The organism is Tardibacter chloracetimidivorans (assembly GCF_001890385.1).
Classification (GTDB): domain Bacteria; phylum Pseudomonadota; class Alphaproteobacteria; order Sphingomonadales; family Sphingomonadaceae; genus Tardibacter; species Tardibacter chloracetimidivorans.
This window is the reverse complement of the sequence record NZ_CP018225.1, coordinates 57,672-165,743: the sequence shown is the minus strand read 5'-3', so window position 1 is coordinate 165,743 and position 108,072 is coordinate 57,672. Positions and strand designations below refer to the sequence as shown.

122 protein-coding genes and 6 pseudogenes (2 of these 128 running past the window's edge) are annotated in these 108,072 nt (G+C 63.8%); 53 read left to right on the top strand and 75 right to left on the bottom strand.

Going from position 1 to position 108,072, the window contains the following annotated elements; all coding sequences use genetic code 11:
* The 3 genes from BSL82_RS19760 to BSL82_RS19750 form a co-directional block, all read left to right on the top strand.
* Positions 1-695, top strand: the 3' portion of a protein-coding gene (locus BSL82_RS19760; RefSeq protein ID WP_056383887.1) for a DUF2493 domain-containing protein. 247 nt of this gene lie to the left of the window's left edge; the window shows 695 of its 942 coding nt (coding positions 248-942); its start codon lies beyond the left edge, outside the window; its stop codon occupies positions 693-695.
* A 113-nt stretch (positions 696-808) separates the two neighbouring features.
* Entirely contained in the window at positions 809-1,477 is a 669-nt protein-coding gene (locus BSL82_RS19755; protein ID WP_056383889.1) for a hypothetical protein, read from the top strand.
* Positions 1,478-1,884: 407 nt separating this feature from the next.
* Entirely contained in the window at positions 1,885-2,292 is a 408-nt protein-coding gene (locus tag BSL82_RS19750; RefSeq protein WP_013849894.1) for a single-stranded DNA-binding protein, read from the top strand.
* Between the two features lie 75 nt (positions 2,293-2,367).
* Here the strand turns inward: BSL82_RS19750 and BSL82_RS19745 are convergent, their stop codons facing one another.
* Complete coding sequence (locus BSL82_RS19745) at positions 2,368-2,802, bottom strand: thermonuclease family protein (RefSeq protein ID WP_013849895.1); 435 nt, start codon at positions 2,800-2,802, stop codon at positions 2,368-2,370.
* Positions 2,803-3,108: 306 nt separating this feature from the next.
* Here BSL82_RS19745 and BSL82_RS19740 point away from each other — a divergent pair, with 306 nt between their 5' ends.
* Complete coding sequence (locus BSL82_RS19740; protein WP_013849896.1) at positions 3,109-3,273, top strand: hypothetical protein; 165 nt, start codon at positions 3,109-3,111, stop codon at positions 3,271-3,273.
* 107 nt (positions 3,274-3,380) lie between these two features.
* Positions 3,381-3,902, top strand: a complete 522-nt coding sequence (locus BSL82_RS19735; RefSeq protein ID WP_013849897.1) for a hypothetical protein — start codon at positions 3,381-3,383, stop codon at positions 3,900-3,902.
* A gap of 138 nt (positions 3,903-4,040) precedes the next feature.
* Here BSL82_RS19735 and BSL82_RS20835 read toward each other — a convergent pair whose 3' ends face one another.
* A complete protein-coding gene (locus tag BSL82_RS20835; protein ID WP_030091328.1) occupies positions 4,041-4,391 on the bottom strand; it encodes a hypothetical protein in 351 nt (116 codons plus the stop codon).
* 259 nt (positions 4,392-4,650) lie between these two features.
* Here BSL82_RS20835 and BSL82_RS19725 point away from each other — a divergent pair, with 259 nt between their 5' ends.
* The 15 genes from BSL82_RS19725 (at position 4,651) to BSL82_RS19665 (ending at position 14,538) form a co-directional block, all read left to right on the top strand.
* A complete protein-coding gene (locus BSL82_RS19725) occupies positions 4,651-5,043 on the top strand; it encodes a DUF3768 domain-containing protein (RefSeq protein WP_013849899.1) in 393 nt (130 codons plus the stop codon).
* A 192-nt stretch (positions 5,044-5,235) separates the two neighbouring features.
* A complete protein-coding gene (locus BSL82_RS20830) occupies positions 5,236-5,412 on the top strand; it encodes a hypothetical protein (protein WP_013039042.1) in 177 nt (58 codons plus the stop codon).
* A 12-nt stretch (positions 5,413-5,424) separates the two neighbouring features.
* On the top strand, positions 5,425-6,189 hold the full coding sequence (locus BSL82_RS19720; protein ID WP_013849900.1) for a ParA family protein: 765 nt from the start codon (positions 5,425-5,427) through the stop codon (positions 6,187-6,189).
* Entirely contained in the window at positions 6,189-7,136 is a 948-nt protein-coding gene (locus tag BSL82_RS19715; protein WP_072599047.1) for a ParB/RepB/Spo0J family partition protein, read from the top strand. The genes BSL82_RS19720 and BSL82_RS19715 overlap by 1 nt, the downstream gene beginning before the upstream one ends.
* A gap of 230 nt (positions 7,137-7,366) precedes the next feature.
* On the top strand, positions 7,367-7,903 hold the full coding sequence (locus BSL82_RS19710; RefSeq protein ID WP_031291476.1) for a plasmid mobilization protein: 537 nt from the start codon (positions 7,367-7,369) through the stop codon (positions 7,901-7,903).
* Entirely contained in the window at positions 7,896-9,008 is a 1,113-nt protein-coding gene (locus BSL82_RS19705; protein WP_021245566.1) for a relaxase/mobilization nuclease domain-containing protein, read from the top strand. Before BSL82_RS19710 ends, BSL82_RS19705 begins: the two co-directional genes overlap by 8 nt.
* A 179-nt stretch (positions 9,009-9,187) precedes the next feature.
* A complete protein-coding gene (locus tag BSL82_RS19700) occupies positions 9,188-9,796 on the top strand; it encodes a DUF6088 family protein (protein WP_021245567.1) in 609 nt (202 codons plus the stop codon).
* Positions 9,789-10,556: a nucleotidyl transferase AbiEii/AbiGii toxin family protein gene (locus BSL82_RS19695; protein WP_237267768.1), complete on the top strand. Its 768-nt coding sequence runs from the start codon at positions 9,789-9,791 to the stop codon at positions 10,554-10,556. The genes BSL82_RS19700 and BSL82_RS19695 overlap by 8 nt, the downstream gene beginning before the upstream one ends.
* Entirely contained in the window at positions 10,495-10,839 is a 345-nt protein-coding gene (locus BSL82_RS21495) for a nucleotidyl transferase AbiEii/AbiGii toxin family protein (protein WP_328514173.1), read from the top strand. The genes BSL82_RS19695 and BSL82_RS21495 overlap by 62 nt, the downstream gene beginning before the upstream one ends.
* Before the next feature lie 160 nt (positions 10,840-10,999).
* Positions 11,000-11,203 (top strand): hypothetical protein, encoded by a 204-nt coding sequence (locus BSL82_RS19690; RefSeq protein WP_013039051.1) that lies wholly within the window; start codon positions 11,000-11,002, stop codon positions 11,201-11,203.
* A 244-nt stretch (positions 11,204-11,447) separates the two neighbouring features.
* Positions 11,448-11,717 carry a hypothetical protein gene (locus tag BSL82_RS19685; RefSeq protein ID WP_226998769.1) on the top strand — a complete coding sequence of 90 codons (270 nt, stop codon included), beginning with the start codon at positions 11,448-11,450 and terminating at the stop codon, positions 11,715-11,717.
* The gene (locus BSL82_RS19680; RefSeq protein ID WP_013039053.1) at positions 11,714-12,088 is read left to right on the top strand and encodes a helix-turn-helix domain-containing protein; all 375 of its coding nucleotides are present in this window, start codon (positions 11,714-11,716) and stop codon (positions 12,086-12,088) included. The genes BSL82_RS19685 and BSL82_RS19680 overlap by 4 nt, the downstream gene beginning before the upstream one ends.
* A gap of 2 nt (positions 12,089-12,090) precedes the next feature.
* Complete coding sequence (locus BSL82_RS19675; RefSeq protein WP_013039054.1) at positions 12,091-13,101, top strand: ImmA/IrrE family metallo-endopeptidase; 1,011 nt, start codon at positions 12,091-12,093, stop codon at positions 13,099-13,101.
* A gap of 5 nt (positions 13,102-13,106) precedes the next feature.
* Positions 13,107-13,787 (top strand): C1 family peptidase, encoded by a 681-nt coding sequence (locus BSL82_RS19670; RefSeq protein WP_072599046.1) that lies wholly within the window; start codon positions 13,107-13,109, stop codon positions 13,785-13,787.
* Positions 13,759-14,538 (top strand): hypothetical protein, encoded by a 780-nt coding sequence (locus BSL82_RS19665; protein WP_072599045.1) that lies wholly within the window; start codon positions 13,759-13,761, stop codon positions 14,536-14,538. The genes BSL82_RS19670 and BSL82_RS19665 overlap by 29 nt, the downstream gene beginning before the upstream one ends.
* On the opposite strand, the gene BSL82_RS19660 is transcribed toward BSL82_RS19665, so the two are convergent.
* The 21 genes from BSL82_RS19660 to BSL82_RS19560 form a co-directional block, all read right to left on the bottom strand.
* Complete coding sequence (locus tag BSL82_RS19660; RefSeq protein WP_072599044.1) at positions 14,505-15,209, bottom strand: uracil-DNA glycosylase; 705 nt, start codon at positions 15,207-15,209, stop codon at positions 14,505-14,507. The two genes, BSL82_RS19665 and BSL82_RS19660, sit on opposite strands and share 34 nt — an antisense overlap.
* Positions 15,206-16,384, bottom strand: coding sequence for a nucleoside triphosphate pyrophosphohydrolase family protein (locus tag BSL82_RS19655; RefSeq protein WP_072599043.1), 1,179 nt, complete (start codon positions 16,382-16,384; stop codon positions 15,206-15,208). Before BSL82_RS19655 ends, BSL82_RS19660 begins: the two co-directional genes overlap by 4 nt.
* Positions 16,384-16,581, bottom strand: coding sequence for a hypothetical protein (locus BSL82_RS19650; RefSeq protein ID WP_021245304.1), 198 nt, complete (start codon positions 16,579-16,581; stop codon positions 16,384-16,386). The genes BSL82_RS19655 and BSL82_RS19650 overlap by 1 nt, the downstream gene beginning before the upstream one ends.
* A 97-nt stretch (positions 16,582-16,678) precedes the next feature.
* Positions 16,679-17,374, bottom strand: coding sequence for an LPD7 domain-containing protein (locus BSL82_RS19645; protein ID WP_226998768.1), 696 nt, complete (start codon positions 17,372-17,374; stop codon positions 16,679-16,681).
* 163 nt (positions 17,375-17,537) lie between these two features.
* Entirely contained in the window at positions 17,538-19,502 is a 1,965-nt protein-coding gene (locus BSL82_RS19640; RefSeq protein ID WP_072599041.1) for a type IV secretory system conjugative DNA transfer family protein, read from the bottom strand.
* Positions 19,486-20,490, bottom strand: coding sequence for a P-type DNA transfer ATPase VirB11 (gene virB11, locus BSL82_RS19635; RefSeq protein ID WP_013039062.1), 1,005 nt, complete (start codon positions 20,488-20,490; stop codon positions 19,486-19,488). The genes BSL82_RS19640 and virB11 overlap by 17 nt, the downstream gene beginning before the upstream one ends.
* A gap of 3 nt (positions 20,491-20,493) precedes the next feature.
* Positions 20,494-21,720, bottom strand: a complete 1,227-nt coding sequence (gene virB10, locus BSL82_RS19630) for a type IV secretion system protein VirB10 (protein WP_013849913.1) — start codon at positions 21,718-21,720, stop codon at positions 20,494-20,496.
* A gap of 3 nt (positions 21,721-21,723) precedes the next feature.
* Positions 21,724-22,581, bottom strand: a complete 858-nt coding sequence (gene virB9, locus BSL82_RS19625; protein WP_013039064.1) for a P-type conjugative transfer protein VirB9 — start codon at positions 22,579-22,581, stop codon at positions 21,724-21,726.
* Positions 22,578-23,276, bottom strand: coding sequence for a VirB8 family type IV secretion system protein (locus tag BSL82_RS19620; RefSeq protein ID WP_013039065.1), 699 nt, complete (start codon positions 23,274-23,276; stop codon positions 22,578-22,580). Before BSL82_RS19620 ends, virB9 begins: the two co-directional genes overlap by 4 nt.
* A gap of 340 nt (positions 23,277-23,616) precedes the next feature.
* A complete protein-coding gene (locus tag BSL82_RS19610; RefSeq protein WP_013039067.1) occupies positions 23,617-24,561 on the bottom strand; it encodes a TrbL/VirB6 family protein in 945 nt (314 codons plus the stop codon).
* Positions 24,562-24,582: 21 nt separating this feature from the next.
* The gene (locus tag BSL82_RS21895) at positions 24,583-24,759 is read right to left on the bottom strand and encodes an EexN family lipoprotein (protein WP_418361288.1); all 177 of its coding nucleotides are present in this window, start codon (positions 24,757-24,759) and stop codon (positions 24,583-24,585) included.
* Between the two features lie 38 nt (positions 24,760-24,797).
* Complete coding sequence (locus BSL82_RS19605) at positions 24,798-25,511, bottom strand: TrbJ/VirB5 family protein (RefSeq protein WP_007683402.1); 714 nt, start codon at positions 25,509-25,511, stop codon at positions 24,798-24,800.
* 3 nt (positions 25,512-25,514) lie between these two features.
* Positions 25,515-27,932, bottom strand: a complete 2,418-nt coding sequence (locus tag BSL82_RS19600) for a VirB4 family type IV secretion/conjugal transfer ATPase (protein ID WP_072599039.1) — start codon at positions 27,930-27,932, stop codon at positions 25,515-25,517.
* Positions 27,919-28,269, bottom strand: a complete 351-nt coding sequence (locus BSL82_RS19595; RefSeq protein WP_013039069.1) for a VirB3 family type IV secretion system protein — start codon at positions 28,267-28,269, stop codon at positions 27,919-27,921. The genes BSL82_RS19600 and BSL82_RS19595 overlap by 14 nt, the downstream gene beginning before the upstream one ends.
* Positions 28,266-28,604, bottom strand: a complete 339-nt coding sequence (locus BSL82_RS19590; RefSeq protein WP_013039070.1) for a TrbC/VirB2 family protein — start codon at positions 28,602-28,604, stop codon at positions 28,266-28,268. The genes BSL82_RS19595 and BSL82_RS19590 overlap by 4 nt, the downstream gene beginning before the upstream one ends.
* Positions 28,601-29,266, bottom strand: coding sequence for a lytic transglycosylase domain-containing protein (locus BSL82_RS19585; RefSeq protein WP_013039071.1), 666 nt, complete (start codon positions 29,264-29,266; stop codon positions 28,601-28,603). Before BSL82_RS19585 ends, BSL82_RS19590 begins: the two co-directional genes overlap by 4 nt.
* Entirely contained in the window at positions 29,263-29,601 is a 339-nt protein-coding gene (locus tag BSL82_RS19580; protein ID WP_009823965.1) for a hypothetical protein, read from the bottom strand. Before BSL82_RS19580 ends, BSL82_RS19585 begins: the two co-directional genes overlap by 4 nt.
* Positions 29,602-29,664: 63 nt before the next feature.
* Positions 29,665-30,597, bottom strand: coding sequence for a phytanoyl-CoA dioxygenase family protein (locus tag BSL82_RS19575; protein WP_013039073.1), 933 nt, complete (start codon positions 30,595-30,597; stop codon positions 29,665-29,667).
* A gap of 11 nt (positions 30,598-30,608) precedes the next feature.
* Positions 30,609-31,220 (bottom strand): acyl-homoserine-lactone synthase, encoded by a 612-nt coding sequence (locus BSL82_RS19570; RefSeq protein ID WP_007683387.1) that lies wholly within the window; start codon positions 31,218-31,220, stop codon positions 30,609-30,611.
* 74 nt (positions 31,221-31,294) lie between these two features.
* The gene (locus BSL82_RS19565; RefSeq protein WP_007683385.1) at positions 31,295-32,041 is read right to left on the bottom strand and encodes a LuxR family transcriptional regulator; all 747 of its coding nucleotides are present in this window, start codon (positions 32,039-32,041) and stop codon (positions 31,295-31,297) included.
* A gap of 13 nt (positions 32,042-32,054) precedes the next feature.
* Entirely contained in the window at positions 32,055-32,816 is a 762-nt protein-coding gene (locus BSL82_RS19560) for a helix-turn-helix transcriptional regulator (protein ID WP_013849920.1), read from the bottom strand.
* Positions 32,817-33,037: 221 nt separating this feature from the next.
* Here BSL82_RS19560 and BSL82_RS19555 point away from each other — a divergent pair, with 221 nt between their 5' ends.
* A complete protein-coding gene (locus tag BSL82_RS19555; protein ID WP_013039076.1) occupies positions 33,038-33,607 on the top strand; it encodes a hypothetical protein in 570 nt (189 codons plus the stop codon).
* Positions 33,608-33,724: 117 nt separating this feature from the next.
* On the opposite strand, the pseudogene BSL82_RS19550 reads toward BSL82_RS19555, so the two are convergent.
* Together BSL82_RS19550 and BSL82_RS19545 are read right to left on the bottom strand one after the other, a co-directional pair.
* Positions 33,725-34,396: pseudogene (locus BSL82_RS19550) on the bottom strand (methyltransferase family protein); the annotation flags it as partial.
* A complete protein-coding gene (locus BSL82_RS19545) occupies positions 34,393-34,656 on the bottom strand; it encodes a DUF2933 domain-containing protein (protein ID WP_007683380.1) in 264 nt (87 codons plus the stop codon). The pseudogene BSL82_RS19550 and the gene BSL82_RS19545, both read right to left, overlap by 4 nt.
* 252 nt (positions 34,657-34,908) lie before the next feature.
* Between BSL82_RS19545 and BSL82_RS19540 the strand changes: the two genes are divergently transcribed.
* The 5 genes from BSL82_RS19540 (at position 34,909) to BSL82_RS19520 (ending at position 39,995) form a co-directional block, all read left to right on the top strand.
* Positions 34,909-36,357: an MBL fold metallo-hydrolase RNA specificity domain-containing protein gene (locus tag BSL82_RS19540; protein WP_031304554.1), complete on the top strand. Its 1,449-nt coding sequence runs from the start codon at positions 34,909-34,911 to the stop codon at positions 36,355-36,357.
* Positions 36,354-37,892 (top strand): thymidine phosphorylase family protein, encoded by a 1,539-nt coding sequence (locus BSL82_RS19535; protein WP_004212749.1) that lies wholly within the window; start codon positions 36,354-36,356, stop codon positions 37,890-37,892. The genes BSL82_RS19540 and BSL82_RS19535 overlap by 4 nt, the downstream gene beginning before the upstream one ends.
* Positions 37,889-38,797 carry a ribose-phosphate pyrophosphokinase gene (locus tag BSL82_RS19530; RefSeq protein WP_004212748.1) on the top strand — a complete coding sequence of 303 codons (909 nt, stop codon included), beginning with the start codon at positions 37,889-37,891 and terminating at the stop codon, positions 38,795-38,797. Before BSL82_RS19535 ends, BSL82_RS19530 begins: the two co-directional genes overlap by 4 nt.
* A gap of 122 nt (positions 38,798-38,919) precedes the next feature.
* The gene (locus BSL82_RS21315; RefSeq protein ID WP_313443268.1) at positions 38,920-39,096 is read left to right on the top strand and encodes a hypothetical protein; all 177 of its coding nucleotides are present in this window, start codon (positions 38,920-38,922) and stop codon (positions 39,094-39,096) included.
* Between the two features lie 263 nt (positions 39,097-39,359).
* Positions 39,360-39,995 carry a response regulator transcription factor gene (locus tag BSL82_RS19520; RefSeq protein ID WP_007683376.1) on the top strand — a complete coding sequence of 212 codons (636 nt, stop codon included), beginning with the start codon at positions 39,360-39,362 and terminating at the stop codon, positions 39,993-39,995.
* A gap of 26 nt (positions 39,996-40,021) precedes the next feature.
* Here BSL82_RS19520 and cueR read toward each other — a convergent pair whose 3' ends face one another.
* The 5 genes from cueR to copC all read right to left on the bottom strand — a co-directional run bounded on the left by cueR (position 40,022) and on the right by copC (position 44,912).
* The gene (gene cueR / locus BSL82_RS19515; protein ID WP_022684257.1) at positions 40,022-40,420 is read right to left on the bottom strand and encodes a Cu(I)-responsive transcriptional regulator; all 399 of its coding nucleotides are present in this window, start codon (positions 40,418-40,420) and stop codon (positions 40,022-40,024) included.
* Positions 40,417-42,774: a heavy metal translocating P-type ATPase gene (locus BSL82_RS19510; protein ID WP_072599038.1), complete on the bottom strand. Its 2,358-nt coding sequence runs from the start codon at positions 42,772-42,774 to the stop codon at positions 40,417-40,419. The genes cueR and BSL82_RS19510 overlap by 4 nt, the downstream gene beginning before the upstream one ends.
* Before the next feature lie 110 nt (positions 42,775-42,884).
* Complete coding sequence (locus BSL82_RS19505) at positions 42,885-43,559, bottom strand: class I SAM-dependent methyltransferase (RefSeq protein WP_013039083.1); 675 nt, start codon at positions 43,557-43,559, stop codon at positions 42,885-42,887.
* A gap of 38 nt (positions 43,560-43,597) precedes the next feature.
* On the bottom strand, positions 43,598-44,527 hold the full coding sequence (gene copD / locus BSL82_RS19500) for a copper homeostasis membrane protein CopD (protein WP_072599037.1): 930 nt from the start codon (positions 44,525-44,527) through the stop codon (positions 43,598-43,600).
* A gap of 4 nt (positions 44,528-44,531) precedes the next feature.
* Positions 44,532-44,912, bottom strand: a complete 381-nt coding sequence (copC, locus tag BSL82_RS19495) for a copper homeostasis periplasmic binding protein CopC (protein WP_013039085.1) — start codon at positions 44,910-44,912, stop codon at positions 44,532-44,534.
* Between the two features lie 132 nt (positions 44,913-45,044).
* Between copC and BSL82_RS19490 the strand changes: the two genes are divergently transcribed.
* The 9 genes from BSL82_RS19490 (at position 45,045) to BSL82_RS19450 (ending at position 52,738) form a co-directional block, all read left to right on the top strand.
* A complete protein-coding gene (locus tag BSL82_RS19490; protein WP_013039086.1) occupies positions 45,045-45,317 on the top strand; it encodes a hypothetical protein in 273 nt (90 codons plus the stop codon).
* Entirely contained in the window at positions 45,317-45,757 is a 441-nt protein-coding gene (locus tag BSL82_RS19485) for a periplasmic heavy metal sensor (protein ID WP_041386223.1), read from the top strand. Before BSL82_RS19490 ends, BSL82_RS19485 begins: the two co-directional genes overlap by 1 nt.
* Positions 45,754-46,320, top strand: coding sequence for an RNA polymerase sigma factor (locus BSL82_RS19480; RefSeq protein ID WP_013039088.1), 567 nt, complete (start codon positions 45,754-45,756; stop codon positions 46,318-46,320). Before BSL82_RS19485 ends, BSL82_RS19480 begins: the two co-directional genes overlap by 4 nt.
* A 66-nt stretch (positions 46,321-46,386) precedes the next feature.
* Positions 46,387-48,312, top strand: a complete 1,926-nt coding sequence (locus BSL82_RS19475; RefSeq protein WP_013039089.1) for a copper resistance system multicopper oxidase — start codon at positions 46,387-46,389, stop codon at positions 48,310-48,312.
* Positions 48,312-49,478, top strand: coding sequence for a copper resistance protein B (locus tag BSL82_RS19470; protein WP_013039090.1), 1,167 nt, complete (start codon positions 48,312-48,314; stop codon positions 49,476-49,478). Before BSL82_RS19475 ends, BSL82_RS19470 begins: the two co-directional genes overlap by 1 nt.
* Before the next feature lie 90 nt (positions 49,479-49,568).
* Positions 49,569-50,042 carry a DUF305 domain-containing protein gene (locus BSL82_RS19465; protein ID WP_013039091.1) on the top strand — a complete coding sequence of 158 codons (474 nt, stop codon included), beginning with the start codon at positions 49,569-49,571 and terminating at the stop codon, positions 50,040-50,042.
* 58 nt (positions 50,043-50,100) lie between these two features.
* Positions 50,101-51,636, top strand: a complete 1,536-nt coding sequence (locus BSL82_RS19460) for a two-component system sensor histidine kinase NtrB (protein WP_072599036.1) — start codon at positions 50,101-50,103, stop codon at positions 51,634-51,636.
* A complete protein-coding gene (locus BSL82_RS19455) occupies positions 51,626-52,249 on the top strand; it encodes a response regulator transcription factor (protein WP_013039093.1) in 624 nt (207 codons plus the stop codon). Before BSL82_RS19460 ends, BSL82_RS19455 begins: the two co-directional genes overlap by 11 nt.
* 81 nt (positions 52,250-52,330) lie before the next feature.
* A complete protein-coding gene (locus tag BSL82_RS19450) occupies positions 52,331-52,738 on the top strand; it encodes a response regulator (RefSeq protein WP_013039094.1) in 408 nt (135 codons plus the stop codon).
* Positions 52,739-52,797: 59 nt separating this feature from the next.
* Here BSL82_RS19450 and BSL82_RS19445 read toward each other — a convergent pair whose 3' ends face one another.
* Positions 52,798-53,766 carry a magnesium and cobalt transport protein CorA gene (locus BSL82_RS19445; RefSeq protein WP_072599035.1) on the bottom strand — a complete coding sequence of 323 codons (969 nt, stop codon included), beginning with the start codon at positions 53,764-53,766 and terminating at the stop codon, positions 52,798-52,800.
* Between BSL82_RS19445 and BSL82_RS19440 the strand changes: the two genes are divergently transcribed.
* Entirely contained in the window at positions 53,765-54,136 is a 372-nt protein-coding gene (locus BSL82_RS19440; protein ID WP_030541630.1) for a hypothetical protein, read from the top strand. The two genes, BSL82_RS19445 and BSL82_RS19440, sit on opposite strands and share 2 nt — an antisense overlap.
* 80 nt (positions 54,137-54,216) lie before the next feature.
* On the opposite strand, the gene BSL82_RS19435 is transcribed toward BSL82_RS19440, so the two are convergent.
* Positions 54,217-55,047 (bottom strand): SDR family oxidoreductase, encoded by an 831-nt coding sequence (locus BSL82_RS19435; RefSeq protein ID WP_021245217.1) that lies wholly within the window; start codon positions 55,045-55,047, stop codon positions 54,217-54,219.
* Positions 55,048-55,116: 69 nt separating this feature from the next.
* On the opposite strand from BSL82_RS19435, the gene BSL82_RS19430 reads away from it, so the two are divergent.
* Positions 55,117-55,683: a TetR/AcrR family transcriptional regulator gene (locus BSL82_RS19430; protein WP_072599034.1), complete on the top strand. Its 567-nt coding sequence runs from the start codon at positions 55,117-55,119 to the stop codon at positions 55,681-55,683.
* A 207-nt stretch (positions 55,684-55,890) separates the two neighbouring features.
* Here BSL82_RS19430 and BSL82_RS19425 read toward each other — a convergent pair whose 3' ends face one another.
* From BSL82_RS19425 to BSL82_RS20170, 3 genes and pseudogenes are all read right to left on the bottom strand, one after another.
* On the bottom strand, positions 55,891-56,436 hold the full coding sequence (locus BSL82_RS19425) for a PepSY domain-containing protein (RefSeq protein WP_004212723.1): 546 nt from the start codon (positions 56,434-56,436) through the stop codon (positions 55,891-55,893).
* A gap of 116 nt (positions 56,437-56,552) precedes the next feature.
* The gene (locus BSL82_RS19420) at positions 56,553-56,960 is read right to left on the bottom strand and encodes a single-stranded DNA-binding protein (protein ID WP_004212722.1); all 408 of its coding nucleotides are present in this window, start codon (positions 56,958-56,960) and stop codon (positions 56,553-56,555) included.
* A gap of 315 nt (positions 56,961-57,275) precedes the next feature.
* Positions 57,276-57,614: pseudogene (locus BSL82_RS20170) on the bottom strand (integrase core domain-containing protein); the annotation flags it as partial.
* 154 nt (positions 57,615-57,768) lie between these two features.
* On the opposite strand from BSL82_RS20170, the pseudogene BSL82_RS19410 reads away from it, so the two are divergent.
* Positions 57,769-59,065: pseudogene (locus BSL82_RS19410) on the top strand (IS110 family RNA-guided transposase).
* Positions 59,066-59,274: 209 nt separating this feature from the next.
* Here BSL82_RS19410 and BSL82_RS21310 read toward each other — a convergent pair.
* From BSL82_RS21310 to BSL82_RS19330, 15 genes and pseudogenes are all read right to left on the bottom strand, one after another.
* Positions 59,275-60,106: pseudogene (locus BSL82_RS21310) on the bottom strand (IS3 family transposase); the annotation flags it as partial.
* Positions 60,107-60,203: 97 nt separating this feature from the next.
* On the bottom strand, positions 60,204-60,329 hold the full coding sequence (locus tag BSL82_RS21585; protein WP_004212719.1) for a hypothetical protein: 126 nt from the start codon (positions 60,327-60,329) through the stop codon (positions 60,204-60,206).
* A 39-nt stretch (positions 60,330-60,368) separates the two neighbouring features.
* A complete protein-coding gene (gene ccoS / locus BSL82_RS19395) occupies positions 60,369-60,578 on the bottom strand; it encodes a cbb3-type cytochrome oxidase assembly protein CcoS (RefSeq protein WP_004212718.1) in 210 nt (69 codons plus the stop codon).
* Complete coding sequence (locus BSL82_RS19390; RefSeq protein ID WP_004212717.1) at positions 60,575-62,836, bottom strand: heavy metal translocating P-type ATPase; 2,262 nt, start codon at positions 62,834-62,836, stop codon at positions 60,575-60,577. The genes ccoS and BSL82_RS19390 overlap by 4 nt, the downstream gene beginning before the upstream one ends.
* 2 nt (positions 62,837-62,838) lie before the next feature.
* Positions 62,839-63,657 (bottom strand): DUF2189 domain-containing protein, encoded by an 819-nt coding sequence (locus BSL82_RS19385; protein ID WP_004212715.1) that lies wholly within the window; start codon positions 63,655-63,657, stop codon positions 62,839-62,841.
* A gap of 13 nt (positions 63,658-63,670) precedes the next feature.
* Entirely contained in the window at positions 63,671-63,859 is a 189-nt protein-coding gene (locus BSL82_RS19380; protein ID WP_015449326.1) for a hypothetical protein, read from the bottom strand.
* Positions 63,856-64,734, bottom strand: a complete 879-nt coding sequence (gene ccoP, locus BSL82_RS19375; RefSeq protein WP_004212713.1) for a cytochrome-c oxidase, cbb3-type subunit III — start codon at positions 64,732-64,734, stop codon at positions 63,856-63,858. Before ccoP ends, BSL82_RS19380 begins: the two co-directional genes overlap by 4 nt.
* Positions 64,725-64,895 (bottom strand): cbb3-type cytochrome c oxidase subunit 3, encoded by a 171-nt coding sequence (locus BSL82_RS19370; RefSeq protein WP_004212711.1) that lies wholly within the window; start codon positions 64,893-64,895, stop codon positions 64,725-64,727. The genes ccoP and BSL82_RS19370 overlap by 10 nt, the downstream gene beginning before the upstream one ends.
* Before the next feature lie 15 nt (positions 64,896-64,910).
* Positions 64,911-65,663, bottom strand: coding sequence for a cytochrome-c oxidase, cbb3-type subunit II (gene ccoO / locus BSL82_RS19365; protein ID WP_004212709.1), 753 nt, complete (start codon positions 65,661-65,663; stop codon positions 64,911-64,913).
* 3 nt (positions 65,664-65,666) lie between these two features.
* Positions 65,667-67,310 carry a cytochrome-c oxidase, cbb3-type subunit I gene (gene ccoN, locus BSL82_RS19360; protein WP_004212708.1) on the bottom strand — a complete coding sequence of 548 codons (1,644 nt, stop codon included), beginning with the start codon at positions 67,308-67,310 and terminating at the stop codon, positions 65,667-65,669.
* A 345-nt stretch (positions 67,311-67,655) separates the two neighbouring features.
* The gene (locus tag BSL82_RS21305; protein WP_004212707.1) at positions 67,656-68,444 is read right to left on the bottom strand and encodes a YbaY family lipoprotein; all 789 of its coding nucleotides are present in this window, start codon (positions 68,442-68,444) and stop codon (positions 67,656-67,658) included.
* Positions 68,445-68,693: 249 nt separating this feature from the next.
* Positions 68,694-69,155 carry a hypothetical protein gene (locus BSL82_RS19345; RefSeq protein WP_004212706.1) on the bottom strand — a complete coding sequence of 154 codons (462 nt, stop codon included), beginning with the start codon at positions 69,153-69,155 and terminating at the stop codon, positions 68,694-68,696.
* A 12-nt stretch (positions 69,156-69,167) separates the two neighbouring features.
* Positions 69,168-70,379: an NO-inducible flavohemoprotein gene (hmpA, locus tag BSL82_RS19340; RefSeq protein WP_004212704.1), complete on the bottom strand. Its 1,212-nt coding sequence runs from the start codon at positions 70,377-70,379 to the stop codon at positions 69,168-69,170.
* Positions 70,380-70,419: 40 nt separating this feature from the next.
* Positions 70,420-70,695, bottom strand: a complete 276-nt coding sequence (locus BSL82_RS19335; protein WP_004212703.1) for a TehB family protein — start codon at positions 70,693-70,695, stop codon at positions 70,420-70,422.
* Positions 70,688-71,125, bottom strand: a complete 438-nt coding sequence (locus tag BSL82_RS19330; RefSeq protein ID WP_004212701.1) for a group III truncated hemoglobin — start codon at positions 71,123-71,125, stop codon at positions 70,688-70,690. The genes BSL82_RS19335 and BSL82_RS19330 overlap by 8 nt, the downstream gene beginning before the upstream one ends.
* Before the next feature lie 109 nt (positions 71,126-71,234).
* Between BSL82_RS19330 and BSL82_RS19325 the strand changes: the two genes are divergently transcribed.
* The 3 genes from BSL82_RS19325 to BSL82_RS19315 all read left to right on the top strand — a co-directional run bounded on the left by BSL82_RS19325 (position 71,235) and on the right by BSL82_RS19315 (position 74,761).
* Entirely contained in the window at positions 71,235-71,693 is a 459-nt protein-coding gene (locus BSL82_RS19325; RefSeq protein ID WP_004212699.1) for an Rrf2 family transcriptional regulator, read from the top strand.
* 257 nt (positions 71,694-71,950) lie between these two features.
* Positions 71,951-72,415 (top strand): cupin domain-containing protein, encoded by a 465-nt coding sequence (locus tag BSL82_RS19320; protein WP_004212697.1) that lies wholly within the window; start codon positions 71,951-71,953, stop codon positions 72,413-72,415.
* 78 nt (positions 72,416-72,493) lie between these two features.
* Entirely contained in the window at positions 72,494-74,761 is a 2,268-nt protein-coding gene (locus tag BSL82_RS19315; RefSeq protein ID WP_025549136.1) for a nitric-oxide reductase large subunit, read from the top strand.
* A 709-nt stretch (positions 74,762-75,470) separates the two neighbouring features.
* Here BSL82_RS19315 and BSL82_RS19310 read toward each other — a convergent pair.
* The 12 genes and pseudogenes from BSL82_RS19310 to BSL82_RS19250 all read right to left on the bottom strand — a co-directional run bounded on the left by BSL82_RS19310 (position 75,471) and on the right by BSL82_RS19250 (position 86,447).
* Positions 75,471-75,899 carry a TonB-dependent receptor domain-containing protein gene (locus tag BSL82_RS19310; protein ID WP_072599033.1) on the bottom strand — a complete coding sequence of 143 codons (429 nt, stop codon included), beginning with the start codon at positions 75,897-75,899 and terminating at the stop codon, positions 75,471-75,473.
* 201 nt (positions 75,900-76,100) lie between these two features.
* Positions 76,101-76,829 carry an IS21-like element helper ATPase IstB gene (gene istB, locus BSL82_RS19305; protein WP_025549137.1) on the bottom strand — a complete coding sequence of 243 codons (729 nt, stop codon included), beginning with the start codon at positions 76,827-76,829 and terminating at the stop codon, positions 76,101-76,103.
* Positions 76,816-77,510, bottom strand: a pseudogene (locus tag BSL82_RS19300) (Mu transposase domain-containing protein); the annotation flags it as partial. The pseudogene BSL82_RS19300 and the gene istB, both read right to left, overlap by 14 nt.
* Positions 77,511-77,911: 401 nt before the next feature.
* Positions 77,912-78,193 carry a type II toxin-antitoxin system YafQ family toxin gene (locus tag BSL82_RS19290; RefSeq protein ID WP_004212690.1) on the bottom strand — a complete coding sequence of 94 codons (282 nt, stop codon included), beginning with the start codon at positions 78,191-78,193 and terminating at the stop codon, positions 77,912-77,914.
* The gene (locus tag BSL82_RS19285; protein ID WP_004212689.1) at positions 78,180-78,443 is read right to left on the bottom strand and encodes a type II toxin-antitoxin system RelB/DinJ family antitoxin; all 264 of its coding nucleotides are present in this window, start codon (positions 78,441-78,443) and stop codon (positions 78,180-78,182) included. The genes BSL82_RS19290 and BSL82_RS19285 overlap by 14 nt, the downstream gene beginning before the upstream one ends.
* Before the next feature lie 383 nt (positions 78,444-78,826).
* Positions 78,827-79,264: a DUF411 domain-containing protein gene (locus BSL82_RS19280; RefSeq protein WP_007683347.1), complete on the bottom strand. Its 438-nt coding sequence runs from the start codon at positions 79,262-79,264 to the stop codon at positions 78,827-78,829.
* Between the two features lie 79 nt (positions 79,265-79,343).
* Entirely contained in the window at positions 79,344-80,585 is a 1,242-nt protein-coding gene (locus BSL82_RS19275) for an MFS transporter (RefSeq protein ID WP_007683345.1), read from the bottom strand.
* Positions 80,579-81,565, bottom strand: coding sequence for a copper resistance protein B (locus BSL82_RS19270; protein WP_004212678.1), 987 nt, complete (start codon positions 81,563-81,565; stop codon positions 80,579-80,581). The genes BSL82_RS19275 and BSL82_RS19270 overlap by 7 nt, the downstream gene beginning before the upstream one ends.
* Positions 81,562-83,268, bottom strand: coding sequence for a copper resistance system multicopper oxidase (locus tag BSL82_RS19265; protein ID WP_062343367.1), 1,707 nt, complete (start codon positions 83,266-83,268; stop codon positions 81,562-81,564). The genes BSL82_RS19270 and BSL82_RS19265 overlap by 4 nt, the downstream gene beginning before the upstream one ends.
* A 25-nt stretch (positions 83,269-83,293) precedes the next feature.
* Entirely contained in the window at positions 83,294-84,319 is a 1,026-nt protein-coding gene (adhP, locus tag BSL82_RS19260; protein WP_004212676.1) for an alcohol dehydrogenase AdhP, read from the bottom strand.
* 25 nt (positions 84,320-84,344) lie between these two features.
* On the bottom strand, positions 84,345-85,865 hold the full coding sequence (locus BSL82_RS19255; RefSeq protein ID WP_015449264.1) for an aldehyde dehydrogenase family protein: 1,521 nt from the start codon (positions 85,863-85,865) through the stop codon (positions 84,345-84,347).
* A 252-nt stretch (positions 85,866-86,117) separates the two neighbouring features.
* Positions 86,118-86,447, bottom strand: a complete 330-nt coding sequence (locus BSL82_RS19250) for a hypothetical protein (protein WP_021224454.1) — start codon at positions 86,445-86,447, stop codon at positions 86,118-86,120.
* A gap of 153 nt (positions 86,448-86,600) precedes the next feature.
* Between BSL82_RS19250 and BSL82_RS21300 the strand changes: the two genes are divergently transcribed.
* From BSL82_RS21300 to BSL82_RS19235, 4 genes and pseudogenes are all read left to right on the top strand, one after another.
* Entirely contained in the window at positions 86,601-86,771 is a 171-nt protein-coding gene (locus BSL82_RS21300; protein ID WP_226998779.1) for a hypothetical protein, read from the top strand.
* Positions 86,768-86,947, top strand: coding sequence for a hypothetical protein (locus BSL82_RS21295; RefSeq protein WP_007406401.1), 180 nt, complete (start codon positions 86,768-86,770; stop codon positions 86,945-86,947). Before BSL82_RS21300 ends, BSL82_RS21295 begins: the two co-directional genes overlap by 4 nt.
* 445 nt (positions 86,948-87,392) lie before the next feature.
* Positions 87,393-87,614: a hypothetical protein gene (locus BSL82_RS20815; RefSeq protein WP_062121690.1), complete on the top strand. Its 222-nt coding sequence runs from the start codon at positions 87,393-87,395 to the stop codon at positions 87,612-87,614.
* 462 nt (positions 87,615-88,076) lie between these two features.
* Positions 88,077-88,577: pseudogene (locus BSL82_RS19235) on the top strand (HAD hydrolase family protein); the annotation flags it as partial.
* A 146-nt stretch (positions 88,578-88,723) separates the two neighbouring features.
* Here the strand turns inward: BSL82_RS19235 and BSL82_RS19230 are convergent.
* The 10 genes from BSL82_RS19230 to BSL82_RS19180 form a co-directional block, all read right to left on the bottom strand.
* On the bottom strand, positions 88,724-89,164 hold the full coding sequence (locus tag BSL82_RS19230; protein ID WP_044663290.1) for a four-helix bundle copper-binding protein: 441 nt from the start codon (positions 89,162-89,164) through the stop codon (positions 88,724-88,726).
* 14 nt (positions 89,165-89,178) lie between these two features.
* The gene (locus tag BSL82_RS19225) at positions 89,179-89,625 is read right to left on the bottom strand and encodes a DUF1622 domain-containing protein (protein WP_072599032.1); all 447 of its coding nucleotides are present in this window, start codon (positions 89,623-89,625) and stop codon (positions 89,179-89,181) included.
* On the bottom strand, positions 89,612-90,334 hold the full coding sequence (locus tag BSL82_RS19220) for a cytochrome c3 family protein (protein WP_044663288.1): 723 nt from the start codon (positions 90,332-90,334) through the stop codon (positions 89,612-89,614). Before BSL82_RS19220 ends, BSL82_RS19225 begins: the two co-directional genes overlap by 14 nt.
* Positions 90,331-91,059 (bottom strand): hypothetical protein, encoded by a 729-nt coding sequence (locus BSL82_RS19215; RefSeq protein WP_044663287.1) that lies wholly within the window; start codon positions 91,057-91,059, stop codon positions 90,331-90,333. The genes BSL82_RS19220 and BSL82_RS19215 overlap by 4 nt, the downstream gene beginning before the upstream one ends.
* Entirely contained in the window at positions 91,059-92,981 is a 1,923-nt protein-coding gene (locus BSL82_RS19210) for a 2Fe-2S iron-sulfur cluster-binding protein (RefSeq protein ID WP_044663286.1), read from the bottom strand. The genes BSL82_RS19215 and BSL82_RS19210 overlap by 1 nt, the downstream gene beginning before the upstream one ends.
* 27 nt (positions 92,982-93,008) lie before the next feature.
* Positions 93,009-93,353 carry a hypothetical protein gene (locus tag BSL82_RS19205; RefSeq protein ID WP_072599031.1) on the bottom strand — a complete coding sequence of 115 codons (345 nt, stop codon included), beginning with the start codon at positions 93,351-93,353 and terminating at the stop codon, positions 93,009-93,011.
* A 295-nt stretch (positions 93,354-93,648) separates the two neighbouring features.
* A complete protein-coding gene (locus BSL82_RS19195; RefSeq protein ID WP_022684266.1) occupies positions 93,649-94,101 on the bottom strand; it encodes a heavy metal-responsive transcriptional regulator in 453 nt (150 codons plus the stop codon).
* A gap of 168 nt (positions 94,102-94,269) precedes the next feature.
* Positions 94,270-94,626: a hypothetical protein gene (locus tag BSL82_RS19190; RefSeq protein WP_022684267.1), complete on the bottom strand. Its 357-nt coding sequence runs from the start codon at positions 94,624-94,626 to the stop codon at positions 94,270-94,272.
* Between the two features lie 84 nt (positions 94,627-94,710).
* Positions 94,711-95,577, bottom strand: a complete 867-nt coding sequence (locus BSL82_RS19185) for a recombinase family protein (protein ID WP_006961816.1) — start codon at positions 95,575-95,577, stop codon at positions 94,711-94,713.
* 142 nt (positions 95,578-95,719) lie between these two features.
* Complete coding sequence (locus tag BSL82_RS19180; RefSeq protein WP_006961814.1) at positions 95,720-98,629, bottom strand: Tn3 family transposase; 2,910 nt, start codon at positions 98,627-98,629, stop codon at positions 95,720-95,722.
* Between the two features lie 39 nt (positions 98,630-98,668).
* Between BSL82_RS19180 and BSL82_RS21290 the strand changes: the two genes are divergently transcribed.
* Positions 98,669-98,944, top strand: coding sequence for a hypothetical protein (locus BSL82_RS21290; protein ID WP_158011147.1), 276 nt, complete (start codon positions 98,669-98,671; stop codon positions 98,942-98,944).
* A gap of 18 nt (positions 98,945-98,962) precedes the next feature.
* Here the strand turns inward: BSL82_RS21290 and BSL82_RS19170 are convergent, their stop codons facing one another.
* Complete coding sequence (locus BSL82_RS19170; RefSeq protein WP_044663285.1) at positions 98,963-99,247, bottom strand: hypothetical protein; 285 nt, start codon at positions 99,245-99,247, stop codon at positions 98,963-98,965.
* Positions 99,248-99,647: 400 nt separating this feature from the next.
* On the opposite strand from BSL82_RS19170, the gene BSL82_RS19165 reads away from it, so the two are divergent.
* The 7 genes from BSL82_RS19165 (at position 99,648) to BSL82_RS19135 (ending at position 107,225) form a co-directional block, all read left to right on the top strand.
* Positions 99,648-100,085 (top strand): DUF411 domain-containing protein, encoded by a 438-nt coding sequence (locus tag BSL82_RS19165; RefSeq protein ID WP_028056249.1) that lies wholly within the window; start codon positions 99,648-99,650, stop codon positions 100,083-100,085.
* A 50-nt stretch (positions 100,086-100,135) separates the two neighbouring features.
* A complete protein-coding gene (locus BSL82_RS19160; RefSeq protein WP_028056250.1) occupies positions 100,136-100,498 on the top strand; it encodes a hypothetical protein in 363 nt (120 codons plus the stop codon).
* Positions 100,499-100,570: 72 nt separating this feature from the next.
* Positions 100,571-100,843, top strand: coding sequence for a hypothetical protein (locus BSL82_RS19155; RefSeq protein WP_022684328.1), 273 nt, complete (start codon positions 100,571-100,573; stop codon positions 100,841-100,843).
* Positions 100,844-100,977: 134 nt separating this feature from the next.
* On the top strand, positions 100,978-102,207 hold the full coding sequence (locus tag BSL82_RS19150) for a TolC family protein (RefSeq protein WP_066968785.1): 1,230 nt from the start codon (positions 100,978-100,980) through the stop codon (positions 102,205-102,207).
* Entirely contained in the window at positions 102,204-103,688 is a 1,485-nt protein-coding gene (locus tag BSL82_RS19145; RefSeq protein WP_066968757.1) for an efflux RND transporter periplasmic adaptor subunit, read from the top strand. Before BSL82_RS19150 ends, BSL82_RS19145 begins: the two co-directional genes overlap by 4 nt.
* Positions 103,685-106,813 (top strand): efflux RND transporter permease subunit, encoded by a 3,129-nt coding sequence (locus BSL82_RS19140; protein ID WP_066968758.1) that lies wholly within the window; start codon positions 103,685-103,687, stop codon positions 106,811-106,813. The genes BSL82_RS19145 and BSL82_RS19140 overlap by 4 nt, the downstream gene beginning before the upstream one ends.
* A gap of 22 nt (positions 106,814-106,835) precedes the next feature.
* Positions 106,836-107,225, top strand: a complete 390-nt coding sequence (locus tag BSL82_RS19135; RefSeq protein ID WP_066665038.1) for a copper-binding protein — start codon at positions 106,836-106,838, stop codon at positions 107,223-107,225.
* A 126-nt stretch (positions 107,226-107,351) separates the two neighbouring features.
* On the opposite strand, the gene BSL82_RS19130 is transcribed toward BSL82_RS19135, so the two are convergent.
* Complete coding sequence (locus tag BSL82_RS19130; protein WP_066665034.1) at positions 107,352-107,690, bottom strand: hypothetical protein; 339 nt, start codon at positions 107,688-107,690, stop codon at positions 107,352-107,354.
* 103 nt (positions 107,691-107,793) lie between these two features.
* A protein-coding gene (locus BSL82_RS19125; RefSeq protein ID WP_066665036.1) for a hypothetical protein crosses the window boundary here: on the bottom strand, positions 107,794-108,072 show its 3' portion. 81 nt of this gene lie beyond the right edge of the window; only the last 279 of its 360 coding nucleotides appear in the window; its start codon lies beyond the right edge, outside the window — the gene reads right to left on this strand; its stop codon occupies positions 107,794-107,796.

Genomic DNA, 108,072 nt, shown 5'->3' with positions numbered 1-108,072 from the left:
GCCTGACCGACGAGATCCGGCTCCTGCTCGCCGAGCAGGACGGGTCGGAGATCGCGACCGCCGATCTCGAGGACAAGATCGATCTCGCCCGCAAGGTCGAGCAGTCCGCCCAGGCCTATGAGGGGATGCGCGACACCGCGGCGCGCCACTATCTGCACGAGACCGGCCGCTCCTGGGTGCCCGCGACCGGCAACCGCATCTCGCTCGGCACGACCGCTGCGATCGTCGATGGCCGGGCCTATTTGCAGGCGCGGCGCGAGCGGGTGCGCGATGCCAATATGGTCCATGGCACGCCCGTGGTCTTCGCCGGCGGGCGCCTTCGCTTCGCCAGCGACGACGAGGCCAAGCAGTTTGCCGACAATCTGCTGCGGACCCTCAAGGCCGTGCGCGAGCGTGTGGGCGACATGTATCTCGTCCATGGCGGCGACATGAAGGGCATCGAGCGTCTTGCAGCATCCTGGGCCGAGCAGAACGGCATCCAGCAGCTGCGGTTCGGCCTTGATCGCAAGCTTGGCGATCGTGCCGGCTTCCGGCGCAACGAGCAGATGCTCTCGGTCAAGCCGCGCTACGTCATCGCCTTCCAGGGCAACGGCGTCACCGAAAGGCTGGTGATCGAGGCCAAGGCGCGCGGCATCCATGTCGTCGATCGCCGCGGACCGCTCGGAACGCCGCCGGCGGCTTTATCCCGCGGCTGACCGCCGTGCCGGCCGCTTCGGCGGCCGGCTTTTCTCAATCTCACGAATGCCGGTGCCGGAGGGGAGGGGGCGGGGTGGATGCGTCCCTTGTTCCCTTTCGGAGGTTCCGCATCATGTTCATGCCCGATCGCGCCAGTGCGTGCGCGCTCCTTGCCTTCCGCGCCGCGCATGGCCGCCACTGGAAGGCGAAGCTGCTGTCGTTATGGTCAACGGGCAGCGATGTGGACGAAGCCGATGGCGCTTACTTACGGCATTTGCGCAACCAGGCCGGTCCCTCCTGGCTCCGCCAGCTGACGCCGCGCCGCTGGCGCGCGATCGAAAGATTGGCGGCGCCCGGCGATCCGGTGCTTGCAGCCGTGTTTCTTGATCGTGCGCGCGAATTTCATCGCGGCGCGCAGATTGGCGCGCCTATTGCGCTTGCGCCGGCACTGCACTTGCTCGCGATCTCCTGCGAACTGGGTTTGAAGGCGCATCTTTTGGGTCATGGCTGGACGGACGATGCGCTGGCCCGCGATATCCGTCATGACCTTGTCCGCGCCCTCGACGAGGCGCGGCAGCTAGGCCTGCCGGCGCCCGGTCGTCCGCTGGCCGATTTCATCAAGAGCCTCGGCCCGGCCTATGCCGTGCATCGGATCGACGCGCTGGTGGCAGGTGGCTATGCCTGCGACATCGGCGCCGTGCTTTGCGAGACCGGGCAGCTCCTCGATGCCGTGGCGGCCTGCCTGAGGCCAGCCACGCCAGGCGCCGCCACCTTGCGTACCTCCTCTTCCCCCTCCGCGTGATCGTGCAACGGACGTCGTGTCGAGCCCGCGAGTGGCCATGCGAAGGATCTACAATCCCGTCCTGCGGCTCAAGGGACGGGCAGATAAGGCACGGGCGTAAGGTCCGCGAGATGCCGGACCGGCGTGCTCGGCAAAGCCGGCAATATCGGCGGTTTCGCTGGGTGGGCTCCGGTCATGGCCCAAGCGACGCACCGTCCTTCTCCTCATCTGATCCCTAAGCCGGCCGTCCGCCGCATCCAACCCGCGAGCCATCGGGCCGAGTTGCCGTGTGCCACGGCTGCCCGCACCACCCCTTGTCTCGGGGTTCCCCGGCGCTGCGCTGCCGGTGGATGGGCCGTCCTGTCCGCCTTGGCCGGGGATCAGTCGAAGGGACGGTCCCTTGGACCCACATCGAAGGAACCCAAGCCATGCAGAACCTCGTCATCCTCGCCGGCAATGTCGGTGGCATGCCGGAAACCCGCACCACCCAGGGCGGCACCCGCATCACCCATTTCAGCCTCGCCACCTCGCGCCCGAAGCGCGACAGCAACGGCAAGATCCTGCGCGACGACAACAATCGCCGCCTCGAGGACACCGAATGGCACCGGATCACCTGCTTCAACGGCGTCGGCAAGACGGTCGAGCAATATGTCGACAAGGGCATGAAGGTCATGGTCCGGGGCCGTATCCACTACACCCGCTGGACCGACAGCGAGAATATCGAACGCTACGGCGTCGAGATCATCGCCGACGAGGTTACCTTCCTCACCCGCGCCAAGTCGAACGAGAATAGCGGCGGCGGCAACGAGCCCGAGGACGATGAAATCCCGTTCTGAGGTCGGACAGGGCGGCCCGGCGGCATCGCCGCCGGGCCTCTTATCCTGTTCAGGCGCGGCATGGTCCCAAGCGGATCAGCGGGATCGGCATCGCCCCTTGGCATAGCGTTCCCAGCGCAGCACGGTGCCGGTAGCGATCATCGCGCAGCTGAGATCGCCGATGCCGGGCGCGCTGCACCAGGCGCCGGTCCGGTTGCCCTTGGCCTCGCCGGTCGAGACGCAGCGCATGGTGGAGCCAGCCACGCGGATATGCCCGGTGGATGTCTGGCCGCGCGGTCCGCCAAGCAAGCGCACCAACGCATCGCGGGCGGCCGGGCCACTTGCTCTCGGACAGGGCTGGCCGGGGCGGCAGCTGTTGTCGATCTCGCGCGCGGCAATGCCGGCGAGCCGCACATGGGCGCCCTCGCGGCACCAGATCGGGCCATCGCCATCCCAGACGCGCGTCGGTGTGCAGGCGAAGGTCTGACCATTGGGGACCACGGCGGCGGCAAGCAGGAGCGGGAACAGCATCCGGCGGGGCTAACCGACAAGCGGCGGCCTGTCATCCGGACCCCGTTGGATGGAGCGGCAGGCAGGGCAAGGGGTGGGGCGCGACATCGGCGGGGACCTGGCCTCCTGGCCGGCGGGTTCGCCCGCTCTCAATCGGCGCGATCCTTGGTCCACCCGGTGACCTTTTGCGATCAACCCGCAAGGGGTCCGGTCGCTTCGCTACGGCTTTTTGGGCCTACAGCCGAAAAAGTGATCGCGGCCACCGGCCGGACACATCGGGCGCCTGTCGAGCGGGACGAACCCGCCGGCGCGCAAAGGAGCCTCGACATGTTCACCGACATCGCAATCGCACGCCGCCATGCCTTCAGCCTCTCGCGCAGCCTCATGGTGGTCACCTTCGTCATCGCGATCGGGCAGCATTATGGTGTCATCACCGCCGAAGACGCCGACGGCAGCGTCGCCATCGTCACCGAATTCGATCCCTTTGCCTGACGGCTCGTCCGGGAGCCGCTCGGCTCCCGGTTATTCCCCTCGCTTCGCTCGCGGCTTGCGCCGACGACGAGAACCGATTGTTCAGATGCCGCGACTATGCTGTGATAATGACGATTGAGGCTGAGATAGCGAATGCCCGCGATGATGCCCTGTGGGCGCGTATCACCCAGGAGGTGAACGCCTGGCGCGGTGCCTGTCTGCAATGCTTCGCCTCGGTGGAGGTGGCCGTTACCGAGACTTTGCTGCATCTGAGCGCTCAGCCGGGACGAGGACAGTCGGTGAAGCTGCGGCATTTGGTCGGGCAACGGCTCGATGACCTTGCTGCACTCGTCAATGAGGGCGGCCCCTTTTCCGTGGAGGGAAAGGGTGTCGCGAGCCTGCTGGCGGAATTTCGGCACCAGGAAGGGCTGCGCACGATGCTCGCCCATGGCCAGGCGAAGCTGACAGTCGAACGGACCAGTCGATGGGCCGCCATCTTTCGTGTGATCGCGATCCGGGCACGGCAGGCTGATCGTTCGACGCTCGTGATCGAAGAGAACGAGGCGGCGGAGAGGCTTCAGCAGCTCCGTAAGGTATCGCAGAAATTGTGTTCTGCACTTGGCAATCTGCGACGGGCGGTTGCCGTCTGAAAGTCGGATTTCTCTGCATCTATGCCCTGAGAATGGCGGCTCCGGCGCGGCCGGACCGGGCTCTAGGCTTCGCCCTGAGCCTTGTGCCAAGTCTCAGCCCATTCGGGTGACGATCCCTGCCGTGGCTGCTCGCACTTCTCAACCCTGCGCGCAAACGATGGCCCGGCCGGTCGCGCCGCGCGCTGGAGGGCAGTTGGCCAGGCCTGCGCGCAGGTGCTCATCGTGCAGCAATATGTGCCAGGGACGGTCATGGCCGCGCGCCGCGAGATAATAGGCCGCGCCGTCGCAGCCGACCATGCGGCATCGGGCCTGCCGGTCGATGAGGCTGGCGCCTGCTCCATGGAGCCCGATCAGGGCATCGACATCCTCGCGCATCAACCCGCCGCAGCGGCGGCATTGCGATCGGACGAGGATCTGGCGCAGCCGCATCGCCTGGAGTGACGCGGTCCAGGCCGGGGCAAGGCGGAAGAGAGTGGCGCTGCTCGTCATAATGAGCGGAGGATAGCGCCGGGCTCTCCGCGGAGCCAGAGGATCGGGACACCGCGATCATCTCTTCGCGATCCCGCCCGCCAAGACCTTCCTCCTGTCGGCTCGCCTGGCCGGCGCGCGCGCCCGTGCAAGCCCGCTCCGCGCGCTTCTCCACTGCCGTTGCGACCCTGCGGGTGCTCGGCCGCGCTCTGCCGCCGGCCCTTGGCACGCCTGTCGGAAGGCCCCGGCGGGCGGGGCTGGACAGATCAGGAGCGTTCTCATGTCCCAATCCTCCCCGAATGCGATGAGCCAGGCCGAGCGGATCGCCCGCGTCGCCGAACTCAATGACGCGCTTCGCCGGTCCATCCATAGCCCGGGCCGCAACCAGATCGTGATGACCGCCGGCGTTGCGGCGCTGATCGGCGAGGTCGCCCTGTTCCGCGGCTTTCGCCGACGCGCGGAGATCATCCGGATCGTGCGCGACTATGACAGCTTCACGCCCGACAACGATCCGATCGGCGAGCATGATTTCGGCCGCTTCGAGTTCGAGGATGCGATCCTCTACTGGAAGATCGACTATTATGACCTCGAGCTCGCCTATGGCTCGGCGGATGCCGCGAACCCCGAGGTCACGACGCGCGTGCTCACCATCCTGCTGGCCGACGAATATTGATCCGGCGCAGCCATCCCCCCGACCGGGGGGATGGCCCGCCCAAGTCTGCTTGAGCAGACTATGCGGGCAACGGACGCCGCGTCCGCAAATGTGGGAGGGGAGGGCGCGGGTCCGAGATGCCGCGCGATTGCGCGTGGCCGGCGCCAGTGGCGCCGTTCGCTTTGCCCTTCACCGGCTCCAAGGAGACCTATCATGGCCGCATATTTCGCCGCGCATCCCGATCACGCGTTTCTCTTCGCGTTCGGCTGCTTCGCCCTCACCGTCTATCTGTTCCGCTATGTCGGTCCCGGCATTGGCGGTGGCGGCGACTGGTCCTCGCGCGATCATTATGAGCGCAACCTGCGCGATGGTCCGGACGACTATTGCTGAGGTGCCGCGGTCATGAAGACGATCGTGGTCAGCCTGCTCAAGGGCGGGGTCGGCAAGACCTTCCTCGCCACCCATCTCGCCTGGTATCTCGCCGAACCGCCTGAGCGCCGCGTCGCCTTCGTCGATCTCGACCCGCAGGGCAGCTCGACGCGGCGCCTGGGCGGCGAGCGGCAGGGCGGGTTTTCCGCCGACCTGTTCGATCCTGCCGCTGCGCTCAGCGCCGACGGGCAGGCCGGGCTGACCGTGCTCGGCGCCGATCCCCGCCTGCAGATGGTCAAGGCGGCGCAGGATGTGCGCGACTTCATCGGGCGCTTCCCGGCGCTCCGCCCGCATTTCGACTATTGCGTCATCGACACCGGTCCCAAGTGGGACGAGCTCACGTTGAGCGCGATGGCGGTCGCCGATGCCGTGATCGCCCCGGTGCAGGTTGCCGAGGATTCGGTCGAATGCGCCAAGATGCTGCTGACCGCGTTGCGCAAGGCCGAGGCCGCGCGCGCCGGCCGCAAGATCGCTTTCCTCGGGCTCCTCCCCTCGATGGTCAATCCGTTCGACCGGCGCGAGATGGAGAATGCGGTGAAGCTCGCGCATGCGGTCGGCGAGAAGCTCATGTTCCCGGCCTTCATCAAGGCGCGGCCGACCTACAAGCATGCCGCGGAAAATCATCGTCCGGTATGGCAGGAGAACGGCAGCGGCGCCAAGGCGGCGGCCGAGGAGATCCGCGCGGTGCTCGCCGAGATCGAGCGGCGCATGACAAGCCAGGAGGTCGTGGCCGCCTGATGGGCAAGTTCGACGAGCGCATCGAGGAGTTCGGACTTCTTGTCGGCGGCCATGAACGGGCGCGCCGGGTCGAGGATATCGAGCTTGCGCGCATCCTGCCCGACCCCGGCAATCCCCGGCGCAGCTTCGACGATGACGCGCTCGCTGAGCTGGCCGCCTCGATCGCGTCGCGCGGCGTGCTGCAGCCGATCACGGTCACGCCGCCCGACGCGAAGGGCATGCACCGGATAAGTCTGGGCGAGCGCCGCTTCCGCGCATCGCAGCTGGCGGGCCTTGCCACGATCCCCGCGATCGTCGTGCCGGTCGGCGAGGGGGTGCAACTGCTGGCCGACCAGATCGTCGAGAACGACCAGCGCGCCAATCTGTCGTCGGTCGAGCTCGCCCATGCGATCGCCCGGATGCTCAAGGGCGGGATGAACCAGGTCGAGATCGCGGCGGCACTCGGCCGATCCAAGCAGTTCGTCTCGCTCTATGCCGCCTATGGCGACATGCCGGCCTATCTCAAAGAGGCCCTGCCGTTTGCGCCCATTCGCCTTCTCTATGATCTGCACCGGACGGCGAGGGACTACCCTGCCGAGGTCGAGGCCTATGTCGCCAGCTGGGGCGACGCCGGGGCAACGCTCGCCGCAGGATCGCGCTTCATCGCCGAACTCAAGCAGACGCACCCGGCGCCGGTCCCTCCGCGGGCGCCTGTGGCAAAGCCATTGGGGCCCACCGACCGCGATCCGGTTCGATCGGGCCTCACGGACAAACCCTCCGCGCCGATCCGATCTCCGAGACTACCGGTTCTGGTCGACGGATTCCCTGCGTGGCTCCCGCTGGCGCCTTTGGTCACGGTGATTTTCGAGGATGGCCGCGAGCGGGAGGTCGCTGCCTCGTCAATCGGTCCGACCGGCGAGAGAAGCGAGGCCTTGCCAACAACTGACCCGCCTCCTCCGCGTTCGTAGTTTATCTTGTACGATGGTTTGGGCCGTACCCTTCGGGGTGCGGCCCTTTTCGTGTCGACGGGCGGGGGCGGCGCCGAAGGTGCCGCCCCTTGCTGCGGACGATCGATATTCGAGAGGGGTTCACTGACCGAAGAGTGATAGTCTGCCCAAGCAGACTATAAGATGAGTTGAGTAAAGGTGAGGGCCGGATAGGCTTGGCGCCGGGGATGTATGACAATAGCGTTGGCCACATGCCCGTCTTCACCTTTCGGCTCGACGATGATGTCGCCCAGCGCTTCGCCGCGCTCGCGGCGGTATCGGGCGGCCGCTCGGCGCTGCTGCGCCGCTTGATCGGTGACGCCTTGGCCATGGAGGCGGGGGAGGAGCATCAGGCGCCGCGCGCCCGCCAGCGCGCAACCTGCCGGGTCGAGGTTCGGCTGATCCCGGAAGAAATCGCCGCGCTCGATCGCGCGGCGGATGCGCTGGGGATGAAGCGTACCGACTGGATCACCACGTTGCTGGCGCGGCACTTGCGCGCAAACGCACCCTTGCCGCGCGAAGAGCGAGCGGCGGTCGCGCAAGCGTGGCGCGAGCTTAATCGGATCGGGATCAACCTCAACCAGGCAACCCGCGCGCTCAACGCCTCGGTGATGGTCGAATCCGGCCTCGACGTCGCGCGGGAAGCGGCCAGGGTCGCAAGCTTCCGGTCCGAGATTGTCGAGGCGCTTGCCGGTCTCGGAGCCGCGCTCAAGGGCGACCTGCGCTACTGGGACACGGCCGATGCGTGAGGAGGAGGGGGTTCTGCCGCTTCCCAGCCTGATGGAAGCCTGGCGGCCGCCGGTCGGCGGCAAGCGGACCCTGCGCGGCGCGTATGTTCGGATCAAACCGGGCGGAAGCGGGAGCGGGGCCGCCCGGCCGATGTCGATGGGCCAGGCCGAGGCGCGCGCCAAGCTCGAGCGGATCGTGCGCAAGGCGCCCGAGGTGATGGTGAAGGTCTCCGGCAAGCAATATGGCGCTCAACATGTCGCCGAGCATTTCGGCTATGTGGCGCGCCACGGGAAGCTCGCCGTCCGATCGAGCGAGGGCGAGATTATCACCGAGCCGGATCGGCTCAAGGCGATCGCTCAGGACTGGGCGATGCTCGACGAGGCCATGAACGAACATGGCCGGGAGCGGCCGACGTCCATGTCGCTGGTGCTCTCGATGCCCGGGGGATCGACCGACGCCGAGACGCTCCATGATGCGGCGCAGGCGTTCGCGCGGATCCTGTTCGAGGGGAACCATGCCTATATGCTGGCGCTCCATACCGACACCGATCATCCCCACGTCCATCTGACGGTGGCGACGGAAGGGGCGGACGGAACACGCTTCAATCCGCGCAAGGCAGACCTCCATCATATGCGTGAGACCTTTGCGCACGAACTGCGCGCGCGCGGTGTCGCGGCGGAAGCGACGCCCCGGCGCGCACGTGGTCATGTCCAGAAGCGGGTCCGCTCGCCCGCGCTCCATCTCGATGCCCGGCTCGGAACCGAGCGGCGCAGGCTCAATCTCGAGCAGCTGAACGAGCTGCGGGCGCAAAGCTTCGCGCGCGCGGCCGACCAGGAGCGCCGACCGGAAGATGTGATGGCGCTTTCCCGCCAGAAGCAGATCCGCGGCGCCTATGCCGAGGCCGCCGTCGCGCTCGCTGCTACGGGGAAAGAGGAAGACCGGGCCTTGGCGCAAGAGGTTGCCGGATTCCTGGGGGCCATGCCGCCGGCAGTATCGCGGCGGCTCGCGCGTGCTCGGGAGATCCTGCAATCGGAGCGGCCGCCGCAGGATCGGACACACCCGCCGCAGGATGGTGCTGCGGGGACGGACGAGCGGCCGCCGCAAGGCCGGGACCGCGAGCGATGATGTCGGCCACGCTAGCTTCGCCGACTCGGGCGCGGCTTTCCGGACTTACCTACAAGGGAGCAGTCCTATCTATGAGTGCGAAAGAATCTCCCGGAAAACAGGGATGTTATACGTAAAATCTAGCTCATAGCTTGTTAGAAAAAAGCGTGCTATTATCTAACAAGGAGGAGCATCGACCAATGTCTGCGGTAGCCGATCGGATCATGAAGCGTGTGCGCGGCAAGGGCCGCGGCTGGGTGTTCACGCCCAAGAACTTCGTCGACTTCGGCACGCGCGGGTCGGTCGACATGGCGCTGTCGCGTCTCGCGAGCGCCGGCGACATCCGCCGCATCGGCCGGGGCCTTTATGACTATCCGCGCCAGCATGACAAGCTCGGGGCGCTCAGTCCCGATCCCGCCAATGTCGCCAAGGCCCTCTCGACGCAGAGCGGGGACAAGCTCGCGCCGTCGGGCGCGGCGGCGGCGAACAGGCTCGGGCTATCGACCCAGGTTCCCGCCCGGGCCAGCTATGCCACCACCGGGCGGACCCGGGTCAGGCAAGCGGGCGGGCGCAGCCTGACGCTCAAGCACAGCCGTGCACCGGTGCTCGACAATGCGCCTGACTCGGTCAACGCGGTCGTGCAGGCGCTCGCGCATCTGGGGAAGGACAACATCGACAGCGACAAGATCCGGCACTTCGCCGCCCGTCTCGATGATCGCGACATGCGGATGCTCGCCCAGGCCCGGGCCGAGATGCCCGGGTGGATGGGCGACGTCGTCTTAAAGATCGGCGCCGCCCGCAATGGATGAGTTCGCGCGCCGCCCGGCCGAGGATCGCCGGGCCTATATCGATGAAGCCGCCGCGCGGCGGGATTTCACGCCCATCATCATCGAGAAGGATTTCTGGGTCTGCTGGACGCTGCGCCGCCTGATCATGTGCCCCGACCTTGCCGGTCATATGACCTTCAAGGGCGGGACGTCGCTGTCGAAGGCCTATGGGATCATCGAGCGCTTCTCCGAAGACATCGACCTCACCATTAGCCGCTCGGCGCCGCTGCTCATGGACGTCGCGTCGCCGATGGACGACGACATTACCGGCAAGGAGCGCGAGCGCCGGACCAGGGCGCTCAAGACGGCGGCGCAGGCCTATGTCGCGACCGTCGCAATGCCGCTCCTGGCGCGCGAAATCGAAGCCGCTCTCGGCACCAGCGAGGGCTGGAGCCTCGTCCTTGATCCCGACGACGAGGACGAACAGACGCTGCTCTTCGTCTACCCGCGCACTTCGGGCTACGGGCTCACCTATGGCGAGAATTACGGCGGTGCGGACGAAAGCGGATACATCAAGCAGCGCATCAAGCTCGAATTTGGCGCCCGCGGCGACACCGAACCGTTCGAGCTCCGACCCATATCACCCTATCTGGCCGAGGACTTTCGCGAGGAGCTGCCTGATGCGGTGACCGAAGTGCCAGCGCTCGCCGTCGCGCGGGACCTTCTGGGAAAAGGTCACGATCCTTCCTGCGATCCATCACAACGGCAAGCTGCGCGAGGGCATGTCGCGCCATTATTATGACGTGCTGATGCTTGACCAGGCCGGCGTCACGGCCGAAGCGCTGGCGCGGATCGAGTTGCTCGAGCAGGTCGTCCACAACAAGAGCCTGATGTTCGCGGACAAGTCAGCATCCTACGACACGGCGGTGCTTGGAACACTGCGCCTTTCGCCTGACGGAGCCGTTCTGGAGAAGCTTGATCGGGACTATAGCGCGATGGCGGACATGTTCATGGCCGCGCCGCCGAAATTCGATGCGCTGATGAAAGGGCTGGCGGCGATAGAGGCGGCGATTAACGGGCGCTAATGCCCGGGGCGTTGCGAAAGAGCTATCCAACTAAGTATTTGAAATAAAACAATAAAAGACTGATAATAAGGATTATGTTAAATCCACAACCAGCTGAGTTTCGTGCCTGCACAGAGATGAGCTAAATGCGGCACGAATGGAAGCGAGCGAGGGAACTTGCATGATCACCGCCAAGCACATCCCTTGGGAGCCGATCGCGACATTGCCGGAAGACCGGAAAGATGGCCGTCGCTTGCTGCTCTGGGAGGTTGACCTCCCTGTGATCGGGCGATGGGATAGCGACCGCGAAGGCTGGGAGGATCCCGAAAGCATGCATATCCTAGAAGAAGTCACCCATTGGGCTGACATCAATCCACCCGTGTGATGGGCTAACGCACGAGGGAGATCGCCCTCTTTTGAGAGTCCGGTCTGCCCAACATGGAGAAAAAGACCCACGATATCGATCGAGCCGTGGCGGCCTCCGATCAAAGATATTGTCTTGCATGTCGGAATATCCGACACTATATACAACTCATGTAGGCAAATCGTGCGAGGTGTAGATGGCGACAATTGCACCTACCAAGCCGGTTACGGTAGCATTCCCCAAGAGCGACGTCATCGCGGCGCTCGTGGCCGAGCTCATCGAAGTGGCGAAAGCGGAGGCGCAGGTACGCGGCATTCCGCTTCCCCCCGATAATCCCGAGATCATCAAGGCGCCTATTCCGATGGATTCGCTGTCGGTCGTCGATACGCTGTGCGCGCTTGAACCGGTTGTCGGCTTCGAGCTGCGCGAAAGTATCGTCCGCACAGGTGGCTACAGTTCGATCGAAGCCGCGCTCGAACATCTCGTTCCCAAGATCGAGCGCGTATGGATTCGCAAGAAAGGATCGAAGCCATGACCAATCTCGCATTGCGTCACGAGGACGACGAGGAGGAGCGGCGGCGCTTAGGCGAACGGCTGCGCGAGGCCCGGAAATATCTTGGCCTCAAGCAGGAAGAGGTCGCGGCCTATCTCAAGATCCCGCGCACGGGGCTTACCGACATCGAGAACGGGCAGCGCCGTGTCGAAGCGATCGAGTTAACCCGCCTCGCGCGTCTCTATCGTCAATCGGTCGGCTATTTCACTGGTGAGGACGAAACCTCGGCCAGCTTGCCGGCGGATGTCGCGCATCTGGCGCGGCGCGTTGCCGATCTGTCCGCTCAGGACCGCGAAGAGCTTGGCCGCTTCGCCGATTATCTGCGCGCACGGTCGGGCGGAGGACAAGGCTGACCATGGCGCTCGACTACGCGAGCGCGGTTCGAGCCGGGGCCATGGCCGCTGGGCGGCTGCATCGGCAGCTGAGCACGCGCGAAGTGATCGAACAGCAAGGTGGCAACGTCGATGTGTTCGGCGCGATCCACGCCGTCGACCTGCCGTTGTTGCTCCGGCCGCTCAAAGGGCTGCTCGGCGCCTATTTGAGCGATCCTGCGCACGGCGTCCTCGTTACGACCGAGCGGCCGATGAGCATTCAGCGCTTCACGGCGGCCCACGAGCTGGGGCATTTCTCGATGCAGCATCAACCCAGCCTTGATGACGAAAGCATCTTGCGGCGGATGCCAACATCGCCGGAGCCCGGAGGGCTGTTCCAGGAAACCGAGGCGGACGCCTTTGCGATTGCCTTCATGATGCCGAAATGGCTGATCCTGTCGCACAGCGCCCGCCAGGATTGGCAGGTCGATGATTTTCGCCGCGCCAACGTGGTTTATCAGCTCTCGCTTCGCTTGGGCGCCAGCTACGAAGCGACATGCCGGACGCTGCTGCGCTACAATCTGATCTCGCAATCGACCATGACCGATCTGTTGCGGACGCAGCCGCGCGCGCTGAAGATCGATCTTCTCAAGGATTATCGCCCGGCCAATTATCGCGGCGATGTCTGGCTTCTGACCGAACGCGACGCTGGCACGAGAATCGATGGCAGCCGCAACGACCTGTTTGTGCTCCGGCTCAAGGAACATAGCGGCGGCGGGTATCTGTGGGATTTCGACCAGCTTATCGCGAGCGGCTTCGCCATTGTTCGCGACGACCGCGAAGCGGTCGATGCGGACGCGATTGGCGGGCCGGTCGTTCGGAGAGTGACAGCCGCCATCGAGGCGGCGCAGCGGGGTCGGATGTCGATCGAGGAACGGCGGCCATGGCAGCCGGTGCCAGCGTTGGCCCATCTGACGTTCGACTTCGACCTGACCGGCCCCGAACCTGAAGGTCTCTCGCGCGCCGAGCGGCGGCATCTGCTCGAGGCCGCCTAGCTCCTATGATCCAGATCACGACCGATCTTCGGCCCTTGTTTGGTGCTGCGCGCGATCAAGGCGCGCGGCCCACCTGCATGGCCTTTGCGGCAAGCGATGCCCATGCCGGCCTACGCGACGGTTGGGCACCGCTTTCCTGCGAATTCGCCTTTTACCAAGCGCAGCGGCGTGCGGGCCGATCGCCGGCGCAGGGCGCGCTGCTGTCGGCGATGCTCGATGCGCTGCGCAGCGACGGCCAACCCGAAGAACAGGGCTGGCCCTACCTCCAGGCCGTCCCCGAAGACTATGGCTCGTGGAAGCCGCCGTCCGCCGTGGGTGAACGCTATGGGCGAGACGGCCAGCCGGGCGGAGCGAACCTCGCCTCGATCATCGCCTTGCTCGACCAAGGCCGGCCGGTCGTGATCCTGACGATGCTGTCGCGCTCGTTCTTCATGCCGACGGACGATGGCATCGTCGATCCCGCCAATGACGAACAGCCTGAACCGAGCCAGCGTCATGCCGTAATCGCGGTTGGGCACGGCCAAGTCGATGGTGCCACTGCAATTCTCGTTCGCAATAGCTGGGGTGCGGGATGGGGCATGGACGGACATGCCTGGCTGACGGAACGGTTCCTGGCGCCGCGGCTCTTCGCCACCGCGAATTTGATGGAGGCAGTCGATGTATCTTCCAGTACCCTCGCAGCCTGACTGCGTTTCCGCGTGGCGCGAGGCGGTGCGCGTCGTCGATGGCGCCCCCGGCCACCAAGCCTACAACGTCATCATCGACGTCGCCGATCCCTCGGCGCGCGCGACGCTTGCAGATCCCGTGGTCGCCGAGGTCGATGCCTTCCTTGCCGGGCGGGGCAAAAAGCCGATCGAGACGGTCGCCAACACCATCTTTCCGGCAGCGCTCTACCACCGCCACGGCGCGCCGCTCTTCTTCGATCGGTTCCGGGACAATGTGCTTCCAAAGGTCAGGTTGAAGGAAGCCTGGTCAGGCTACTATTTCGAGCGAATGATGCAGTTACCCCAACTTGACGGGCCGCCGATCAACCAGATTTGGGGGATCGTCGAGCGCCTGCGCAATCCAAAGGTGCGCGCGCTCAACAAGTTTGAACTGAGCGTTTTCGACCCTGCCCGCGACGTGAACGATTCGCCTTACGGCGGGCAGTGTCTGAGCTTCGCGAGCCTCAAGCTGATCGGCAAAGGCGATCAACGCCGGATCGCCATGACGGCATTCTACCGCAACCATTTCTACATCGAAAAGCTACTGGGCAATCTGATTGGGCTGGGCAGGTTGCAATCGTTCATTGCCAAAGAGGGAGGGGTCGGTCTCGGACCAATGACAATCGTCTCTACCCACGCCGAAATCGACACCGGCAAATGGAATCGCGGCGATCTCCAGCAGCTTTTTGCGCGCTGCGATCAGGCGAGTGCGCAAGTCCTCGCGGCAGCATAAGGCGCCTCCAACGGCAGACGCGGCGTTTCGAGAGCGCCACCGTCGATCCCGTACATCGCGAACATGCCTTCGATGAAGTCGCGCTGCCCGCCATAGCTCGGATGGCGGACGGCCGTCGTCGGTATACCGACATCGCCAAGGGCTAGGTGAGCATCGCGCCCGATCGCAACGATGCGCCGGGGGTTGAGCATGGCAATCAGCGCTTGAAGCAAAGGCCAGGTCGCCTCGCGTTCTCCGCGGGTATGACAACGGTTCGACAAGGGATCGCCCGCTTCATGCGGATGGAACGGGAAGACGTTCCAGAGCATGACCGGCTGTCCGATCTGTTCGAGCACGCGCCAGACGATCGCCGCCGTCCGCTCGGCGACCGCCGGGCCTTGCGTCGCACGTTGAAGGGCGATGCCGCCCATCAACGCACCCGCCCGGTCGAGATGGACCTCATCGGTGAGGGGAACGCCCGTGCGCCGGCCACCGCGATAACCGAGGTCGCGGGCAATCCAGATGGTCTCGACCTTTGCATCCAAGGCAGCGATCAGCAACCGTTCCAGATTATCGCGCCGCTTGGCCGCCGCGTCGCGCCGGTCATGAACGGCGCAGCGATCGCGCCAGGGATTGAAAACGGAAGGAAGTTCGGTTGCCGCCAGAGTAGAAACGAAATGCTTGGGGGTCATGACGGCAGTTCCTTGATAAGCAGGCGACGATGGGCGAAGTCGATCGTGACGCGACCGCGCCGGTGTTTCTGGAGGAAGCGGAAGGCCGCGTAGCCCTGGAGGATCGCTTCCTCCCAGAGCCACAGCGGACAGCGTTCGGATTCGTAACCGACGACGAACTGGCGGACATGCTTGAGCATGTCCAGCGGCAGCCCGCCTGATTTTACCTTGTCGAAGTAGCGAAGCTGCTGGGCCTGGCCGAAAATCCACGAGGTGACGCCTTCCTCGATCAGGATCGCCCGCGCACCATCCTCCGCATCATCGAGCTTCGGGTCGCTCTTGCGCTTCAAGCGCAGCAATGCGCGGATGACGGGCGACCAGCCCAGGACCGCGACATGCGCATAGTGAAAGACGTCGTGGAAGCGATAATCGTCGGGTTCAACCGCATTGTCGGTGAGCCGATCACCGACGTAGACGCCACTCGATCGTTGATAGACGAAGGTCTGTCCGCGAACCTTGCGCTCATAGACGTCGATCGTCATCCGCCGTGGGAGATGCTCTTCGGGGTCCATCATGGCATCGAACGGAGCCGGATAAACTTTCTCGCGGGGCCAGCGGTCAAAGATCTTATGTAGGTTTTTGACGGCGGCCGCCTCGATCGTGACCCCGGAATCGTTGGCGGCCTGGATTAGCCTGCGCATGACCGCCACGAGTTGGCGAGCGAGCATCGCCTTGTCTCGCGTCAACGTCCCCAACTGGAAGCTATTGACGAGGACGCCGACCTCGCCGGCGAGCGCGAGCAGCGTGTGCTCGAACTGCGGCATGGGCGCCTTGGCTAGCGGAATGTGGGCTGGCTGGAGCGCATGGAAGCTCAAGGCACCGTTGTTTCCAGCCCGCCACTCGTCGTCGCCCCTCGCGGCATTTGCCGCGATGTCGCTTAGCGCCAGTGCGCTGCGGCGCGCGACGGCCGCCAAATACCAAAGAACGTCGCCGAGCTCCTCGGCAACGGCATCGGCATATCCGAGGTAAGAGGCAGCATCGCGTTGTTTCTTCTTCGCCTCGCTCAGAAGACTGCCCGCTTCGCCGAACAATCCGAGCATCGAGAAACCCAGAGCGCTCTTCCCGCTACGCTGGTCCGTCCGGGCAGCCTGGTTGGCGTAGTCGTCGATCGTCAGCGCCTCGAACTCGCCTGACATTAGTTGCGCTTCCGACGGTCGGAGATTGCCTCAGGCGGCACATTTACGCCGTAGGCCTCGAGCGCGCGCAGCACGATCATGCGGATGGGTTCGCGAGCGTCGAGCGCTCGCTGACCAAGATCGCGCTTGGTCACCCCTGGGACCTGGATTTGAAGATGCTCGTCATCGGCATCGCTGCGAGCCTCAACTTGTTTCATGAAAACAATAAATCAGAGTTTCATGAAAATATGAAACAGAAATTTATCAATCGGTGAATGATTGGTCCTCCGACAGCCGTAAACGGGGCAAACTGCGCTACCGGCTGCGAGATCGCTGCACAGGTGGATGGACTCTCGAGGATTCGTTTCGGTTGGGCGCAACGTCCAGACCCTTCCTGTTGCGCCCTGCCCTGAGCAGGGCAGGACGAATTTGATCACCTCGGTCAACGTGGTTTTGCAGTGTGGTGGTCGCGACCTTCATCACGCGCGAGATCGCTTCGGGATTGTCGAACAGTGCGGTTCGCACTACCGCTTCGATCACCCGCAACTGACTTTGCGCGGCTCGCTCGTTTCTGCCCACGGACGCCGCAGCTCGGGATCGAGCCGAGCGCTCGTGAGCTTGGGACTGATCTCGGCCGGACTCCCGGGTGACTGACGGAACGGCCGCCGGCGCGATGCTGTTGCGGTCATTGCCAAGCTTGAGGCGATCCAGCTCCTGCAGATCGCGCTCGTTCGGCCGATATCCTCGCACGTCGAGCCCTTGGCGGTTGGCCTCCAGCCATGCTGCCCGGCGAAAGGCCTCGCTGCCAGTAAGGTGAACATTCGTCCACCCACGATGCCGGGCGATCGCGACGAGATCACGCACGACCTCCTCACTGTCACTCGAAGTGACAAGGCGCCTCCCTTGGTCCCGAAATGCAGGCTCCTTGGCCTGAGCCGTCGTAAAGTAGGCAGGCTCGCCTGACCATTTGCTGGTCGATGAGAAGTAGCGTTTTTGCAGCGTCTCCGGCATGTCGCCGGTCGAGACCGATCGGGGCGGCCGCTGCCCCTTTTCCTTCTTTCCCAGGGGTTCGGGAGCATCAGGGCCGTGTTTTTCGGAACGGCCCGATGGCGATGCCTCACCGATTGAAATGGCATTGCTGCGCTTCCTAGCGCCCCGCGAACTCTCGGGTTTCTCAGCGGACATGGGCTGCCCTTTCCTGCATGAGGGACGTGGATGCCGATCCGGTCGGTGGTAAAACTGCCCGCTCGACCATCGCCGTCACGAAGGCGATTGCGGCAGCCTCGTCGCCCGGCGGCGGCAGTTCGGCCAGGTCACCCAGAACCAGCATGTCGTCCGTGATCTCTGCCGCGCCTGAAAGCTCGGCCTCGGTCATTTCCCGCATCGCAATTTCCTCCGGTATGGCGTTCCCCGAGCTCGTCGCCGGTTGCCGGCGGGTGCCACTCAGCCCAGGCGTGCCAGCACCGTGCTGCTCTAAAGCCGGAGTGGGGGAAGAAAGCATTGCCGCGATGGGACGGGCGGGCAGCACGGGCGGAGCGATCACTCGCCGCGTGAAGCGCGGCATCCGGTAATAGGCAATCTTGCGACCTCGAATGGGCGGGATGCCGGCGCGGAGGAGCAGGAGCTCGCTCTTGGGTAGCTGCATCAGCTCCTGCGGCAGCAAGAGTGCGCGGCGCTGGTCGGATTCCGAGATGCTTCGGTTCGCCAGCAGCCCGTGGATGGTGCGGCTGCGGGATTTCACGCTCATCGTGAAAAAGCCGAGCCGTTCGGAAAGTTCGTTCGCGACCTTTAGCTCCTTGGGCGTGAAGACAACCTCGAGCCCGCAATTGGCGATGATCTCGTCGGTGACATCGGGACCATAGATTGCGCGAAGCTGGGATCGGCTCTGAATGACCGGGACCAGACGTAGGCCATAGCCGGCGACATAGGAAAAGCCGCTCGCAATCACCGAGGCTTTGCCGAGCCTGGCGAACTCGTCGAGCAGGACCAGGACCGGGACATTGGTCACGCCCTCAGGAAGATCGCGGGTGTTGAGATCCACGAGTTGCTGCAGGAACAGGCTGTAGATCGGCGCGATGCGGTCGATATTGTCGGGCGACACGCCAAGGTAAATCGACATGCGCCGACGCCGTACCTCGCGCAGGTCGAAGTCGCTTTCCGAGGTGGCGGCATCCACCATGGGGTTGAGCCAGAGATTGAGCCGCGCGGTGATGGTCTGCTTGATCCCGGAAAAGGTGTTGTCCGAGGCCGAGGTGAAATCCTGGATCGCGGACACGCACGCTTGGCTGAGGCGCTGGCCCACCCTGCGGGCTTCCTGAAGCGTTGCGGGAAGGTCGCTCTTGGGATCCCCGCTCGTGAGGCGGCGGTATATCTCGCCGATGGTGAAGGGCAGGCCCGGGTTGGATGCGACCAGGGCGCCGACGCCGACAAAGGCCGCTCGCGCGGCCTCCGCCCAGAAGGGATCGGATCGCTCGGGCGCGGGGAAAAGCATGCCCGCGATCTTCTGCAGCTCGTTGACGACCTCTATGTCATCAGTCCGTCTGATGTGCGCCAGGGGGTTGTACCGCGCCGTCCGCCCCTCCGCGTCGAGCGGATCGAACAGATGCACGGCCTGGCCGGCCCGTGCACGATACCCCGCGCTTGCGCCCCAGTTCTCCCGTTTCACGTCGAGCACGACCACCGAATCTGGCCAGGTCAGCAGATTGGGAATGACGACGCCCACGCCCTTGCCCGCTCGTGTGGGTGCCTCGAGCAGAACATGCTCGCTCCCGCCGAATATCAGGAAACGTCCAGCCTTGCGGCCGACAACGATGCCGGACGCGGCGCGAAGGCCCTCCCGCCGGATCTCGCCTTCGCGCGCAAACCGGGCGGTGCCGTGCAATGCCGGCCCGCGGCGCAGAATCCCAATCGCGAGGAGCCCGACCACAACTGCGCCCGCCAGCGCCCCGCGCTTTAGCCAAAGAATAAGCAGTGGGTCCGCCCGATAGTACCACAGCCATGCGGGCAAGGCCGTGAGGTCGGTGTGAGAGCCGATCTGGCCCAGCCCAAAGAGGGCAACCAGCACGGCGATGGCGCAGCACAATAAGGTGCCGCCGGCAACGGACAGGCCGATCATCCAGAAGCTACGCTGCACCGGCATCGCCCACCTTCGGGTGGAAGTAGACCTCTTCGACCTCGAAGCGGCCGCCATGGCGCCGGGTCTGGACGACCACATCGATGAGCATTCGCAAAAGTCCGCGGATATCATCGCGCGCGAGATCTCGGCCGCCCTCGGATTCCTTGACCAGTAGCGTCAGCTGCTCGAAGGCACCCGCCGCAGAGCCGGCATGCACCGTGGTGATCGACCCAGGGTGCCCCGAATTGACATTGCGCAGGTAGAAGAACGCGGTGCCGTCGCGCAGCTCCTGCAGCAGGATCCGATCCGGGCGCATGCGCAGCGCGCTCTCGAGAAGTTGCTTGGGACCGACCTTTGCAAGGCCCTGCCCCTCGCTCGAATAGACCATATGAACGACATTGCGATGGGGCACGATGAGTTCGCGTGTGTCCTCGATCGTAAGCAGTCGCTCGTCGGGCGGGATGAGCTGGATGAGCGCTTTCGCCAAGGTCGTCTTGCCGGACCCGGTTGCACCGCTGACCAGGATATTCTTGCGCGCGGCGACCGCGACCTTGAAGAAGGCCGGCCAGTCGCCCGCATCGCGAAGTGCCACCAACTCGGCGTCGGTTTCGGTAAGGCCCCGGGCGCTCGCGCGCGTCGTGTCAAAGAGGCCAGCGCGTGCGAGCTGGTCGATCGGCAGGGTTACGGTCGAGGGCTTGCGTATCGTAAAGGACGGGCAGCCGCTCGGCGTCACCGACGGGATTACGATCTGGCAGCGCTCGCCGCCTGGGAGGACGGTCGAACAGATCGGGGTCTGCCCATCGATGTCCTGGTGCGTGAAGCTTGCCGCGGCGACGGCGAGCGTTCCAAGCCACTCGCTGTCGAGTTCGGACAGCTCATGCCATCGCCACCCCTGCCGGTCCTCGATTCCCGCCTCGCCCGGACGGTTGATGACGAGCTCGGTCACATCATCTGGCTCCAGCAACGGAAGAAGCGGTTCGAGGTAGTGACGAAGGACGGCGGTGTCGCGCATGGCTTACCGCCGCAGCTCTAGATTGTAGACATCGGCGAAGTTGAAGTCCTTGGCGACGAAGATACCGACCTCCTCGCCCTGGTTCTTTTTCAGCACCGGCCGGATATTGATGTTGTTCTGGAGCGCGATCGCGGCCCCTTCGCTCGGCGCACGCGTGACATTGTTGAAATTGCCGTTGCCGCTCGATGCGGCCTGCCCGGCAATATAGGCGGCGTCATCGACGAGCGAGAGCAGGAGCGCGCCGCCGAACCGTGCCCAAAAGAAGCTGTCGACCGCCCCAGCAAGCCCGGCGCGGCCGAGCGCGTCTGACCCAGGCGAGGCAAGGTCGATGCGGACGCCTTGTGGCGTCACCGCCCGGGTCCAAAGCACAAAGAGGCGGTTCTGACCCTGTTGGATACCTCCGCGATACTCGCCGAGCACGCGCGTGCCCTTTTCCATGAGCACGACCCGGCCATTCTCGGAGTAGACATCGCGCGGGATCATGCAGGACGTGTATCCAGGCTGCGCGGAATTGATGGCCGTCTGAAGGGTGCAGGGAATCAATGTCCCCGCAGTGATCAGAAAATTGCGATTGGGGAGCATCGAGGCTCGCGCTTCGCCTACGGCCGAACTTTGCCGCAGAAGATCCAGCGCATTGGGCGCCCCGCCCTCAGCGCTCCCTGGCGTTCCTGAATTTTCGGTCGGTTGCGCGCCCGAGGCCGCCGCCGGACCTTGCGAGGTCTCCCCACCGAGATCGCGCCCGCCATAGGCGATGAGTGTCGACCGTCGCGCCCGGTCGGCGAGGTTGGGCCGGGCGCCCGTCCCTCCTGTCGGTCCTGGCGCCGCACCGGGCTGCATGGCAGGGACGATCTGACCGTCGGGGCCAGGAACCCCTGCTGCGGGATTGAGCACAGGTGCGTTGGGATCGCTCCCGCCTGCGCCCAGCGGTCTCGGCTGCGGAGCGACCGCCGCGTAATCGACGGTTTCCCGCGCCACGATATCGCGCCGCTCTTGGGCCGCCCCGCCCGGTGCAGTGAGGTCACGATTGGAGCCCTGTTGGCTCGTCCCGGAATTAACCCACAGGATGCCCAGTACCATCGCCGTGCCGGCAAAGATGAGGGCGGTATTGCGCTTGGAAGGCGTCATCCCCCCGATCGGCTCGATACCGCGCTCGTGCAGGATCTCGTCTTTCTCCGGCGTGAGATCGGCGCTCGGCAGAAGGCGCGAAACGGAGGATGGATCTTCGGCCATGGCTCATTCCTGCGGATGTGTGATGGTGCGCTCGACATGGGGCGACCCGGTGTTCGTCCCATGATCGACCCCATAGGGTTCTGGCGCCTGATTATAGATGCACAGCACCTCGCCGCCTCGCCGAAGGCGCAGCTGACGCGCCACCAAATGGACGACGACGAATTCGTCGCGGACGTCGAAGGGGACCAGCGTCTCAGATCCGTCCGGTCGCACCAGATATATCGCCGGCACCTCGCGGTTCGCGGGGAAACGCAACACCGTGAACTGCCCGTTATCGGAGACCTCCGACGGCTGAAGCTCGCTGGAGCCCTGCACCTTGTAGTTCATGTTGCGAGGCCCTTCGACGACCGCATGATCGAGAGCGCCGCGAACGGCGCGGCCCTCTAGGGCAGCGGCCTGCATGGCAATCTGCGCGGCCCTGAGACGCGCGGCGCGGTCGGCGTCGTCCCTGGGATATCGGAACCGCACCTGAAAATAGGCTTGGCCGTTGCGGCCCGTGATCGGACCGCTGCGAGCGGTCAACTCGAACGCATAGCTGCGCAATTCGCCTCCGCGCGACGTGGTGACGATGAGATTGGTCGGTCCGGCACGCTCACGCGGCTTGAGGAACAGGATGTGCCCGGCGACGGCGACCTCCCAAGATACGGTGTCGCCCAGCGCGACGTGCTGGATCGTCTCATCGTCGCTCAGGACAATCTGCGTTGCGGTCCGGAACGTGCCGACGATCCGATAGACCTCGGTCTCTTCATATTCGACGAACTTGACGCGCGGGTCGGACGGACCACCTCGCGGAACTTCGACCGCGTGCGCCGCCGTTACAGGCACCAGCGCGCAAATGATGGCGGCGGAGAGTGCCCTCATCGGATCACCTCCGGATCGGCACGATAGTTTTCGACCTGGAATCCCAGCGGGTTCCGGTAGCGATCGCCTTCCGCCATGGGCGCGTTGGCGTAGGCGAACGTGATCGTGGCGATCCAATCGCTGTTCTGAACGTCGGTCTCGGTCTGGACCGTCCGCGTGAACCGCACATTGGCGACGCGATCGTTGATGAAGGCGATGTTGCGCACGCGCGCTTGCACGACGGCATTCTTGCCCCAGACATTTTGGGGACTTGCGCCATTGTTGCTGCTGTAGAAGCGCGCCCAGCGCTGCTGTTCAGTCGGTTGCGAGAGGATCGTCACGAACCGAAAATTTTCTTCGGCCGCTGCCGGGATCCAGCTTTCGCGGGTTCTCACATACTGGGCGAGGAAGTATTTGGTGACCGCCTCATCGTAGCGCATCGGCCGCTGGGTGAGCGCGGTCTGGACATCCACCGCGCCGGTGGTCTGGTTGACGCGAATAACATAGGGCACGACAGTCTTGAGAGGTGTCAGAGCCGCAACTGCGAAGATCGAGGCCGCGGCCAGGAGTGAGGCGATGGCCGCGATGCTCCAAGCGATGCGGGTCGAGCGCAGCGCGTTCCGGATCCTGTCCTGATCCCAGCTTCGTGCGTCCCGGAAATAGCGCTGCAGCCCCGATGCCGGCACGGCCTCCGAGCGGTCATCAGCAGCTCGCATAATGCGATCCCCTTGGTGCGAACGAGACCTTGTCGTCCGAGGTAGACGGCGACGGCACGGCGGGCGGCGGGGGCGGATCGCCGTCTCGAGGATGGGACAGGGGCGGTATGGGCGGCGCAACTCTTGGTGCCGTGGTGGCAGGCACTGGCGAGCCAGGCAGGACGCTTCCGTAGATGTTCACGTCTCGCAGGCGATGACCATTGCAAACCGCGAGCTTCTTGGGTCCGGAAGCACAGCCCGCGACGCCGAGCACAGCTAAGCCACCGACTAGGCAAGCGACGCTGCGGCGGAAGCTCGAGGCGGAAATTCGCGGAAAAAGGAAAGTCATGATGATGCCTCACTACGCCGATTCGATGGTGCCGCCGCGACGAGCGGCGCGCTCCAAGTTGCGACTGTTGCGCATGACGCGACGCTGTCGGAAGGGAGATGCCATCGTCCCCCAAGCCGTTCCGGCGAAGGCACCCACGCCGGCAGCCGCGCCCCCGGCTATTCCCGTCGCGATGGCCGGAGCCTGGAAGAAGAAGATCGTCCCCAAAAATATGTACGCTGCAAACAGGACAGCACCGAAAGCCGTATCCACGACGCCTTCAGATGCTGCTGTTGCAGCCGCTCCGAGGTCTGTGATTAGGGTCGTGATGGCTATGATTACAGCAAGGAGAACGATATAGTTGAATACTTGGCCCAGCCAGCCGTGGAAAAAACGCCTCGTTGGCTCGAAAAGAGCTAGGGCGATGAAGATGGGGCCAAGCGCGATAATGATCGCCAACGCAACTTTGGCAAATATGGTGATAGCGAATCCAACCGCTGCCGAGAGCCCAACTAATGCCTTCAGCCCCAGGCTCAGCGCATAGAGGACCAGTTTATATGGGTTAATGTCGCTGTAGGTTGCGGCTTCAGTCTCTATCCGCGCAACTATAGCATCACTTTGAGTGTAATAGTCGTCGAATGCCTCTCCTACTGTGTCGATCGTCTTACCGGCGAGAGCTTGGGAGATCGCATCGGGCATTCCGTGGAAGAGCGGCGTCGTGATCCAATCGGAATAGGCGACCGTCGTCGCAGCAACATACAGCAGGCAGAGCTTCACCATCCGATAGAATAGCTCACCCCATGGTTCGCTGATGATGCCCCGCATCACCATGTAGCCGAACAGGGCGATGTAGATAACCAGCCCGACAGCGAGCGGACCACGGACAACCTCTACGACGTTTTGGAGACGCTCGTTGAGGAAAAGATCAAGCTTCCCATCAACGTTCGCGTAAAGTGAATTGAACATGTCCGTGGCCATGCGAGGCTCCAGGGCGCTGGATTATTTCGAAAGCGACCGCATCTTGTTGTCGAGGATCCGGAGGCTTTCAGCGTTGGAACACTCCTGTTCGTTGGGATGTGATCCGTCGGCACAGGCCTTGACGAGTCCTCTGAGCTCTTCCGGGTGAGAGGTTAGATAGTCCTTCCCGCGCGGTGCCCGCTCGCATCCTGCGAGCATTCCCGCTGCGGCAAACCCAAGCAGCAAAGCTCTCGCGGTCATTGCGACAAGCTTTCTAGCTTCGTCGCCAGTATCGCTTCGCTTTCGCGCTGTGATCGCAACTGGACGTCTGCTTCTTGCCGCATTCGCAGCGCCTGCAATTGCAAGGCGTCGTTCTGGATATGGGCATTCTCGACCCCTACCCTCGCCTGGATATCCATGACCTGCTTGGCGTCCGAAGCGGTATCCAGCGAGGTTCTCAGCTCTTCGAGGCCGGCGGTACGCTGGGCCGACACGCCATAGGCCGCCTCCGCGATCGCGGCGTCGCGCGCTGCGAGGTCGCCGTTCCGCAAGAGGTTATCGCGGGACGCGCGCTCATACGCCGACGCACCTGGCCGCAATTCCGGCAAAGCGATGCGGTTGGCGTCCCGGATACGGGTCGCGGAGCTCCCGAGCGAACCCAGGCTGGCATTGTCCGACGACATCAGCCGACTGATGTCACGGGCCTCCCGCGGCAGAAGATGGCGCATGGCATCGGTGGAAAGAGATGATGCGATGCCGTTGACGTCGGTGACCTGGTTGAAGCTGCCATAGAGCTGCTTCGCTTCTGCGATCTGCTCCTTCCCCTGATCGATCATCGACAGGGTGTTTTTCACCGTGGCCAGCGCCTGCAGATAACCGGAGCTGTCGTAGACGGGGATGCCTTGCGCAACTGCAGGCCCCGCCATTCCTAGGGCGATGGCGCCAAGTGCTGCGTATATGCCCTTACCCATAGCTCATCCTTTCCTGATCGATGCAGACCGACGCTGCTGGTGAAAAAGAGGCAGCCATTTCGCCGGGTCGTCGCCGACATCAGCGCGAATGGCATCGAGGAGCGTCACGGTTTCCGTGGTGCCCGAGAGCACCGCGAGCTCGTCGGAGAGGCCGCCCAGGTCCAGTTCCACCACGATCGAGTCATGACCCTGCTTGATGAGGAAGCGGCGAGACTCGGGGTTCAGGTCGTGACGGACGAGCTTGAATTCCGCCTGGGTCAGGCCCAGCCCGTCGATATAATCCGTTTCACGCCCATAGGGGTTGGGCAGCAGGATCTTGGTCGCGACCTGCTCCATGATACTGTGTGAGATATCCGAGCGCAGCGCATCGGCCGGGCTCTGCGTGCCGAAAACCAAGAAGGCGTTCTGCTTGCGGTAGGTCTTCAGGCCATCCTGGGCAAAGGCGCGGAAAGCGTCATCACCCAGCGCCTTCCAGAACTCATCGATGTCGATCACCAGTCGGCGGCCATCCAGAAGGCCGTCGATGCGATGGAACATGTACATCATGATCGGCGTGCGAACTTCCAGATTGTCGAGGAAGTCGGTCATGTCGAAGCCGAGGAACGGCGCATCGAGCGACAAAGCATCGATCTCGTTGTCGAACACCCAACCCAGCGATCCGCCCCGCGACCATTTCTCAAGTCGAGCGCCGATGCCTTCCGGGTCGCGCTGGCCGAGCAGCTGGCGCAGGGCCAGAATGGATCGGTTCTCCGGTGCGAGCCGCCCGAGCGACGCCAAGCCTTCGTCGATCATACGCTCCTGGGTGACGCCCAGCGGGCCGCCCGGCGGCGTCACCAGCTGCCGGATCAGACGACCGAGAAAGACGAGGTTGCGCGGTCCATATTCGAGCGCCCGCAGCGGCGCGAAGCCGGTTGGCTCCCCGTTCTTCAGCGTCAGATAGATCCCGCCAACAGACCGCACGTAGATCTCGGCGCCGCGATCCTTGTCGATGAAGATCTGCTGCGCGCCCGTCTTCTCGAGCTGCGCCATCAGGAAGTTCTGAACGACCGTTTTGCCCGCGCCCGAGGGACCGATAATGAGCGTGTGGCCGAGATCCCCGACATGGAAGTTGAAATAGTAGGGCGATTGCGCGGCCGTCTTCATCAGCGCGATCGCCGGACCCCAATGATTTCCGCTCGGCCGGCCCGCGGGATAGGTATGGAAGGGTGCCAATGCGGCGAAATTCCGCGATGTGATTGCCGCCGGCCGCGCCCGCCACGCGAAGTTACCGGGAAGCTGAGCCCAGAAGGCTGCTTCGAGCGCCGGACCTTCCCTCGCCGACACCAGACCAGCGTCCGCGAGCGCCGCCCGCGCGGCCGACAGATTATCGGCGAGCCGCCTCTGGCTCTCGGCAAACACCCCAAGCGAGAAGTGATGTTCGCCCAGCACGAACCGATTGCTTTGAAGATCGTCGGCGGCGTCTTCAAGGTCGAGCGCCTGGCTTGCTGCCGCGTCCTCGGTCGAGGCCATCTGGTTCTGTCGCCGGCGCAGCCTTTCGGCCGCGCGCGCCTTCCCCATGAAGGTGAAGGATTGCGACACGACGAACGCGAAATCCTGGCCGAGCAGAGCGTTCATCTGACCGGGACGGGTGAGCGCAGGATATTCCCGGATGCCGAAAATCCCCAGCCAGCGGCTCGCATCATGGGCGCGGATCTCGACCGTCTCGCGTCCGAAGATCACCCGCTCGCCGTAGAGTGCGGATCCAAGATGGCCTCGGACCAGCGGCACCTTGGCCTTGGCGCCCATCATGACTTGCTCGAGCACTTCGAGCGGCCTGGAGAATAGGAGGCCATTTTGCTCATAGAGGCCGAGCCGTGCGGGGCTGCACCGCCGGAGGAGCTTTTCGATATCGCGCGCCTTCTCCTCGAAGCGGGCCAGTTCGTCAGGGTCGATTTCTTCATCGGCCGCCCTGGCCTTGGCGATGCGCTTGAGGAGAAGCCCCGTCCGATCGGCCGAGCCGACCGCCGGCCGCATGATCAGCGTCAGATAGTGCTCGTTGACGAACATGCGCTTGGCCGTCACCCGCGCGCGATATTTTTCGTCCAGTTCGGCCGCGAAGTCCGAGCGGAATTGGCCTTCGGGATAGTCATCGACCGGGCGGCGAACGATGTGGGTCCAGAGCGCGAGCCGGTCGTCGGCAATGTTGCGCCAGGTGCCGTTGAGCTTCTCATGCCAGTCGTTGAGGTGGATCGGATCCGCGGTTTCGAAGGCGAGCCCCTCGAGGCGGAACATCATCATGAGGTCGCCGCTATCGAGCGCGATCACCTCCGACGTCACGTGGCGCGCATAGGGCAGATAGCGCCCAGGCTCGGCCTCTTGCCGCAATATGCGCCACGGCGTCTTGCGCGGCGGGAGCTGGGCAGCCGCGCTAGCCACGCGCAAAGCCCTTGCGTTTCAGCCCGGCGACCGGGAGCGGCGAATAGGAACTGCCGCCCCACCAGACGCGGTTCCGGTTGCGCGCCTTGGTCATGGTCCAGAGGCACAGCAGCCGGAAGGCGTTGGCATCATGCCGCACGATGAGCCGTGCAACAGCAAGACAGGCGCCTCCGATGGCGCCGGCATAGAGCGGGTTGCCGCTGACGATCAAAGTGAGACAGGCGGCAAGCGCGATCGGCAACGAGGCTTCGAGCGGCACGCCGAGCCACATCGTCGGGCGCGTGACCGCGAGAAACAACGTCTCCTCGCGCAGCCGCTCGTCCAGCGCGGCGCTCTCCTTCACGCGCCACCCGTGATGGTGTCGACGATCCACTGCGCGCTGAAGACGATGAAGATGCCAACAATGACCGTCACCAGAAGGCCGAGGCTGGCGCGCCCGGTGAAAAACATGAACCCGACGATCACGACCGCGATCACCGCGATGGTCTTGGCGAAGGTCCCGGTGAGCCAGGTCTTGATGTTCTCCGCCATGGACGTGATGCCGTCGGCACCTTGCGCGTGCGCAGGATCGCTCAGCAGTATCGAGACAAGCAGCGCCAATGCCATCACGCCGATGATGCGCAGCAGAAGTCGCGCCCATTGTGGCCGTCCGCCCAGGTGGGCGGTGATTGCTGTCATGGATGCTGTCCTTTCTGAGATGCGGCCCCGTCGCCGAACACCATGAGCGAGGCCTGGCTCGCCCTCGCCGCTGTATTCCACCCGGCTGCGGCCGGGGGCGAAACAGGGGTATCGGGTGGCGGAGCGAAGGCCGGAGCCGCTGGGGCAACGACCGAGTTTCTGGTTGCCGGCGCCGTACTCCGGATCAACGGAATGACGGCCGACGCGCTGGCATAGACCCTGGCGACATAGCCGTTGCGAAAACCGCGCTGCCGGTCGCCGGTATTGTACAGCGACAGGGCGGTCGCGATCGCGTGATCGCGGCTCGGGGCAAGGCGCGCGACCGCCTGGTAGTTGGTCGCTAGGACACGCGCGGCGGCGGCTAGGTTGGAGCAGGGCTCGAATGCATTTTCCACCGAAAGCCCCAGCCAGCCGAGATTGGCGCTGTTGATCTGCCCCAGGCCGAGATCGATGTTGTAGCCTCGACCAATCAGGCTGCGCGCCGCAGCGATTGCCTGCGCCTTGGTCGCGGGCTTTGGCGCGCGCACGCCGGGACTATTGACCCCGATTGCGAGACTGTTGAACCGGCTCTCCGTGTGGACGATCGAAATGAGCGTCTCAGGCGCCACCGTCGGTGCGCAAGCTCCTGCAAGCGAAAGAAGGGTGGCGACATCGAGGATCATCGGCGGCCGCCGTCCAAACGCTCGATGCCGGCCAGCGAGAAGGTCTGGCTGCGGCCGTCGTTGAACGTGATGACCACCCGGCGGCGAGTTGTGGAATCGCGATCATAGACCTTCGTGCGGGCGACGCCGCCGCTACAGCCGGGAAAGGCGCCGCCGGTGGCCAAGCGTTGCCATAGCTTGGTCATCGGCGACACGCATTGCGCGTATTGGGTCGCGCCACCGGGATTGGAAAGACACAGGAGAACCTGGCAGCCCAGGTCATTCGCCGCTGCCGGTGCGCTTGGAAGGGCTGTGGCGAGGGCGAGCATCGCCATGCCGAATATTGCACGTTGCATCGGGTCTTCCCCCGCGAGAGACAGCTCCCGCGTCGGGAAATGCCGTCAGCTATCCGTTGGATTTCACCTCTCTTTTGTTCCGACCGCGCTCGATTTCGGCAATCCCCCTAGCCGGGGGGGGAGTTGATCGGTTTGCTGCCGCAGGAATTCGGACAGAGCGCCTTCCTGGTCGGGCCGGAGAGCATCGATTGCGGCGAGATGGTCTGGCGGATCGCCGCCGAGCAGGATGGACGGGCACTGCCCGTCATAATTGCCGAGATTGGGGCGGTGCTGCTGGTAGCCGACCAGCGCGGCAAGCTCGGGATCGAATGCGCTGGCCACCTCGGGCGGATAGGTCAGCCACTGGTTCTCATAGGGCTTCAGCCAGCCGAGGCAGTAGCTGACGATGATGCCTCGGCGCACCGCGTTTGAACGATTCGCGCCGGCGCCATGGAGGGTCGATCCCAGGAATATGATCGCCGATCCCGGATCCGCTTCGATGGCGACCGGCTCCGCGCCGTCGTCGCCCTGCCCGCCATTGTGGCTCCCCGGCCAGACCAGCGTCGCCCCATTTTCGGCCTTGAACGGCGAAATCGGCCACATGACGTTGACGAGATATTCGAGCTCGCCGGTCGGACCGCGCCACATGTCCTGATCCCGGTGCGGAAATTGCGCTGGCGCCCCCGGGTGCAGCTCGAGCGCTTGCGTGAGGTTGAGCTGGACCGTGTCGCACCAGGGCTCGAGGATAGCGTGGACGAGGCGCATGACGGCAGGGTTTTGGACAAGACTTTCAACCGTCGGCGCGCGCTTCAGCAGGCCACCGAAGCGTTTTGTCCGAGGGCCATAGAATCCGCCCTGGCAGAAAGGCGTGGCGGCAAAACGCGGATGGAGGGATCGATTGATCTCCTCGATGCGTGACCGAGACTCGACATCCCGCAGGATGCAGAAGCCGTGCTGCCGCAGATTTTCGTCGGCTTTGGTCGCGGCGGAGACGCCGCGCGGTGCGATCGTGGCCATGATCGCCCTCCTCATGCTGCGGCGGGAAGATCGGCAAGGCCGACAGGGCGGAAAATGCCGCTCGCGCGCAGCTGCTCGCGCGTTCGGTCGTCCACATCGATTTGCAAGGCGACGAGACTTCGCCCTTGCTCGGACGTGGGAAGACCCAATGGTCGGCAAGTCCAGCCGAAACCCAGGATCTGCTGGAACCACGGCCACTCGGCGACCCCGGTGAAGCTGTGGATCTGGTTGGCGAGGGCATATTCGACGAGCGCGGTGACCAGCTGATTGCGCAGCTCGAGACGCTCCCGGGCGCGCAATTTTCGCGCAAGGCAAAAGCGGGTGATTTCCAGGATAGCACTGCCGCGCGGCGGCGCTTCCTCGCAAAGATCCGGGAAGATCGTGCCGAGAATATGCTCGTGCGTGGTCGGCAGAAGCCGTGCGGATGCCCGGTGTTCCCCGTCGTCCCCGGTAACAACGATGTAGACGGCGCGATCATTGTCGAACTGATCGATCTCGTAGCGACCGGCGATGACCGGAACGTCCCAGCGAAGAAGATCGACGAAGACCCGCTTGCGCTCCTCGAACATGGAGCGAAACAGGCGGTGTTCCATGGCTTGCGAAAAGCCGGTCCCGATGTGCATGACAGCCTCCTTTTGGTGAGGCCTGTCAGTCGATCAGAGGCGGCTTTCTTGCGTTATCCCCAGTTCTGGGGAGATCATCGGCCGAACACATCGGCAAAGCTGATTTGCCCTTCGAACAAGGCGCGAATGGCGAGGAGGGTGCGCTTGGTGACGCCATAGCGGTCGCGCGCATCCTTCACATGCTGGATCACCGTTTCCTGGCCGATGCCGAGGATCTGGCTGATCTCCCAATCGGTCTTGCCCCGCGCGACCAGCGCCACGCATTCGGCCTGCCTTTCGGTCAGGCTCGGGCATTCGGATTGCGGCGCGTGGATCCGGGAAATCTTGCGTGCCGCTTCGAACGCGAAGCTGCCGACGAGCTGCACGAACGGCAGCTGCCGATGGTCGAGCATCTCGCCCGCCGCCATCGCGAAGGAACAGGATCCATTGAGCTCGCCAGGAATATGGGCCGGAACGGTGAAGCCGTCGCCCAGCCCGGCCTCGTAGGCTTCTGCCAGGATCGAGCGATCGGCGGCCGTCAGAGAGATGATCGACTGAACCGCCGACCAGGCAAAGCCCACATTGGTGCGATGGCTGGCGCGGTGGATCGGGTCGCTCGCATAGAGGCGTCTCGCCTGGAAGCGCTCCACCCAGTCTTGCGGATAGTCGACGATGTGGACCGAGCGAACCGCAGGCTTCAGGTCGACATGATGGACCAGGGCATAGTGCCGAAAGCCCATGGCCTTCGTGATTTCGGCCATCAGGTCAGACAAGGCCGTAGCGTCCTTGATCGCGCCAGCGACAGCGCAGAAATCCTGAACTTGCCCAAGCCCGATCATCATATGGCCGGCGAGATCAGAGCAGCGCTTCCATGTTGAGATGACCATCGCGAACCGCGCGCAGCACCAGCTGCGTGCGTCGTCGCACGCCATAACGCCTGCGGGCCGATTCAACATATTCGTGCACGGTGTCGCGGCTGAGGCCGAGGATCTGGCCGATCTCCCAGTCGCTTTTGCCTTGCGCGACGAGCGCGATGCATTCGACCTGGCGAGGGCTGAGAGGGACGCAGGCCAATGGCCCTGCCCTTTCGCCAAGCAGCTCGCGCGCCCGATCATAAGCGACCGAGCCGAGCAGACGGGCGGTCAGAACCTCTTCTGCACTCAGCGGCTCGTCGCGTGATCGGGCCGCAGTGAAGATCGCCTCGGGCTCGCCCGGAGTCCGGATCGGCAAACTGTAGCCCGATGCAAGGTCATGATCCCGGGCGCGGTCAAGGATGCCTCGCTGGCGCGGCGTGAGCTCCAGCACGTCGCCGACACGGTCCCAGGCCAGTCCAGAGGGCGTACGTGCGCAGGCCGCATGAATGGGATCTTCGATATAGTGGCGTTCTTCTAGAACTTCCTCGAGCCAGGCCGACGGATAGGTTGTGAGGAACAGGCTTTGCTCGTCGCCGCGCCGAAGGTCGATATTGTGAAGCAGCGTGAACCAGCGGAAGCCAAGATCGCGCACGGCGGCATCGATCGTGCCATGCAGATCGCCAAGGGTTTCAGCACGCTGACAGTCCGTCGCAAAGCGCGTGAGATCATCAAGGCGGCCGCAGTCTTTTATCCTGTTCGCCATAGGCGACGGAAGCTCGTTCGCGAGGAGACGGCTCGTCCACACCTAAGCGGCGAGCGCCATGATTATCAGGATGAGTTGAGAACGATTCGCAACAATCTACGATTAGAATGGATCGCCTATGACACTTTATCCGCCGGCAAAGTGTCATAGCTGACAACCCGTCTGCGGCCGCCGATTTGGGATTCACATTGATCCTGCTTTGTGCTTGATTCCATCATGTTATGTTTCATGCAGGCAAGCCTCTTGAACCCTCCATTGGCTGTGATGTCGCGGCCGTGCTCGAGACGCTGGCGACCGTATCGAGCCGGCCCCGTTATGCCTTCATGCTGCTCAACCTGATCGCCCAGGTGGCGGGGCCAGATGGAAGCGCCGGTCCCTGGGTCAGGCGGAACGATGGGCTCGTTTCCCTGCGCGATTGGCTATGCGACGCATTGACCCCGATGGCCCAGCGTGGTCCGCGCAGCATTACGCTGGCCGAGCGGGTCGAGAGCGACCTCGCTAGAAACGGACTGCTCCCCGGCGATCCGGAGAAAAGGCGCGGCGTGATCGCGGAGGAAATGCGGGCACGCATTCGCACAGCCGGCAAGAGTAATCTCAGTCGCGCCGTTTCCGAACTGGTGAATGCAGGCCTGCTCCGCCGACATTATCAGGGCTATCGCGTCGACCATCGGAACCGTGGCGGCCAGCGCCACGCCGTCTATACCTTGATCGGCGATGCTCTGCGTCTAGTGCCGGGCATCAGCTCCACACCGAATCTGCCCGTGCAAGGCGAACTTGCCCTCCCAAGATGATTGCGCAGTCGAACCGGGATTGCTGCAGTAGTGTGCTGTGAGGTCGGGTAACGATGTCCGAATAATAAGGCCAGTCAGAACGTCAGCATTGACCTTGCCGGCAATTACATCAGCCATTCCCGTCAAGGATCGCCATGGCCTTCTTCGACGCGAATGGATTGTCAGATTCGGAATGAAGCCGGGCACGCGAGCCATATAATCGCGGTAAACCTCGCCGAAGTTGGCTAGCGCCTCCTTTTCCTCATGCCGAGCCAGCCGAATATACATCACGACGAGCACCGGAAACATAGCAAGGGTCAAAAGGGTCGGCCATTGTAGCAAAAAGCCGAGCATGACGAGAATGAAGCCGACATATTGCGGGTGCCGGATCCGGGCATAAATCCCAGTAAGGGCCAATTGGTGTTTGCGCTGACTCAAGTGAAGGGCCGTCCATGCAACCGAGATCAGCCAGTAACCCACGCCGATCAGCACAAAGCTGGCGATGTGGAATGGACCGTAATGGGGATTAACTCGCCAGCCGAACATCATCTCCAGGAGATGTCCAGCATCGTGGCTCCACCAGTCGACAGCGGGGAAATACGACTGGAGCCACCCCGAAAGCACGAAGATCGTGAGCGGGAAGCCATACATTTCCGCGAAGAGCGCTATGATGAAAGCGCTGAACGCCCCCAAACTGCGCCAGTCTCGTTTAGTTGCCGGCTTGAAGAAGCTGAACGCAAAGAGGATGAAAACGGCGGCGTTAACCAGCGCGAGCCCCCACAGACCATAGCCATAGTCGGCGTGCGTCATCGCGACTCTCCTTCGATGCGGCCGTTGGGATTGGCCGGTAAGCCGGCGGGTGCCTGACCGGGCTCATGGCCATGCTGATGCCCACCATGGCCGCGGTGCATGAACAGGTGCATGAGCGGGCAGGCGAGCAGGATGAGATAGGGCAGCACACCCAGGAAGTGCGCGGTATGCTCGGTGAGGAGGAAGAAGCTAGCGACGAGCAGGAAGCCGATCAGAACGATCTTGCCGCGCTTGCGCATGCGATGGTCATGTTCGCCCATATGCCGTCCTCTTCTGGTCAACGTCCGGGCAGCATAGGCTCGAGTCCAAGGAGCAAGGTATAAGTAGAGACCGAAGTCCCCCGGGCATCGCGCAGGCATGGGTAAGGCGATCGATGGGATCGGCCATCGGCGTTCGGGCGACGCAGCTGTCGGGGAGCAGCAGTCGTGCTGCGGATTTTGCGTATAGGCGTGCGGCGTCCGCGAACCAATGCTGCGCTCACGAACATAATCGTGAGAGGCAGGCCCGCGTCCATGCAAAAGAGAAAGAAACGGCACCATTCCCGCGTGACCATCTTCGAGCGTGAAGCAAGGATCGATCTGGCCAAGCGCCCGGCCGATGGTCTCGGCGTTGCCTTTCTCGGCGCATCGGGAACGGTCACAGGGTCGCGTTATCTGGTGGACGATGGTGAAACTCAGATCGTGGTCGATTCCGGCCTGTTTCAGGGACCCAGGGATCTGCGCCGCCTTAATTGGGCATCGATCCCACCCGAAGTCGCGGATGTCGGCCAGGTGCTGCTGACCCACGCCCATCTCGATCACTCGGGCGCACTACCGCGCATGGCGCGCCTGGGCTGGGACGGGACCGTCCTTGCCACGCGGGCGACCGCGGCCCTGTGCGAGCTCCTTCTTCCCGACAGCGGCCATCTGCAGGAAAAGGATGCGGAGTTCGCCAACCAGCACGGCTTCTCCAGGCACCAGCCGGCGCTGCCCCTCTACACCCAGGCCGACGCGCGTCTGGCATTGCAGCTCTTCCGCCCGATCGAGTTCGGAGCGTGGCATGCAGTCACGGACGGCATCAGGGTGCGCTACCATCGCGCCGGCCACATCCTCGGCGCGGCGTCGATCGAGATCGACTGGAAGGGGCGGACAATCCTCTTCTCAGGCGACATCGGCCGTTACGGCGATGCGGTGATGAAGGATCCCGAGCCGCCCGCGCGCGCCGACTATGTCCTAGTGGAATCGACCTATGGCGATCGGCGCCACGAGCAGGTCGATCCGACAAAGACGCTTGGAGATCATGTCGAACGATGCGTCGAGAGAGGCGGGACGGTGGTGATTCCGGCCTTCGCCGTGGGACGGGTTCAGTCGCTTCTCTATCATTTCTCGCGTCTGCGCGCGCAGGGACGCCTCCGCGACATCCCGATCTTCCTCGACAGCCCGATGGCGATCAACGCGAGCGGGCTGATGTGCGATTTCATGGACGAGCATCGCCTGGCCCGCGCCGAGTGCGAAGCGGCGTGCAGCGTCGCGCACTATGTGCGCGAAGTGGAGGAATCCAAGGAACTCACCGCCAACCCCGCTCCCAAGGTCATCATCTCGGCCAGTGGAATGGCAACGGGCGGCCGCGTGCTCCACCATCTCAAGCGCTTCGCGCCGGATGGGAAGAACCTCATCCTCTTCTCAGGCTTCCAGGCGGCGGGCACCCGCGGCGCCGCCATGATCGGGGGCGCCCGGACGATCAAGATCCACGGCGAGTATATCCCGGTCGAAGCCGATGTCGCCAACCTGACGATGCTTTCGGCGCATGCCGACAGCGACGAGCTCATGCGCTGGCTCGGGTCGCTGCAAGAGCCCCCGCGCCATGTCTATGTCACGCATGGCGAGCCGACCGGCGCCCAGGTCCTGGCGAAGCGTGTCTCGGAGGATCTGGGCTGGGCATGCAGCGTACCGGCGCTGGGTAGCTGGGGCATGCTCGCGTGAAGCCCGGGATCATCGAGGACGCCGAAGTAGAGCCTGTCGCGACGACGCTGCGGGCACACCGCCTCGGCCTGTCGGCTGCCGGAGGTGATCTGATCGCGGTCATGCGCCAAGACTGTCCCGTCTGCCGCTCGGAAGGTCTCGCGTCGCGCGCGCAGGTCGCGCTGCACGCCGGCGGGCGGGAAATCGTCGTCTCGCTGCTGCACAGTTCCGCGGAGGCTCCAGCGCCCGGCGAGATCGGCCTGTCCGAATCCGCATGGCGGCGGCTCGGCGTCAGCGAGGGCGATCCGGTCGAGATCGCGCACGCCCAGCCTCTCGCCTCGCTCGCCGAAGTGCGTCGGCGCATCTATGGCAATCGTCTCAGTGAAGGGGCTTTTTCAGCGATCATGACCGACATCGCCGAGCGACGCTATAGCGATGTCCATCTCTCGGCGTTCATCACGGCATGCTCAGCGGTCCCGCTCGATACGGACGAAACGATCAGCCTGACCAGGGCGATGGTCGATGTCGGCGAGCGATTGCAGTGGTCCGGAGCGGTCATCGTCGACAAGCATAGCGTCGGTGGATTGCCGGGCAATCGCACCACGCCGATCATCGTCTCGATCATGGCCGCGGAGGGCCTGATCATGCCCAAGACATCGTCGCGGGCGATCACCTCGCCGGCCGGCACGGCGGACACGATGGAGGTGCTTGCACCTGTCGACCTCGACGTTTCCGCCATCCGCAAGGTGGTCGAGCGCGAAGGCGGCTGCATCGCCTGGGGCGGCGCCGTCAATCTCAGCCCGGCCGACGATGTGATCATCGGCGTTGAACGAGTGCTCGATATCGATGCCGTAGGGCAGATGGTCGCCTCGGTGCTGTCCAAGAAAATCGCGGCCGGTGCGACCCATCTGGTCATCGATATCCCGGTCGGGCCGACCGCCAAGGTACGCGGAACCGATGCCGCCGATACGCTCGAGCGCGCGCTGAGCTCGGTCGCCCAAGCCTTCGGGCTTCGCACGCGCGTGATGCGCGGCCCCGGCGCGGAGCCGATCGGACGGGGCATCGGCCCGGCGCTCGAGGCGCAGGATATCCTTGCCGTCCTCCAGGGGCAGCCGGGCGCCGAGGATCTCGCCCACCGGGCCTGCGAGCTGGCGGGAGGACTGCTTGAGCTCGCTGACGCGGCCCCGGCCGGCGAAGGCTATGCGCGTGCGCGGGCGTGTCTCGAAAGCGGCGGGGCCTGGGCCAAGTTCCAACGTATCTGCGAAGCGCAGGGCGGCATGCGGGCTCCACCGGTCGCCCGGTTTCAGCAGGATATGATCGCTCCCTATAGCGGCCGCCTGGTGAGTATCGACAATCGCAAGCTCGCGACGGTCGCGAAGCTCGCCGGCGCGCCGGTGGCCAAGGCCGCTGGCGTCGCACTGCAGTGTCGGCTGAACCAGATGGTGGATGCCGGGGCTCCCTTGTGTAGCATTCATGCCGAGAGCCCGGGCGAGCTCGACTATGCGGCGGCCTATGCCGTGAGCGACGGGCCGATCTTCGGGATTGAAGCGCTATGAACCGTCCCGTCCTGTTCGCGCTGCCTGGCAGCGAGGCCCTGGCACAGCCGCTATCCGCCGCGCTCGATGCAGAGGTCGGCACGATCGAGCATCGTCAGTTTCCTGACGGGGAAACCTATCTCAGGGTCGGAAACGACGTCAGCGACCGCGAGGTCATCCTGCTGTCCAGTCTCGATCATCCGGACGCCAAGCTGTTGCCGCTGCTGTTCGCAGCCGACACCGCGCGCGATCTTGGCGCTCGCAGGATCGGGCTCGTCGCCCCTTACCTCGCTTACATGCGCCAGGACATACGCTTCCATGCCGGCGAGGCGGTGACGTCGCGAACCTTTGCTGCGATCCTGTCTCGCCATCTCGACTGGCTGGTGACGGTCGATCCGCATCTCCATCGCTACCATGAATTGTCGGAAATCTACCGCATCCCAACCCAGGTTGTTCATGCCGCGCCGTTTTTGGCCTCGTGGATCAAGCGCAATGTCGCTCGCCCGCTGATCATCGGTCCGGACCTGGAAAGCGAACAGTGGGTCTCGCAGGTGGCGGCCGATGCCGATGCTCCGTTTCTCGTGTGCGAGAAAATCCGATCCGGCGACCGTCACGTCACCATCTCGATTCCGAATGCCCCAGCGTTTCTCGATCGCCAGCCGGTGCTGGTCGACGATATCGCCTCATCCGGTCGGACCCTCACCGAGGCGGCGCGCCAACTGGTCGGCATGGGGTTCGCGCGACCGGATTGCGTGGTCGTGCATCCGCTTTTTGCCGGCGATGCAGCGCAGGTTCTGGGTGGGCTTGTCGAAAGGATCGTCAGCACGAACGCGGTTGCACATGCGTCGAATGATATAGACGTCATGCCAGCGATCGCGGAGGCCGTTCGCCACCGGATTGAATGGCGTGCTGCGCGTCAGTTCTAAGACGGAAATGAACGCCCGGCAAACGCTGTGCGCGTCCTCATCCATTGACCCTAAACGAGTCCGAACCAATCTCCTGAGATCTCCCTTTCGGAGAAAATCGCGGCAGGGAAGGAGGATATGTCGTGTCGCACACACGCTCGTTCATCGATCCCCTCGACGTTGCTGGGCACCTGAAGCTTGAGCCCGAAGTAAAGCGCGCCACCCTGCTATCCTGGGCGTCCGATCGCGCAGCCGTCAAGGGCCAACCCGCCCCCCTCGCCCGCCGGGCGCCAGTAACCCGCTGCCGGTCGACGATGTGATGGAAGCGTAGCGATGGCTCGATCGCGCCGAGGGCGGCGCGGGCAACTCGCATGCATCGTCCGGAGCAGAGACCCGGCAATGAGCCGCAGCGACCGCGGCATTGGTGTGAGCGGAGTAGCCGAACCCTCACAGTTTCGCTGTCCTTCGCCGTTTTGCCTCGCCAAATTTTTACTCTTGACCTGGGACCATAGTCCAACGTGCAGAGAAGTATCCCTTGAAGCGCTGCCCTCGCGGCACTGCGTATTGATCGATCTCGGGGGCTATGGGGAACAAGCGCGTCGTGCATATCGTCGATGACGAAGAGACAATACGAAAAGCACTAAGTTTCACGTTGCGGACCGCAGGGTTTGCCGTAGAAGCCTACGCTTCGGGGCCGGAGTTTCTGTTGAGCGCAGAGGACGCCGAGAAAGGCTGCGTGGTTCTCGACATGCACATGCCCGACATGGACGGCCTGCAGGTTCAGGCGGAGCTGACGCGACGCGGTATCGACATGCCCGTCGTGGTGCTGACGGGCAATGGCGATCCTACGCTCGCCGTACAGGCGATGAAGGCGGGCGCTGCCGACTTTCTCGCCAAACCGGTCGAGAAGGCCGCATTGCTCGGCGCGATCGACCGCGGCTTCAGCTGGCTTGAGAGTATAGCCCGTCGTGCCTCCGAACAGGCCGACGCTCTTTCGAAAGCCGCGAGACTGACGCAGCGCGAACGGGCCGTTCTGAGAGGAATTTCGCGAGGCTATCCAAATAGCCTTATCGCAGATGAACTCGGCGTCACGTCGCGCACGGTCGAGCTGCATCGGGCCAGTCTGATGATCAAACTCAACGCGCAAAGCCTGCCCGACCTGTTGCGGATCGCTTTCGCCGTCGACCTGCACGAATCGACCGAAAACGGGCACCCCTAAAATTCTCGGCCGTGCGATGCCGGATGCTATGCGGATCGGGCCGCGGCCAGTTCGGCGATGATCGGACAATCCGGCCGCTCGTCGCCTTGGCAGCGCTCGGCCAGGTCGATTAGCGTGTCGCGCAGCGCCGTCAACGCCTCGGCTTTGCGCTGAAACTCATCGGCGCGGGCAAGGGCAAGCCGCTTCACCTCCGCGCTGGCACGGCCGGTATCGGCCCAAAGGCTGAGCAACGTGCGGATCTCCTCGATCGGGAAGCCGAGATCGCGGGCATTGGCGATAAACCGGAGGCGATGGAGGTCGCGCTCGCCATAGTCACGATAGCCAGCACCCCGACGCGCCGGCGCCGGGATGAGGCCGATCTTTTCATAATGGCGGATCATCCGCTCAGAGACGCCGCTCTGCCGTGACGTCTCGCCGATGTTCACAGTGCTTTCCGGTTGAGGCGCAGCGCGTTGGTGACCACGCTCACCGAAGAGAGCGCCATCGCCGCCGCCGCGATAATGGGCGAGAGCAGAATACCGAACAGCGGATAGAGCGCACCCGCCGCTACGGGCACGCCCGCGACATTGTAGATGAAGGCGAAGACGAGATTCTGGCGGATGTTCGACATGGTCGCTTGGCTGAGCCGCCGCGCCCGGACGATGCCAGTCAGGTCGCCCTTGAGCAGCGTGACGCCAGCGCTCTCGATCGCGACGTCGGTGCCGGAACCCATGGCGATGCCGACGTCGGCGGCGGCCAACGCGGGGGCGTCGTTGACACCGTCGCCGGCCATGGCGACCACCCGCCCCTCGCGCTTGAACTTCGCGACCACGGCGCTCTTCTGATCGGGCAGCACCTCGGCCTCCACCTCGTCGATGCCCAGACGCCGGGCGACCGCTTCCGCCGTCGTGCGGTTGTCGCCTGTCAGCATGACCACGCGAATGCCCTCCGCCTTGAGCGTGGCGAGCGCTTCTGGTGTCGTGGCCTTCACCGGATCGGCGATCGCGAAGGCGCCGCCGACTGTGCCGTCGACCCCGATGAAGATCGCGGTGGCGCCATCCCGGCGCAGCGCGTCGGCCTGGTCGGCGAGCGCCTCGGTGGCGACGCCCTCGTCACCGAGGAACCGCGCGTTGCCGAGAACGATCCTGCAGCCATCGACAGTGCCGAGCGCGCCGCGCCCGGTCGGCGAGTCGAAGTCGGTGACGTCGCTCGTGGCGATGCCGCGATCCTTGGCGGCCTCGACGATCGCCAGCGCGAGCGGATGCTCGGACGCCCGCTCGACCGAGGCGGCAAGACGCAGCAGCTCGGCTTCGTCGAAGCCGGGCGCCGGCACGACCTGGGTGACGGCAGGCCGGCCTTCGGTCAGCGTGCCTGTCTTGTCGACGACGAGAGTGTCGACCTTCTCCATATGCTCGAGTGCTTCGGCATTTTTGATGAGGACACCGAGCCCGGCGCCGCGGCCGACCCCGACCATGATCGACATCGGCGTTGCCAGCCCCAGTGCGCAGGGACAGGCGATGATCAGCACGGCGACCGCCGCCACCAGCCCATAGGCGAAGCGCGGCTCGGGACCCCAGATGCCCCAGGCGATGAACGCGACGGCCGCGACCGCGATGACCACGGGCACAAACCAGCCCGACACCTGATCGGCCATGCGCTGGATCGGCGCGCGCGAGCGCTGCGCCTCAGCGACCATCTGGACGATGCGTGCGAGCATGGTATCGCGGCCGACCTTGTCGGCGACGATCACCAGCGCACCGGTCTGGTTGAGCGTGCCGCCGATCACTGTGTCGGCCTTTGCCTTGGTGACGGGCATGGATTCGCCGGTGACCATCGACTCGTCGAGCGAGGAGCGGCCGTCCTCGACTACGCCGTCGACCGGCACCTTCTCGCCCGGCCGCACCCGCAGGCGGTCGCCCACCGCAACCAGATCAAGGCTGATTTCCTCTTCGTTCCCATCAGAACCGATCCGGCGCGCGGTCTTTGGTGCAAGGTTGAGCAGCGCCTTGATCGCGCCCGAGGTGCGTTCCCGCGCGCGCAGTTCGAGCATCTGGCCGAGCAGCACGAGGACGGTGATCACCGCGGCCGCCTCGAAATAGACGGCAACCATGCCGTCCTCGCCGCGGAAGGCCGGCGGGAACAGCTGAGGCGCGAGCGTCGCGATGACGCTGTAGATCCAGGCGACCCCGGTCCCCATCGCGATCAGGGTGAACATGTTGAAGTTGCGGGTCTTGAGCGAGGCCCAGCCACGCTCGAAGAACGGCCAGCCCGCCCACAGCACGACGGGTGTCGCCAGCACGAACTGGATCCATACCGAGATAGACATCGGCACGAGGCGATGGATCGCGGGAAAGACATGCGCGCCCATCTCGAGGATCAGCACCGGGAGAGCCAGCACGAGGCCGACCCAGAAGCGCCGCGTGAAATCGACTAGCTCGTGGCTGGGGCCGCTGTCGGCGGTCACGGTCGCGGGTTCGAGCGCCATGCCGCAGATCGGACAGGACCCGGGATGGTCCTGGCGGATCTCGGGATGCATCGGGCAGGTCCAGATCGTGCCTTCGGGCGCCGCGACCGGCGGCGTCGGCGGGCCGAGATAGCGCTCGGGATCGGCGATGAATTTGGTCCGGCAGCCCGCGCTGCAGAAATGATAGCTTTCACCGCCATGCTCGGCATGGTGCGCAGTGATCGCAGGATCGACGGTCATGCCGCAGACCGGGTCCTTGACGCCAGCCGCTGGTTTCGCAGCGCCGTGGCTGCCGCAGCAACCGCCGCCATGCGCCGCTCCATGTGTCTCGTTCATCGCCTTGCTCCTTTCGACGCCTGACAATCTAAGGTCTGACACCATGTCAGGGTCAATACGTAATCACCTAAGGATTGCCCAAAGCGTCAAAATCTCCTGGCCCTGGGAAATCAGCCGAGATCGTTTGCGACGGCTCGGCTCAGAATCGATGCCGGACGGCTCGCGGTGAACAGTTGGATCGCCCCGGTGATCGTCGAGATCTTGAACGGTTCGGCAATATGCTCGAAACCTGCCAGCGCGATCAATCTCGGGAGAACGCCTTCGGCGTTGGGTTGGGTATCGCTGACGCCGTCGAGACGCTGAACGGTTAGCCGAAAGGCCAAGCGCATGAATCCGCGCTGGCGACCATAATCGGCAATGACTAGGCGACCACCGGGGCGAAGGATCGCGTACATGGCGCGAAGGGTGGCCGCCTTCATGTCCAGCGGCATCTGATGAAGTACAAGGCTCGATACGACGGCATCTGCACTCTGTTCGGGCAGATCCGTCGCGAAGCCTTGGCGCCAGTCGACATCGGCAACCATCGCTGCGGCCTTGCGTCGGGCGATGTCGAGCGCCTCCGCATCGGGATCGAGACCAATCACGCGCGCGCTGGGTTCGTCGCGCTTGAGCAGCAAGGCGAAGCTGCCCGTACCACAGCCTATATCAACGATCGTCTCGCCGCCTCTCGGCGCGAGCGCGGCGAGCATCGCCTCGCGCCACCGCCGTTCCCGCGTCCAAAGCCGGATCGCGCGGTCATAATCCTGAGTGGACCCGTTTCCGAGCGGCGGTGTGTACGGCTGCATGGCAGTGGCTCCGACCTCCTTCCGCCCCTCAAGCGCGACTACATGGACATGGGCGGGGACAAGGTACCCAGCCAGGCGACAAGCGCGAGAATGATGATCGCAAGACCGCCTTCCACCACAAGGCTGCCGCGCAATAGCGTCATCGCCCGTGGTGCGTCCTCCTGCTCGATGGCGAGACTAAGCGAGGGGGTCAGGCGATAGCGGTTGAGTGCGGCCAAGCCCAACATGCCGGCGAACAGCACAAGTTTGGCGGTGAGCAGCAGCCCCCAGCTCGATTGCCACAGCCCCGCGATATGCTCGGAACCCACCAGAAAGAGAGTGTTGACGGTCCCGGTGACGACAAGCAATCCGACAATCACCGTCCCAACCATCGAAAAGCCGCGAAGCGCTTGCTCGGTCAGCAACACCCGCGCCAAGCCATCAGTGTCAACGTTGGGAATGACGAGCGCAAGGAAAGCGGCGATCGCGCCGACCCACGCGCCGGCCGCAAGAAGGTGTACGAGATCGGACGCCAGCTGCTGCCAGCCGGCACTGCCCTCTCCGGCCGCGCCATGGCCCGACCAGGCCAGTGTCCCGAGCGCGATAGCGCCTGCGAGTGTCGAGGTCATGACGCAGACGCGCGGCTTTCGGCCATAGAGCGCCGCGCACGGCAATAGGATGACCAGCGCCGCCAGACGCACCTTGAGCGCGGTGCCCAGCGCGGTGTCGTTGAGCAGATCACTCACCAACTGAAGATCCGGCCGGGTTAGCGGAAGGCCGGTCATAGCCGAGGCCTGGACAAGAAATCCCAGCACCGACAGCAACAGTCCCAGCAGTACGAGAAGGACGATCATCGGCCCCAAAGGCAGATACGACCGGACCGTCCGGCCGCCGCCGAGCGCATAGAGCGCGAACAGCGGCAGCCCGAACAGCAGGCCGAGATCAACGTAAAGCGCCCAGCGGATCGCGATGACCCCGATCTCGCTCATCGCCTTACTTCACTGTGAAGGCAAGGTTGCCCTGGATCCGATGCGTGTCGGTCGACACGACGTGCCAGGCAACCTGATAGGTGCCGGCCGACAGCGGGCGCGCCAAGGTCAGCACGAGCGTCTTGTTGTCGCCCTCGACAGAGGTCTTGAAGCCGGTCACCGCCATGCGATGGTTGGGCATGCCGGGCATACCGGTCATCACGATCTCGGCACCCGACAGCCTGGGCATCAGACCTTCGCTGAACGTAAGCGTAATGCGCGAGGGCGCCGAGACGCTGGCATTGGCGGCCGGAGCCGAGGATACAAGCTTGGGATGGGCATAGGCCGGAGCCGAAACACTCAGGCCTACGATGGCGATAGCTGCGAGAGGCGAAAAGAAACGCATTGGAACATTCTCCTGTGGATCCCATGAGACAATACGCAGCCCGAGCCCCCACCCCTCGCAATTACATTTTTTATCTACAGCAAGGGTTCCTGGACCAGGATGCGTATTGAAGAATGAAGACGGAGAAGCATCATGGATGAACTTGACCACCTGCTCTCGCGGTTGCGCGATGCGCCTCTCGATCCCAGGCTCGGCGGTCTGGAAAGCCGGGTCATGGCGGAAATAGCGCGCATCCAGGCCATACCGCGCCTTGGCGCAACGACATTCGGCATCGCGGCCGCAACCGCGCTGTTCATCGGAATTGCCGGCTCGGCGGTTCCGACGCAGTCTGCCGATCCGAACCCGATATCGCCCTTCGATGCCCGGCTCGCGCTTGCGCCCTCGACGCTACTGAGCTCGCAATGATGCGCGACCGCCGCCGGCTCCTGCTCCTCGTCCTGTTGACCTTCGCCGCGGCGATCGCTGGCGTTGTCATCGGCCGCGTCTATGTGGTTCCAGTGCGCCCGGTCGAAAATGAGCTGCACGAGCTGCTCCATCGCGATCTGAAGCTGGATTCCGCGCAACACAGCCGGCTCGAGACAATCGAGAAGAACTACGCCATACGGCGTCAAGCGCTGGAGGCCGAACTGCGCGCCGACAATGCGCGCCTCGCGGAGGCGATCGAAGCGGAGCATGGCTATGGCCCGCAAGTCGCAGCGGCGGTGGATCGCTCGCACCAGGCCATGGGCGCCCTGCAGAAGGAAACGCTCGAGCACATCTTCGCAATGCGGGCCGTGCTGCGTCCCGATCAGACCGAGAAGTTCGACGACGCCGTCGTGAAAGCGCTGACGGCCAAGTCCAAATGACCGCGAGCCTCCCCGACTGCTCGGACGGGGAGCTTGCGGCTTTGGCGCTTGGCGGGCGGCAAGCGGCTTATGGCGAACTGGTCCGGCGGCATCAAGGTTGGGTTCACCGGCTCGTGCGCAGCCATGTCGGATCTATGGATGAGGCCTTAGATGTCACCCAGGCGAGCTTCGTCGCGGCCTTTGCCGCACTCAACCGCTATGACGTAACCCGACCCTTCCAGGTCTGGATGTCCCGGATCGTCATCAACAAATGCCATGACTGGCGGCGCCGGCGCGCGGTCCGAAACTTCTTCTCCATGGCCCTGCCGCTGGGCGAGGCGGATGACGTCGCCGATGAGGCGCCGCTACCCGACCAGGCAATCGGCGCCGAGCAGCAGCTGGCAGAGGCGATGAAGGCGATCGCCGCCCTGCCCGCCTCTCTCAAGGACACGCTCATCCTGCGGACGATCGACGAGAAATCGGAAGCCGAAACCGCCGAGATTCTCGGCATCAGCCAGAAGGCAGTCGAGACTCGCCTCTACCGCGCCCGCGCACGCCTCGCAGAAATGTTGAAGAAAGTTTGAGGGGGATGAGGCCACGCTGCGTATTTCCAATAGGTCCGCCCTCTTTCTTAAAGCTGAGACAACCGAATGATTTCTGCTCTCGACCGCCGCCAGTTCCTCCGCGGCGCGGCCCTCGCCGGCGGCGGCGCAGCATTGTCAGCCTGGCTGCCGGCCTGGGCGCAGACGATCTCGCCGGGGATGCGACCGACGCTGCCGACCGTGTCGGGCGAAGACATTACGCTCACCATCGCCCGGCAGTCGATGACCATCGACGGGCGCAAGTTCCGGGCAATCGGCCTCAACGGCACGGTCCCTGCCCCGCTGATCCGGCTGCGCGAGGGCCAGCGCGTGCGGCTCAACGTCATCAATCAGCTGGAGGAGGACAGCTCGATCCACTGGCACGGGCTGATCCTGCCGGCCAATATGGACGGTGTGCCGGGCGTGTCTTTTCCGGGCATCAAGCCGGGCTCGAACTACCTCTACCAGTTCTCCGTCGTGCAAAGCGGCACCTACTGGTATCACAGCCATTCGGGCCTGCAGGAACAGGAAGGCCATTACGGCCCGATCATCATCGATCCCGCCGGTGCCGATCCGGTCGCCTATGACCGCGAGCATGTCATCGTGCTCGCCGATCACAGCGCGCTCTCGCCGCAGGCGATCTTCCGGCGCCTCAAGGTCAACCCCGGCCATTTCAATTTCCAGCGCCAGACCCTGGCCGGGCTCCTGTCGGGCAAGGATCAGCCGCTCAAGGACCGGCTCGACTGGGGCCAGATGCGGATGGACCCGGCCGACATCTCCGACGTCACCGGATCGACCTACACCTATCTCGTCAACGGCCATGGTCCGATGGACAACTGGACCGCGCTCTTCACACCGGGCGAGCGTGTGCGGCTGCGCGTCATCAATGCGTCGGCGATGACCACCTTCAACGTCCGCATACCCGGCCTGCCGCTCAGCATCGTCCAGGCCGACGGGCAGAATGTGATGCCGGTCACCGTCGACGAGTTCCAAATCGGTGTCGCCGAGACCTACGACGTCATCGTGACGCCCGCTGAGGACAAGGCCTACACCCTTGTCGGCGAGGCGATCGACCGCTCGGGCATGGCGCGTGCTACGCTCGCGCCGCGCGCCGGTATGGCCGGCGAGGTGCCGCCGCTGCGCAAGCGGCCGCTTGCCGACATGAAGGACATGGGCATGGACATGTCCTCGATGCCGGGCATGGAAGGCATGGACATGTCGGGCGGCGCTATGCGGGGCGTCGATCCGACGGCCGAGAAGAACGCGTCCGCGCGCCTCGCGACCGGCGCGGCGGCAGCGATGGCGACCATGGACAATAGCGCCATGGCAGGCATGGATCATTCGGGGATGGATCATTCCGCGATGAGCGGGATGGACCACGGCGCGATGGGCGCCGATGGCCAGATGGCGGGCATGGACCATGGCGGGCACGCGATGGACTCGATGAAGATGCGAGACTTCTCGAACGCGCCGCAGGTGAAGCGCGACCCGAGCGTCCAGACCATCTCGCCGATGCCCGTCGACCGCACCGGCGAGCCCGGCCAGGGCCTCGCCGACGTCGGCCACAAGGTGCTTGTCTACAGGGACCTGATGGCGCTCGATCGCAATCCGGACGTGCGCGCGCCGAGCCGCAGCATCGACATTCACCTCACCGGCAACATGGAGCGGTTCATGTGGTCGTTCGACGGCGAAAAAATGTCGGACCATCACGAGCCGATCCCCTTCATCGAAGGCGAGCGGGTGCGCGTCAATCTCATCAACGACACGATGATGGGGCATCCGATCCATATTCACGGGCATTTTTTCGAGCTGGTGACTGGGCATGGCGATCATGCGCCACGCAAGCATACGGTAATCGTCCAGCCCGGCGGCAAGGTGACCTGGGACTTCACCGCCGACGCGGTCGGCGACTGGGCCTTCCACTGTCATCTCCTCTACCACATGCATGCCGGGATGATGCGGGTCGTGAGCGTCCGTCCGAAGGGAGACGCGTAATGATCCGCATCCTCACGCCGCTGGTGAGCGCGATCGCCCTTTTCGCTGCCGCGCCCGCCTTTGCCCAGGATCATTCAATGCACGGCATGCCCGGCATGGCGCCGCCGGGCGAGGTGCCGCCGGCGCAGGAGAAGAAGAAGGACAAGGCCACCGCCAGGCCGCGCGCTCAGACACCAGCGCCAGACGCCACCTCGGCGATGGACCATTCGCAGCACCAGGCCAGTCCTGCGCCGCAGGGAGATGCGGCCGGTCAGCCGCAACCCGCGTCTCCCGCGATGCCGGACATGCCGGGCATGGACCACTCCCAGCATCAGGACGGCGCGATGCCGGACATGCCCGGGATGGACCATTCGCAGCATGGCCAGACCGCCACGCCCGGAACCTCCGCCATGCCCGGCATGCAAATGACCGGCACGGCGCTTCCGGCCGGCAATGCGCCCCCGCCGCCTCCCCCCAGCGACCACTTCGCCGATCATGATTTTCCCGGCGCCGAGATGGCGCGCTCACGCGACATCATGATGAAGGACAGCGGCGGCAACAATTTCGGGCAGATGCTGCTCAACCTGTTCGAGTATCAAGCGCATAGCGGTCGCGATGGCTATCGCTGGGATGGCGAAGGCTTTTACGGCGGCGATATCAACCGGCTTTGGCTCAAGAGCGAGGGCGAAGGCGAGTTCGGCCGCGGCATCGACAGCGCGGAGGTGCAGGTGCTCTACAGCCGGGCCATCGACCCCTATTTCAATCTTCAGGGCGGTATCCGCCAGGACTTCGGCCGCGGGCCCGACCGCACTTACGCGACGGTCGGCGTCGAGGGCCTGGCTCCTGGCATGTTCGAGGTCGAAGGCGCGCTGTTCCTCTCGACCAAGGGCGATGTTCTGGGCCGGGTCGAGGGCTATTACGACCAGCGCATTACCCAGCGCCTGATCTTGCAGCCGCGCGCCGAGGTCAATTTCGCCGCGCAGGATATTCCGGAGAACGACATCGGTTCGGGGCTGGTCAACATAGAGCTCGGCGCGCGCCTGCGCTATGAGTTCAGCCGCCAGTTCGCACCCTATATCGGCGTCTCCTATCTGCGCAAAGCCGGCGACACGGCGCGGCTGTCGAGGCTTGCCGGCGAGGACGTCCATGCGACCAGCTTCGTCGCCGGCGTTCGCTTCTGGTTTTAGCATCAGGACGGCTGATGGCGGGGGCGAACAGGAGAGCGGGGCGTTACACTCATACCAAGGTCGGCCGGCGCCGAGCGAAGGAGATACGCCATGGACCATTCGTCCCACATGAACACCCGGAAGATGGGCGCCTATTGGAGCCTTGCCGTTCAGACCGTCATCAGCGGCGTCATCATGTATCTGGTGATGTTCGTCATGATCGACGGGCTCGACAGCTTCTACAACAACCTCAACATGCTCTACATGACGCTGATGATGGTCGCACCGATGGTAGTGCTGATGATCCTCGCCATGCGGCACATGTTTGCGTCGAAGGCCGCCAACATCGCGCTGATCGCCGCCTCGCTGGTCGCCTTCTTCGGCAGCTTCGCGCTTATCCGCACCCAGACCACGATCGGCGACACGGCCTTTCTGCGCTCGATGATCCCGCACCATTCCGGGGCGATCCTGATGTGCCAGGAAGCAAAGCTCAGCGATCCGGAAGTCATCCGGCTCTGCGAATCGATCAAGCGCTCGCAGCGGCAGGAAATCGACGAGATGAAGGCCATTCTCGCGCGGCGCTGAGCGGCTCGGTCGGGCTACGCCCGGATACGCGCGCCCGGCCAGGCATGTGAGCCGGCCGATGGTCGACACGAGGCGCGGGGCGGACGAGATTGCAAGCGACGTAGCGCGGCTTGCGCCGCTGTTCCTGCGACAGGCTGGCGGCCACGTCCTGACGCTGCTCGATCCTTCCGGGATCGTGCTGAGCTATAATGAAGAAGGCGAGCGTGCCGAATGCTGGCCGCTCGATCGCGTCCTGGGACAGCCCCACGACCTGTTCTACCCGCCCGACGAGATTGCGGCGGGGCGTCCAGGCGCAGACCTGGCGGCCGCCCTTCACGAGGGCACGCTGGAGCGCGAAGCGTGGCGGGTCTGCGAGAACGGCGCGGAATATCTGGCGCGCCTGACGATCTCCGCACTGTTCGAAGGCGACACACATCGCGGCTTCGCCTGCATCAGCCGCGATGTCACCGACGAGGCGGCGGTCCGCGCATCGATCGAGACCCGCGAGCAGCATCTGCAATCGATTCTGGCGACGGTGCCGGATGCGATGATCATCATCGACGAGACCGGCGCCATCACGTCGTTCAGCGCAGCGGCACAACGCCTGTTCGGCTACAGCGAAGCCGAGCTCGTCGGCCGCAACGTCTCCTGCCTTATGCCCCAGCCCGATCGCGACCGTCACGACGAATATCTCGCGCATTATCTGCAGACCGGCGAGCGCCGGATCATCGGCCTCGGTCGCGTCGTGGTCGGCCAGCGCCGCGACGGCTCAACCTTCCCGATGCAGCTGTCGGTCGGCGAGGCCGGTGAAGACGGGCAGCGGTTGTTCACCGGCTTTATCCGGGATCTCACCGCCAAGGAGCAGGATGAGCTCAGGCTCAAGGAACTGCAGGCAGAGCTGGTCCATGTCTCTCGGCTGAGCGCGATGGGCACGATGGCCTCGACGCTCGCGCATGAGCTCAACCAGCCGCTTGCCGCGGTCGCGCTCTATCTCGAGACGATCCGCGACATGCTCGACGAGCGGGACGACGAACCCTTCGTGTCGCTACGGTCGGTGATGGATGATGCGGCACAGGAAACGCTGCGGGCCGGCCATATCGTCCGGCGCCTGCGCGATTTCGTCGCCCGCGGCGAGGTCGACAAGAGCCTCCACGAGCTGCCGCAGGTCATCGCCGAGGCGAGCCAGCTCGCGCTGGTCGGTGCACGCGAGCGCGGCATCCGCAGCTTCTTTGCGGTCGATCCCGCCGCGACGCCGGTCCTCGTCGACAGGGTGCAGATCCAGCAGGTGCTGGTCAACCTGATGCGCAATGCCATCGAGGCGATGGCGGAGTGTCCGGTTCGCGACCTCAAGGTGGCGACCAGGTTGCGCCCTGACGGGCTGATCGAGGTGACCGTGGAGGATACCGGTCCCGGCATCGCGGACGGAATCCGCGAGCAGCTCTTCACGGCGTTCAACTCGACAAAGGCCGACGGCATGGGCCTCGGCCTCTCGATCTGCCGGACCATCATCGAAGCGCATGGCGGCCGTATCTGGATGGAGCGCCCCGACCGCGGCGGCACCCGCTTTCATTTTACCTTGATCCATGCGCGGGCGGAGGAGGAACATGGGGGATAGACGCGTCATCCATCTGGTCGACGACGAGGAGAGCATCCGCAAGGCGGCGAGCTTTGCGCTCAAGACCGCGGGCTACGACGTCGTGACCTATGCCTCGGGCGTGGAGTTTCTCAAGGAGGCGAAGTCGGCGGCCGTCGGCTGCGTCATCCTTGACGTGCGCATGCCCGAGATGGACGGTCTCGAGGTTCAGGCCGCCATGGCAGCACGCGGGGTCAACATGCCGGTCATCGTCCTGACCGGCCATGGCGACGTGTCGGTTGCGGTGCAGGCCATGAAAGGCGGCGCGGTCGACTTTCTCGAGAAGCCCTTCGAGAAAGCGGCCCTGCTCGGCGCCGTCAGCCGCGCGTTCGCACGTCTCGACGATGTCGACCTTCGTACCCTGGAAACGTCCGAAGCAGGGGTGCGGGTCGCTGCACTGACGCCCCGGGAGCGGGAAGTGCTCGAAAGGCTGGCGAACGGCCTGCCCAACAAGACGATCGCCTATGACCTGGGCTGTTCATCGCGAACGGTCGAGGTCCATCGCGCGAGCCTGATGGCCAAGCTCGAGGTCCGCAATTTGTCCGAAGCCCTGCGGATCGCCTTTGCCGCGGGCATGGGCCGCAAGCCGAAGTGACTGCGACCTCTACGTAGCGACGGGACGGGGCGCGATATGCGATCGATGGTGCAATCGTCACACGGGTGTCCGCTTCTCGCAATGCCATCGGTCCGTTCCACCCAGCATGATGGCAGATACACCATCCTCGTTTCCGACGACGATCCCGGCGTGCGGCGTGGCCTCCAGCTGCTGCTGAGATCGCGCGGCTATGCTGTGTGGGGATATACCACCGGCCACGCGCTGTTGGCCGACCCGCGCGCGAAGGAAGCAGACTGCGTCATCCTCGACTATCGCATGCCCGACATCGACGGATTCGCGATGCTGCGTCACCTTCGCGAGATCGGATGGTCGGGACGCGCCATCATGATCTCAGGCTTTCACGACACGCTGCTGGCCTCGCGGGCCGCCGAGGCGGGCTTCGATCACGTTCTCGCAAAGCCTTTGATCGGCAGGGCTTTGCTCGATGCGTTGGACCGGCACCGCGCCGAGACGCTTCGAAAGCATTGAGTTATGGCGGCCTGCCCCAGCGGCCTCAGCCCGCGCGATGTGGAAAGCGGTCAGCGACGTCAAAGCCAGTGGCTGCGTTTGAACCGGATGTAGAGTCCGATGCAGACCGCAGCGATGACGCCGAGGATGACGAAATATCCCCATTGCGTCTTCAGTTCGGGCATATTCTCGAAATTCATGCCGTAGATTCCGGCAATCGCGGTAGGCACCGCGAGGATCGCGGCCCAGGCGGCAAGCTGACGCGTGATCGCACCCTGGCGCTGCTGTTCGAGCAGGTGACTCGCCTCGAACACCGAGATCAGGATGTCGCGGATGCCGGTGATGGCGCTCTCAACCCTGAGCATGTGATCGAGCAAATCACGGAAATAGGGTTTGGAGGCCTCATCAAGCCGCGGAAGCTGCAGGTTCACCAGCTTGCGACCGACCTCGAGCATGGGTCCGAGCACGCGTTGGAAGCGGACGAGCTCACGCCGCAGCGTGAAAATCCGGGTCACCTCCTCGCGGGTGAGAAAGGCTGCAAGCATGCGCTGCTCCATCTTGAGGACGTCCTCCTCGATCGCCTCGACGATCGGGAAATAGCCATCGACGATGAAGTCCAGAATGGCATGGAGCACATAGTCCGGGCCCTCGCGCAGCAGCTCGGGCGTGATTTCGAGATGCGCGCGAAGCTCGCTGTGCGAACGTGCCGAACCCTGCCGAACGGTGATCAGGAAACTCTTGCCCAGGAAAATCGCGGTGGAGCCGTAGGCGATATGATCGCCTTCAAGATGTGCCGTCCTGGCGACGATGCACAACTGGTCACCGTAGACGTCGAGCTTGGAAATCTGGTGGCCGTTGCCGGCATCTTCCACGGCAAGCGGGTGAAGGCCGTAATTTCCGGCGATGTCGGCAAGTTCTGTCTCGGTGGGCTGGGAGAGGCCGATCCACACAAAGTCATCCTTGGCGATATGCTCGCACGCCGGATCGATCAGGGTCACCGGCCGTAGCCGTTTGCCCTCGTGATAAAGAAAGGCGGCGACGACGCTCATGGCACTTTCCGGTGCCGCCACTGCGGCGGCGACCGGAAGCCGTGTGCCTGGCCCATTGAGACGCGCGCACGAGCAGACGCGCCTCATTCTTCAAGCCCAGTCGCAGGAAGAAGAAAGCGGCGCGCAGCAATTCGAGCGAGAGCTTGTAGAAAAAGCGGCGGAGCGTTGGGTTTCGCAGAAGGCCGCTCCCGTTCATGACGCGCGTGGCTGGGCGGCGCGCTGCCAAATCAAGGGCACGCAGACTGCGAAGGTCCGCGCACCCTTGATTGGCGACCGCGAGGGCTTCGTCCTCTCTTGCGATGGTACCAAGCGATTGCCCGTTTGGCGCTTCGGCAATCGTGTCGGATGGCTATACCTAAGTATCGGATAGCGGCGCTGACGACAGGGGTTGCCGGGCCCCGGTGAGGCGCATCGCACCGCGCGGAGACGAAAGCTGGAAGACGGGAAAGCTCAACTGTCGAAAGCGACCGAGCGCGCGAGCGCTTCCTGGGACTGCAGAAAGGCGAGCCGCGATTGCAGCGCCGCCTGGACAACGCCGAAAGCGTCACCCCCCAGAGTCACGCGCAGCGGCGGATGGTCGCTGGTTGCGACATCGACGATCGCTTGCGCGATCTTTTGCGGGTCGAGCGTGTAGAGCTCGTTTCCGGCGGTCTCGAACATCTTGCGGATATCGCCGGCGGGCGTATCGCGATAGGCGGCGATCTCGCTGGCGAATTGCAGGTTGTGGCTGAAGCTGGTGCGCGCGCCACCCGGCTCGATCAGCGTCACGAACAGGTTGAAGGGTTCAAGCTCCTGGCGGAGGCATTCGCTGAAGCCCTCCAGGCCCCATTTGGCCGCATGATAGAGACTGCTCGTCGGAAGCGAGCCCTGACCGCTGGCGCTGGAGATCTGGATGATCCGGCCGCTCCCGCGCAGGCGCATCGCGGGGACAAAGGCGCGGGTGATGTGGATGGGCGCCATGAGATTGAGCGCGATCTGGCCTTCGACCTCGGCGTCCGACATCTCTTCGGTGGCGCCGATCACGCCGCCGCCGGCGTTGTTGACCAGAATATCGACGGGTCGACGCGCCTGCGCCCGGGCCACGACCGCAGCAATATCGTCCTTGACCGTGACGTCGAGCGCTTCGACGCGCAGCTGGCTCGGATATTTCGCCGCAAGGTCGTCGAGGCTTTCGGGCCTGCGAGCCGTCGCGGTAAGGTCGTCGCCCGCGGCCAGGATCAGTTCGGCCAGATGGCGGCCAATGCCGCTGGACGCGCCCGTGAGAAACCAGTGATTGGACATATGCTGCTCCATATATTACCAACTGGTAGGTAACTTCATATGTGGAATGCGTCAATGCCGGGAGGTGTGATGAAGGAACGAACCAGGCGGAATGCCGCACAGAGCCGCGAGACGCTCCTGGCTGCAGCGACCGAGGAGTTCGCGTCCCATGGGCTGGCGGGCGCGCGGATCGATCGCATTGCGCAGGCGGCGGGTATCAGCAAGCCGATGCTCTACACCTATTTCGGGGACAAGGAGGCGCTCTTCGATGCCGCGCTGACGCAGGAAGTGATGGACGCGGCGCAGGCCGATCGCTTCGATCCCGATGATCTTGAGGGTTATGCGGGGCGCACCTATGACTTGCTGGTCGAGCGCCCGCGCTTGTGGAGGCTGCTGACCTGGCATCATTTGGAGCGTGGCCAGGATGTTCTGATGCTCCCGGCCGGCGAGGTCCTTCTCGGGGAGAAGCTGGACGGGATCGCAGCGGCGCAGGCCGAGGGGCGGATCGTCGCCGACTTCACGCCCATGGACGTCGTCCGGCTTGTCGCCGCCCTCACCCAGCTCTGGTGCATGACCGGAGCCGCACGCGACGCTACCGAGCATGCGGCGCGCAGGGCGACGATCATGCGGGCGGTGGGGCGACTGCTGCGCGTGTGATCGTGCGAGGCGCGCGTTGCCTGCCCGCGCGCCGATCAGGACACAGCAAGCTCCATCGCACCCCGCGACATTACCCGACCGCGAAGATACGGCGGCTCATCTGCTCGCGCTGCCCGTGGGCACGGCGGGCCGAGCGACGATCAGAATTGCGCGGCCACAGCCGAACCGGAGTGGATCGGCAAGTGAGCCCGTCGCAGCGCGATGACCTCAGGTCGCAGGCCTTGATGCGCGACGTTTCGTCAGCAGTCGTTTGAGATCCTTCGCAAGGCGATAAAACAGAATGACGATCCCGGTGACCACGATGAGCAACGTCGCCGATGCAGCGACAACGATCAGTGGATGGTTGTAACTGCGCGAGGCGCCAAGGTTCATGATATGGATTTTGTAAAAGAAATCATAGAAGTCCCACAGGTCCGAACGGCGACTGAGCACCTCTCCGGTGAACGGATCCAGATAGAGGCGACTATGCTCCTTGTCGGCGAAGCTGGCGCGCCACAGCGGCCCGCCGACCTGCGCTTCCTCGGGCGCCGTTTCCTGATAGTCGACCGCCTGCAGCCTGCCGGATCCTTTGTAGGACATCAGAGCATAGCGCCGAGCGTCTGCCAGACTGATCTCATCGACATTTTCGCCAGTGTAGGCGTTCCACCAGCTTTCGCTTCCGCCCCGCGCCTTGAGGACCCATATCGGACCGCGCGGCGTATTTTTGAGCGTGGCCTCGTTGAGGTCGGTGTGGCATGCGATCTTCGATCCCATGCGACGGAAAGCGGATAGTGCAGACGCCCCCGCCTGCAAAATCCCTCGCGAGCTATGGCAAATCCGGCTCGCCGCTGGATGCCCCCGCGCGCCACAAGCGCGCGGGGATCCGGGGGTCAGAAGGGCACGTCGTCGTCGAGCTCAGGATCAGGGTCGCCGGCCTCGTCGGACTTCGATTTCGCCCGGCTGAGGAAGTCGATCGTCTCGGCGATGATCTCGGTGCCGTAGCGCTCGACGCCGTCGCCATCGGTCCATTCGCTGTAATGGATGCGGCCGCGCACCAGCAGCTTCATGCCCTTGGTGCAATGCTCCTGCACGGTCTTGCCGAGGCCATTGAACGCGGTGATCCGATGCCATTCGGTGTCCTGGACGCGGTAGCCTTTCTCATCGCGAACGACCTTGCCTTCCGAATAGCGGGGACGCGAGGTCGCCAGGGTGAAGTGGGTGATGCGGGTCCCGCCCTGGGTGGTGCGGCTCTCCGGATCCATGCCGATATTGCCGGCAAGAATGACGATGTTCTGCATGATCAAATCTCCGTTGCTTCCGTCCGAGGGACCGTCCCTCCGACGAGACCCGGCCAAGACCGGCGGGAGACGAGGGCATCGACGCGCAAGCGGCGACCCGACCCACAAGGGCCGGAGTGGTGCGGGCAGGCGCGCGAGCGACAACCCGGTCCGGCACCGCGGGGGTTGCCCCACGGCAACCGTCCGGGCTTAGGGGATCAGTCAGGCGGAGGGCGCTTTCCCTCGGCGCCAGGCAACGGCAGAGCCATGTCGCAACATCGCGATGGGCCGAGCTCAGGACATGGACTGCCCGCAATGACTGGTCCGGTTGTGTAGTTAGTTGATCTGCGCCTCTGATACCAGCCTGGGCGGGAGGCGGAGCGTAGCGGAGCCGAGCGGCCAGGCTGGCATCTTGATCGTCTCCGGGGCCGGTGGTCGATATCCGAGACTGCTGTGGGGCCGTGCTCGGTTGTAATGATCGCGCCACCAGCCGGTGACGATCCGCACCTCCTCAAGGCTGTAGAAGATTTCGCCGTTGAGCAGTTCATCTCGCAGACGGGCATTGAAGCTTTCGATATAGCCGTTCTCCCATGGGCTGCCGGGCTCGATATAGAGGGTAATGACGCCAAGCCTGCCGAGTCACTCGCGCACCGCATTAGCGACGAACTCGGGGCCGTAGCACATTGGGAAGCGGGCCCTCGAAGGGCCGCTTCGCCTTGATGAAGGCAAGGGTGCGTAGCGCCCGCCGCCTTCATCAAGGCGGTCATGACCGGCCAGCAGGTCTCTAAAAGTGAAGTTGTCGACTCAACACTTTGGAGACGGACCGACCATGACCAAGCGTACCTCTACTCCCGCCGACGCCGTGCTGGTAGCCATCGATATGTCCAAGCACCGCCAGGAGGTGCTGATCGAGCGCCCCGAAGGTGGGCGCCGGCGGCGGATGACGGTGATGGCGACCAAGGCGGACTATGATCGTCTCGCCTCGGAGCTCGGGGATGTCGCTCGTCCCGTGATCGTCGGCTTCGAGGCCACCGGCAACTACCACCGCACCCTAGCGCATCGCTTGCTCTCGGCGGGTTTCGAGCTGCGGCTGATTTCGTCGGTTGCCCTGGCCCGCACCCGCGAGGCGCTGCACAATGGCTGGGACAAGAACGATTCCAAGGATGCGCAGGTAATCCTGCACATGCTGCGGATCGGTGCCACCCAACGCTACGTCGATCCACTCGCCGCCGGCATCAACGATCTGCAGGAGATGTCAAAGACGCACGAGGCGATCTCCAAGGCCAAGACCCAGACGTGGCATCGCCTCCTGACGCACTACCTGCCGCTGTACTTTCCGGAGATCGAACGTTTCGCCGGCAACAGCCGGTCCGACTGGTTCCTGGCCCTGCTCGAGCGGTTCCCGACCCCGGCCAGCATGATCACGCTCGGCAAGGAGGCCTTCACGCGCGAGGCATGGGGCCTGGTCGGCCGCAAGGTGTCCAAGGCCCGGCTGCTCAACGATATTTACGAGACGGCCTGCGCCTCGGTGGCGCTCCCGGTCGATGAGGATTCCATCGCGATCGCCATGTTCCGTATGGTCATCGCTCAGGCCCGCAGCCTGATCCGGCAACGCGACGAGATCGAGCGAACTGCCCATGCTTTGCTCAGCGACAACCGCGATTACCAGCTCCTGCGCATGATCCCCGGGATCGGGCCGATCAACGCGCTGACCATCCTCGCCGAGGCCGGCGACCTTCGCCGGTTTGCCCACCATCGCCAGTTCCTCAAGTTCTGCGGGCTTGATCTTGCGACCTGCCAGTCAGGCACCTTTCGTGGGCGTACCAAGCTCTCGAAGTACGGTAATGCCCGGCTACGGCGCACCTTCTGGATGGCTACCCAGGTTGCCATCCGCCAACGCGACAACAGTTTCCGCGACAAGCTTGGTCGCTATGTGGCCGGACACGGCAACGACCCTGATCGCCGCCGCAAGGCGATGACCGCACTCACCGCCAAGATGGCGCGCGTCGCGCATGCCGTCATCAAGACGGGAGCCGAGTACCGTCCGTTCGTCGAACGGGCGGACACCAGATGGAAGGACCCCTCTCTGTCGTGCCGTGAGGGCGCTGCGGCGACCCTGTAGATAATGTTCGGGCCTTCCATCTGGCATCCGCATCTCATTTTAAGGACGGTGAGGACCACGACCGATGCGGCCGCTGGATCCTGTGTTTGCTATGGCCGAGAGCGCATTCCTTGACGATGGAAGCCATCTGGATCAGAACGACATCAGCGCTGATCATGATCGGCGCAACGAGACCTGCTGGCCGTTTTCCGCCGCTGCTTCCCGACCTAGGACGTTATCGGATCTGATATGCTCGGGCGGCCCATGCTCGATGAACAGATCGGTCAGCACGTCAATCACGTCGTTCGACCGGAAGCGCCGCAGCGGCACCATCGCCAGGCATTCCCGGCTGAACTCGTCGATAATGTTGAGCATTCGGAACTTGCGACCGTTGTGCGTCTGATCCTCGACGAAGTCGTAGGACCACACATGCCGCGATGCTCCGGGCGCAGCCGGATGCACGATCCGTCGCCGAGCCAGAGCCGCCGCCGTTTCGGTTGCCGCTTCGGCACTTTAAGACCCTCCCGCCGCCAGATACGCTCAACCACTGACAGGCTGACCTGCCAGCCCGCCTGGCCCAGCAAGACATGGATGCGGCGATAGCCATACCGGCCATAGTCCTTGGCCAGCGCGATGATGTCGGCTGTTAGCCGCCGCTCGTCGGCATCATCCTTCGGTGGATGGCGCTGTGTCGAACGATGCTGGCCCAGAACACGGCAGGTCCGTCGCTCCGATACCGGCAACGCGCGACGGATCTGCTCGATCGCCTCACGGCGACGGGAGGGACTCAAAAAGTCAGCTTCGACGCCTCTTGCAGGATCGCCTTGTCGAGCGCGAGGTCGGCCACCAGCTTCTTCAGCCGCGCATTCTGGCGCTCCAGATCCTTCATTCGCCGCGCCTGGTCGACCTTCAGCCCGCCATATTCCTTGCGCCACCGATATAGCGTCTGCTCCGCGATCCCGATCTGGCGGCAAGCCTCCACCGCTGTGCCGCCTCGCCCCACAATCACCTCTACTTCACGCAGCTTCGCTATGATCTGCTCCGGCGTAAACCTCTGACGTCCCATACATTTCTCCAATTCTCATGCCCAAATGGGCTCTCTTCAGAATTGGACCAGTTTTTCCAAGGTAGACCACTATCCCTCCGTCAGACCGATGCCAGCCTCACAGGAGGTTTCGGGCAACAGCGGCAAGACTGAGTGCAAGCGCGACAAGGCTGGGAATGATGACCGCCGCCCCGCAGATGAAGGCAAGGACGCCCACCCAATTCCAACTCGGTGCCTGCATCATCACTTCGTCCTTTGCCCAATGGTGTCCACACCACCATCCTTATCGCAAACGATTTGCCTCGCCCTCGGTTTCGGGTCGCCAATCATCAGGTTCGACAAGAGGCTGGTCTGACTTGGCGTCGGTCACGACTCGCTCGGCCGCTCCATCCAGATCATCATACTGCCCGGTGCGCATCGACCAAAGAAAGGCGCCCAGCCCAGCAAGGCCCATCAGCAGCGCGACCGGCACCAGCCACAGGATCCCGCTCACCGGGTAGCGGCCAGGGGAACGAGGGTCGGTGCCGGCGCTCGCCTGCTAAGCCGTGATCCGCGTGCTGCGGGAATTCGCAGAGAGTTCGCAACGACCGAAATCGACGAAAGCGACATGGCGACGGCAGCAAGCAGTGGGGTGACATAGCCCGCCATGGCCACAGGAATCACCAAAAGGTTATAACCGACGGAAAGCGCCAGGTTCTGGCGGACACGTTGCCGGGCCGCGCGCGCGATCTGCACAGCGCGCGGAACCGCATCGAGATCCTGGCCGAGATAAACAATATCCGCGGCCGCCCGACCGATGTCGGCGGCATTGGAAGGAGCCATCGAAACGTGCGCCGCCGCCAGTGCCGGTCCATCGTTCAGCCCATCACCCACCATCAAGGTCAGGCGCTGACTGTCCGCCAGCGCCTGAAGCCGCTCCACCTTATGCTGCGGCAGCAATCCGGCACGCCAGTGGGCGATACCGATCGCGTTCGCGAACCCCGACACAGAAGCAATGTGATCGCCCGAAAGCAGTTCGATAGGCAGCCCAAGCGCGTCAAGCTTGGCCACCGCTTCCCGCGCACTCGTCTTTTCAACGTCCAAGAAGGCAAAATGGCCGGCAAGCTCACCATCGACCGAGAACACGGTCTGGAAACCGCCACTCTCGCCCGTGCCTGGATTCAAAGCCCAATCGGCACGCCCCAGGCGAAACAGATGGCCGTTCCGCTGGCCCTCCAAACCCCGGCCCGGCAGCTCGGAAAAACTGTCCAGATCGAGGCCGGACAAGGCGCCGCCGTTGGCGGCAATCGCGCGTGCGACGGGATGGTTGGAACGCGACGCCAGCGCCATCACGATTGCGCGATAGGGTTCATCGATGGCGATCTTGCTCACTCGCAAATCGCCATGAGTGAGCGTGCCGGTCTTGTCAAAAATCACGGTATCGACCTGTGCAAGCCGCTCGAGCGCGCTTCCATCCTTGAGCGCGATGCCGTGCTCGAACAAGCGCTTCGCCGCGGCGACCTGAACCATGGGTATGGCGAGACCAAGCGCGCAGGGACAGGTCACAATGAGCACCGAAATGGCAATGGTCAGCGCCCGATGCCAATCGCCTGTGTCAAGGAACCACCCGGCAAACACGGCCAAGGCCAGCGAATGGATGATCGGCGAGTAATAGGCCGCAACACGGTCGGCGAGACGGCGATAGCGTGCTCTGCCCTGCTCGGCCGCTTCCATCATTCGCACCATTTCGGATAGAAAGGACCGCGCGTGGCTGTTGGTCACACGCACCTTGAGCGAACCATTGAGATTCAGCATGCCCGAAACGAGCGTGCTTCCCGGTCGTACCGGCACCGGCATCGCCTCGCCCGTGACCGCGGCAGTGTCGAGATCGCCCTCGCCCGCAAGGACAAGACCATCCAGCGGAACACGCTCGCCTGGCGCGACGAGGATGACATCACCCACCGAGACATCCTCGAGCGGTCTAAAAGCGCGCGATCCATCCGTGCCGATTACATTCGCGCCCGCAGGCGTCATTCGCGTCAGCCCGAGCACGGCCGAACGGGCCTTGTCACGCATGGCATGGTCGAGCGTTCGTCCGACAAGCAGGAAAAAGATCAGCGTCACGACCGCGTCGAAATAGGCATGGCGTCCGAAATGCAGCGTGTCGTAGATGCTGAGACCCAGTGTCAGGACGATGCCGATCGAGATGGGCACATCCATATTGGTGCGTCCCGCGCGCAATGCCGACCATGCCGACAAGAAGAAGATGCGCCCCGAAAAGAATACCGCGGGAAGCGCGAGCAGCGCCGAGATGAGATGGAACAGCTGCCGCGTAGCGGGGTCGGCGCCTGACCAGACCGACACCGAAAGCAGCATGATGTTCATCGCCGCGAAGCCGGCGACCGCTGTCGCGACGATCAGCCGGCGCTTTTCGGGATCGGCGCGTTCGTCCGGTTGGCTGAGAAGATTTGCCTCGAAGCCCGCCTCGTTCAGCGTTGCCAGCAAAGGCGGTGCACTCGCGGTTTGCGCTTGCCGCCATGTGACGGTCACACGCCGCGTCGATAGATTGACCCGAGCCGCTACGACGCCCTCGAGGTTACCAAGGATGCGCTCGATCTTCGCCATGCATCCGCCGCAATGCGCGGTCGGGACCGACAGTTGCGTCCTCATCGTTCCGTCATCCAGCGATTGGCTGGCGAAGATGAGTTCATCGACCGATTGCCCGGTCAATGATGTCGGCGCCTGGACGGCAGGCATGGCATGGCTGGCCATGTCTAGGCCTGCGTGTCTGAGACCGCGCGATAGGCATGCCATGTGGCATGTCCAAGCCACGGGAAGATGACGATGAGGCCGATCAAGCCCGTCGCCGCGCAGAGTATGAAAAGCGCAAGGACGATGGCGCCCCAGACGATCATCGGCGCAAGGTTGTTCCAGACGAGCGCCGTGCTTGTTCCCATCGCCGTGAGCGCATCGACCTTGCGATCGAGGAGCATCGGAATGGCAAAAACACTGATCGCAAAAGCGAATGAGGCGAACAGGCCGCCCACCGCCGTGCCGACGCCGAGAATAATCCATCCCACCGGCTCGGTCAGCAGGAAGGCGGTTATGTGAGGCAGGCCGGGAAAGGGGCGCACGCCGAAGAACAACGCATAGATGAGCACCGCGGATCGCATCCACAGTAGCATCAGCAGGCTGAGCAGGACCCCGGTGAAAAGCACCTGCGGGCCCGCCGCCGGTTTCACCAGGAGCATTTCGCGCAGCGACGTATCGCGTCCCGCTTCTCGGTTGCGGCTTTTCTCATAGAGTCCGATGGCCAGCAGCGGGGCAATGATCATGAAGCCGGCGAGCGCGGGAAAAAGAATATAGTCGCGGCCATACAGCGCGAGCATCGCGACAGCAGCGAGAGACAGAAGGAAAATGCCCAGACCGTAGGCCAGGCTCGGCATCGGCCGATGGAAAAGATCCTGCCATCCGGCCTTGAGCCATTGGAAGCCGATGGAAGCGGGAAGATGGCGCTGAAACCGCGCGCTCTTCGTCTCCTCGATGCCCGAGGTCTGGCTCAGCAAGCCATAAGAGGGGCTTTTATCGCTCATGTCCCGCTACCTTTCAGCATGCCGATTTCGCCGCGCGATACTGCCCGCTCCCGTTCGCGCGTTCCTTCAAATGTCCCACGCATTCGGGCTGCGAGCGAAAGGCGACGTAGAAAAAATGCGCGTTCGCAAGAACGAACAGCAAAAGGCCTGCTGCCACCAGCGTCCAGACCAGCCACCGGGATCGGGATCGCATGGCCGTCATCGCTGAGGCGCGCTCAGCGAATGAACATAGAGCGCCAATATCTTGATATCCGAGTCCGTAAGCCGCTCGTCCCATGTCGGCATATGCCCCTGGCGTCCGCCATGGACGGTCTCCACGATCTGATCGATGTCTCCTCCATAGATCCAACGCGCGTCCGTCAGATTGGGAGCGCCGACATCGCGCTTCCCGCGCGCATCCTCGCCATGGCAAATCGCGCAATTGGCCATGAAGACCTCGCGCCCCGATACAATCGACGTCCGATTGGCATTCGTCACGAACTTGGGATGCGACAAGGCGTAGACATAGTTGGCCGCCAGACTGACCTGATCGGCATCGAGTATCCCGTCGCGTCCGAACGAGGGCATCTGCGAGACGCGCCCCTGCGGATGCTCCACATTGACCCCAACGCGCATGGTCTGCGCGATCGTCTCAAGGTCGCCGCCCCAGATCCAGTCGTCATCGGTCAGATCGGGATAACCATAACCCCCCTTGGCATTAATGCCGTGGCAGGCGGCGCAGTTGTCGCCGAACAACCGGTGGCCGGTGCTACGCACGATGGTCATGAGCCGGGGGTCGGCCGCGATCTGCTCGAGGTTCTCGCTTTCGATCCGCTTTATCCAGTCGGCCCGTCCCGCCTGCGAATCGACCAGGTGCTTTTCGACCGAGGTGCGCTGGTCGATGTTGAGAATTCCCTTGGTGTAGGTGTCGCCCAAGGGCCAAGTCGGCATGAGAATCCACCAGGCGAAAGCGAAGAGATGGGTGACGATCAGAAAAATCAGCACACCCTTGGGGACCGGCGTATCGAGCTCCTTGATGCCATTCCAGACATGGCCGGTCGTTTCATGACCGCTGACGGGATCGCGCTCTACGTCCATGGCTTGTCGTCCTGATCGAGAACGCTTTGTTTGGCTCGGTTGAACTTGCCACGATTGGACGGCCGGAACGTATAAATGAGGACACCGATCATCAGACCGATGAGGTAGAACAGCCCCCAGCTTTTCGAGAATGCAACAAGAGCCTCGTGGCTTATGTCCATGCCTGCCTCCTCATGTCATTTCACCGGCTCTGGCGGCTTCTGCGGCGCGGCCGTATTCTTGTACGGCACGTCGGTCAGCCGGCCGAGAACCTGAAGATAGGCGACGAGCGCGTCCATCTCGGTGACCTCGGTCGCCACATCGTCGAACACGCGAACCTGCGTTTCTTCGCCATACCGCTCGGTGATACCGGACGAGGTCGAGCTTTCCGGTGTCGCCTGGTCGAAGGCATCGACGCTCGCATTCTCGATCATGGCATCGGTGTAGGGCACCCCCGCGGCCCGCAGCGCCTTGAGGTGCAAGGGCAGATCAGCGAGGCGCAAGGGCGTCCGCGCCAGCCAGGGATAGGCCGGCATATTGGAATCGGGCACCACATCGCGCGGATTGGTCAGATGGGCGACGTGCCAGAAATCGGAATATTTGCCGCCAACGCGGGCGAGGTCGGGTCCGGTGCGCTTCGAACCCCAGAGCATCGGATGGTCATATTTGGATTCGACCGCGAGCGAATAGGGACCATAGCGCTCAACTTCGTCCTGCAGCGTCCGGATCATCTGGCTGTGACAGGCATAGCATCCTTCGCGCACATAGATGTTTCGCCCCGCCAGTTCGAGCGGCGTGTAGAGCCGCATGTCTGGCGCCTCCTCGACCGTCTCGTCGATCGTGAAAAGCGGAGCGATCTCGACGAGGCCGCCGACACTGGCAGCCGCGATGATGGCGAGCACGAAGCCGATCGCCGAACGTTCGAGCTTGCGATGAAACAGTTCCGCCACGGCTCAGGCCCTCCCCGCCGCCGTCGCGGCCTGTAGCGGGACGTCGCCTTCGAACGGTGCCTGGGCCGAGGCGGCGCGAATGGTCCTCCACATATTGTAGGCGCCGATCACAGCACCGATCAGGAACAGAAGGCCGCCGAGCGTACGCGCGATGTAATAGGGATACATGGCTCTGAGCGAATCCAGGAAGGAGTAGGCTAGCGTGCCTTCCTCCGTATAGGTCCGCCACATCAGGCCCTGGATGATGCCCGAGTTCCACATGGCAAAAATGTAGACAAGAGTGCCGGCAAGCGAGAGCCAGAAGTGCCACTCGACCAAGGCGGGCGAATACATCGCCTCGCGCTTCCACAAGGACGGCACCAGCGTGTAGAGCGAGCCGAAGGTGATGAGCGCCACCCAGCCGAGCGCGCCGGCGTGAACATGGCCAACCGTCCAGTCGGTGTAATGCGAAAGCGAATTGACGGGCCGGATGGCGAGGAACGAACCTTCAAAGGTCGAGATGCCATAAAACACCGCCGCGACCATCATGAAGCGGAGCGTCGCATCATCGCGCACGCGGTGCCAGGCGCCGTTCAATGTTAGCAAGGCGTTGCCAGCCGAAGCCCATGACGGCACGAGGAGCATCACCGAGAAGGTCATGCCCAGCGTCTGAACCCAGTGCGGTAGGGCGGTATAATGAAGGTGGTGGGAACCCGCCCACATGTAGAAGAAGGTAATGCCCCAAAAGCTCAGGATCGAGAGACGGTAGGAGAAGATCGGCCGCTGGGCCCGGATGGGCAGGTAGTAATAGAGCATGCCCAGGAAGCCCGCCGTCAGGAAGAAGGCGACGGCGTTATGACCATACCACCACTGCACCATAGCATCCTGGACGCCCGACCAGATGGTGTAGCTCTTCGCATGGCCCAGCGAGACCGGAATCGCGAGATTGTTGATGATATGGAGTATCGCGACGACGAGAATGAAGGCCATGAAGTACCAGTTGGCCACATAAATGTGTGGTTCCTTGCGGCGTGCGAGCGTCCGGATGTAGAGGATGAAGTAGGTCACCCAGACGATCACCAGCCAGATGTCGGCATACCATTCGGCCTCGGCATATTCCTTCGATTGGGTAACCCCGAGCAGATAACCGCTGGCCGCGAGGATGCAGAACAGGTTGTAGCCCACCAGCACGAACCAGGCCGAAAGCTGATCGGGAAGACGCGCCCGCGAGGTCCGCTGCACGACATGCAGCGAGGTGGCGATGAGCGCGTTGCCGCCAAAGCCGAAGATCACGCCGCTGGTGTGCACCGGTCGCAAGCGGCCGAAGCTCGCCCAGGCACTGTCAAACGTCAGGTCAGGGAATGCCAGCAGCGCGGCGACCCAGACCCCCACGAACATCGCCACCACCGCCCAAGCCATGCTGGCGATGATGCCGGCCTTGATGGGCTCGTCATAGTAGCTTTGCAAACGGGATTTTGGCGGTTCCGGTCCCCAGATGCCGCGGATTACGATGATGGCGCAAATGGCGGCAATGGCCAGGATCAGCCAGCCGTGGATTTCCATTGTGTCCTGATTGCCTGCCGCTGCGAGAACGAGGCCGCACAGACCGACGGCAACGGAAATGGCGAGCGCGATCTGGCGTTCGGTCTCGGTCAAGGTCAGTATCATGGCCGATCTATTTCCCCCCTCATCGGTCATCGCCACGGGCTGACAGCGCAGCAGCAGGTTCGCTCCCGATGGGAACACAGCTCGCGCCGAACCAGCAACACGCGGGTCGGACGGAAGTTCCCAACTATTGCCCTGCCGTCTCCCGCGGTAAACACCAAAAAATCAGTGGTCAGCGTCGCTCGCCACGCATCGCGGCCGAATTTGAACCTGTGTTTGGCGACGGCGCAATGGACTTTTGCCGATCAAGCTCTTGGACCGTTAAGCCTGTGTCCAAGACTGGCTCGACCTCCGTCTCCGATCGGTCAGGACTGAGCGGCAGCCGCTCTTCAGCATACTGCGGTCGAATCAGCGTATCGCCGCCAGGTATCGTCCGTCGTCGGCACGGAAGAGCACTGACCCATTGCTGTTGACGGACCATGAGGTCACATCCTGCAGAATGGCCAGGAACCTGGTTTCCTGGTTCCCGAGCGCCGGCACGCAAGCCCGGCGCGTCACGGCGAGCGGTCCGATCCGAAGCGACTGTTCCTCGATCGAATAGTCGCCGGTGAACCTGTTGCAGCCGGCCGATCCGCTCACTCGGCCGTCTTGCGAAAACTGCACCGTCACATTGGATTTGTCGATCAGACCGGTCTGATTGATGTCCTCCACCTTGAATTGCGGGCCGATCAAGCCTGAAGCCGCCGGGCGGTCACCAACGCGAACCATATTGAGCGTCCCCAGATCCTGCTCGAACCGCGTGGGATCGACCGAATGAACCGTATCCGTGGTCCATATCGGGTTGCCCTCGGGATCGGTAATCGTCGCACGGACTGCGTAACGCATGTTGGTCTTCAAGTCCTGTTCCTTCACCCTAATCGAAAATGGCAAAGGAACCTGCTGCCCTGCTGTCTCGCGCGTTTCCTTGGCAATGATCACCGATCTCGCATCGGCGCGCGAAACGTCCAGCAGTCTCACGTTGAATTTCGCGCGGGCGGGCAGAGCGATGCGCTGTCGATAGGATGCGTTGCCGGTTACGACCTTGTCTCTCAGCTCCGCAATGGGGGCTTGGGGATCGACGTATCGCGCGCCTGTCGCGCAGCCGCCGAGCGCGAGCATGGTCATCGCCAGTACGGCTGTGAATGGCTTGTTGAACATGGCGTTTCACTTTGCTGTGCGATTGGAGCGGAAGAGAGCAGGTCAGGCGGAACCCATGGCATCGGCAATAATGGGAGGGCTTCGAGCGGCAGTCCTGTGGGAATCGACTTCGCATAGGATGGTTCCGAACCACGAACGTCCGATGGCGGGCGGAAGATTGGGCTGGATTGGCGCGGGCGGCCCCGGCGGATATCTGATCCCCTCTTGGGAGACAGCCACTGAATTTTGGAACCACACGAAAAGCGCAGTCTAGAACCCGTGGCTTCCCGCCACTGCGCCGAGAACCGTGACAGCCGCGATACCCAGCAATATTCGGTGAAGTGTCTCCATTCGGGCAAAATCTGCGGCGGGCTTGACCGATGTCATCATTCGGCGGTGGAGAAACAGCGGCTCGATCACGAAAAGCATCGCGGCGAACACGGCCCACAGCCCTACCATCGCATGCATCCACCAGAAGCGAAGATCGAAAAAGCGGTCCCACATCTGCGCGCGATAGATCATCCAGAAGCCGCTCAGTCCTGCCAATAGCACCCAGATGCGCGCCTGCGCCGCAAAGCGCCCCTCCAGTCGATGAAAGGCCGCCAGCCGCTCCGCCGGCGGATTGGCGGCGCGCACGGACGGCATCACCACAAGCGTCACGAACGCCACGCCGCCGATCCAGACAAGGACCGCCAGGACATGAACGGCCCGGGCCAGGATGATGTCGTCCATGCCTCCGCTCCCTCAGGCCGCGAGCAGTTCGTCGGCCGGGCCGAAGAACTCATAGTGGATCCTGTCCGACGGCACACCCGCCAGCGACAGGGTCGAGACCGCATGACGCAGGAACGGACGCGGCCCGCAGATGTAATAGTCCGCTTGTGCGACCGGTGTGCTGGCGACCAACCATTCATCGGTAATTATGCCGGCCACATCGTAGTCGCTGCCCTCTGTTTCATCCTCGAGCGGGGTCTGGTGAAAATCGGTGATCGCGATCGATTGGCCATGGCTCGCCACAGCGCGGACATGGTCGCGCATCGCATGGGTGTCGCGGTCATGCGTGCCGTGGATGTAATGAACCGGCACTTCGGCGCCGTTCTGAACGAGGGCTTCGAGCATCGCCACCATCGGCGTCAGGCCCACGCCGCCCGACAGCAGTACGACCGGCCGTTCGACATGATCGGCGAGGAAGAATTCGCCAGCAGGCGCGGCCACCTTCAGGATCGTCCCGGGTTTCGCCTCGTCGTGCAACCAGCCCGACGCGAGCCCTTGCGGCTCGCGCTTGACCGAAATGCGATAGGTTTCGCCATTGGCGGCGGCCGAAATCGAGTAGTTGCGCTTGACCGGCGGATGTCCGGGAATTTCGAGCCAGAAGGTAAGATACTGGCCCGGCTTGTGGCGCATGACGGGGCCGCCGTCGACGGGGCGAAGGACAAAGGAATTGATGACGCTGCTTTCGCGCACAACGTCTTCGACGCGGAAATCGCGCCAGCCGTTCCAGCCGCCGGCCGCGTCCTTCTGTTCGGTGTAGACGCGCTGTTCCCGCGCGATCAGGATATTGGCGAGAAACCAGTAAGCTTCCCCCCAGGCCCCGAGGATTTCGTCGGTCGCCGCATCGCCCAGCACCGCCTTGATCGCACCGAGCAGTGCTTCGGCGACGTGCGGATAGTGCTCCGGCAGTATCTGGAGACCGACATGCTTTTGCGCGATGCGCTCGACCGCGGGAGCCAGCGCGCCGAGATTGTCGATATTGCTGGCATAGGCGAGAATGGCGCCGGTGAGCGCGCGCGGCTGCGAACCGGCGTCACCATGATGCGACTGGTTGAAAAGATCGCGAATGTCCGGGTTCTGGAACATCCTGGAATACATTTCATGCACGATATCCAGACCATGCGCTTCGAGCGCGGGGACCGTCGCCTTGACGAGCGCGATGGTCTGATCGCTGAGGGGCTGCGACATAAACTTCTCCTTGTTGGAAGGGATTCGAGTTTCCCGGCGATCAGGCGCCGGGCGGCTGATCATAGAAATCGACCCGCATTTTCATGGCGCCGATGGGCGTCACGAAGTGCGGCTGCTGCGGCAAGATCAATCCGGGCCGTTCGGGCGTCAGGACAACCTCCGACGGTGGATCGAGATAGGTCAGCCGAAGCTCACCCTCCAGAACGCGGATCAAACCCCAGACACCCGCCTTGGTATCATGGCGTGCCCGCAGGGCGGCCGGGAGCGTGTCCTGATCGAACACCGGCGTCGAACGATAGGGTAGAATGTCAGGCATGGGTGGGTACTCGCCGTTCGCAATGAATGGACCCGGCCTCGCCGTCAGCGACGCTTGGCCGATCGAGCCGAAAAAACATGGCAAGCTGCAGGCTCTCGGCAATCCGCTTCGCTTTCGCCTGCAGAGCCGCAGCTGCGTCGGGCGCCATCATCTCGTTTGTCGTACAGTCCCACAGCGCGAGCCAGCGGTCGAAAAGCGCTGGCGTTATCCTCGACCTGTGCTTCAGGTGCGCTGGCACGGGCTGGCCCTTGTATCGGCCACTGGCGAGCATGACGGATGACCAGAACGCCGCCAGCTTTTCGAGATGTTCCGGCCAGTCATCGATCGCGTCGTTGAAAATCGGCCCCAGGTCGGCATCTGCGCGAACGCGCGCGTAGAAGGCGTCGACAAGCTGCTTGAGCGCCTCATCCTTCAGTTCCAGCTCGGTCATTCGCCCGACTCCAATCATGTATCCCGAATGCATCTATACTTTTCCCTGAAAACATGCAAGATGAATACATCTTAATGCGACGAGCTGAGGAAGAGAGTGGGAACGCCCCATGAAACTGACCCTGTTCACCGACTATTCGATGCGCGTGCTGCTCTATCTGGGCGCGCGGCCTGACCGCCTGTGCTCGATCGGTGAGGTCGCGCAGGCCTACGGAATCTCGCAGAATCACTTGATGAAGGTGGTGAACCAACTCGCACGCAGTGGTGATGTGGAGAGTGTGCGTGGACGGTCGGGCGGCATCCGCCTGGGGCGGCCGCCCGAAGAGATCAACATCGGCGCACTCATACGCCAGACCGAGGACGGCTTCGATCTCGTTGACTGCGGCGGATGCGTGGTCGCGCCTGCATGTGGGCTGACGGGCGTGCTGAAGGAGGCGCTCGGCGCGTTCCTGGCGGTACTTGACCGCTATACGCTTGCCGACCTGCTGACGAAGCGGCGAGATCTCGCGTCGCTCTTCGAGCGTAACGCGGCCGATCGGTTCGAAACCCCTGCGGCGCCAGATGGATGATTGACGTCTTGGCGCATCGAAGCCGAAAAGGAGGAACGTGACATGTTCTGTCCAGAATGTGGTGAACCGGTCGATCCCGCTCCCTTTGACGGTCGTCGCCGCGCGTCGCGGTCATGGATCGCCGCAGGACTCCAAATCGGCGCGCGATGGGTAAAGGTATTGCGCGCTGGACGCTCCAAGCCGGACCGCACGCGGCAGTCCGCTTGCCCGTCTTGCTCCAATCATAAAACCACGAACACGGAAAGGAATTGAACGATATGGCCCTTCACCACGCAGCGCCCGGAGAAGTCGTCGATCTCTTGCCCGAGAACGTGACGACACATGAAGAACATTCCACAGCGATCGTGAAGGCGGACCATTTCGAAACCATCCGGCTGGTGATCCCGAGCGGCACCGAAATGCGCCAGCATCAGGTGCCGGGCAGCATCATGCTGCATTGCCTCGAGGGCCATGTGAAAGTCGAGCTCAGCGCAAGCTCGATCGAACTGCGGCGTAACCAGTGGGTCTATCTCGAAGGAGGCGCGCCGCACTCGGTCAAGGGCGCGGAAAACTCTGTGCTGCTTCTGACGATCCTCTTTCCGCCTGTAGAAGGATCACAGGCAAAAGCCGGCGCCGAGACCTTGGCGGTCGATGCCTATGACGATTGCGACTGTGTCGACCGGTGGGAAGCGGAAGGCGGTCCGGTCGTTCAATCGGATCAGCCTGCCCCCAGGAAGAATTGATCACGGGCGGCATGATGGCACGGCGCGCAGCGCGCTAGTCGCTTTGCTGTACCGCCTCGTAGCCCATAGGGGAGAACCATGGATCGAACACGTCAGCTCTGGATTTGGCTTCTATCATTGCTGGCAGTCTCTTTTGCCGTCCTGCTTCTGGTTGGCCGCGACATCAGCATTCAGGCGCCGCCGCTTCCCGCCAAGGTCGTGACCGCAAACGGCGAAACCGTCTTCACCCGTGCCGAGATGCAGCGTGGCCGCCAGGTCTGGCAATCTATGGGCGGCATGCAACTGGGCTCGATCTGGGGACACGGCGGCTACGTAGCGCCCGATTGGTCAGCCGACTGGTTGCACCGGGAATCACTGGCACTTCTCGATCTCTGGGCACAGCGGGATCTGGGCGGCGCCTTTGAGAGTTTAAACGAGGAACACAAGGCGCTCCTCCAGCGGCGGCTGCAAACGGAAATGCGCCGAAACACGTTTGAAGCGAGCACGGATACCATCACGATCAGCAACGATCGCGCGGTGGCAATCGAGCGGGTGGCAAAGCACTACGTCAATCTGTTCGGCAACGACCCCGCCACGGCCGAGCTGCGCGAAAACTATGCCATGAAGAACGATACGGTCCCCGACGCAGGGCACCGAGCCGCCATGACCTCCTTCTTCTGGTGGACGGCCTGGGCGGCCACAACGGAACGACAAGGGCGGACGACAACGTATACGAACAACTGGCCGAGCGAGCCGCTGGTCGGGAATCGCCCACCATCAAGTACATTCATCTGGTCGGCCTTCAGCGTCACCTTCCTGCTTGCCGGCATCGCGCTGTTGGGTTGGCACCATGCGGTGACGCACGGACGAAGGGAGAAGGAGCACGACCTCCCCGCGAAAGATCCGCTGCGCGAGATCGCGGTGACGCCTTCGATGCGGGCGACAGCCAAATATTTCTGGGTCGTTCTCGCACTGTTTCTCGCGCAGATCATGCTGGGTGCAATGACGGCCCACTATCAGGTCGAGGGGCAGCTGGTTTATGGCTATGAAGCGGCCGAGATCCTGCCCTATTCGATCACCCGCACCTGGCACACGCAGCTTGCCGTGCTGTGGATCGCGACAGCCTGGCTGGGAACGGGCCTCTACATAGCTCCTGCGATCTCGGGCCATGAACCGAGGTTCCAGGCTCTGGGTGCCAACATCCTCTGGGCCTGCCTCCTGATTATCGTCGTGGGCTCCTTTGCCGGGCAATGGCTCGCGGTGATGCAGAAACTGGGACTGGAGAGGAACTTCTGGTTCGGACACCAGGGCTGGGAATATGTCGATATGGGGCGCTTCTGGCAGTGGTTTCTCTTCATCGGCCTGATGCTCTGGCTTGTGCTCGTCGGCCGGGCGCTCTGGCCTGCGCTCAAAGAGAAGTCCGAATCCCGCCACATCACGATGCTGTTTTTCCTATCCGCCGTAGCCATCGGACTCTTCTACGGTGCCGGGCTGTTCTGGAATGAGCATACAGCGCTCTCCATGATTGAATATTGGCGTTGGTGGGTGGTCCATCTGTGGGTCGAAGGCTTTTTCGAGGTGTTCGCCACCGCGGTCATCGCCTTCCTCTTCACGCGCCTCGGCCTCATTCCGACACCCACCGCCACGGTCGCCGTCTTGTTTGCCACGATCATCTTCATGGCAGGCGGAGTGCTGGGAACGTTGCACCATCTCTACTTCGCGGGAACCTCGATCGCGGTGCTGGCGCTTGGCGCGAGCTTCTCAGCGCTCGAGGTCGTGCCGCTCGCCTATATTGGCTTCGAAGCTTATGAACACTGGAAGCTGAGCAGCGCGACACCCTGGATGCAGCGTTATAAATGGCCCGTCATGTTCTTCCTGGCGGTATCCTTCTGGAATCTCGTCGGAGCAGGCCTGTTCGGCTTCCTCATCAATCCGCCGCTGTCGCTCTATTACATGCAGGGTCTCAATCTGACGCCGCTGCACGGACACACCGCATTGTTCGGCGTATACGGCATGTTGGGCGTCGGGCTCGTCCTGTTCTGCCTGCGTGGCATGTTGCCGAACCTGATCTGGAACGAAGGCGTGCTGAAGACGAGCTTTTGGTGCTTCAACATCGGCCTTGCGTTGATGGCGCTCCTGACCTTGCTGCCACTTGGTACGCTTCAGCTGACCGCCGCGATTGACAAGGGCTACTGGTACGCTCGCTCGGCCGAGTTCATGCAGCAACCGGTGGTCGATCTGCTGGTGTGGCTGAGGGTTCCTGGAGATATCGTCTTTTCTGCCGGGGCGGTAGCGCTCGCCTGGTTTGTCGCCAGTCTTTGGCTCAGACCCCGGTCTGACGACAGCGAGGCGCAAATTGCACAGTGATCGATCGAGGAGTCCGATGCCGCGCAGTCCCAGCCAACCCTTGCTCGTGGGCTAGCCACGTTCTGTCGACAAACGCCACACTTGGATGCGAGTTTCGGTGAACCTTTTGTCCATGCGCACCAAACTTCTGTTCGCAGGTCTGGCAGCCGGGTCGATGGCTGCTCTATCCTCGCCCGCGATTGCTCAGATGCCGCCCGGCTCACGGGACTGTTCATTCCAGTCGCTATCGCCGGAGGAAAAGTCTCGGTACCAATCCCGTTACCGGCGCCGCGTGCGCGTCGATGGGCAAGCTTTTGCCGATAATGGCTGTATGAACAGGTGTGCATGACAGCCTCTGAGCGCAAAGCCCTCCGGCGTCCCCGCAAGGGCAAAAACTGCCGCGCCGTTTCGCGCCCCGTCACCAGCTTGGACGGATCCATGACAGTTGGCATCGGGCGCAAATGCGACTGACGCGCTCGATGCCGCACATGGCGATCATGGTGCGTTTCCAGGAGGGGACCAAATCCTACGCTAAGAATTTTGGCCAGCGATATTCTTCGCCGGTCAGGGTTATGTGCTCCCACCCCGCTCCTTACGGAGATCGAATCCACTGATCACTGAATTCTGACTTTAGAAACGTTTCTTGAATCGGGATCCATGGATGAAAAGGGGCCGACTCTCTGCATTCAGCGAATATTCGAACGCGAAGGCAGAAGGCCGGCCTGATCGATCAGAAGCTGATCGTTGCCGTGCCCCAAAAGCGGCGCCCTTCATCGAGCATCCAGCTGCCGTCGAGACCATCAAACCGGCCGCGGTCATCGACCGGCACGATCTTGTCGGTGACGTTGAGCACCGCCGCCCTCAGCGCGAAATTCTCATTGATCGTGAAATTGATGCCGACATCGAAGGTCGTGCTCCCTTCACGGGTGCGGGTGTTGAGCGCGCCGTTGCGGAACCCGCTGAAAGTCTGCTTGCCCGAGTAGTAGCCGAGCACATAGGCCGCGATCTGCTCGGTCGCTTGCCAGTCCAGGCGAACGTTGGCCATGTGCCTGGGCGTCTTGTCGAGCGGCGTTCCGTCAAGCGAACTGCCGTCGAAAGCGGGCTCGCCGCCACCCTTCCGGACGGAATCGGTGTAGGTATAATTCGCGGTCAGCAGCAATGCCGGGGTGATCGGCAGTCTGCCATTCACTTTGTCAAACGGCGCGCAAACGGGACCCCGTATAGGCGTTGAAGGGGGACCCCCTTTTCGAGATTGAGCGGAGGGTTGATGCCCTGCGCTGTGTGCGGCGGAGGTCGGGCGTAGCCCGGCCGGAGGCGTACACAGCGCAAGTTCGTTTTGAAGCTGGGGTGAGAGTGGCGGCTAACTGCGGTTTTTGAAGCGCCAGCTGTCGTTGCCGGTCTCGACGATATCGCAGTGATGAGTGACGCGGTCGAGCAGAGCCGTGGTCATTTTGGGATCCCCGAACACGGTAGGCCATTCGCCGAAGGCGAGGTTGGTCGTGATAACGACGCTGGTGCGTTCGTAGAGCTTGCTGATCAGGTGGAACAGGAGCTGGCCACCAGAGCGCGCGAACGGCAGATATCCCAACTCATCGAGCACCACCAGGTCGAGCCGTGAGAGCTGTCCCGCCAGGGTCCCGCCCTTGCCGATCCGGGCCTCCTCTTCGAGGCGTGTCACCAGATCGACGGTGTTGAAGTATCGTGCCCGAGCCCCTTTGCGCACGACGTTGGCGGTAATCGCGATGGCGAGGTGGGTCTTGCCGGTGCCCGTGCCGCCGACGAGCACGATGTTGCGACGCGCCGGTAGGAAGGAGCCATCATGCAGGGAGCGGATCAGTCCCTCGTTGATCGGCGTCCCTTCGAAGCTGAACCGCTCCAGGTCCTTCACCACCGGCAGCCGCGCGGCCGTCATGCGATATCGGATCGAGGCGGCGTCGCGATGGGTGGCTTCCGCGCGGAGCAGATCGGTCAGGATCTCCATGGTGGTGCGCTGGCGCTGGAGGCCGGTGGTGACGGCCTCGTCGAACGCGGCCACCATGCCCTTGAGGCCCAGGCCGCGCATTGTGTCGATCATCTCATGCCGCTGCATCATAGCCTCGCAGTCGGTCATAGCTGGCACAGTCGGCGATCGGCGGGTGACTCAGCATCCGGTCTTCCGAAGTGACGATGCTATGGGGCGTCGCCGGCTCGCGGCGACGGGAGAGGATGTTGAGGATCAGGTCGTCGCTGACCGTTCCGCTCGCCAGCGCTTCGCGCACCGCCGCCTCGACCTGCTCCAGCCATCGGTGAGCACGGCCGAGAGCACCCGCACGAACCTGCGATCCGCCTCATCCCCGTGCCCCAGCCTGCGTCGCAGGCGATGGAGGGATGGCGGCAACTCCCAGTCCTGGAACGGCGCGCCGTTGCGCAGGGCACCGGGCTTGTGGGCCAGAACCGGCAGATAATGCCAGGGATCGTAAATGGTGCGGTTCCGCCCGAAGTGACGCTCATGTTCCCCGACGATCTCTTCGCCGCAGCGGATGACGATCCGGCCCGCATAGGCGCGCACCTGCACCGTGCGCCGCGCCGCCCTGGACATGACCGAGTAGCGGTTGCGGTCGAAGCTGATGAGGCAGGTGCCGGTGACGGCATGCTCGCTCTCATGGAAGCCATCGAAGGGCGCCAGGATCGGCTGCAGGACAGGCCGCTCCATCTCCAGCGCCTAGGCCACGGTGATATCGCCGCGCTCGGGATGGGTGTGGTGCTCGGCCCAGCGCCGGCACTCCGCCTTCCTTCTCACGATCTGGCTTTTGAGCCATTCGAGCATGGAATCTTTTGCCATCATGGGCGTCGTCGTCGCTCTCGGCAGCATCGTCTACCGGGCCAGCATCCGCCGGTCATCAACGTAGGGGTCACGACGGTGGAGCGAGCGGTCGGCTCTTCAAGCCCAACGCGATCGGCTCATTTCTCGCTCACCAGTCGTGAACTAACGGCAAATTTGTCAGAATTTGAGGGTGAAAGTGATTTATGGCCCTCATTTTTGTTTCAAGCAGCGCCTGCCGAATGCATCTCTGCGATTGATGTCTTCTGCAAAAGCTTGTTGGCATCGGATGCTCGCTGATCACACCTAACCCGTAATCGTGCCTCTGGCTGACATACCCGACAAACGTATAAGCTCGCCATGCGCGGGCGTCACCAACCCAATTCCGCGTGCGATCCCAAGCGCACAAGCTGCAAGGTGTCGTCATCGGGCTTGCGGTAAATCAGCACGAGGTCGGGCTTTATGTGGCAATCGCGATGGTCGCGCCAGTCGCCGGTCAGCGCATGGTCGCGGTGGCGCGGTTCAAGCGGCTCGTCGGATGCCAGCGCCTCGATGATCGGGATCAGGTCAGCGTCCAGCGTCTTGGCGTGCTGCCCCTTCTTCTCCCGCTTGTAGTCGCGCTTGAACCGCCCGAAGCGTTCAATCGTCCGCATTGAGGTCGGCCATCAGGTCGACCACCGTGGCGAACCGCTTGCCCTTTCCCTCGCGCGCTTCCTTCATGGCCTCGATCGTCTCGGCATTGGGCACCAGCGGTTCAAACGGCAAGGCCTTGTCGCGGGCAACGCGGGTCAGCATCAGGCGCACGGCATCGGAGACGGTCAGCCCCATAGCAGCCAGCACGGTCGCGGCTTCCTCCTTCACCGCTCCGTCGATCCGGGTCTGCACAAGAGCGTTTGCGGCCATGTCGATTTCCTTTCTGCATGACGATGTAATGCAAGCGAACGCAAAGTGCAATCAGGCAAAGCCCCGGCTATCGACATGGCGACCGGGCTTCGCGTTTTTCACCTTCAATGCTGTGAGTGCCATCGGTTCGGGGCCCTGATCGGGAATGTTGGGGCCGTTCTCACACTTTCGGTGGGCAAACGGTCCCACAATCGTTCCACATTTTGGGCCAAATTCAGGCAAATCAGGGAGACGACCGCGAACAACTTACAAGACAAATCGTTGCTTTTTCAGTGTAGGTAGGGGTAGGGACGCCATCAGCTCGCTTGACACAAGGTTCTACACTCGACAGCGGGGTCCTCTACCACCGGGCAATTCTGCAGGATGCTGCAAACCGCGCGATATCAATGGCGGGCGAAAATTCGCTGACCGGCGCTGCCGAAGGCCACCACCGTATAGGGTTGGCGGGCAGCGCCTGCCACTTCCATGCCCTCCGAACCGATCGGCATCCCCGCAACCGCAATGCCTTTGACGCCCGCAGGACGGGTCGCCAGCAAGCGCTTGACGTCGGATATCGGGACATGGCCCTCGATCATATAGCCATCGACGATCGCGCTGTGGCAAGATGCCAGCGTCCGGGGCATGCCGGCCTTGCGCTGAAGCTCGCTGCGCGACGCATCGTCACGCATGACGACCTTGCGTCCCAGCTTCGCGCGCACGGCCTGCGCCCACTTCTCGCAACATCCACATCCCGGATCCCGGTGGACGACGATATCACTGGCCGCAAGCGCTACGCCGGGCATGGCGAGGAACAGCAAGGCGACGAATAGGCGGGTCTTCATGAAATGACTCCCGGAAGAACGATAAGCATGGGGCAGAGGCCCCTTCTTTTCTATACGCATCAATGCGCCCCTCCCCTCATCACGCAGATGATTTTACGATGGCGGGCGGCCTCCAGGCTAGCGGCAGGGACACAAGCAGCGCTAGCGATAGACCACCAATCCCCCACAGAACGAGCGGCTGCGCCCCGGGAGCGACGATGGCTATCGCCAGCGGCGCGAGCGCCTGCCCGATGCTGGCGGCGGAATGCTGGAAACCGAGCTTCACGCCTGAAGGGGCCCCGCCGCCGCTGATCCAGAAGCTGGTGACCAATCGAAGGGTTGCCGAGCTCCAGCCGGCAGCAACGATGATCCCACTGAGCTCGGCCATACTCGCGGCGACAGGAAACATGAAAAGTGCCACAGCCAGCAGGCCCAGCGTCAATCCGGCAAGCCGCCTCGGCACAGTGACCAGCCAATCCAGCTTTGCATGGAAGATCTGTGCCGCCAGCATGCCCAATCCGCAGAGACTGAGCATCCAGGCGATCTCTTCGCGGCTCAGCGAAATGGCGCTCCGCGTCACCAGGAGATTGACATGCATCGCCGCCAGCCCGCCGCCCGCGACGATCGTGATAAAAAGCAGGATCAACGTCGCGCCGAGCGTAGGCGCGGGCAGGTCTCCGCCATCGATGCAAGGTGCACACCAGCGCGGCAGACGCACGGCGCAAAGCGCCGCCCCGACGGCACCGATGCCGAGAGCGAGGATCATGAGGGGAGCGCGGGGCAGGATCGCGGCCGAGACCTCCGCCACCAGCGGACCGGCGAGATCGCCCAGAAACACGAAGGCGGTCAGCCAGGTGAAGCGGCGCGCCTGGTCCGCGCGCCCGCTTGCGGCAAAGCTCGCGCAGAGCAAGCCCAACGGTATGATGGCGGCCGACGCCATCCCCGCCACCAGACGCAATGCATAAAGCTCAGGCAACCCGACGAGGCCGATCGGCGCGGTCACCAGCGCGAGGATGACCAGCGCTGCGCGCAACATCGCCCGATAGTCGACCCGGTCCGCGATCCAGCCCCAGAGCGGCGCCGCCAGCAAGGCTGCCAGGGGATGGACCGCGGTCAGGCTCGCGACGTGAAAATCATGAGCGCTTGACGATAGCGCGCCACGAGCCGGGTCGACCAGTGCCGGAAGGAAGGCGAGAATGGCCGTCTGTCCCGCCGACGCCGCAGCCGCCGCGAGCAACAAGACGAAAAAGGAGGCCGGCCAGCGACCGTTGGCTTGCGATCCAGCCTTGTCACGCGGCGCGTTCGCGGTCGATCCCTCGAGTGGCCATCCGCGGATCACCACCAGGCGCGCAAGCCGATCACCAGCCTGTGTTCGGAAGGCCCTTCCCTGCGCAGGCGACGGAAATCGGCCGTGCCGTCAAATGCGCGCTCCCAGACGAAGCCGATATAGGGCGCGAACTTGCGCGACACCTCGTAGCGCAACCGTCCGCTCAGCTCGACATTGCTGAAGCCGCTGCCGAGCTGCCGATCGCTCGACCGCTTCGAATAGATATTGGTTTCCACCTGCGGCGTAAGGATCAACCGATTGGTGAACAGGACCTCATAGGAGGCCTTGGCGCGCGCCGCGAGACGCCCATCGGTCCCTACATAGCCGGTGAGCTGGACGTCGAACCAATAAGGCGCCAGTCCCTCGACGCCGGCGGCCAGCCATGTCGTCGCGCCCTTGCCGAGATCCTGCCTGACCCCGAGCAGCGTGCCCCAGAACGGGTTCTTGCTGTGCCACCACAGCGCCTCGACGCTGCTCTCCGGATCGAGACGTTGGTCGCGGGAGTTCTTGAGGCCCTGGCTGCGCAGCCAGAGCTTGTCATTGTCCTGACCCTTGGTGACGAGCACGGTCCAACCCACGCCCTGACCCTCGTTGCCGCTGGCGAATTCGAGCTCATCGACAAGTATCTTGGGGATCGAGAGCTTGTCGGCCATCTCATAGCCCGGCAGCGTCGAGTTGCGATAGCCGTCGGCATAATCGTCCGAGTTGCGCGCGTCCGGCGGGGCCTTGCCACCCTGCATCGAGCCCATGTCCATCGTGGCGCCGTTACCGGACGCCTTCGTGTCGGTCATATCCATGCCCGGCATGTCCATGCCCGCATGGTCCTGAGAGCCTTGCGCGGAAGGGGTGTGCTGAGCGGGAGTGGCCGTTTGGGCAGGGGTGGCGGCGGGCGACGGGGGCGAGGCATCCTGCGCGAGGGCGGGAGCCGTGATCGCCGGCGCCAGGAAGAGGGCAGCGCCAAGAGCGATGCCGCGCGAGGGGAAAATCCGGATCATGCGACCACCACCTCCCGGAACATGCCGGCCGCCATGTGATAGAGCAGATGGCAGTGGAAGGCCCATCGGCCCATGGCGTCGGCGGTGACGCGGAAGCTCACCCGCTGGGCGGGCTGGACCACGACCGTATGCTTGCGGACCTGGAAGGCGCCGTCCGGGCCTTCGACATCGCTCCACATGCCGTGCAGATGCATCGGATGCGCCATCATCGTGTCGTTGACGAAGGTGACGCGCAGCCGCTCGTTTGGCTTGAAATGAAGCGGCCTGGAATCGTTGAGCTTGATGCCGTCGAGCGACCAGATGAACCGTTCCATATTGCCCGTCAGATGCAGCTCGATGTCGCGCTCGGGCTCGCGCGGGTCGGGATCGCCGCCCGGCGTGCGCAGATCGGCCAGCGTCAGCACGCGCCAGCCGCGCCCGCGCAGCCCGGCGCCGGGATCGTCGAGATTGGTGCGCGGATAGTCGACGCGCATGTCGGTATTGGCGCCATATTCGGTGCGGGCGTGCCGTGCCCTGGCCGGCATCTCGGTCATGCCGTGCCCGGCATGCGCGTCGCCTCCCATTGCGCCCATCGTCGCCATCGCGCCCATCATGTCGACCGGCTCGAGCCAGGTCCGGGCATCGAGCGGCGGCACGGCTGCCGCCATGCCCGGGGCCGGTGCGATCGTGCCACGCGCATAGCCGCTCCGATCGATCGCCTGCGCGAAGATGGTGCGGGCGCCGCCCTCGGGCATGGTGAACTCGACGTCGTAGGTCTCGCCCGGGCCGATCCGGAATTCCTCGACCGTGACCGGCTCGACCGGCTGCCCGTCGGTCGATACGACCGTCAGCTCGACCCCGGGGATCCGCACGTCGAAGAACGTCGCCGTCCCCGCGCCGACGAAGCGCAGGCGCACGCGCTCGCCGGGCGCGGCGATACCGGTCCAGTTGCCGGCGGGCGGCGCGCCGTTCATCAGATAGGTGTAGGTCGCGGCAGAGACATCGCTGTAGTCGGTCGGGTTCATCCGCGAGCTGTTCCACATCCGCCGCCGCTCGAGCGCCTTGCCCAAGCCCATGGTGCCGACATCCTTGAGGAAATCGCCGGCGGTCGGCTGCGCAAAATTATAGTAGCTGCTCTGCTTCTTGAGATTGAGGAAGATCTGCAGCGGCGGCTCGTCCGACCAGTCGCTGAGCACGATGCAATAGTCGCGATCGGGCGCCCGCGCCGCCGGCGCCTGTTTCGGCTCCACGATGATCGCTCCATAGAGTCCCGTCTGCTCGGCGAGCGTGTGAGCGTGATACCAGTAGGTTCCGCTCTGGCGGACCTCGAAGCGATAGGTGAAGGTCTCGCCCGGCGCGATGCCGGCAAAGCTGATGCCGGGCACGCCGTCCATCTCCGCCGGCACGATGATGCCGTGCCAATGGATGCTCGACATCTCCTTGAGGCCGTTGCGCACACGGAGCGTGACCGTGTCGCCTTCGCGCAGGCGCAGGACCGGCGCGGGCACGCTGCCGTTCACGGCGGTCGCGATACGGCGTTTGCCGGTGAAGTTGACTGGCAGCTCGGCGATCTCGAGGTCGAACTCGGTCCCGCTAAGCTCGGCGGGCGAGACTGGGGCGGATCGCGCGAGAAGCGCCGGGGCGAAGCCGGCAACCGCGCCGCCGATCGCCAGCCCCTGGACGAAACGGCGCCGCGCGATCGGCCGGATATGTAAGGGAGACATGAACTGTACTTTCGCGAAGTCGGCTTCAGGCGAGGTCGAGGACGATCCGGCCCTCGATGTCGCCATGATGCATGCGGGAGAAGACGTCGTTGATGTTCTCCAGCTTGTCTGCATGGACCGTGGCCTTGACCTTGCCCTCGCCGGCGAACGCCAGTGCCTCGAGCAGATCGAGCCGCGTGCCGACGATCGAGCCGCGCACGGTAATGCCGTTCAGCACGGTGTCGAAGATCGACAACGGGAAGTCGCCCGGCGGCAGGCCGTTGAGCGCGACCGTGCCGCCGCGCCGGACCATGCCGAGCGCCTGCTGGAACGCCTTGGGCGAAACGGCGGTCACCAGCGCCCCGTGCGCGCCGCCAATGGCTTTCTTGAGCGCTGCCGAAGGGTCCTCGTTGCGCGCGTTGACCGTCAGTGTGGCGCCAAGGCGTGTAGCGAGGTCGAGCTTGCTATCGTCGATGTCGACCGCGGCCACATTGAGACCCATGGCTCGGGCATATTGCACCGCCATGTGGCCGAGCCCGCCAATGCCGGAGACGACCACCCACTCGCCGGGTCGGGCCTCGGTGGCCTTCAATCCCTTGTAGACGGTGACGCCCGCGCAGAGGATCGGCGCAATGTCGAGGAAGTCGACATTGTCGGGAAGGTGACCAACATAGTTGGGATCGGCGAGGACATATTCGGCAAAGCTGCCATTGACCGAATAGCCGGTGTTCTGCTGTTCGTGGCAAAGCGTCTCCCAGCCACCCAGGCAATGCACGCAGTGCCCGCAGGCGGTGTAGAGCCAGGGCACACCGACCCGGTCGCCTTCCTTCACATGGGTGACGCCGGCACCAACGGCGGCGACATGCCCGACGCCCTCATGGCCAGGAATGAAGGGCGGGTTGGGCTTGACCGGCCAGTCCCCTTCTGCCGCGTGCAGGTCGGTATGGCACACGCCGGTTGCCGCAATCTTGACCAGGACCTGCCCGGGGCCGACCGTCGGGATCGGCGCGTCCTCGATGACCAGGGGCTTGCCAAATTCGCGGACGACCGCCGCCTTCATGGTTTTCGCCATGTCCGTTTCTCCTTTGAGCGAGGGGTCAGAATAGGCCGAGCGCGTGCTCGTCATAGGAGACGAGCAGATTCTTGGTCTGCTGATAATGATCGAGCATCATCCGGTGGTTTTCACGCCCGAAGCCCGATGCCTTGTATCCGCCGAAGGCGGCATGGGCGGGGTACTGATGATAGCAGTTGGTCCAGACCCGCCCGGCCTCGATCGCGCGGCCGAGCCGGTAGGCGGTGTTGCCGCTCCGGGTCCAGACGCCCGCGCCAAGACCGTAGGCGGTGTCATTGGCAAGTGCGATCGCCTCCTCGACCGTCTTGAACGTGGTGACCGACAGGACGGGACCGAAGATCTCCTCCTGGAAGATGCGCATGTGGTTCTGACCCACGAACACGGTCGGCTGCACGAAATAGCCCTGGTCGAGCGCACCGCCCGGCAGCGCCCTGGCGCCACCGACCAGACACTGCGCGCCCTCGGCCTTGCCGATATCGATATAGCCCAGGATCTTGTGGAGCTGGTCCTCCGACGCCTGCGCGCCGACCTGGACCGACGGGTCGAGCGGATCGCCCTGGCGGATCGCGGCGACGCGCGCCACGGCGCGCTCGATGAAGCGGTCGAAGATCGACTCATGGATCAGGGCGCGCGACGGGCAGGTACAGACCTCGCCCTTGTTGAAGGCGAACAAAGTAAAGCCTTCGAGCGCCTTGTCGAAGAAGGCATCGTCCTCGTCGAGCACGTCCGCCATGAAGATGTTGGGCGACTTGCCGCCAAGCTCCATCGTCTGGGGGATCAGATGGTCCGCCGCGGCGTGCATGATCTGCTTGCCGGTGACGGTCTCGCCGGTGAACGAGACCTTGGCGATGCGCGGATTGGCGGCGATCGCCTGGCCAACGGTCCGTCCCGGGCCGGTAACGACATTGAGCACGCCGGGCGGCAGGATGTCGGCGGTGAGCTCGGCGAACATCAGCAAGGTGAGCGGCGTCTGGGATGCGGGCTTGATGACGGTGCAGTTGCCCGCCGCCAGCGCCGGGGCGATCTTCCACGCCGCCATCAGCAGCGGGAAGTTCCACGGGATGATCTGGCCGACGACGCCGAGCGGCTCGCGGAAATGATAGGCGATGGTGTCGGCATCGATCGTCGAGATGCCGCCTTCCTCCGCCCGGATGCAGCCGGCGAAGTAGCGGAAATGGTCGATTGCAAGCGGCACGTCGGCAGCGCGGGTCTCGCGGATCGGCTTGCCATTGTCGATCGTCTCGGCAAGTGCCAGCAACTCCAGATTGTCTTCGAGCCGGTCGGCGACGCGATTGAGAATCCTGGCGCGTTCGGCGGGCGCGATCCTTGCCCATTGATCCTTGGCGGCGTGCGCCGCATCGAGCGCGCGCTCGACATCTTCCGGCGTCGACAGCGCGAACTCTGCGATCTGGGCGCCATTGATCGGGCTCGTGTCGGCGAAATACTCGCCGCCCGCAGGAGCGCTCCAGCGGCCTCCGATGAAATTATCATAGCGGTGTCGGAAGGAGGCCGCCGCGTTAATGGTCCCGATCGCCTTCTCGAACATAACCTGACTCCATCTCTATCGATGGCCTGACGGAGTAATCTCTTTGCCCGGGTGGCCTATAAGTAAGTTCCGCAGAAGGTAGTCTGGTATCGGGGTCGCGGGCTTGAGGGTCAGACACGCCAACAGAGCCGATGACTATTCATCGACTCCTGAACGTATTCGCGCACGCCTGATCGGAATTATGCCGAGACAGGCGTTACTCGGCCGAGTCTTCTTTTGGCGAGGGCGGCGCTTGGCATTCCAATTCTGGCGTTACGCCCGGACGCGCTTTAGGCTCACCCAATCGCCTTTCTGAAGCGTCCCGTCCCTCACGCGGAAATGAGCGTAATGGTCGTCGAAAATCTGGTCGACTTCGACATGACCGACAAGGCGGCGGTGGCGCGGCGTTGCGTGATAGACTTCGAGTATCTGCCCGATGTGCGCGCCATCGGCTTTGCCCAGGCAGGCCACTGTGCCGCCCGCATCCGTACGGACGATCTTGCCGCGCATGAACAAGCTATGGCCGATACCCTGTGCGAGGAGCGGCGTGCTGCCAAAGAGCAGAAAGCCAACAGCAGCACCGACGCCAAGATGTTTTCGCATCACTGTTTCCTCTCTCACGTCAGTTGCTCGGTCCCGGCTTTGAAAGTTGGGAGCACGGGGCGACGCTGGGCATCGTCAAAGAACTGGCCCGCCGCGGGGGCGGCGGCGGGCCCTCAGCCCCGGGGGGTGTTTTATCGGGGCTGGAAACTTCACATGTCGCTCATCGGCTTGTCGGCCATGGGCTTGGCGGTCTTCTTCGCGGCCGGCTTGGCCTTCTTCATCGGCATCTTGCAGCAGCCACTCTTCGCCTTACCGGCCATGCCCGAGCCGTTCGATGCAGGCGACCCGCCGGACATGCCGGCCATCCCCGACATGCCCTGTTGATCCTGCTGGGCCGGTTGCCGCTGCTGCTTCTGCGCGCCGGCCTGATGATCCTTCATCATCTGATCGTGCATCTGCTGCCCGCCATGATCCATGCCCTGCTGGTGGGCATGGGCCGGCGCAGTCTGCGCGGGCGCGGGCGTCGACTGGGCGAGAGCGGTGCCGGCGGCGAAGGTTAGCGTCGCGAAGAGGCTGATGGTCGCCGCGCGAAATGTCGTCTGTCGCATTGAGGGTCTCCGAGTGTTCGTCCTGTTGCCCGGTCGACGTTCCGATCCCGGCAATTCCGAAGCTTCAATGCTGCTAGCGAGACGCAGTCTGTATACGTAACTTACGAATCCGCTTTGGATCGCGACAAGCATGCGCGGGATCGTGCGGGGTGGACCATGGCCCAAGTTCAAGCGAATTCATGATCCCGCTTGATGGCGGCCGGCAGCGAAGTGCAAAAGCCAATTGGCCCGCCGTGGGAGAACGGCGGGCCAAAGCTGCGGTTGAACTAGGCCACGGTCGTTGGCCGCCCAGCCTCGTGGTCGGAGCTGGCTTAATGCAGGGTCAGCAACCGCCCCGCGACCTATGCAACATGCGGGAGGCTCCGTCCTGGGTTCCCATCTCCCGCATAGCGATCCGATGGTCCTGCATCATCTCACCGTGCATCCGTACTTCGCGGTGTCGCATTCCTTGCATCTGGGCCGTGTCGGACCGAGCCGGCGCCGGCTTCGCCTTGAGCGTCTGTTCAAGGTCGGGCATGCCCGGCGGCATCCCATCGGCGAGAACTGGCCCGGCGCCGACGGCAAGGACGCCAAAGGCTGCGAGCGAAGCGATAATCGCTGCTTTCTTGCGCAAATATGATTCCTTCAAGTCTGAGTTTCAGTTCGACCGGACACATGCCCGGTCGATTCTCGCTCCCCAGGGAGCTTGCCGTTGAGATGGTATCGGCCTGGAGGTGGCAGTATACGTAATTTGCGAAGCTGGCGGTCAGCCTGCAATGTCCGCTTTAGTTCGGCTACTAGCAAAAGCTGGGCGCGGATGGCCGAAGACGGCGGCCATCAAAGCCTCCGCCTAGCCCGAGCACTGCAAAGCGACGCCGCCTGCTGCAGTTGGCGAACAGCGAAACGTAAATCGCACGCCGCTTTTGCTTCGGCGCGATCGTGGCAAGGCCCACCGCCGAACCAGCCACTCGGACTGGCCCAGGCTAAATTGTCGGAATAGACGCTCACTCGGATCGGTGCCGCAGTGATTGAACGCTCGCCTGGCTGATTATTGATCAACTTGAACCGCCCCGGGTTTGTCGGAGGCCTCGGGGTTTAAGTATGGACGCGTATCTATGCCGATCTGTTCACCGGCGACGAAAGCCAGCGCATCCGCGAAGCACTAATCAAGACGGTCGGGCAGGCGGGCTATGCAAACGAGAACATCTGGGGCGAGCAGATCGAGGATCGCGGCAGCCAGATCACATTCTCCGCGCTCGGTCAGCAAGCGCCGCTCGAGGCCAAGGACACGTGGGATCCCGATCACGCCAAGCGCAAGAGATTGCAGGCCCTGCTCCAGCCGTTGCTGCCAGGCTTTGGCATCAATATCGGCGGGGCGACATCGATCGACATCACGCGCGAAGGGATAGACAAGGCCTATGGCCTCAAGCGCCTTTCCGAGCAGACCGGCGTCGCACTCGACAAGATGATCTTCTTCGGTGACGCGATCTTCCCGGGCGGAAATGATTATCCGGCCAAGCACCTCGGGCTGGATACCGTGCAAGTCCGCGACGTTGCCGAAACCAAGTCGGTGGTTGGCGCGATCGCTGCCTGGCTAGTCTAAAAGCGCTACCGCCGATACCTAACCAGTCCCGCTTTCGCGCCCGTACGACCCAGCTTCGCAGCGGTCCCACATTGTGGAGCCGACGGATCGCTTCAATCGTGCCGGAGCTGCTTGACCCCACTACGCCTGGGCGCGTTCTAGGACACTCAGCTGGCCATGTCCGCCATCATCCGACAGCTGGCGGCGCAATCCTTGCAGGTAGCCGAGCAACGCTTGATCCGCTCGCCCACGACGTGGCTCAGGCATTCCCGCGCACATCGTTCGCAGCCGTCAGCGCAGGCGCGACACAGGATGGTATGGAGGGAGGATTCGCGCAGCATCGAGTTGGCGGTCGCCTCGCACAGTTCCGCACAGTCGTTCAGCATGGCGATCAGCGACGCCGTGGCTGACGCGCCGCCTTGCTTCGTCAGCCAGGCGGCGGTCTCCAGGCACATGCGGTGCGAAGCCACGCAATCGTCGATGCAGTCCGTCATCGACATCGCCATCCCTTCCATTCGATGCTGCTGCGCCGCCGCCGGCCCAGCCAGCGTTCCAGCGGCGGCAAGGCCGGCGCCGGCCATCAGCAATTCGCGTCTCTCGATCATCATGCACCTCCCATCTGCTATCCCTTGAGCGCTGCGCCGCGTCCGGCGGCCCCAGCCGTCATAGGCGACCCATCCAACGCCGCAGCACGCGCCTTCTCCCGCGCCATCCGGGTTTCCTCCCAAGGCCAGTGGCCGTTGATCTCGACCCCAAGCGAGATGCTCAGGAAGGTCCGCACCAGCACAAGCCCGGCCAGCACGATGAGATCGTCGAGCGTCGGGTTGATCACCAGCGACTTGACGATGTCGCCGGCGACCAGAAATTCCAAACCGAGCAGGATGCTGCGGCCGAGCGCCGAGCGGAACGCGCTATAGGCCTCGGTCCGGTCGCCCGCCCTCGCCCGCCGCGCAAACAGAAAGGTTGCGAGCCCCGCGCCGACGAGGATGGTCAGCGTGCCCGCCAGTTCCAGGCCGATCACCGCAAGCCGGAAGAAGGCGCTCAGCCAGTCGGCCTCAATGGTGATCATACCAGCCTCGCTTGCGGATATTGTTGAAGCTGTCGGTGGCGTGACAGGCATAGCATTGGTCGACGCGCGCTTTCGATCCGGCTGCGCGCTGCGAGACCATGCTGAAATGCTCCATGAAGTGACTGGGTGGCGCCTTGTGGCACTCGGCGCACTGCGTCGAATTGACCGATGGATGGCGATAATTGACGATCTTCCAGCTGTCGGTCTTGTGGCAGCTCGCGCAGTCGGTGCCGAACAGGGCCTGGTGCGGATCGCGGAACGCATGGCAGCTCGCGCAATTGAGCGCGGTCTCGGGAGTCAGGCTTCTAGTGTTTGTCGACATGCCCGCCGAAGGCTGCCGCCACTTTGCCATGTCGAGCAAGGCGGCGTGATCCATGCGGATGATGCCGCGCTCTCCCTCATGTTCGACGTGGCAGGAGGTGCACTGCGTCGCTTTCGCGTGGAACTGAGTCGACTGCTTCGTCCCGAAATCCGTGCCCGCATGGCAGGTGAGACAGGTCCGGGTTTCGACGCCCTTGCCCGGCGTGTGGCAGGCCGTGCATTGGCCGGCGAAGGACTGGTGCGCGCTCGAGAGCGGGCCGGGCGAGACGAGCTGCGCCACCAGGCCGGCATCCCTCGGCGCGTCCGATCGCATCCGGATTGCGACCGCGGCGACCATCACCAGCAGGGCTGCGATGAAGACGGCGTAGGAAAGACGCTGCCAGCTCATAGCCAGCGCAGCCCGTAATAGAGCGCCGCGCCGACATGGAGCGCGAGCAGCGCGAAGATGAGACAGCCCAGCAGGATGTGCAGGATCCGCCATCGCACGAACAGGGTGTTGGTCGCCTCTTCGGCGCGGATCGCGAATTCGGTATCAGCCAGCGCTGCGGCGATCCCCGCCTTGTCCTGGGGGCGCTGGCCCGCGGACGCATCCCCGGCGACGAACAGATAGCGCTTCCAGCCCGACAGCGGCGGGGCTGCGGTATCGGCCTGCGTCGGCGCCGCCGGCTCCTCGAGGAAGGCGGCGCGAAGCGAGGCCAGTTCCGACCTGCGTCCGCGCAGCGCCCGACCAAGCTGGGCAAGCAGGTAGCGGCCGATGAAGCCGGTGATGACCGTCATCAGCAGGAGGACGGTCAGAAGCAGTCCGACCGGGCTTTCGAGCTTGTGCGCGGCGTGGACCAGACCCAGGATCGGCGCCAGCACGCCGGCATAGATGTGGATGGCGAGCAGGGTAGGCTTGCTGACGAGCCGGGAGAGCACTTTGTCGACCCAGGCGATGTGCTTGGCCGCGACATAGGGAAGCGTCAGCAGCATCAGCACGAGCGCTGCGATCCCGATGATCCCGCCAGCGAGGCTACCCGGAAAGCGGGGCGACACGTGCACGAGATAGCCGAACGGGAACAGCAGCAGGAACGCGACCAGCAGGCCGACGGCGATGTCGCTGCGTTCGCGCATCAGGCTTCGACCACGAGCGGCGTGCCCGTCCCCTTCGCCTGGCACGCCAGCACATAGCCCTGCGCCTTGTCGGCGGGCGCAAGGCCGGACTCGACCTCCATCGTCACCTCGCCCTGCAACAGCTTGACCACGCAGGCGCCGCATGTGCCCGCACGGCAAGCATAGGGGATCTCGACGCCCGCGCCCTCGGCCGCCTCGAGCACGGTCTCGTCCGCGGGCAAGGCCGCCGACACGCCCGACACGGAGAAGGTCACCGTGCTCGGCGCCACCTCAACAGTCGGGGACGCCTTATCCGCTGGCGCGGGCGCGGGCTTGACCTCGAGACCCTCGGGGTCGGCCGGCAGCGAGGCCGGACCGAACGCCTCGGTGTGCAGCTGCGCTTCGGGGACGCCGAGCTCCGCCAGCACGCCGCGCATCGCGCCCATCATCGCCGGCGGGCCGCACATATGGATCCGCCGGCTCGCGATCTCCGGCACCGCGGCCAGGATCATCTCGCGGGTGATCGGCCCTTCGGGGCCCATCCAGACGGTGCCGGGCGCGCGCTGCATCGCGGCGACGACATGGAGGTTGGGAAAACGGCGTTCGAGCCGCTCGAGTTCGTCGCGGAACACGAATTCCTCGGTCGACCGTGCGCCGTAGAAGAAGAAGATATCGCCCTTCCACGCGGTGTCGGTGAGATAGCGCAGCACCGACATCATCGGTGTGATGCCGACCCCGCCCGCGATCAGCACGATGCTCTCGGCATCCGTTCCCGTGAAGGTGAAGGCGCCGAACGGTCCGCTGACCTTCAGCAGATCGTCGGCGACGACCTTGTCGTGCAGGTGTCGCGAGACCACGCCCTGCTCCTCGCGCTTAACCGTCAGCTCTACATAGGCCCGCTGAGTCGGCGAAGAGGCGATCGTGTAGGAACGGCGCGCGGTCTTGCCCGCTTCGGGCTCTACCTCGACCTGCAGGAACTGGCCCGGCAGGAAGTCGAACGGCAGCCGGTCGGCACTCGGGTCCGCAAGGCGGAACGTCAGGACCGTCGGCGTCTCTCGTACGATCTGGACCACGCGCAGCTGCCCTGCCCAGCTTTTGGGCTTGCGCAGCGAAGCCCCGGCGGGCGCGGCGGCATTGCTCGGCGCGAGGCCTGCGCTGTCGGCAATGGGTGCAGGCGCGGGCGGGAGCTTCGCAGTGGGGGGAGCAGCCGTCGGCTCCGGCTTTGCCGACGCCTTGCCGCTGGCGACCGCACCGGCGATCACCGCGATACGCCGAAGGCGGAAGATCTGTAGCGCGATCAGCGTCGCGCTGACCAGTCCCAGGAACAGCATGAGAAGGAGGTGCGAGGGCGAGATGCCGAACCAGTGATCGGCATGGCCGGGCGCGGCCTGGTCGATGTCAAGCTGATCGCGAAACCAGGAGAGGGCGACCTCGCGCGGCGGCTGGAGCCCCCCGATCGCGGCCTGTGCGGCAGAGCCAGCGCGGAACAGGTCCGTGCCCTCGCGCATACGCTGAGCTGCATTCAGCCGGGCCGAGATCGTCGTTGCGCGCGCGCCTTCGGCGGATGCGGCATTGATCAATGCCAGGCCTGTGCTCACCCGGTCGCGGGCCTGCGCCGCGACACGCTGCCGGGCGGCTTCATCGAGCACCGGAAAGGCGAGCAGCTGGGAGAAGAAGGCCGCACGGCGAGAGTCGTGGCCGTGCTCATTTTCCCCCTCGCCGTTGATCATGCGATCCATCATGGGGTTCATCATCTTCGCCATGTCGGACGAACCCGGCGCCGAGGGGGCGGACATCGCCCCGTCGGCCGACATCGAGGCGTCGCCTCCGCCGCCATGGTGGGCGGCATGATCCTCGCCCTCCTGCGCCTGGGCGCTCGCGGACAGGCTCAGGGCGAGCGCGAGCCAAAGGCTCCAGCGGCGAAGGCCCATCCGGTTACGCATCCTCTCTTCCCTTTTTTTTCTTGCGCCCTACATGTCCTTCATCGGCATCGCTGAATTCGTCGGCGCCGGATCGGGCGCCGGAGCGCTCTGGTTCGCGCCGCCGGCGCGCATTGCATCATGGTCCATGGCCTGCCGATGATGGCGTTCCATCGCTTCATGATCGTCCCGGGGATAGTCGCTGTTCGCGTCGGTCGGGGCGTCGCTGCCATTATCGGTCACGACGGCGGGGAGTACGGCGGAGTCGGTCGATGCGTTGCTCGCTGCAGGCAAGGTCTGTTCGCTCTTGCGGTCACACGCCGACAAGGCGAGCGCGGCCGTCAGCACGAAGCTCCATCCGATCGTGCGAGGCAGCAGATTGTCTTTGAGGTTCATGGTGCTTCTCCTCTTGAAGGAAAGACGTAGTGGCTATGTGTCACCCGGATGAATTCATTGAGCGTCGTGCAGAATCTGTTGGCAGCGCTCGTGTGACAAGTTCATGGGATTACGCCCCTGCCCTTTCATCTCGTTGTGGTCGTGAAGCGTCTGCAGGCCCATCTGCCCTTCCATGGCCCTGCAGCTTTCAATCTGCGCCGATGTGGGCGGCGTCGTTACGCAAGCCGCAAGGAACATTATTGGCGCTGCTGCGACGAAAATACATGTCTTCATGGTGCTCCCTTCCTGATAACGGTTACTGCTCCCGCAGCGATTTTTCCTTGATTGCTTCGTCGCGGCGCGAACTACGTTTCGCCGCGAGATAGACGAGAATGGGACAGTCGGACGCCGGAACTTCGCCAGGGCACTCCTCAGCGAGCTCGCGAAGGATATCCCGAATATGCGAGAGTCGTCTGACGCGGCTTTCCGCTTCGCTGATCTTGGCAAGCGTAATCTCAAGGACGGCTGCCGCGGTTGCGGTATCCGAAGCCTGGAGTGTGAGGAGCTGCCGCGACTGCTCCAGCGTGAAGCCGAGTTCCTGAGCAGAGCGGATGAAGTTGAGCCGATCCAGGTCGGCATCCCCGTAAAGGCGGTAGCCAGCGGCAGTCCGATCCGGCGCAGGGAGCAGTCCGCTCCGTTCATAATATCGGATCGTATCACGTCCCACGCCCGCCGCCGCGGCGAGCTCGCCAATCTTAAAGGTGCCCATGACATCCGCTCGATCTTGCAGGTTGGACCGTGGTCCAGGGTCAAGAAGAATTGCGGCCCTTTTTCTTCCCGGTTGCAGAGCAATCGCTGCTCCGCGGCGACTACGTACCTGCCCCGATGGTGGAACACCTGCCAGGGACAGGCCGCAGTGCGAGAAGGCAAGGACTCGTTAGTCCCTACGAAGCTCAACGATGTCATGCTTCGCGGGTTTGCCGTCGGCCACGCTGACATGGGCAAAGTGATCGTCGTAGATATGATCGACCCTCACATGACCCACGAATTGCCGGCGGAACGCGGGTCCCGTCCCCTTGTAAGAGCCGCCCGGTACGGGGACGTTCCGATACACGTCGAGAACCTGACCGACTTCCGCACCATCGGCTTTACCGATGCATACAACCGGGCCACCTTCATCAATACCCACGATCGAACCGCGCATGAACCATGTGTGGCCAATTCCTTGCGCGCCCGCCGGGACTGCCGATAGCAGAGCCAACCCCGCTGCTGCTGCAAGCATCACTGCTTTCATATCGAACTCCTGTCTTAGCTTGGCCCAGTCGGCCCGAAGCTGCGATTTTGGCCATGTTGAAGAACAAAGATTGAACATGGCGATCTACCAGGCTCGCTCTTGTCCTCCAATCTCGTAAACATCGGTCTCGATCGAGCACCTGTAGCTCTCTGCGATGTTGAACATCTCTGTCTGGAGAGATGCGATCTCATCATCGAGGCTGACGCCATCGGCACCCTGATCATAGGCGACGGTCAGCGTGTAATCGCAGTTCCCGGTCTTTTGCATCTGGTAATCCCGCTCCAGCATCGCCTCAATGCGCTCGCGAGCGGGCTTTCTGCCACGACCATGCTTGTTGAAGTTCTCGATGGTCAGATGCAGGGCGATGGTGACAGAAGGCGGCTTTTCCGGCAGCCCGATCCTTGAAGGAATGACGTCAAGCGCCCGATAGACGGTCATTCTTGAGATCTTGAGGTCGCGCGCGACGCTGGCCTTGCTCGCGCCGGCGGTGATCCGGCGTCGGATTTCATCGTCATCGATGTTTTTCTTCCGGCCTTTGTAGACGCCTTCGGCGCGCGCCGCCTCGATCCCGGCGCGCTGCCGGTCCTTGATGAACGTCAGTTCCATGTCCGCGACCATGCCCAGAATGGTGATCACCATCCGCCCCATGCTTCCGGCCGTCGTCACCTCCGGCTCAAGCACCCGCAATGAGGCTCCCTTCTGGTCGAGTTCATGAACCAGATTGAGAACATCGCGTGTGGAGCGACCGAGCCGATCGAGACGCAGGACGACGAGTTCGTCATCGGCGCGCAGGAACTGCATGATCGTCTCAAGCTCCGTGCGTCCAGTGCGCGATGCGCCCGAGCCTGTTTCGGAGCGGAGGATTTCACAGCCCGCTGCCTTCAACCGGGCAACCTGGATGTCGAGATCCTGGTCGATGGTGCTGACGCGGGCGTAGCCGACGCGGGTCATGGGCAAATCCGTCACATTAGGGTGGCTTTGCCCTCGTACAGTAACATTGGTGACGGAACCACCCTTTTGTGACATGTCGTATATGTCACTTCCGATCGTCACGTTCGGGTGCACCCAAATGGTGCGAGCGGAAAGGCCCCGGTCAGGCAGCAAGCCGCCCAAAATCGATCCGGCTATTCAGATCGAGGTCGAAGCGGCCATAAGGATTGACGTGGCTGTAAATCAGCGGTGTGAGGCCGCGATAATCATCCGGCGTCATCCGGCCCGTCCATTTCGGTTCCACCAGCACGCTCTGAAGCATTCGGGTGTTCACATAGACAAGCGACGCTTGCAGCAAATGTAGCGCCAGGACCGAGAGCTGCTGCTCATCGATGCGGTTAGTGGCGATCTCGCCGCCCTTGCCGAAGAAAACGAACCCATTGGCACTGTTCCAGTTTTCAACGACATTCAGGCCTTCATGAATTTCGCGGCGGAAGGACTCCTCGCGCAGATACCGGCACAGGAAGATCGTCTTGACCGCGCGGCCCAGCTCACTCAACGCCTTGTAGGTCGGGTGCATCACCTCGGAGCGGCTAAACCGGCGCAGGATCGCCTCCGGGTCGGCGGTTTTTGTCTGCATCGCGGCTGCATATTTGACCATCTCGTCATATTGCTGCTCGATCTCATCCCAGTTGATCGGACTGGAGAGGATCGGCTGCAAGTGGGGAAGCCGCGTTCGCATGCCGACATCGGGAAGAGCCAGCTTCTGGCGAGCGATCGCTTTCAGGCGGGGTGCAAGCTCAAATCCGAGAAGCCGGCAAAATGCAAAGCCAACCGCGCTTTGGCCATGACTATCAACATATTGTCGCTGGATTTCCATGTCGGTGCAATGGCGCAGCACGCCCTCGATCATGGAGGCGACCTCGGAGGAAGAGCAGCGCTTGAGCTGGGAATAGACGCATGTCGCGCGTCGTTCGACATGCCAGTAGATCATGACGCCCCGTCCACCATAACGCGCATGCCATTCCGTCATCAGGTTGCGATCCCAGGCTCCGAACTTTGTGGAATCTGACGCACAGGCCGTGCCGGCGTCCCCCCAGACTGCAGCATTGCGGATTGCCAGGGTCGCATTCGCAACCCTGGCACACGCCTCCTTGAGCGCCGCGGCATGAACGAAGCGGCGATGGACATGCAGCAGCTCTTCATAGCTGACATCGGGGGTGGCGCCGGCGATCCGCTTGAGCCCGGCATTCGTTCCCAGGCCGTAGAGGCATAGCAGGAGACGTTGATCCAGCGCGGTTTTCGGCAGTGCAACACGCGAGGCCGATGTTTCGAACGCTTCGAGAAGTCCCGTATCAAGGGCAGCCTCCTTCAGTACGTCGAGCAGCCCGGTCATCGGCCAGCGTTGGCCGATCTCGGTCTTGATCGAGGCGAGACCCCTGGGTTCGGGCAAGGGTTTGAACGGGGTGAGAGATATACGGTTCTCGCCGCGCCACAGCAGCCGAACCTTGTCGTTCCGGGGAATATTGGCATTGAGGAGCAACAGTTCCTGAGCAAGCTCTTCCCGGATGGCGCTTGAAAATGCACGCGCATCCGCCGTCAGGTTCAATCCTGTGTAATATGCTTCTCGCCGCGCATCGAAGTCCTTGGGAAGATCGTCATCGGGATTGCGGTATCGGTCCGCCCCGACAACCCAGATTTCCTTAGAACGGATGCGATCGCGCAGTTGCGCGAGGACACAAAGCTCATAACTGATCCGGTTTACGCGCCCCTCTTCATCAATGACGGAACTGCGCCATCTCGCCGGAATGACCTCGTCGACCGGCACTGCGTGCGGCGGCACGTAGCGGCATCCATCATCCACTTTGCTTCTGATCCAGTCCAGGGCCGCCAGCACCGGACGCCACACGGCGTTGTTCGACCGGAACTCCAGTGCCGAAAGCAGGCTTGGCAGCATACGGCGATAATGATTGGCCCATGACCTCCGCATCACCTTGTAGATCCGCCGATCCAAGGCGCCCTTTGCCTGGCTTTCCTTGATGATCGCCGCCAGTTTGTCCTTGCCGGCGATTGGGAAAATGACATCGCAGATGCGCCCGGATGGATCGTCGATCGAAGCGCTGGCAATCTCGACCAGGAGTCGCTCCTTGCCATAGACCCGCTCGATGTCTTTCGCGATATCGCCCACCACCTTGCGTTTCGAGCGCGATCCGATCTTATGGACCGTCTCGATCAGCAGGTCGACCATCGCATCCGTAAGCTGAGCTTCCCGCGCCATCAGATAAACGGCATAGAGCCCGAGCTGGCGCGCCGGTACATGCCGGCGCATCTCCGAGGCTTTCTCGCCGGCAACCCGGCGAACGATCTGATCGACCCATGCCTTGCCCGTGACCGATAGGAAATCTCGGGGAAGAGCAAGCCGTTGGATAAAGGCGAGTTTGGCGGTCACGCCAAGAATGTTTTCGAGCGTCGCCTGACCTGCATCCCCCTTCATCGTGTTGAAGCCGGTCGGGCCATCGGGATCGGCGAGCGAGGCTTCCAGCAAGGCGACCGCATCCGGCGCAAGCCGATCGCGGACTCGGGCCAACAGGGCCTCCAGATAGAGGTGTCGTTGCGAACGGACGAGGCGTTCCAGCTCCTTGCGCGACGGCCCATAGATACGGCGGTCGCGGCACCACAGGAAAACATGCTCGAGCATGGCATTGATCGGCTGCCCGCCCGCACAAAGATCGTCGGAAATCCACCTCGACAACGCCCTGCGATCCGTCTGCGTCATACGGCGGAACCCGAGATGCCGCAAAATCTCCGCGCAATGCCGGCGGGCGGTGCGCCCGGAAAAATCATAGTGGTTCACGGATTTGGCATCGAGACCAAGTTGCTCCGCCAGATACAAGACACCGTCGGAGGGTATCGACGCATGATCCGGCACAAAGAAGCCATGCCCGGCGAAAAATCTAAGCTGAACCGCCAATCCCAGTCGTGCCGTCTCCGCTTTGCCGGTCACGAACGCGATGTCCGAAAAACTCAGGCTCCAGGAGCCGATCAGATCCCCACTCGAAACGCCAAGGCTCATAACGCCGCTCCCTTATCGGAGCGGAACGTCGTTCCTCGCATGGGCGATCGTCAACAACAACCAGCCCGTTCCCGACGTGTTCTCCAAGATGACCAAAATCGCAGCTTCGGGCCGACTGGGCCCAATACGCCCTGGCTCGCCACCTTCGCCTTTGGCGGATTGTTGATCGCCTTCGCCGACGTTGTGCTGCTGTTTCTGCGCTGGCCTCGCGACGGCGGGAAAATCGGTGGCTATCGATGCGTGGATCGACAGAGTGGTTCGGGCGCCGGACGTTCGCACATCCATGACACACATTCGGTGCCCGATACCAGATGAGGTCATCAGCCGATCGACCTACTTCTTGTTCTTCCTCATCATCTTCCGGCAGTCGGCATGCTGACGATTCATCGGAGTCTGAGCAATCGTGCCCTTTTCCTCCGCGTGGCTGTGCAGTTGGTTGGTCCCCATGGACTTCTCCATCGCATCGCAATGTTCGGACTTGTCGTGCTTGGCATGCTTGGCCGTCTCGGCCGCAACGTGTGCCTGGGCGACCGGATTCGTATTCGTGCGAACCTGCGCGTTCGCGGTCGAACCGATTGAGAGCAAGCTCATGGCCACAATCGAGAGAAACTTCGTCATACTCGACTCCTTGGAAGAATGTTGAATATTGCCGCTCGATTCTCGAGGGGAAGATCTGGTCTTCGTCGTCAGGACTATGGTCCTTGGTCCAAGCTCGATATACGTAGTGTGCGCAGCCATTAGGCTCGTCGGCGCGGATCTCTCTACACCTGAATCGGAGCTCGGCGAATTCCACAATGAGGTCAGGGGTTCGCGACCTCATATACCAGAAACACGTCCTCGACGTCGGCCGCGCAAACCAAACGGTCGCCCTGACATTAGAAAAAGGCCGTCAATGTGCGACCGGCGAAATTTTGGAGCAGATGTGAGGGCTCCGTCTTCCTGGTGCGTATACCCAGGAGATGTGTACGAGCATGGCAATCACGCGCAGGGACCGGGCTGAGGTTTGGAGGACGGTGACTTGAGAAAGCAATCGATCGCGGCGCTCACTGCAATGTTCATCGCGAACGCAGCGACCGCTGCGGCGCCCATTCTGGTGCACCGTGACCCCGGATGCGGATGCTGCCAGAAATGGACTGAGCAGGTCCGCGCGCAGTTCCGGCGCCCTGTAACCATCGTGGATGATCGCTCACGCGCAGCCTTCCAGCGCGCGCGGGGCGTCCCGCAACAGCTGTCCTCCTGCCACACCGCGGTGATCGATGGTCTGGTCTTCGAGGGCCATGTGCCGATCGCCGACATGAAGCGGCTCCTGGCGCAGCGTCCCCGCGGCGTAAGTGGCCTTGCGGTTTCAGGGATGCCGATCGGCTCGCCCGGCATGGAAGTGACTGGTCAGCGGGCGCAGCCTTATGTCGTGGTTGCGTTCGGACCTTCGGGCCAACGCGTATTCGCTCGCCATTAACGCTAATCTTCATTTGGTTCCCTAAGGGGCTTTTGCTAGAAACAATCTTCGTGAAACGCTTTTTCGCCTCGCTGCTCCTTGTCGGAGCACTGTTGGGTCTCTTCGGAGGCCAGATGGCGGCTGCGCGAAGCGTTCCGATGGCGATGAGCGCGCCCAAGGCGATGGCGATGGATTCGGACTGCATGGCCATGATGGCCAAGCAGCAGCCCGCGCCCGAGAAAAAGCCGTGCAAGGGCCTTACACTCGACTGCATTGCCGCCATGGGGTGCGTTGTTCCATTGGCCGCCGCTGATCTTGCGGGCGATATTGCCACGCCGCGTATTCATGGCGCCCTCGGCTTCTGGCCGACCAACGCCGTCCTGGCCGGGAAGTCCTTCGGTCCTGATCCGGATCCTCCCACGAACCTTGGCTGATTGAACCATTGCTTACGCGCGCTTTCCCGCGCGGCGCCGTGACCTCTTTCAATTCAGACAAGGATATTCGTGATGAACAAGAAGATGATTCTGGCTGCTATGGCGGCCGCCCTGAGCGTCGCCGCCCCTGCTTGGGCGGATGCCTCGCATAGCTCGACCCAAGGCCATTATGAATGGCGATCGGTGCCGCAATACGGCCCGCGTGCGACCGGCCCGGTCCGGCAGCGCGTCTGGGTCGCGGATCATGCCCAGATGGCGAACTGCGACTGCGACATGATGAAGATGAGCGCGGATGAATGCATGGGCATGATGCATCACGGCCGCGACAAGCCTACAGCCGGCTAAGCTCGGGTCCCGGCCGTCAGATCAGAAAAGCAGGGCCAGGCGCGCGGCGCCGGCGCGGGACATCAAGCCCCCGCGTCGGCGCCGTGTTGGCAGCCTTGTGATCCGCGCCGGGAACCCCCGAACGGGAGATGTTCATGCGCACCCTTTTCCTCGCCGTGCCGCTATTGGCGCTACCGACTCCAGCCCTCGCCGGGCCGCTCCGCTTCGAGGAGGCGCTTGCGCGAGCGGAGGCGCAAGCTCCGTCGCTCCGTGCCAAGGGGTTGGAGGTCGATGCGCGCCGCTCCGCACTGCCGGCGGCAGGGCAGCTCCCCGATCCCAAGCTCGGGCTCGGTATCGACAATTTCCCCGTATCGGGCCCGCCAGCTGGGAGCTTCGTCGAAGACAGCATGACGATGGCGCGAGTGGGTATCTCTCAGGATGTTCCCAACGCCGCCAAGCGCCATGCTCGGACGAGCCGGGCGCGAACCGATGTCGAAGCTGCCGAGGCGACACTTTTGTCCGAACGCCGCCGCGTCGAGGTCGCAACCGCGCTGGCATGGATCGATCTCGCCTATGCGGAACGGCGTCTTGCCGCTCTCGACGGCATACTTTCCAAGCTCGCCCCCCTTCCCTCCGCGGCAAAGAGCGGCGTCGCCTCCGGCACCGCGCGCCCCGCACAGACGCTGCAGGTGCGGCAAGCACTCGCGGTGCTGGAAGACCGCCGGAGCGAGCTCGCCGCCGCAGTGGCGCGCCAACGCGCGATCCTCTCGCGCTGGACCGGCGAGCCCGCGCCTGAGGTGGTCGGTAATATCCCTGCGCTTACTATCGACGCCGCAGCCCTGCGCGCCGCCATAACCACCCACCCCGATCTCGGCGCCGCCGGTGCCCGGGTCGCCCAGGCCGAGGCGGACGTCGGGATCGCCCGGGCCGACAAGCGCCCCGACTGGGGCTTCGACGTCGCCTATCAGCGCCGGGCGGATCGCTATGGTGACATGGTTTCGGCCGGCGTCACTGTCAGCCTGCCGCTTTTTGCCAAACGGCGGCAGGACCCGATGATCGCCGCCAGCGCGGCGACCGCCGCTGCGGCGCTTGCCGAGCAGGAAGACATGCGCCGGTCCCTTCTCGCCGATCTCGAAGCCGGCCTTGCCGACCATGCCATGCACCATGAGCAGTGGATGCGCGCCCGCGACACGCTGCTGCCGCTCGCGCGTAGCCGCGCGAACCTCGAGACCGCGAGCTATGCCGCCGGACGCGCCGGGCTGCTCGACGTGATCGAGGCCCAGACCATGCTCGCCGACAGCGAGCTGCAATTGCTCGACAGGGAGGCCGAATTCGCGCGCGATGCCGTGCGGCTCGTCCTCACCTTTGGGGGGAACAGCCAATGAAATTCGACATGACCTCGCGCGCGCAGCTTGGCACGGCGGCCGCGGCGCTCGCACTGGCGGCGGGAGCCCTCGGCTATGGCCTGGCGACTTGGCGCCATGAAGATCCACCGGCCGCAACGGCGCAGGGCGGGCGCAAGATCCTCTACTGGTACGACCCGATGGTCCCGAGCCAGCATTTCGACAAGCCGGGCAAGTCGCCGTTCATGGATATGGAGCTTGTACCCAAATATGCCGACGAGGCAGCGAGTGGCGAGACCGGCGTGGCGATCGATCCGGCGCGCACCCAATCGCTTGGCCTGCGCATCGCGGAAGCGCGGACCGGGACACTGGGATCGAGCCTCACGGCGACCGGTACGATCGAGTTCAACGAGCGCGACGTCGCCATCGTCCAGGCGCGAACCGGTGGCTTCGTCCAACGGGTCTACGCGCGCGCGCCCGGCGATGTGATCGGGGCAGGCGCACCGCTCGCCGATATCCTGGTGCCGGAATGGGCGGGCGCGCAGGCGGAATATCTGGCCGTGCGAAGGATCGGCGATGCAGGCCTCGCTCACGCGGCCCGTCAGCGCCTCCTGCTGCTCGGCATGCCTGCGGGTACGGTCGCAGCAGTCGAGCGGAGCGGGCGACCGCATAATGTGGTGACGATCTCGGCGCCAACCGGCGGCACCATCAAGACGCTCGGCGTCCGGGCCGGGATGACGGTCGCGAGCGGCCAGACACTCGCAGAGGTGAACGGGCTGGGTACGGTGTGGCTGAATGCCGCAGTGCCGGAGGCGATGGCCGGGAGGCTCCGGCCGGGGCAGAGCGCGACCGCGACCCTCGCCGCCTATCCCGGCGAACGCTTCATGGGCCGGATTGCCGCGATTCTCCCAAGCGTCGCCGCCGAAAGCCGGACGCTCACCGTGCGGATCGAACTTCCCAATCGAGCCGGGCGCCTGCGCCCCGGCATGTTCGCCTCGGTCGATCTCGGCCGCGCTGCCCGCTCGGCGCTGCTCGTGCCCTCGGAAGCCATCATCCGCACCGGCAAGCGCGCGCTCGTCATGCTGGCGCTGCCGCAAGGGCGCTACCGCCCTGCCGAGGTGCAGACCGGTGCAGAAGCAGGAGGCCAGACCGAAATCCTTGCCGGCCTTGCCGAGGGGGAGAAGATTGTCGCTTCCGGCCAGTTCCTGATCGATTCCGAGGCCAACCTCTCCGGCATCGAAGCGCGCCCGATCAGTGGGCCAGCCGCCACGCCGCGAGCAGAAGCACCTTCGACCGGCGCCTATCGTACGAACGGGCGGATCGAGAGCATATCAGGCGATCGGATCACCCTCAGCCACGCGGCCGTCCCCGCGCTCAAATGGCCCGCCATGACGATGACGTTCAAGCTGGGGAGCCCGGCGCTCGCGCGGGGGTTCAAAAAGGGCGACCGCGTCGTCTTCGGCTTCGACCAAGCGGCGGAAGGCCCTGTCGTTCGCACGCTGAGCCGCGAGGCTGCGCGATGATCGGCCGTCTCATCGACTGGTCGGCGAACAACCGCCTGTTCGTGGTGCTCGGAGCGCTGGCGCTTGTCCTCGGCGGACTGCTTGCGCTGCGCAGCACGCCGATCGACGCCCTGCCCGACCTCAGCGACACCCAGGTCATCATCCGCACGAGCTATCCGGGCCAGGCTCCGCAGGTCGTCGAAAACCAGATCACCTACCCGCTCGCGACGACGATGCTGTCGGTGCCGGGCGCGAATACCGTGCGCGGCTATTCCTTCTTCGGGGACAGCTTCGTCTATGTGATCTTCGCCGATGGGACCGACCTTTATTGGGCGCGCTCGCGCGTCCTTGAATATCTCAACCAGGTGCAAGGGCGATTGCCGGAGACGGCGAGAAGCGCGATCGGTCCCGACGCGACCGGCGTGGGCTGGGTCTATCAATATGCGCTGGTCGATCGCACCGGCGGACACGACCTCGCCCAGCTCCGATCATTGCAGGACTGGTTCCTGCGCTATGAGCTCAAGAGCCTGCCGGGAGTGGCCGAAGTTGCCAGCATCGGCGGCATGGTCAAGCAGTATCAGGTCGTGCTCGATCCGGTGAAGCTCGCCGGATACGGCATCACGCACGCGCAGGCCGTCGAGGCGATCGGGCAGGCCAACCAGGAAACCGGCGGCTCGGTCCTCGAACTCGGCGAGGCCGAATATATGGTGCGCGCTTCGGGCTATCTGCAGTCGCTCGACGACTTCCGCGCCATACCGCTGCGCACCGCGGCAGGCGGCGTGCCGGTCACGCTCGGCGACGTCGCGACCATCCAGCTTGGCCCCGAAATGCGCCGCGGCATCGCCGAACTCGACGGCGACGGCGAAGTGGCTGGCGGCGTCGTCATTCTGCGCTCGGGATCGGATGCCCGCGCGACCATCCAGGCGGTGCGCGACAAGCTCGAGATTCTCAAGAAGAGTTTGCCCCGCGGGGTCGCGATCGTACCCACCTATGATCGTTCGCAGCTCATCGACGCATCGATCGAGAACCTCACGCACAAGCTCGCCGAAGAGTTTGTCGTCGTGGCGATCGTCTGCGCCCTGTTCCTCTGGCATGTGCGCTCGGCCCTAGTCGCCATCGTCACGCTGCCGCTCGGCGTCCTGGCGGCCTTCATCGTGATGCACTTCCAGGGCGTCAACGCCAACATCATGTCACTGGGCGGCATTGCGATCGCGATCGGCGCCATGGTCGATGCCGCGATCGTGATGATAGAGAATGCCCACAAACGGATCGAGCAGTGGGAGCATGATCATCCGGGCGAAGAGCTGGCTGGGGCGGCGCGCTGGACCGTCATCACCGACGCAGCGCGCGAGGTGGGTCCCGCGCTCTTCTTCTCGCTCCTCATCATTACGCTCTCTTTCGTCCCGGTCTTCACGCTTGAGGCCCAGGAGGGTCGCCTTTTCGCGCCGCTCGCCTTCACCAAGACCTACACTATGGCGGCGGCGGCAATCCTCTCGGTGACGCTCGTGCCGGTGCTGATGGGCTGGCTCATCCGGGGCAAGATCCCCTCCGAACAGGCCAATCCCGTCAACCGCGCGCTGACGAGGGCCTATCGCCCCGCCATCGACTGGGTGCTGAAACGGCCCAAGGCGACCCTCGTCATCGCCGGGCTCATCTTCCTGACGACCGCATGGCCGCTGTCGCGGCTCGGCGGCGAGTTCCTGCCTGCCATGAACGAGGGCGATCTTCTCTACATGCCCTCCGCTTTGCCCGGCCTGTCGGCCGCCAAGGCATCGGAGCTCCTCCAGCAGACGGACCGCATGATCAAGTCGGTGCCCGAGGTGCAGAGCGTGTTCGGAAAGGCCGGACGCGCGGAAAGCGCGACCGACCCTGCCCCGCTCGAAATGTTCGAGACGACGATCCGCTTTAAGCCGCGTGACCAATGGCGGCCGGGCATGACCCCCGACAAACTGATCGAGGAGCTCGACCGCACCGTGAAAGTGCCGGGGCTCGCCAATATCTGGGTGCCGCCCATCCGCAACCGGATCGACATGCTGGCGACCGGCATCAAGAGCCCGATCGGGGTCAAGGTGTCCGGTTCGGACCTCGCCGCCATCGACCATGTCGCGCGCGAGGTGGAACGGGTCGCGAAAGGCGTGCCCGGCGTCAGCTCCGCGCTCGCCGAGCGGCTGACCGGCGGGCGCTACATCGATGTCCGGATCGACCGGATGGCTGCCGCGCGCTACGGGCTCAATATCGCCGACGTCCAGGCGATCGTCGCCGGCGCGATCGGCGGCGAGAATGTCGGTCAGACCGTCGAGGGGCTGGCGCGCTATCCGATCAATGTCCGCTATCCGCGCGAGCTACGCGACAGCCCGGACGCACTGCGTGCCCTTCCGGTGCTCACGCCGTCGGGTCAACAGATCACGCTCGGCAGCGTCGCCCAGATCGCGATCAGCGACGGACCGCCGATGCTGAAGACTGAGAACGGCCGCCCATCGACCTGGGTCTATGTCGACGTTCGAGGACGCGATCTCGCCTCGGTCGTCGAGGATCTGCAGAATGCGGTGGCACGCGAGGTCAAGCTCTCGCCCGGCGTCAGCCTCGCCTATTCGGGCCAGTTCGAATATCTCGCCCGCGCCATCGACCGGCTCAAGATCGTCGTACCAGCAACGCTCGCGATCATCTTCCTCCTGCTTTACCTCATCTTCCGGCGGCTCGACGAGGCGGTGCTCATCATGGGCACGCTGCCCTTCGCGCTCACCGGCGGTTTCTGGATCCTCTACCTGCTCGGCTACCACCAGTCGGTCGCGACCGGCGTCGGCTTCATCGCGCTTGCCGGCGTCGCCGCCGAGTTCGGCGTTGTGATGCTGATCTACCTGAAGGATGCCCTCCAGGCGCGGGGCGAGCAGCCCTCGCGGGAGGATATTGCCGAGGCGGTCCGCGAAGGCGCGCTGCTCAGGGTCCGGCCCAAGGCGATGACGGTCGCCGTCATCATTGCTGGCCTCCTTCCGATCCTGGTCGGATCTGGCGCGGGCTCGGAAGTCATGAGCCGTATCGCGGCGCCCATGGTCGGCGGGATGCTGACCGCACCGCTCCTCTCCATGTTCGTCATCCCCGCCGCCTATCTGCTTCTGAGGCGGGGATCCCTTCACACCAAACCATGAAGCACCACGAAAGGAGACTATGATGAAATTGCATGCACTGACCGTTCTCGGCCTCACCGCCGCGCTCGCCGCCTGCGGCTCCAAGACCGAGTCCAACGAGACGGCCGCCACGAACACGGCGTCGCCTGCGGCTACGGAAACCAATGCGATGGCGGACGACATGGGCAAAATGGAGATGTCGCCTACCGCCAAGATGGCCAAGGGCACCGGCAAGGTGACAGCCGTCGACAAGAGCGCCGGGACCATCACGCTCGACCATGGCCCGATCACCGAGGCGAACTGGCCGGCGATGACGATGGCGTTCAAGGCAGCGCCAACCCTGATCGACAGCGTGAAGGTGGGCGATCAGGTGAATTTCGAGCTGAAGCTCGACGGCAATGCCGGCGAAGTGACGGCCATCGAGAAAAAGTAGACCGTCGCTGAACTTTCGGGAGGCACCGAGGAGCACCTCCCGAAGAGTTCCGGCAAGTTGGAACAGGCAATGTTCGCCGATCCATGATCGACGGCGAGGGCAAGTTAGCCCCTCGCCATCACTTCATCAGCAGACATCGCGCCCATCGACCCAAACGCGGACCGGTCCCTGCATGGGCGCACGCGGACCATATTGCGGCCGCATCCGCCACACATAACGGCCGGTCTCGCCAGTGTAGGCTGGATCGCATTCCGGTCCGCCTTTGCCTGTCCACTGTTTGCGCTCGTCGCCGACCTTCTTGCAGACCCGCGCACTCAGCGGCGCACGCGGACCAGGTGCCTGGGGTTGCCACTCGCATTTGATGGTCGCCGGTTTCTCGACATCTGCTTGTGCCCATACCGGGACAGGGACGCCGACGAGTGTCGTGAATGCGGCCACCGCAGCGCCGAATATCAAGGTCTTCATGATTCCTCTCCTTGGACTGATAGTGCCTTGGACGAACTGGCGCCGAAGCACTGGACAGCGCACCGCGCAGTCCAGTGCTGGGAAGGGTTCGCCTGGCGAATTATCAGGCCAAGGAGTTGGGTGGATGTTGTTCGGGCTGGGTCGATCGTCCCTCTATGGACGAGGTTGACGGCCATGCCAGAGAGCCGGCGTCGATCATCGTTTCTGCCACTACGGGCTGTCCAACATGGAGCATGAACGGCATCGCACAGCAGAGGCCAGCAACGCACGCGAGCGTCATCCGGTCACAGGGAACCGATTTGTCGCTATCGCCCTGCATCATGCCGACGCAATCCATCGGCATGGTCGCCGGAGCCATTGCCTCGATAGCCGCCGTGGCGGG

Excerpts from the sequence above, each read along its gene's own strand:
- BSL82_RS19755 (WP_056383889.1), top strand. The coding sequence starts at position 809 with ATGTTCATGCCCGATCGCGCCAGTGCGTGCGCGCTCCTTGCCTTCCGC.
- BSL82_RS19750 (WP_013849894.1), top strand. The coding sequence starts at position 1,885 with ATGCAGAACCTCGTCATCCTCGCCGGCAATGTCGGTGGCATGCCGGAA.
- BSL82_RS19745 (WP_013849895.1), bottom strand. The coding sequence starts at position 2,802 with ATGCTGTTCCCGCTCCTGCTTGCCGCCGCCGTGGTCCCCAATGGTCAG.
- BSL82_RS19740 (WP_013849896.1), top strand. The coding sequence starts at position 3,109 with ATGTTCACCGACATCGCAATCGCACGCCGCCATGCCTTCAGCCTCTCG.
- BSL82_RS19735 (WP_013849897.1), top strand. The coding sequence starts at position 3,381 with ATGACGATTGAGGCTGAGATAGCGAATGCCCGCGATGATGCCCTGTGG.
- BSL82_RS20835 (WP_030091328.1), bottom strand. The coding sequence starts at position 4,391 with ATGACGAGCAGCGCCACTCTCTTCCGCCTTGCCCCGGCCTGGACCGCG.
- BSL82_RS19725 (WP_013849899.1), top strand. The coding sequence starts at position 4,651 with ATGTCCCAATCCTCCCCGAATGCGATGAGCCAGGCCGAGCGGATCGCC.
- BSL82_RS20830 (WP_013039042.1), top strand. The coding sequence starts at position 5,236 with ATGGCCGCATATTTCGCCGCGCATCCCGATCACGCGTTTCTCTTCGCG.
- BSL82_RS19720 (WP_013849900.1), top strand. The coding sequence starts at position 5,425 with ATGAAGACGATCGTGGTCAGCCTGCTCAAGGGCGGGGTCGGCAAGACC.
- BSL82_RS19715 (WP_072599047.1), top strand. The coding sequence starts at position 6,189 with ATGGGCAAGTTCGACGAGCGCATCGAGGAGTTCGGACTTCTTGTCGGC.
- BSL82_RS19710 (WP_031291476.1), top strand. The coding sequence starts at position 7,367 with ATGCCCGTCTTCACCTTTCGGCTCGACGATGATGTCGCCCAGCGCTTC.
- BSL82_RS19705 (WP_021245566.1), top strand. The coding sequence starts at position 7,896 with ATGCGTGAGGAGGAGGGGGTTCTGCCGCTTCCCAGCCTGATGGAAGCC.
- BSL82_RS19700 (WP_021245567.1), top strand. The coding sequence starts at position 9,188 with ATGTCTGCGGTAGCCGATCGGATCATGAAGCGTGTGCGCGGCAAGGGC.
- BSL82_RS19695 (WP_237267768.1), top strand. The coding sequence starts at position 9,789 with ATGGATGAGTTCGCGCGCCGCCCGGCCGAGGATCGCCGGGCCTATATC.
- BSL82_RS19690 (WP_013039051.1), top strand. The coding sequence starts at position 11,000 with ATGATCACCGCCAAGCACATCCCTTGGGAGCCGATCGCGACATTGCCG.
- BSL82_RS19680 (WP_013039053.1), top strand. The coding sequence starts at position 11,714 with ATGACCAATCTCGCATTGCGTCACGAGGACGACGAGGAGGAGCGGCGG.
- BSL82_RS19675 (WP_013039054.1), top strand. The coding sequence starts at position 12,091 with ATGGCGCTCGACTACGCGAGCGCGGTTCGAGCCGGGGCCATGGCCGCT.
- BSL82_RS19670 (WP_072599046.1), top strand. The coding sequence starts at position 13,107 with ATGATCCAGATCACGACCGATCTTCGGCCCTTGTTTGGTGCTGCGCGC.
- BSL82_RS19665 (WP_072599045.1), top strand. The coding sequence starts at position 13,759 with ATGTATCTTCCAGTACCCTCGCAGCCTGACTGCGTTTCCGCGTGGCGC.
- BSL82_RS19660 (WP_072599044.1), bottom strand. The coding sequence starts at position 15,209 with ATGACCCCCAAGCATTTCGTTTCTACTCTGGCGGCAACCGAACTTCCT.
- BSL82_RS19655 (WP_072599043.1), bottom strand. The coding sequence starts at position 16,384 with ATGTCAGGCGAGTTCGAGGCGCTGACGATCGACGACTACGCCAACCAG.
- BSL82_RS19650 (WP_021245304.1), bottom strand. The coding sequence starts at position 16,581 with ATGAAACAAGTTGAGGCTCGCAGCGATGCCGATGACGAGCATCTTCAA.
- BSL82_RS19645 (WP_226998768.1), bottom strand. The coding sequence starts at position 17,374 with ATGCCGGAGACGCTGCAAAAACGCTACTTCTCATCGACCAGCAAATGG.
- BSL82_RS19640 (WP_072599041.1), bottom strand. The coding sequence starts at position 19,502 with ATGCCGGTGCAGCGTAGCTTCTGGATGATCGGCCTGTCCGTTGCCGGC.
- virB11 (WP_013039062.1), bottom strand. The coding sequence starts at position 20,490 with ATGCGCGACACCGCCGTCCTTCGTCACTACCTCGAACCGCTTCTTCCG.
- virB10 (WP_013849913.1), bottom strand. The coding sequence starts at position 21,720 with ATGGCCGAAGATCCATCCTCCGTTTCGCGCCTTCTGCCGAGCGCCGAT.
- virB9 (WP_013039064.1), bottom strand. The coding sequence starts at position 22,581 with ATGAGGGCACTCTCCGCCGCCATCATTTGCGCGCTGGTGCCTGTAACG.
- BSL82_RS19620 (WP_013039065.1), bottom strand. The coding sequence starts at position 23,276 with ATGCGAGCTGCTGATGACCGCTCGGAGGCCGTGCCGGCATCGGGGCTG.
- BSL82_RS19610 (WP_013039067.1), bottom strand. The coding sequence starts at position 24,561 with ATGGCCACGGACATGTTCAATTCACTTTACGCGAACGTTGATGGGAAG.
- BSL82_RS21895 (WP_418361288.1), bottom strand. The coding sequence starts at position 24,759 with ATGCTCGCAGGATGCGAGCGGGCACCGCGCGGGAAGGACTATCTAACC.
- BSL82_RS19605 (WP_007683402.1), bottom strand. The coding sequence starts at position 25,511 with ATGGGTAAGGGCATATACGCAGCACTTGGCGCCATCGCCCTAGGAATG.
- BSL82_RS19590 (WP_013039070.1), bottom strand. The coding sequence starts at position 28,604 with ATGACAGCAATCACCGCCCACCTGGGCGGACGGCCACAATGGGCGCGA.
- BSL82_RS19585 (WP_013039071.1), bottom strand. The coding sequence starts at position 29,266 with ATGATCCTCGATGTCGCCACCCTTCTTTCGCTTGCAGGAGCTTGCGCA.
- BSL82_RS19580 (WP_009823965.1), bottom strand. The coding sequence starts at position 29,601 with ATGCAACGTGCAATATTCGGCATGGCGATGCTCGCCCTCGCCACAGCC.
- BSL82_RS19575 (WP_013039073.1), bottom strand. The coding sequence starts at position 30,597 with ATGGCCACGATCGCACCGCGCGGCGTCTCCGCCGCGACCAAAGCCGAC.
- BSL82_RS19570 (WP_007683387.1), bottom strand. The coding sequence starts at position 31,220 with ATGCACATCGGGACCGGCTTTTCGCAAGCCATGGAACACCGCCTGTTT.
- BSL82_RS19565 (WP_007683385.1), bottom strand. The coding sequence starts at position 32,041 with ATGATGATCGGGCTTGGGCAAGTTCAGGATTTCTGCGCTGTCGCTGGC.
- BSL82_RS19560 (WP_013849920.1), bottom strand. The coding sequence starts at position 32,816 with ATGGCGAACAGGATAAAAGACTGCGGCCGCCTTGATGATCTCACGCGC.
- BSL82_RS19555 (WP_013039076.1), top strand. The coding sequence starts at position 33,038 with ATGTTTCATGCAGGCAAGCCTCTTGAACCCTCCATTGGCTGTGATGTC.
- BSL82_RS19545 (WP_007683380.1), bottom strand. The coding sequence starts at position 34,656 with ATGGGCGAACATGACCATCGCATGCGCAAGCGCGGCAAGATCGTTCTG.
- BSL82_RS19540 (WP_031304554.1), top strand. The coding sequence starts at position 34,909 with ATGCAAAAGAGAAAGAAACGGCACCATTCCCGCGTGACCATCTTCGAG.
- BSL82_RS19530 (WP_004212748.1), top strand. The coding sequence starts at position 37,889 with ATGAACCGTCCCGTCCTGTTCGCGCTGCCTGGCAGCGAGGCCCTGGCA.
- BSL82_RS19520 (WP_007683376.1), top strand. The coding sequence starts at position 39,360 with ATGGGGAACAAGCGCGTCGTGCATATCGTCGATGACGAAGAGACAATA.
- BSL82_RS19510 (WP_072599038.1), bottom strand. The coding sequence starts at position 42,774 with ATGAACGAGACACATGGAGCGGCGCATGGCGGCGGTTGCTGCGGCAGC.
- BSL82_RS19505 (WP_013039083.1), bottom strand. The coding sequence starts at position 43,559 with ATGCAGCCGTACACACCGCCGCTCGGAAACGGGTCCACTCAGGATTAT.
- copD (WP_072599037.1), bottom strand. The coding sequence starts at position 44,527 with ATGAGCGAGATCGGGGTCATCGCGATCCGCTGGGCGCTTTACGTTGAT.
- copC (WP_013039085.1), bottom strand. The coding sequence starts at position 44,912 with ATGCGTTTCTTTTCGCCTCTCGCAGCTATCGCCATCGTAGGCCTGAGT.
- BSL82_RS19490 (WP_013039086.1), top strand. The coding sequence starts at position 45,045 with ATGGATGAACTTGACCACCTGCTCTCGCGGTTGCGCGATGCGCCTCTC.
- BSL82_RS19485 (WP_041386223.1), top strand. The coding sequence starts at position 45,317 with ATGCGCGACCGCCGCCGGCTCCTGCTCCTCGTCCTGTTGACCTTCGCC.
- BSL82_RS19480 (WP_013039088.1), top strand. The coding sequence starts at position 45,754 with ATGACCGCGAGCCTCCCCGACTGCTCGGACGGGGAGCTTGCGGCTTTG.
- BSL82_RS19475 (WP_013039089.1), top strand. The coding sequence starts at position 46,387 with ATGATTTCTGCTCTCGACCGCCGCCAGTTCCTCCGCGGCGCGGCCCTC.
- BSL82_RS19470 (WP_013039090.1), top strand. The coding sequence starts at position 48,312 with ATGATCCGCATCCTCACGCCGCTGGTGAGCGCGATCGCCCTTTTCGCT.
- BSL82_RS19465 (WP_013039091.1), top strand. The coding sequence starts at position 49,569 with ATGGACCATTCGTCCCACATGAACACCCGGAAGATGGGCGCCTATTGG.
- BSL82_RS19460 (WP_072599036.1), top strand. The coding sequence starts at position 50,101 with ATGGTCGACACGAGGCGCGGGGCGGACGAGATTGCAAGCGACGTAGCG.
- BSL82_RS19455 (WP_013039093.1), top strand. The coding sequence starts at position 51,626 with ATGGGGGATAGACGCGTCATCCATCTGGTCGACGACGAGGAGAGCATC.
- BSL82_RS19450 (WP_013039094.1), top strand. The coding sequence starts at position 52,331 with ATGCCATCGGTCCGTTCCACCCAGCATGATGGCAGATACACCATCCTC.
- BSL82_RS19440 (WP_030541630.1), top strand. The coding sequence starts at position 53,765 with ATGGCACTTTCCGGTGCCGCCACTGCGGCGGCGACCGGAAGCCGTGTG.
- BSL82_RS19445 (WP_072599035.1), bottom strand. The coding sequence starts at position 53,766 with ATGAGCGTCGTCGCCGCCTTTCTTTATCACGAGGGCAAACGGCTACGG.
- BSL82_RS19435 (WP_021245217.1), bottom strand. The coding sequence starts at position 55,047 with ATGTCCAATCACTGGTTTCTCACGGGCGCGTCCAGCGGCATTGGCCGC.
- BSL82_RS19430 (WP_072599034.1), top strand. The coding sequence starts at position 55,117 with ATGAAGGAACGAACCAGGCGGAATGCCGCACAGAGCCGCGAGACGCTC.
- BSL82_RS19425 (WP_004212723.1), bottom strand. The coding sequence starts at position 56,436 with ATGGGATCGAAGATCGCATGCCACACCGACCTCAACGAGGCCACGCTC.
- BSL82_RS19420 (WP_004212722.1), bottom strand. The coding sequence starts at position 56,960 with ATGCAGAACATCGTCATTCTTGCCGGCAATATCGGCATGGATCCGGAG.
- BSL82_RS21585 (WP_004212719.1), bottom strand. The coding sequence starts at position 60,329 with ATGATGCAGGCACCGAGTTGGAATTGGGTGGGCGTCCTTGCCTTCATC.
- BSL82_RS19390 (WP_004212717.1), bottom strand. The coding sequence starts at position 62,836 with ATGGCCAGCCATGCCATGCCTGCCGTCCAGGCGCCGACATCATTGACC.
- BSL82_RS19385 (WP_004212715.1), bottom strand. The coding sequence starts at position 63,657 with ATGAGCGATAAAAGCCCCTCTTATGGCTTGCTGAGCCAGACCTCGGGC.
- BSL82_RS19380 (WP_015449326.1), bottom strand. The coding sequence starts at position 63,859 with ATGACGGCCATGCGATCCCGATCCCGGTGGCTGGTCTGGACGCTGGTG.
- ccoP (WP_004212713.1), bottom strand. The coding sequence starts at position 64,734 with ATGGACGTAGAGCGCGATCCCGTCAGCGGTCATGAAACGACCGGCCAT.
- BSL82_RS19370 (WP_004212711.1), bottom strand. The coding sequence starts at position 64,895 with ATGGACATAAGCCACGAGGCTCTTGTTGCATTCTCGAAAAGCTGGGGG.
- ccoN (WP_004212708.1), bottom strand. The coding sequence starts at position 67,310 with ATGATACTGACCTTGACCGAGACCGAACGCCAGATCGCGCTCGCCATT.
- BSL82_RS21305 (WP_004212707.1), bottom strand. The coding sequence starts at position 68,444 with ATGTTCAACAAGCCATTCACAGCCGTACTGGCGATGACCATGCTCGCG.
- BSL82_RS19345 (WP_004212706.1), bottom strand. The coding sequence starts at position 69,155 with ATGGACGACATCATCCTGGCCCGGGCCGTTCATGTCCTGGCGGTCCTT.
- hmpA (WP_004212704.1), bottom strand. The coding sequence starts at position 70,379 with ATGTCGCAGCCCCTCAGCGATCAGACCATCGCGCTCGTCAAGGCGACG.
- BSL82_RS19335 (WP_004212703.1), bottom strand. The coding sequence starts at position 70,695 with ATGCCTGACATTCTACCCTATCGTTCGACGCCGGTGTTCGATCAGGAC.
- BSL82_RS19330 (WP_004212701.1), bottom strand. The coding sequence starts at position 71,125 with ATGACCGAGCTGGAACTGAAGGATGAGGCGCTCAAGCAGCTTGTCGAC.
- BSL82_RS19325 (WP_004212699.1), top strand. The coding sequence starts at position 71,235 with ATGAAACTGACCCTGTTCACCGACTATTCGATGCGCGTGCTGCTCTAT.
- BSL82_RS19320 (WP_004212697.1), top strand. The coding sequence starts at position 71,951 with ATGGCCCTTCACCACGCAGCGCCCGGAGAAGTCGTCGATCTCTTGCCC.
- BSL82_RS19315 (WP_025549136.1), top strand. The coding sequence starts at position 72,494 with ATGGATCGAACACGTCAGCTCTGGATTTGGCTTCTATCATTGCTGGCA.
- istB (WP_025549137.1), bottom strand. The coding sequence starts at position 76,829 with ATGCAGCGGCATGAGATGATCGACACAATGCGCGGCCTGGGCCTCAAG.
- BSL82_RS19290 (WP_004212690.1), bottom strand. The coding sequence starts at position 78,193 with ATGCGGACGATTGAACGCTTCGGGCGGTTCAAGCGCGACTACAAGCGG.
- BSL82_RS19285 (WP_004212689.1), bottom strand. The coding sequence starts at position 78,443 with ATGGCCGCAAACGCTCTTGTGCAGACCCGGATCGACGGAGCGGTGAAG.
- BSL82_RS19280 (WP_007683347.1), bottom strand. The coding sequence starts at position 79,264 with ATGAAGACCCGCCTATTCGTCGCCTTGCTGTTCCTCGCCATGCCCGGC.
- BSL82_RS19270 (WP_004212678.1), bottom strand. The coding sequence starts at position 81,565 with ATGATCCGGATTTTCCCCTCGCGCGGCATCGCTCTTGGCGCTGCCCTC.
- BSL82_RS19265 (WP_062343367.1), bottom strand. The coding sequence starts at position 83,268 with ATGTCTCCCTTACATATCCGGCCGATCGCGCGGCGCCGTTTCGTCCAG.
- adhP (WP_004212676.1), bottom strand. The coding sequence starts at position 84,319 with ATGGCGAAAACCATGAAGGCGGCGGTCGTCCGCGAATTTGGCAAGCCC.
- BSL82_RS19255 (WP_015449264.1), bottom strand. The coding sequence starts at position 85,865 with ATGTTCGAGAAGGCGATCGGGACCATTAACGCGGCGGCCTCCTTCCGA.
- BSL82_RS19250 (WP_021224454.1), bottom strand. The coding sequence starts at position 86,447 with ATGCGAAAACATCTTGGCGTCGGTGCTGCTGTTGGCTTTCTGCTCTTT.
- BSL82_RS21300 (WP_226998779.1), top strand. The coding sequence starts at position 86,601 with ATGTCGCTCATCGGCTTGTCGGCCATGGGCTTGGCGGTCTTCTTCGCG.
- BSL82_RS20815 (WP_062121690.1), top strand. The coding sequence starts at position 87,393 with ATGGTCCTGCATCATCTCACCGTGCATCCGTACTTCGCGGTGTCGCAT.
- BSL82_RS19230 (WP_044663290.1), bottom strand. The coding sequence starts at position 89,164 with ATGATGATCGAGAGACGCGAATTGCTGATGGCCGGCGCCGGCCTTGCC.
- BSL82_RS19225 (WP_072599032.1), bottom strand. The coding sequence starts at position 89,625 with ATGATCACCATTGAGGCCGACTGGCTGAGCGCCTTCTTCCGGCTTGCG.
- BSL82_RS19220 (WP_044663288.1), bottom strand. The coding sequence starts at position 90,334 with ATGAGCTGGCAGCGTCTTTCCTACGCCGTCTTCATCGCAGCCCTGCTG.
- BSL82_RS19215 (WP_044663287.1), bottom strand. The coding sequence starts at position 91,059 with ATGCGCGAACGCAGCGACATCGCCGTCGGCCTGCTGGTCGCGTTCCTG.
- BSL82_RS19210 (WP_044663286.1), bottom strand. The coding sequence starts at position 92,981 with ATGCGTAACCGGATGGGCCTTCGCCGCTGGAGCCTTTGGCTCGCGCTC.
- BSL82_RS19205 (WP_072599031.1), bottom strand. The coding sequence starts at position 93,353 with ATGAACCTCAAAGACAATCTGCTGCCTCGCACGATCGGATGGAGCTTC.
- BSL82_RS19195 (WP_022684266.1), bottom strand. The coding sequence starts at position 94,101 with ATGGGCACCTTTAAGATTGGCGAGCTCGCCGCGGCGGCGGGCGTGGGA.
- BSL82_RS19190 (WP_022684267.1), bottom strand. The coding sequence starts at position 94,626 with ATGAAAGCAGTGATGCTTGCAGCAGCAGCGGGGTTGGCTCTGCTATCG.
- BSL82_RS19185 (WP_006961816.1), bottom strand. The coding sequence starts at position 95,577 with ATGACCCGCGTCGGCTACGCCCGCGTCAGCACCATCGACCAGGATCTC.
- BSL82_RS19180 (WP_006961814.1), bottom strand. The coding sequence starts at position 98,629 with ATGAGCCTTGGCGTTTCGAGTGGGGATCTGATCGGCTCCTGGAGCCTG.
- BSL82_RS21290 (WP_158011147.1), top strand. The coding sequence starts at position 98,669 with ATGGGCGATCGTCAACAACAACCAGCCCGTTCCCGACGTGTTCTCCAA.
- BSL82_RS19170 (WP_044663285.1), bottom strand. The coding sequence starts at position 99,247 with ATGACGAAGTTTCTCTCGATTGTGGCCATGAGCTTGCTCTCAATCGGT.
- BSL82_RS19155 (WP_022684328.1), top strand. The coding sequence starts at position 100,571 with ATGAACAAGAAGATGATTCTGGCTGCTATGGCGGCCGCCCTGAGCGTC.
- BSL82_RS19150 (WP_066968785.1), top strand. The coding sequence starts at position 100,978 with ATGCGCACCCTTTTCCTCGCCGTGCCGCTATTGGCGCTACCGACTCCA.
- BSL82_RS19145 (WP_066968757.1), top strand. The coding sequence starts at position 102,204 with ATGAAATTCGACATGACCTCGCGCGCGCAGCTTGGCACGGCGGCCGCG.
- BSL82_RS19140 (WP_066968758.1), top strand. The coding sequence starts at position 103,685 with ATGATCGGCCGTCTCATCGACTGGTCGGCGAACAACCGCCTGTTCGTG.
- BSL82_RS19135 (WP_066665038.1), top strand. The coding sequence starts at position 106,836 with ATGAAATTGCATGCACTGACCGTTCTCGGCCTCACCGCCGCGCTCGCC.
- BSL82_RS19130 (WP_066665034.1), bottom strand. The coding sequence starts at position 107,690 with ATGAAGACCTTGATATTCGGCGCTGCGGTGGCCGCATTCACGACACTC.